We start from the raw sequence: 115,343 nt of genomic DNA on the forward strand, positions 1-115,343 counted from the left end.
TGTGGAAGAAGTGCGCGAACTCGGCATGCTCGACCATGACAATCGCGTGTCGCTGGTGACGCGAGACGCCAACATGGAAGGCAAAGGTGCCATAGGACTATCGCAATTGATATGCGCGACGTTGCGAATGCGCCCGGATCGCATTGTGGTGGGCGAATGCCGAGGTAGCGAAATCGTAGACCTGTTGCGTGCGCTGAATTCCGGGCATCGCGGAGGTATGACCACCTTGCATGCCAACCAAGTGGCAGCGGTCCCTTCGCGACTGGTGGCATTGGGGTTGCTTGCCGGGCTGAATCCGCAGGCCACCGCAGCGCTTGCGCAAGACGCATTCGACGTGGTGTTGCACGTGGATCGGATGGGAGGCCGTCGGCGCATCACACAAATAGGGCGACTCGAATTTGCGGAAGACAAACTGCGTGGAAACCTGCTGTTCGGATGGAACGGCAACCAGATGCTGGCCTCGCAGCAGTGGCCCGATTTCGTACGTGCATGGAGTCGTTGAATCGAGGTGGATGGATGAGAAGTCTTGGCGTTATCGCCGCGATATTGTTCGGACTGGCCGTATGGTTGTGGCCACGCCGAAACACGTACGATGTAGGTGAGCGAACGAGGGATGGTTCGGGGTGTGCGGGCGGTCGATGGAGTAAGGAACATGGCGGGAAGCAGGGATTGAAACCCGAAGGAATCGACGACTTGAATGCGTCGTCGAACGCATTGCCCGCCATCGGATGTGTGGCATGTGTAGCGTCCCTGCGGGCATCCGTGCGCAGCGGAGTCACGTTGGTGCAGGCATTCGAAGAACTGGGAGGAACGCCGTTCGCCACGCCTGAACTCACCAGGCTGCGCATAACCATGGTGATCCGCAGCAGATGCCCACGCAAAGAGCAATTTGGGCAAGGCGGGCAATCCGGCCAAGTCGAACGGCTGAGCGGCGAGCTGTATGCGGCCTGCCGGCTGAGCCTGACGCTCGGGTGTGAAACCGACCGATGCCTGCAGGCGGTGGCTGAATCGTTGAAACGGCAACGATTATTGGATGATTTGCGTGCCAACGCATTTGCCATGCCCAAAGCGACGATGAAACTCCTGATGGCGTTGCCGCTGCTCACTGTGCTTTTGGGAGAAGGCATGGGCGTGCACTCATTGGTCTTCCTTGTTTCAGGGGTCAAAGGCTTGGCATGTCTCGGATTTGCCCTCTGTTGCTACACGTTCGGACTTATCTGGATACGTGCGTTGATGCGGCAGGATGATATGAAAGGAGCCATATGATGACTGGCTTATGGATGCTGACAGCGGTGGTGTGCGCGGCCGAAGCGATATGGCTGAAGCAGTGGAGGCCGGTTCGCGTGCCCTCCGACCTTGCGCCCGCCGAGCGAATGCGGGAACTTCCTCTGCCGTTGATATTGGAGATGCTCAGCGTCGCCATCCGACAGGGATCTTCCATTCCCCGTGCGCTGATTGCCGTGGGAGATATTGCGGCAGGAGAATTCGGCGCGGGACTGCGGTCGGCCGGAGAGCAATTGAACGAAGGTGTTTCCTGGGATGATGCGTGGCCTGATGATGGCGATCTTGCGGTGGTCCGCGATGCGTTCGCTTCGTCATGGCATAGTGGCGCCTCTCCGGTGGAACGTTTGGAAACAGCCGTCGAACAATTGGATTGGGATGAGCGCGCGCAGATCGAACAGGCTGCGGCGAAATTGTCGGTTCGTTTGTTGCTACCGACCGGATTGTGTTTTCTTCCCGCATTTGTTGCGGTTGGGATCATTCCATCCGTTATGTCGTTTGTGCAATGACGGCATGTGCGTAACGACATCGGAAAAGCGGGGAATATCGGGAGCCGATAATTCACGGAGTTCTGTGGATAACTGTGGATGACACGCCGAGGGTGTGGATAACTCACATCCTCCGACCACAACCTTGGAAAAACGCTCCTGCAAGCGTGATGGTGCGCAACACTAGGTGCACTCGGCCGTCCGGCCGGGGTTGTTCGAACGAAAGGAACGCCATGAACAACGTAACGCCAATCAATGTCGATGGTTTGCCAGGCCTGATAGGCAGGGCGGGGCAACGGCTGTATGCCATGCGGGAACGGGCCGACAAGGCGATATGCCTGTTGGATGCGCGTATGCGCACGCTGACCGCCGAACCGGAAGAAGGTGCCGCCACCGCCGAATATGCGGTGGTGCTGGTTGCCGCCACCGGATTTGCCGCCGTCTTGGTGGGCATCATGAAATCCGATGCCATCAAAACGCTGCTGACCAACATCATCAAGAAAGCACTCAGCGTCGGGTGATCCATGGTGAGGCAATGGTGGAAATGCCATGCCGATGATGCCGATGAGGGAGCGGCCACCGCGGAGTTCGCGGTGGTGCTCCCCTGTGTGGCGGCGGTGGCGATTTTGGTGTTGTGCTTAGGGCGTGCGTCCGTGGTGTCGATGAACTGCCAGGATGCGGCCGCGGCCGGTGCTCGGGCCTTCGCGGTTGATGACACCGGCGGAGAATCGAAAGCAAGGGCTGCCGCTGTGGCTGCTGCCGGCGATTCGGCGACGGTACGGTTCGACCGTGGCACGGATTCCGTCACTGTTACGGTGCAATGCCCTGTGATACCTGACCCAACCGGCATGCTTCCCACACGAGTCACAGGCAAAGCGACCCGCTACTTCTAGCGCCTGTGCCTTGCATTTGCGCGATGCGGGGATGCCGGGGTGTGAGCTATATGTGGGTCTTCGGTTTCGGGAACTGGCAAGCGCGACATGTGAAACATGCCGTGAAAACACTGTCGGAGAGCGTCCGATGGACGCGAATCAGAAAGGAATGGGTGATGTGAAACGCTTTGTGAAACATTGGTTTGCTTGGATTCGCGAATCCGATGAAGGTTCGGGAACCATATCCGGTGTGGCGCTGATTGCGGTGGCGGCCATCATGTTGAGTGCGGTTGCGTCGGCAGGCAATCTGTTGCTTTGCCTGCATCGCGCGCAGAATGCGGCCGACCTAGCGTCGGTGGCGGCGGCCGACGCGCTATATGGAGGCTCTGCCGACCCCTGTTACGTGGCGGAACGTACCATTTCCGGTAATAATGCGGCGATCGGATCCTGCACGATAGAAGGTGATGATGTGCTGGTTGAAGCGCAGGTCGGTACGCAAGTGCCGTTCGTATCCCACGTCAGCAAGCGGTCGAGAGCGGGACCGATTGTCTGCGAATGAGCATCGCCTGGAAAAGCATCGCATGGCAGAAAATCGTCATGCAAAACGTGGCCATCTGTCTGGAAATCCGTTCGCATGTGGCGTGTGACGCGAATCGCGATTATCGTACTAAAGTATGAGCGAAACGTCCTATGTGAATGCGACTGTTGCCGTTGTCGGCAATCCGACGTCGAACAAAGGCAAGGGCACCGAAGTCGGCAATCAGGTGATCGGTCTGCTGCGGGAAGCCGGACGCAAGCATGGCTTCAACGTTATCGATGTGACCAGTGAGAGTTTTGAAAGCTCTTTGCTGAACGCCAGGAACCGTAGAAACGAATATGACTACTTGGTGGTGGTTGGCGGTGACGGCATGATCGCGCTCGGCGCCAATGCCGTGGGCTGCTCCGGCAAACCGCTCGGCATAGTGGCGACGGGTTCCGGCAACGATTTCGCGCGTGGACTTGAATTGCCGGTCAATCGTGTCCAAACCGCTGTTGATGGCATTGTCGGCGCGATTGTGCGCGGCACGCATATTGACGTTGATATGGGCTTGGCCACGTCGTTGCAGGGTGGATATGCCGTCGATTCCAGCACCGGTGATGAGCTGGTCAGCGATTCGGATGTGCCATTGCGTCCAGCGGTCAATCGCTTCTATGCGGGCATGCTCTCGTGCGGTTTGGATGCGAGCGTCAACGACCGTGCAAATCACTCGCGTTTGCCGAACGGTTCGTTGCGTTATTTCGCGGCCGTGCTCGTGGAATTGACCCATATGAAGCAGTATGGGTATCACATCAAAGCCACGTTGGCCGATGGCACGGTGGAAGAGGAAGACATTATCTCGCCGTTGCTTACGGTGGCTAATTCGCGGCATATCGGCGGAGGTATTGAGATCTCGCCGTATTCGCGGTTCTCTGATGGTTTGCTTGACTTGGTGTGGCTCGACCATGTGCCCAATGTCGTCGAATGCGCGGATGCGGTGGCGCGCGCCTACAGAGGCAAGATCCTCGGATGCAAGGTGTTTGGCTGGAAGCGTGTGCGCGATATCGAAATCACCCGCGCGCAAGAGGGCGATGAGCCGCCGGTCTTGATGGCGGACGGTGAATATGTTGGTCGCCTGCCTGTCAAGGTCGTAGTTCAAGACCGTGCTTTGCGTGTGCTGGTGCCGCCGGCCGTGGTGGAAAGCCAAGCCGCCAACACTGAAGAGAAAGTGCTGGAAGCCATCAAGCGTGATCACCGTGATCCGGTCACCGGCAAAACCGACACCTACTACGCGAAGCGCTCGCGGTAGTGCGTGCATGTTGGCCACGAGCGCGAACGGGAAGCGTTTGGACCATTCGGACTTGCCGATCTTGCCCCACTTGTATTTGAGCGCCATGAAGCCGATGCAGCCTGTGTTTACATGTATTCGTTCAAGTGCAGCGTCTGTGCTGCGACCTGTCTGATGACGGTGTCTTCAATGTCGGGGTGCAGTCTGATCAGAGAAATCAGGCCAACGATGAGCGTATAGAACGTCTCATGCTCGTTGGTGATGGGCATGCCATGCAATTTCTCGAAATCGCGCACTGTCGAATTGCAGATGTATTCCGCAATTCGATCGGCCACACGGTCGATGAATTTGATGTACAGTCCCGCGTTGCCGTCTTCGATCATGCGTTGGCTGAACGGGCCCTCATCGGTAATGAGGGAGCGGGTCAGCCGCACCACGTCGTCGAGTGCTTTCGAGATGTTGCCGACCTCTCGATTGGCGTTCCACTGTTCCAATTGCGTGATCACTTCGTCGATAACGTCGTCGAGTACGGCGTCCGCGACTTGGTCTTTGTCTTGGAAATAGTGGTAGAAGAGAGATCTGGTCATGCCTACGCGGCCCGCGATATCGCTAATTGTTATTTTCGAAAAGCCCTTTTCCAGGCAGATTTCGCGTGCTGCGCGCACGATTTGCGCACGGCGTGCGTCTCCGACTGTTGTTGCGGAAGCGTTGTGCTGTCCGTCCATGGCTCTCTCCTTCGCTCGAGTGGCGTCTCTCACCTGTGCGACACGTTGACACTCTGTCAATTTCTTGACTGCCCTCAGTCTAAAACGGAAATTGACATGATGTCAATTCTATAGTGTCGCTGTTGCTAATCCCAGCTTAAACGTTGCCGCGAGGCTTGTCCCCGGGGACACGCGCTGCACTGTTACGGGCAGGCTGTGCAGCCGGTCTTTGCGAAAAAACGTGTCGTAATTAATCGGTAGCCTAGTGGCACTACTGCGGAAGGAATTGCGATGGCACTGGCACTCTATAGAAGGTATCGTCCCGACACGTTCGACGGCGTGATCGGTCAGGACCAGGTCACGGTTCCGCTGATGCGCGCGCTCGACGAGAACAAGCTCACGCATGCCTACCTGTTCTCCGGCCCGCGCGGTTGTGGCAAAACCAGTTCCGCTCGCATTCTTGCGCGATGCGTCAACTGTGCGAAAGGCCCGACCTCGCATCCGTGCGGTGAATGTGAAAGCTGCAAGGATCTCGCCACGGGCGGCCCCGGTTCCATCGATGTGGTGGAAATCGACGCGGCCTCGCATAACGGCGTGGACGACGCCCGTGAGCTGCGTGAGCGCGCTGGTTTCGCGCCGGCCCGCGACCGCTACAAGATCTTCATTCTCGACGAGGCCCATATGGTCACGCCACAAGGCTTCAACGCGCTGCTGAAAATCGTGGAGGAGCCGCCGGAGCATGTGATGTTCATCTTCGCCACCACCGAACCAGACAAGGTGATCGGCACCATCCGGTCGCGCACCCACCATTACCCGTTCCGCCTGGTGCCGAAGGAGGTTATGGGCCCGTACCTCGAGCAGATCTGCGAAGACGAGCATATCGAGGCCGAGCCAGGCGTGCTGCGTCTTGCCATGCGTGCCGGCGGCGGTTCCGTGCGAGACACACTTTCCGTTCTTGACCAGCTCATGGTTGGTGCGGTTGACGGCAGCATCGCATACGATTCCGCGGTTGCGTTGCTCGGTTTCACGCCTGACGCTCTGATTAGCGAGGCCATCGACGCCGTTGCCGACAAAAATGGCGAAGCACTGTATGGCGTGATTCAGAAGGTTGTGGTCGGCGGTTTCGATCCCCGTCGATTCGTTGAGGATTTGCTTGCCCGCGTGCGCGATTTGCTGGTGCTCACGTTGGGCGGAACGCGCGCGGAAAGCGTGCTTTCCGACGATGCGGCCGACGAGAACATGGATGATTTGCGTCGTCAGGCTTCCGCTTTGGGATTATCTGCGTTGACGCAGATGGCTGACACGATCAATGCGACGCTTGCCAATATGACTGGTGCGATTTCGCCGCGCATGCGACTGGAATTGCTTGCCGCACGCTTGCTGGCCGGGCGTGAGGAAGGGGTGGCTGCCGTTGCGTCATCTTCCGGTATGCCTGATTTTGCTGGCGATTCCGGGGCTTCCGCCGCTGCAGAATCGCTGCGTGGATCTATGGCCGGCTCGCGCCGCCGTACGACGAGAGATGCCGCCGGTGTTCGGCCACAGGATTCCGCGTCGGCAATTGATGCTCCTTCCGAGCCTGTGAAACCGGCTGTGCAGCCGTCTGCGGCGCCGATGAATCCCGCCGACGCCGTCGCTTCCGGTGTGGCTTCCATGCTTGCGGATGTTCAGCAGGCGATGAATGCGACGTCTTCCGTTGCAGCCGCTGCGCCTGCCGCAACTCCGGCGCCTGTGGCAACTCCCGCACCTGCTCCGGTACATGACGACCGCACCCCCGACCAGAAGTGGGATGCTTTGGTGGCCGCGCTTCCTGAGGATGTGCGCGGTTATGTGAACCGTGAAAAAGTGCCTCGTGTGCTGTTGCGAGGCGACAGTTTGTGGATCAAATTCGACAAGGCGCTCAGCAAATATGCGTTCGCCAAGGGCGTGGCGAAGGAGTCGGTGGATGGAACCACCGAAGTGGTGAAAATCGTCCGCGCCGAAGTGCATAAGATGTTCGGCCCGAATGTCACGCTTGCCCCCGCCAAAAAGCTGGCGGACGGTTCCGAATCGGTGCCGTGGAGCAAGCTTAGCCCGGAAGAGCAAAGCAAGATCAACGTGCAGCTGGCGCAGGAGCGACTCAAATCCGCAACACTGCTGACCGCGAATCTTGGCACCGCCGCAAGTCTTGAATCCTCCGGCAAAGAGCCGGCGGTCGAGGGTGCGCAGAAAGCCGAGGATGGCGGTAATGCAGGGGATTCTAACGATGAGGAGGGTCACCGAGCCGTTGCGGACGCAACCGCTGAAAACGATCCGTGGGCGGTCTCACAACAGGCCGCAGTAGCCCCATCGCAACTGGATGACGATCCATGGGCCGTGCCAGCGCAACAGGTGCAACCGCAATCGGTAATCGCGAGCGGCGTCAACGACGTGAAAGCGCCGGAACAACACACGAAACATGTGGCCGTTCCCGATACCAGCGATAATGTCGACCCTTGGGCCGCACCAGCGCCGGTACCGCAGCAACCGTCGGAGGACGACGATCCTTGGGGTGCCCCCATGCCAGTTCAGGCAGGGCCGGCGGACCCCATGCCCGTACCAGCGGAACCTGAAACGGCCCCTAAGCATGCCAATCACCAGCATCGCGCACCTCGGCAGGAAGCGGCATCTCCGCACAACCAGCCGAACGCCGATCCATGGAACCAACAGTTCTCAGCTCCTGCGCAGCCGACGCCGCAGGTCGCCGCGGAAGATGACGAATATTCCATGAGCGACGAATCGATCGGAGCGTCCAACGCGTTAAGCGTTGACGATCTGACACGACTATTCGAAGTGAAAAAAGTCGAGGATTTCGGCCCCGACGACGCCAAAAACCCGCGCAACATGCAGCAAAAGAAGAATCTCGACGATTAACGGCACAATCGCGAATCTTACGGAAACCAAGGAAAGGTGAACCATGGCACTGGCCTATGACGGCGCCATCCAACGACTGATCGACGCATTCGCGCATCTGCCCGGCATCGGGCCGAAAGGTGCGCAACGCATCGCCTTCTACCTGCTCAACGCATCCGACGAGGAAGCACAGACCCTGGTCGACGCCATCACCGAAGTCAAGGAAAAAATACGATTCTGCGACATTTGCGGCAACGTGTGCGAAACCAGCCCATGCCCGATCTGCGTCGATCCGCGCCGTGATCATAGCGTGATCTGCGTGGTCGAAGAGCCGAAAGACGTGATGAGCATCGAACGCACACGCGAATATCGCGGCCTATACCACGTGCTTGGCGGTGTCATCAATCCGATGGCTAACGTGCAGCCCAGCGACCTCAACATCGCCAAACTCATCGAACGACTCAAAGACAGCGAAGTCACCGAAGTGATTCTCGCGCTCAATCCGAACGTGGAAGGTGAGGCGACCACCAGCTTCCTTTCGCAGCTGCTTTCGCAAACCGACATCACGGTCACGCGCTTGGCGAGCGGTCTGCCGGTCGGTGGTGACCTCGAATATGCCGACGAAATCACGCTCGGACGTGCGTTGGCCGGGCGTCGCGCGGTCGTCTGACATTACCTTCGTCGCATTTGCCACATTCGTTACATTGCCGGCATATGCTAACGATCGTGCAAACGTTGCGCGGCGATCATGGAAGACCCGTGCGGAACGTATGTACGAAAAAACGCGCTGAGGATTTGCAAGGATTCCGTATACTGTTCCGTATGTTGGGCGTGCAGGGGCTTGACAAATCGAATTTTTCCTATAATCGACCAGCCTGCCTAGAATGGTCGGCAGGCAACACATTGAAGAAGATTGGATAAGTTGTGGCTCTCATCGTGCAGAAATTTGGCGGCTCTTCCGTAGCCGACCCAGAATCGATCAAGCGCGTGGCCCGACGCATCATCGAAACGAAGAACGCCGGCAATGACGTGGCCGTGGTGGTCTCCGCAATGGGAGACACCACCGACGACCTGATCGATCAGGCGCTCAGCATCGACTCCAACCCGCCGGCGCGCGAGATGGATATGCTGATGACCGCAGGCGAGCGTATTTCGATGAGTTTGCTCGCAATGGCAATTCATGCGGCCGGCTCTCACGCCTACTCCTTCACCGGATCCCAGGCTGGTTTCATGACCGACGCCCAGTTCGGTACTGCGCATATCAAGGCCGTGAAGCCTGAACGCGTGCGTCGTGCGCTCGACAAGGGTTCCGTGGCCATTGTGGCCGGCTTCCAAGGCGTGAACGAGGGTGGCGACGCCACCACGCTCGGCCGAGGCGGATCCGATACCTCCGCAGTGGCTTTGGCCGTGGCGCTGGACGCCGACGTATGCGAGATCTACACCGACGTCGATGGCGTGTTCACCGCCGATCCGCGTATTGTACCGACCGCACGTCGTATTCCCGTCATCGACTACGAGTCGATGCTGGAAATGTCGTCCTGCGGTTCCAAGGTGCTTGCCCTGCGTTGCGTGGAATACGCGCAGCGATTCAATATGCCGTTGCATGTGCGCAGCTCCTTCTCCCACCGCCGCGGCACGCTGATCGTGCCGGAAGATGTTGATCCGCGCATATTGCCGAATATCTGAGATTTGCAAGAAAAGAATCGCAAGGCATCGCAAGATATTGCAGGCAATCGCAAGGAAAACGCAAAATAAGCCAAGACTTTACAAACAAAGGTAAGAACATGAGCGAAAACAACAACCAGTCCTTGGGTGACCTGTTCCCCGATCTTGGACCGGAAGTCCCGATCATTTCCGGCGTCGCGCACGACAACACCGAATCGCTGGCCACCGTGCGCCGCGTGCCGAACGAGCCGGGCATGGCCGCCAAGGTGTTTACGCTGCTGGCTGAGGCCGGCGTGAACGTCGACATGATCGTGCAGGCCTCCGCTTCCACCGGCACCGCCGATATTTCCTTCACCGTGCCCGGTTCCGCCGCGGCCAAGGTGCGGGAAGTGCTGCAGGAGAAGCAGGACGAACTGGGTTACCAGTCCTTCGATATTGACGCCAACGTGGGCAAGGTGGCCGTGGTGGGCGTGGGTATGAAGACCCACTCCGGCCTGGCTGCCAAGTTCTTCAACGCGCTGAGCGACGAAGGCGTGAATGTGCTGATGATTTCCACGTCCGAAATTCGCATCGCCGCGCTGGTTCCGCTCGAGCAGCTGCAGGACGCCGTCCGTGCGCTGCACACTGCCTACGGCTTGGACGCTGAGCAGGTGGAAGCCGTGGTGTACGGCGGTACCGGTCGCTGACGCAATAGCACGTAATATCAATCGAAAAAAGACTTGGCTGGATTGCCTTAAGCATCTCAGCCAAGTCTTTTTTATTCCCATATCTGTTTTACAGATATTTTTGCAGATAATCTGCAAATAAAAAAGCGAAGGATTGCTGAATAATCAACAATCCTCCGCAATATTATGTTCTGCAGAAATCAGATATCACAATGTGCAATCATGCATGATCATGCGTAACTACAGAACATATGCAGATCGTTATCACTTCTTGGTGATGTAGCCGAGCGCCTTCAGCATTTCGGCGCTTTCCAGCGCACCGCCGGCGGCACCGCGCAGGGTGTTGTGAGCCAAGCCAACGAACTTCCAGTCGAAAATGGAATCCTCGCGCAGACGGCCGATGGAAACACCCATGCCACCCTCGTAATCCACGTCCTTCTTGACCTGCGGGCGATCATCGTCGGTCAGATATTGGATGAACTGCTTCGGCGCATGCGGCAAGCCAAGCTCTGAAGCCTGGCTTGTGTAGTTAACCAGGCGATCGACAAGCTCTTCCTTGGTTGGATTCTTGCCGAAGTTGATGAACACGGTGGCGGTGTGACCGTTGAGTACGGGCACGCGAATGCACTGCGACGTGATCTTCAGCGCACCGTCGAACGGCACGATCTCGCCCTTTTCCTCATCGACGTGACCGAACACCTTCAGCGGTTCCTTCTCGGACTTCTCCTCTTCGCCAGAGATGAACGGAATGATGTTGCCCATCATTTCAGGCCAGTCGTTGAACGTCTTGCCGGCGCCGGAAATGGCCTGGTAGGTGCTTACGATAACCTCGCGCGGCTCGAATTCCTTCCAAGCGGCGAGCGCCGGAGTGTAGGCCTGGATGGAGCAGTTCGGCTTGACGGCGATGAAGCCGTGCGTGGTGCCGAGACGCTTGCGCTGGTGCTCGATCACCTCATAATGCTCCGGATTGATTTCCGGCACGACCATCGGCACGTCCGGAGTCCAACGGTGGGCGCTGTTGTTCGACACGACCGGCGTTTCGGTCTTCGCGTATTCCTCTTCGATGGCGCGAATCTCAGCCTTCGGCATGTTTACTGCGGAGAACACGAAATCGACGTTCTTGACCACGTCTTCTACATCGGCCACGTTCTTGACGACCATGTTCTTCACGAATTCCGGCATCGGCGTTTCCATCTTCCAGCGACCGCCGATGGCCTCTTCGTAGGTCTTGCCGGCGCTGTGCGCGGACGCGGCAAGGGTGACCAATTCGAACCACGGATGGTTTTCGAGCAGCGTGACGAAGCGCTGTCCGACCATGCCCGTAGCTCCGAGAATGCCGACCTTAATCTTTTCGGACATAACAACCTCTCGCTTATGCTGGAACGGTTTCGTATGATTGCACGCTTGAGGTCGACCAGCCGGCCCCAAACGGCTTCGTGGACGGCCACATGCGTTGTTTAATCTTACGAAATCCGCGGAACAAGCATGTTCTCCTATCCGTATGCTGGTCTGCGCCGAGTATGCGTTTGGCGATTGTTGTGTGTGGCAGAATGACGTGCACTATTGGTATGGCTGCAGTAACGAGTAACAGGACATCGCGGTTGGCCTGATTGTCCGTGCTGATGCGTCGTCTGCACAAGTCCCGGTGCACGGGCTTCGAGGCTTTTCGCACTTTGGACGTATCGCTCGCGTACACTGGAAGCCATGTCGAAGGCATCAGAAGAAGCGCAAAAGCAGTTGGACCGTATCGTGGCGTTGGGCTATCCGGATGTGGCCGATATGTCGGCCGCCGCGTTCCGTGCTTTGGCACGCCCGATCATCCGTGCGCTGGAGGATTCCGATTTGGGCACGCAGATTCTGTTGGTGCCTACGCGCGAACTGGTGTCTCCTGAATCCCTGATTGCCCGTACTTCCATCAACCGTATGGCAGGATTCACCACCATGCCGCCGCGCGATATCGCCAGTTTCCTTCCGCAGGATGGTTTCGAACCTCCGGAAGGCCCGTTCTACCTGGTGATCGAACCGCATACCGGCACCTGCTACATCAATCGCGAGCCCGATGTGGCGCGCAAGTTGATCGATTCCGACGAGCGTTTGCCGCTTACGTTAGAAGAGGGACTTGCGATTGCCACGCAGCATCCGGAATGGTTGCTGGAGAAGAACGGCTTTAATTTGTTGGGATCGCGTTCCGCGGATGGTCGTGTGCCGAGTATTTGGATGAGTCAGAACGCGCCGCGATTGGGTGCGGTGTGGCCGAATTCCCGACATACATGGCTAGGCAACGCATTTTGCGTATCTCGTCGTGGCGTCAGCCTGTTCCATTGATTTTTGGATTTCCATTGATTTTCCGCTGATATTCTACGTTCCACGGATTGGCGATTGTCTGACGATATGCGGCATGCAAAGCCCGTTGATCCGCCGGTTCGGCTGTTGGCCACCTAGCGTTTGAAGCGCTTGAACAGTTTGGCGATGGCGTGGCCGGCTGCGGCGCACATCACCGATCCGATGCCCAGCAGTGTGACGGTGACCTGCGGGCGGCGCAATTCGTTGCGGATACCGATCAGATCGGTCACGCAATGGTCTTCGAAAAACACGCGTAATTCGTTGCTGGAGTAGCGTCCGACCAAGTCTCCCCACGTGAGCATGCGCGTCACGTAGCTGACCGGATTGTTTTCGCGGAATTCAAACAGGCGAATGCCGCGCAGTCGCGATTTCGGACCGTAGCATTCAAATCCGCAGGTCGGCGCGTAGCCAAGATCAATGTCGTGCACATGCCCGACGAACGCATTCTTATGGTCATGCCCGCAGAACAGCGCGAAATAGCCGCCTGCATCGCGCAGCGCCTGCACTTCGCCAACGTTTTCATCCGCGCATCCGATTGCCTCTCCAAGCCTTGAGCCAGGCCTGCACACGTCACGATCCAACACATAGCAATGCCCTGCGAACGTTCGCGCACCCTCCACCGCATTCGGCGTGTATGCGGGCACTTCGCGTAGGCAATCGTAGAACTCCTGCGGCGGAATATGCTGGAATGCGATCGCCGGAACCGCCGAACCGTCACCATTGCGCTCGCCCAGCTCGCGTTGCACTTGCTTCAGCCATTCGATCGCTTCCGGCGAAGGTGTGCCGTAGCCGTCGGAATCGGCCAAATCCCAGCCGCGTGAATTCGACGCATACTTTGCATAGGATGTCAGCGATTCTCGTCCGCCGGCAGTGTTGCCAACAGTATTGCCGGGTTTGCCAGTATTTCCAGCATGCTCGCAATCGTTGGAAAAGCTGCGATCGCCGTCAAACGCATTATCCGCATAATCGCCGGAATTCACCAGCATCACGCTCATCGCAATACGTCCCGACCCGTCGGAAGCTTCAATCGGAATCGCAAACGTGCCTGGTTCGAGCGCCAAGGGAGAAGAACCGGCGACAGGGTTCATGCAACCGGAAAACTCGCGGTATATGTCATCCTGCTCGTCTGCGAGAATGCCACACTGGAAATCGTGGTTGCCGTAGGTTGCCGCGAAGGGGATTCGCGCTTCCAATGCAGGTCCGAGGAATGCTGCGAACGTGTCCCGTACTTTCTGCCGCGTGCCGTCGAGTATGGTCGCGGCGGTCGCGCGATTGATGGATTGCGCCCATGATTCAAGCTTGTTGGCGGATCCGTCGCGCCCGTCGCGCTTGTTGCGTTTCACGAGTTTCGGCGAGTCGGTGCCGATGCCGTCAATCATCCAATTGTCGTCGGTCGGGGGCTGTTCGAGCAACGCTTTGGTGAGCGGATGGCGTTTGATGCCGTGGATTTTCGCTTCGATTTCGGTGACCGCGCGTATGTGCGTGCCCGGCTGCTCTCCGCGGCGGCGCAGGAACGTGTCGATGTATGCGGGGTCGTATCCGCGAATCTGGTCGCCGGTGAAGACGATCAGATCGGGGTGCGTTTTCTTAATGGCGGCTTCGATGAGACGGATCGTGTCTTCACGCACGTTCGGTCCGTCCTGAATATCGGCCATCTGCAGCACACGGAAGGTGCCGTCGCTGTTGAATCGCAGGGTCATGATGCTCACTGTAATGCGCGAAATCTGGATATGGGGTGAAAAAGAGACGAAAATCGTGGTCTGCCCGTCATATGGCGGAATGCCGGCGATATATGGGATTGGTTGCCGCTACTATGGGCGGCAGTGCAGGTAGGTAACATGCACGTAACAATGTGGGCCGGCAGAAGGCCTGCCCAGCTTTACAGATAAGGAGGAGTGATGGGTCAGGATCAATCGTCAGTGTTTGATCTCGCGGCAGTCGCCGCGGCGTCCAACGGAGGGAACAACGACCCGCTGCTGCCTCCGGCGCGTTACATTGGAGCTCCGCAAAAGCCCAGCAAGATGCCGTACAACAAGTACGTCGCATACGATAAGCAGGTGCCGTTTGATTACCCGGAGCGTACGTGGCCGGGCAAGCGACTGCAGCGTGCACCGCGTTGGTGTTCCGTCGATCTTCGTGACGGCAACCAGGCCCTCGTCAACCCGATGGATTCCGAGCGCAAGCTGCGTTTCTGGAATCTGCTGGTGTCGTTGGGCTTCAAGGAGATCGAGGTCGGCTTCCCGTCGGCTTCCGAAACCGATTACGATTTCATTCGCATGCTAATCGAGCGTGAGCTCATTCCTGACGACGTTACGATCGTGGTGCTGACGCAGGCTCGCGAGCACCTGATTCGCAAGACTTACGAGTGCTTGAAGGGGGCCAAGCGCGCCGTCGTGCACTTCTATAACTCCGTGTCCGTGCTGCAGCGCGAGGTCGTGTTCCGTAAGGATAAGGCCGGCATCAAGAAGCTCGCTACCGACGCGGCCACTCTGTGCAAGGAGCTTGAGGGCGAGGCCGAGGGTATCGACCTGTATTACGAGTATTCTCCGGAATCCTTCACCGGCACCGAGCCGGAGTACGCCGTTGAGGTGTGTAATGCGGTGATCGATGTGATCAAGCCGACTCCGGAACATCCGATGATTATCAATCTGCCGGCAACGGTGGAAATGACCACCCCGAACGTGTTTGCCGATCAGGTGGAATACGTGTCGAACAATCTGGTGCCGCGCGACGCCGTAGTGCTGTCGCTGCACCCGCACAACGATGAAGGCATGGGCGTGGCCGCCACCGAGTTGGCCGTGCTTGCCGGCGCCGATCGCGTTGAGGGTTGCCTGCTGGGCAACGGCGAGCGCACCGGCAACGTCGATTTGGTTACGCTTGGTTTGAACTTCCTCACGCAGGGCATCGATCCGCAGATCGATTATTCCAACGTTCCTGAGATTCGCAAGACGGTTGAGTACTGCAACCAGCTGAAGATTTCCGAGCGTCACCCGTATGCCGGCAATTTCGTGTTCACCGCGTTCTCCGGCTCGCATCAGGACGCCATTAAGAAGGGTCTTGAGGCTCGTCAGGTGGCCGCCGACCGCGCTGGCGCCGATCTTGACAGCTTTGTGTGGCTGGTGCCGTATCTGCCGATCGATCCGAAGGATATCGGCCGTACGTATGAGGCCATTATCCGCGTGAACTCTCAGTCCGGCAAGGGCGGTATGGCTTACCTGCTGAAGACCAACCATAATCTTGATCTGCCGAAGCGCCTGCAGGTCGAGTTCGACAAGGTCGTGCAGGCGTACGCCGATGCAACCAAGAAGGAAGTCAAGGACGAAGATATTTGGCGTCTGTTCAAGGACGAGTATCTGCCGGTTGAAGAGTCTGGCGCCACCGCCGCGGGCGCTGTGGTCGGCGACAGCAAGGATGAATCCCTCGAACAGTGGGGTCGTCTGAAGCTGCTGAAGGTTTCGGTCTCTTCTGGTGAAGACGGTTCTGATACCGTGTTGAAGGCCAAGATCCTTGACCGTGGCATGAATGTCGGTGTTGATGAGCCGGTGGAGCGTGAGGTTTCCGGCATGGGTAATGGCCCGCTTGCCGCTTTCCTGAACGCGCTGAGCAATTTCGGCATTGAGGCTTCCGTAATGGATTATGTGGAGCACACCATGTCCGTCGGCACCGACGCCATGGCCGCTTCCTATGTGGAATGCCAGATCGGTGAGGAAGATGATCCGCGGATCGTGTGGGGTGTCGGCATCGACACGTCCATCGTCACCAGCTCGCTGAAGGCCATTATTTCGGCCATCAACCGTTCCGAGCGCTGATTTCCGCGGGTTTCCGCTTTTCATAGAAGTAAGGGCCTGTGACGTGCTTCGTTGGCGAGTGCGTCACAGGCCCTTTGTGTTTTGATTTTTTGTTTTCCTATTCTTTTTCGTGTGATTCCGCCAACAGCGGCCGAATTTGCTTGCAGACGTCGGTTATTGGGCTCCGCTCGGCTGGCCTCCGCCGGAGGTGCCGTCTCCGTTGCCAGTGGAGCCACCGGCTCCGCCTGCAGCGCCACTGCCGTCGCTGCCGCTGCCGTCGCCGGTCCCGCTGCCGTCACCGTTGCTACCGTTGTCGGAATTCTCTCCGTCTCCGTCTCCGTCTCCGCTGCTGTTCTGATCGCTGTTCTGCGTCGGATCAGGCGTGGTCTGCTCGGTGTTCTCCTCGACCTTCGGCACCTCTTGGCTCTGCCGTGTTTGGGTCTTCTGCGCGCCGGTGCCCCACGTGCCGTCCGGGCCGCCGATCTTGCCGTTGTCGGTCGGCTCGGTGAAGGTCAGCACCTCCTGATTCTGCAGGGCGAGCGACATGAACTCCTCAAACAGATGCGACGGGTAGCCGGTGGAGGAAACGCCATAGCCTGCGAACGGTGGCACTTCCTGCGCGCTGCCGTCTTCCGCAGGATTCCAAATGGCCCACACATTGAGCAGCTGCGGCGTATAGCCTACGAATGAGGCGGCCTTCTCATCATTCGCGGTGCCGGACTTGCCGGCCACCTGGCGTCCGAGACGTGCTGAAACACCGGCCGCGGTGCCGTACGTGGTGGTGCCCTGCATGGCCTTCTGCACCAAGTGGCAGTCGTTCGCCTCGAACACCTGCTGGTTCTCCTGCGCCGTCTTGTACAGTTCCTTCGAACCATCGGACGTGAGCACCTTGTCGACGATGTGCAACGTGTTTTTCACTCCATCGTTGGCAATGGTGGAGTGGCCCTGAGCCAGATCCCATACGGTAATGCCGTTAATGCCCAGAATATTGTAGGTGGTGTCTTCGGCAATGTCTCCCTCAATGCCCGCCTGATGCGCGATTTTGGCGAGATTCGCGGCGCCGAGATGCTTGTTGACCTCCATGAACACGGTGTTCACTGAATTCGCGGTCGCCTGATAGAGGTTGATATAACCCCAGTTGGTATTAAGTGCGTTCGGTACCTGCGCGGTGGTTCCTGGAGTCGTCTCAAACGTCAGGCCGGAATTACCGTTGAACAACGTATTGAAATTCACACCCTCCTGAGCGGCTCCCAGCAGACCGAACGGCTTCATCGTGGAGCCCGGCTCGAATGTGGACTGTGTGACGTTGTTGAGCTGCTTGGTGAGGTAATCGTTGCCCGCATACATGGCCTTGACGGAACCGGTCTTCTGATCGACCGCAATGCCGCCCACCTGAATGCTTTCCGGCATGCCTTCCGGCCGGGTGTCGCCGACCTGTTGGATCTCGTCCTGCATGCCCTTGTCAAGCGTGGTGACAATCTTGTAGCCGCCGGTTTCCAAATCGTCGGCGGTGAACGCCTTGGAATTGACCAGTTCGTTCTTCACCGTGGTCAGCAGATACCCGTTGGCGCCTGCCATCTGGTTGTTCTGCTGGATTTCCGCCACGGCGGGGAACTGCGCTTCCTTCTTTTCCTTGGCGGTGATGTAGCCATCTTCCCTCATGATGTTGAGCACGCGGTCGTATCGCTTTTCAGCCTGCTCAGGGTTGACGGCCGGATCCCATGAGCTCGGCGCAGGAATGATGCCTGCCAGCATGGCGGATTCCGACAAGGTCAGATCACTGGCGTTCTTGTTGAAATACGCCTTCGCCGCCGCCTGGATGCCATACGCGCCACGACCAAGGTAAATCGTGTTCATGTAATTGCAAAGCACCTGGCTTTTATCTTGTGCCTGCGCGATCTTGATGGCCAGGAACGCTTCCCTGAGCTTGCCGGAATACGACGTGGTTTCGCCCAGATAATATCGTTCCGCATACTGCTGGGTGATAGTCGAACCACCTTGCCTGCTGCCGGTGGTCAAGTTCGTATACAGCGCTCGCGCGATGCCATACAGGTCGATGCCCTTGTTGGTGTAGAAGGATCGGTCTTCCGATGCGACGATCGCGTTGCCCACGTAATCAGGCAGTACCGCACAGTCGATGATTTCGCGGTTTTGCTCCGCGTAACTGCCGATTTCCGTAGTGCCGTCGGCATAGTAGACGGTTGTTTTTTCGGCGAGGGCGAACTTCTCCGGTTCAGGGATTTCCGTGGTGATATACATGTAGGCGAACAGGCCGATTCCTGCCGCGAGCAGCGCCGCGAAGATGCCGAGTACCCACTTCAGTACGAGATGCTTGCGCTTGTTCTGCTTTTTCTTAGGTCCGTTGGCGCGGTGCGATCCGTGGTTCTGCGGCTTGGGCGCGCTATGGGATGCGTTGCTGCGATTGCTGCTGGCGCCACCGTTGCGGGCGCTTCTTGAGCGTGAGCTTACGCTTCGTGTGTGTGAAACCATAGGTTCCACCGTAGCTGATTGACTTGAGAAATCAGGTGGAAATGGGGCACGTTTGCTTTGGTAGGGCCATTTTTGCGCAGCTCTTTTACAAATCGACAGTTTGCAGGACGTTGCCTCAATATCGGCTGTTTTTCAGGGTTTTGTCAGTTTTTCAGGTGCCTTTTCGCTGTTTCGCAGGTATGCTTGAAACTTGGTACCTGTGAAACGCATATATAACAGAGGAGCCGTTTACAGATGAGCATTCGTGTAGCTATCGCCGGTGTAGGCAATTGCGCTTCGTCGCTGGTGCAGGGCGTTGAATACTACAAAGACACGAAGGACGAGGATAAGATTCCCGGCCTGATGCATAACAATTTCGGCGGATACCGCGTACGCGACATCGAATTCGTCACCGCGTTCGACGTGGATGCGCTGAAGGTCGGCAAGGACTTGTCTGAAGCCATCGAGGCGTCGCAGAACAACACGATCAAGTTCGCCGACGTGCCGAACTTGGGCGTCGAGGTGCTGCGCGGCCCGACCAACGATGGTTTGGGCGAGTACTACCGTCAGATGATTGAAGAGTCCGATGCCGAGCCGGTCGACGTGGCCCAGGTGCTGCGTGACAAGAAGGTCGACGTGCTTGTTTCCTACCTGCCGGTCGGTTCCGAGCAGGCCGACAAGGCGTACGCCCAAGCCGCCATGGACGCCGGATGCGCGTTCGTGAACTGCTTGCCGGTGTTCATCGCCTCCGATCCGGAATGGGCGCAGAAGTTCCGTGACGCCGGCGTGCCGATCGTCGGTGACGACATCAAGTCCCAAGTTGGTGCCACGATCACGCACCGCGTGCTCGCCCGCCTGTTTGAAGACCGTGGCGTGCGCCTGGACCGCACGTACCAGCTCAATGTGGGCGGCAACATGGACTTCATGAACATGCTGCAGCGCTCGCGTTTGGAGTCCAAGAAGATTTCCAAGACCCGCGCCGTCACCTCCGTGGTGCCGCACGATATGGACCCGCACAATGTGCATATCGGCCCGTCCGATTACGTGGCATGGCTTGACGACCGTAAGTTCGCGTTCGTGCGTCTTGAGGGCACCACGTTCGGCGATGTACCGCTGAGCTTGGAATACAAGCTGCAGGTGTGGGATTCCCCGAATTCCGCCGGTATTGTGATTGACGCCGTGCGCGCCGCCAAGATCGCGCTCGATCGTCATCTGGCTGGTCCGATTCTGGCTCCGAGCGCGTACTTCATGAAGTCGCCGGCCGTGCAGCATGAGGATGGCGAGGCTCGCCGCTTGGTGGAGGAATTCATCAAGGGCGACGTCGAAGGCGATGAGGCTCAGCTTGACGCCGATGTTGCCGCCGCCAAGGCCGCCGGCAAGGATGTGTGGCGCGCCTGATTTTTGGTTCGCCTGATATGAAGAATCCCCAACCCACCGACGGTGGGTTGGGGATTCTTCATTACGATTTGAAAACGATGCGTATCGTCACTTCTTGAGGAGTGGTTCGACCTGTTCCTCGTACGCGGTCAGCGCGGTGTCGATCACCTGATGCATGTCGTAGTACTTGTACGTGCCCAGACGGCCGCCGAACACCGTGAGCGGTTCGGCCTTCGCGAGCTCCTCGTACCTCGCGTACAGCGCCTTGTCGGCCTCCGTGTTGATCGGATAGTACGGTTCGTCGCCGCGCTCGGCGAAACGGCTGTACTCCTCCCACACCACGGTCCTGTCCGGGTTCTGCGAGTCCCTGCGTTCCGGGTTGAAGTTCTTGAACTCGATCGCGCGCGTGTACGGCACGTCGGCGTCGGAGAAGTTCATCACCGGGCATCCGAAATGGTCGCCCTCGTCGTAGCGCACCTCTTTGAAGTCGACCGTACGCCACTTGAGCTCGCCCAGCGAATAGTCGAAGTAGCGGTCCACCGGGCCCGTGTACACCACCGGCACGCCCGCCGCGGCCAGGGCCTTCCTGTTGAACGGCTGCGAGGCGTCGAAGAAGTCGGTCTTCAGGGTCACGTGGATGCGCGGGTCGTCGATCATGCGCTCCATCCACGCGGTGTAGCCGTCCGTCGGCAGGCCTTCCCACGTGTCCTTGAAATAGCGGTTGTCGTAGTTGAAGCGCACCGGCAGGCGGTTGATGATGCCCGCGGGCAGGTCCTTCGGATCGGTCTGCCACTGCTTGCCCGTGTAGTTCTTGATGAACGCCTCGTACAGGGGGCGGCCGATCAGCGAAATGCCCTTGTCGTTGAGGTTCTGGGGGTCCGTGCCCGCCAATTCGCCGGCCTGCCCGTCGATCAGGGCCTTCGCCTCGGCCGGCGTGTAACGCGCGTGGAAGAACTGGTTGATCGTGCCCAGGTTGATCGGCAGGGGGTACACCTCGCCGTCGTGCGTGGCGTACACGCGGTGCACGTAGGAGGTGAACGAGGTGAACCTGTTCACGTACTCCCACACGCGCCTGTTGGACGTGTGGAACAGGTGGGCGCCGTACTTGTGGATCTCCGCGCCGGTCTCCTCGTCCATGTAGCTGTACGCGTTGCCGCCGATGTGGTCGCGCACGTCGATGATCTCCACCCTGACGCCCAAACGCTCCACGGCCTGCTGGGCCACGGTCAGGCCGAACAGGCCCGCGCCCACGACCACCAGATCGGGATACTCCACCGCTTCAGTCATAAGAACAACCTTCCGAACTCAAACAAACACACAATACTCGTGTGCGATTCCTCATCAAGCATACCCGTCCGCCCTCCTTAACGTGGGTTTCTAATGTGGGACGTGGCATTTTTGATGTTCGATTTCCGTGTGGCACTGTCTGTGACGCTGTCTGTGGCACGGCTTGCGTTGGGCTTGTACGTGGCCTGTGACGCGGTTCGGTCCGGGCATGGTGTACACTGGTCTTTGCCTCCGCGTGGCGGTATGTCACCCAACTCCCCCAGGGCAGGAATGCAGCAAGGGTAAGTGGCCTCTTCCGGGTGCGTGGAGGTTTTCTTATATCTTCTTGCCATTCCCGTATACCGTAGAGACAATGCCGTATTCTCGGTGACTATGACCGACGAATTCAAGCCAATCATCCGAGACCCGCATAAGTCCGCGAATATGCTGGAGCAGCCGGTCGTGCCCGTTCCTGCGCCGCAGCCGTCATTGCCGCAGACGGATTCCCAACAATCCTCGCCGCAGTTCGCGCCGAGTCCCGCACAATCCGCGCCGGATCAACAATCCCCGCAGTCCTGGCAAAGACTGAGCTTTCCCGACGCCGCGCCGGTCTCGCCGATTGCGCAAACCGCCCAAATCGATCCGATCGAACAGGTGCTTTCCCCGCGTGAAGTGAACGCAGGACTCGCCAAAGCCGATCCGCTGACCCGTCATCCGCGCGTGTCGAGCATCATACTCAGCGTGGTGTTCGGTCTGCTGCTGCTTGCCGCCGCAGCGGGCGTCTGGTGGTTGGGCGTGCGCACGATGGAAGGTCAAAGCTATGAAGACATGGTCTGGTCGAAATTCGACGCGGCTCTGCCGGGATGGCTGGAACCGGTCGTGCATGTCTTCACCATTTCCACCGTTGTAATCGCAACAAGCGCGATTATGTCGATAATCGCCCTCGCCGTACTCATCGTAAGAAAACGATGGCTGTTGATTGCGCAACTGGCGGTATTCGGCGGAATCTGCTTTGCCGCAGCGGAATTGCTGAAGCCGCTGCTGCCACGTCCGTACTTAATTAATCTGGAATCAAATCCCAATAATTCCGCGCCTTCTGGGCATGCCATACTCGCAGCGACTGCGGGGGTGATCCTGTTGTGCGCCGTGCCTCGCATGTGTCGTGCGTTGGTCGCGGTGATTGGTTGGGCGTACGCGGTGCTTGTCGGATTGTCGGTGATCGCAGGGCAGTGGCACCGCCCGACCGACGTGATCATGGCATTGCTGATCGTCGGAGGAGTGGCTATGCTCATGCTCGCCGCAACGTTTGCGAACGGTATGGATGAGCCCGGATCGCGTGCATCGTCGCCTTCCGTGCAGATTGTCGGCAGCGTGTTGCTGACGTTCGGTGTGCTTGGCACCCTGTATGGCGCGTACATTATTTGGCAGATCCAGCCGGGACTTGCGATGAGCGCGGAATGGACGAATTCCGGCGCGCATCTTTCCACGGTGATTTTGACTGCTTCCGTCGCGTCGCTGGTGTTCGGCCTGGTGCTGACCATGCGTCAGCTGACTGCCTCGCCACTGACGCAACTTGGACTGGTGGGGGCTCCTCCGGCACCGCCGAAACGCTGACGACCATGCCTGCGATCGCACCGAAATTTTACGGCGAAGGCCGCTCGCGCCACACGGGCGGTTTGCCAACTGCATACGGTCAGTGAGTATTATTGCGTTGCAAACGCTAGTAATAAGGAGTGGCTATGGCTACCGGCAGCAAGCTCGTGATTGTGGAGTCTCCCACCAAGGCCAAGAAAATCGGTGGGTATTTGGGCTCCGAATATACGGTGATGGCCTCGGTCGGCCATATTCGAGATCTTGCGCAGCCAAGCCAGGTGCCGGCCGCCGACAAAACCAAATTCGGCAAGTTCGGCGTTGACGTGGAAGACGGATTCAAGCCGTACTACATCGTCGATGGCAACAAGAAGAAAACCGTATCCGAACTGAAAAGCGCGTTGAAAAAAGCCGACACCCTGTACCTCGCAACCGATGAGGATCGCGAAGGGGAGGCCATCGCCTGGCATCTGGTACAGACGCTCAAGCCGAAAGTGCCGGTCAAACGCATGGTGTTCCACGAAATCACGAAGGAAGCTATCAAAGCGTCGCTTGACAATACTCGCGACGTTGACGACGACATGGTCGATGCCCAGGAGACCCGCCGTATTCTGGACCGCCTGTACGGCTATGAGCTTTCTCCGGTGCTGTGGCGCAAGGTTGGACCGGGTCTTTCCGCGGGCCGCGTGCAGTCCGTCGCCACGCGTTTGATCGTGGAGCGCGAGCGTGAGCGTATGGCGTTCGTGCGTGCCCCGTATTGGGATGTCACCGCAACGTTGGAAGCGCCGGATGCCGATGGCAATAATGTTGCGTTTGATTCTCGTATGGTGTCGCTTGGTGGGTGTCGTTTGGCGGGTTCCAAGGATTTCGGCGCCGATGGCAAGCTGACTGCGGCCGGTGCGAAGGACCGGGTCGTGCAGTTGGATGAGGCGCAGGCTTCCGCGATTGCGCAGGCGTTGGAATTTGCAACGTTTACCGTCGCGTCGATGGAAACGAAGCCGTACCGTCGCCGTCCGGTTCCACCGTTCACTACGTCCACATTGCAGCAGACCGCCGGCAATCGTCTCGGCATGAGCTCGCGTCAGACCATGCGCGCGGCGCAAGGATTATATGAAAACGGCTATATTACCTACATGCGTACCGATTCGGTGACGCTGTCGCAGGAAGCGATCGCAGCCGCTCGTGAAGCGGTCGTCAAGCATTTCGGCGAAAACTATTTGTCGGACGCGCCGAAACAATATGCCACAAAAACCGCGGGCGCGCAGGAAGCCCACGAATGCATTAGGCCGGCGGGTGCGAAATTCCGCGATCCTGCGGAAATCGCAAGTAAAGTGCCGGCCGACCAGCTCAAGCTGTACACGCTGATCTGGCAGCGCACGCTTGCCTGCCAGATGGCAGACGCAACCGGTTCCACGGCGACCGTGCGACTGTCTGCACCGACCGAATCGAATGGGGAAGCCATGTTCCAGGCTTCCGGCACTGTCATCGAATTCCCCGGCTTTATGAAGGCGACCGGTGAGGGTCGCCGCGCGTCCGCCGAATCGAAGAAGGGTGATGCTACTGGAAGCGTTGAACAGGCTGCGCAATCCGGCAAATCCAGCAAAGCTGATAAGAAGTCGGATGACAATGTGTCGCTGCCGCCGATGAATCCGGGCGATGCGCTCGCCGCGGTGGCGGTTGGTGCCGACGGACATGAAACTCAGCCTCCGGCGCGTTACACCGAAGCGTCGCTCGTGAAAACGTTGGAACAGAAGGAAATCGGCCGCCCGTCCACGTATGCGAGCATTATTTCCACGATTATCGATCGCGGGTACGTGTATGAGCGCGGTCGTGCGTTGATTCCGTCGTGGCTCGCGTTCTCCGTGGTCAAATTGCTGGAAACGAAGTTCCCGCGGTATGTGGATTACGAGTTCACTGCCGATATGGAAAGCGGTCTTGACCAGATCGCGAGTGGTCAGGAGACCGGCCGCAATTGGCTGACCCGCTTCTATTTCGGTTCCGGTGAGGGTTCCGCGCAGTCTGCGGACGAGGCGCATGCCGGTTTGCAGCAGCAGGTCGCGCAGTTGGGTGAAATTGACGCTCGCGAGATCAATACGATTGAGATCGGCGACGGTTTGCATGTGCGCGTCGGCAGGTATGGCCCGTATCTGGAGGATGTGAACCATCTGGATGATGAGGGAAATCCGAAGCGTGCGTCGCTGCCGGATACTCTCGCTCCGGATGAGCTGACGGTGGAAGTCGGTCATGATTTGATCGAGAATCATTCCGGCGGTCCGCGCGCACTTGGTGTTGATCCGGTTTCCGGGGGCACTGTTGAAGTGCGTAATGGCCGTTTCGGCCCGTATGTTGCGTTGGTGATGCCTTTTGCGGATGCTGGTGCTGACGGTGACGTGGCTGGTGACGGCAAGCCGAAGAAGGTCAAGAGCGCTAAGAAGGCTGCCGATCGCCCGAAGATGGCGTCGTTGTTTAAGACGATGAGCCCGGAATCGTTGACGTTGGATGATGCGTTGCGTCTGCTGAGTTTGCCTCGTGAAGTTGGCTCTTATGAGGAAGCGAACGCTCAGACCGGTGAAGTGCAGACGGTTGTTGTGCAAGCCAATAATGGTCGTTACGGCCCGTATTTGACGAAGACTGGTGCCGATGGCAAGTCGGATACGCGTTCGCTCGCTTCGGAAGATGAGATTTTCACGGTTGATTTGGATAAGGCGAAGGAACTGTTCGCCCAGCCGAAGTATGGCCGTGGGCGCGGTCGTGGCGCTGCCAAGCCGCCGCTGCGTGAACTGGGCGTCGATCCGGAAACGCAAAAGCAGGTGACCATCAAGGAAGGCTTCTACGGCGCGTATATCACCGATGGTGAAACGAACCGTACGTTGCCGAAGCAGTATGCTCCCGAGTCGATCGAGCCGGCTGAGGCGTTCCGTCTGCTGGCGGAGAAGCGTGCGCAGGGTCCGTCGAAGAGGCGTGGACGCAAGGGTGTTGCTGGCAAGGGTGGTGCTAAGAAGACTGCTGCTAAGGGTGCTAAGGCTTCTGCTGATCAAGTTCGTGCCGATCGCCGTGCCAAGGTGCGCGAGTTGGCCGATAAGGGTTGGGCCAACACCCGTATCGCCAAGGAGATCGGTTCCACGCCGACCACGGTGAAGGCCGATGTGGAATGGCTCGCTGCCAACGAAGGCTACACCCGTCCCGCCGTAGTTCCCGCCCGGTGATGAATATGCAGGGCATATTCATCACCTTTGAGGACGGATAGCCCGGTGGGCTGTTCGTAGCAGTGAGCAGCGGTAGCGTTGCGAACGCCGCAGGACACACAGTCCGGTGGACTGTGTGTAGCAGTGAGCAGTGATAGTGCGTCGCGAGCGTCGCATAATTTAAAGATATGCAGGGCATATTCATCTCCTTTGAAGGCATCGACGGCGTCGGCAAAACCACGCAGGTCGAACGATTACGTGCGTATGTTGAGGCGCAGGGGCGCGAATGCGTGGTCACGCGCGAGCCGGGCGGTACTGTGCTTGGTGTGGCGATTCGCAAGCTGCTGCTTGGCGGTGTGGAAGGTTCCGACGCGGATATTGCTCCGCGTGCGGAGGCGTTGCTGTTCGCCGCCGACCGTGCCCAGCATGTTGCCGAGGTGATTCGCCCTGCACTGGAACGCGGTGCCGTGGTAATTACCGATCGGTACCTTGATTCTTCTCTTGCATACCAGGCTGGTGGCCGCGAATTGACGGCAGGTGAAATCCGCGACTTAAGTATGTGGGCAACGTGCGAGCTATTGCCGAATCGCACGTATCTACTGGATCTTGACCCTGTGCAATCGCATGCACGACTACAGCATGATGAAGATCGCATGGAATCTGCAGGAAACGATTTCCAACGTCGTACACGACAAGCGTTTCTTGACTTGGCAAAGGCGGAATCGCAACGTTTCCGCGTGATTGATGCCAGCCAATCCATCGATGAAGTATGGTCGCATATTCAAGACGATTTTGCACAAATCAGCCAAACGAAAACTTTCCAATCGGAGGCTGCCCAGTGAGTGTGTGGGATTCGATTGTCGGCCAGCAGCGGGTTGTCGAACAACTCAAAGCCATCGCAAGTGGCGATCCGAAAGCCATTGCGCAATCCTGGCTAATCTGCGGTCCTCCAGGATCGGGCCGTTCCAATGTGGCGCGCGCGTTTGCGGCGGCGCTGGAGAGCCCCGATCATGGTCTTGGCGACGAGCCGACCAAAGCCGTGCAGCAGGTGCTTGCCGGCACTCATCCCGACGTGACCGTGCTTGCCACCAACAAAGTGACCATCGGCATCGACGAGGTGCGAGACATCATCACCACTTCCGAACAGATGCCGAGCACTGCGCCGTGGCGCATCATCATTATCGAAGATGTCGATCGCATGCTGGAACGCACCACCAACGTGCTGCTCAAGGAGATTGAGGAGCCGAGCGCGCACACGATTTGGCTCTTGTGCGCGCCGAGTGCGCAGGATGTGTTGCCGACGATTCGCTCGCGCACTCGCATCGTCAATCTTGCTGTGCCTTCCACGCAGGCAGTGGCCGCATTTCTGGAACAAAATGGCGGATTTGAGCCGAAAATCGCGGTACGTGCCGCACGCCTTGCAGAAGGGCATATCGGCATTGCGCGCTTGTATGCGGAGAATGAGCAGGTGATGTCTGACCGTGACGAGCTGATTGTGGGTGTGCTTGGATTGCGTCGCGCGTCGGATGCGGTGCTGCTTGCCGGCAATCTTATCGACAATGCGAAAGCGCAGGCCGAAGCGGAGGTGAAGGTCAAGGCGGCAGAGGCGGAAGCTGATTTTCGTAGGGTCAATGGGCTTGGGGCGAAGGATCGTATTCCTCCGAAACTGCGTGGCGCGTACAATGCGATCGCCAAAAAAGACGAGCTGAAGCGCCAAACTACGCGACTTACGCGTGATGTGCTTGACCGTGCGTTGAACTCGATTGCCAGTATTTACCGTGATGTGGCTGTGCTGCAGAACAATGCCGAGGATTCGGTGGGACTGATCAATTTGGAGAATCGTTCATCGATCACCGAACTGTCGGTGCGGCTTACGCGTGGGGGAGCGGTGCGGCGGCTGGAGGATATTGCCGTTGCGCGTCGCCGCCTGGCCGGCAATGGCAATCCCGTACTGGTCTTCGAAGCCCTCTTCTGCTCTCTCATCGCCAGTTAGGTCTAGCGGTGTTGGCACATACTGTTTTTCGGCGGGCAGATTTCTCTAGTGAGCGGAAAAATGGTTGTTTGGGTATGATTCTGGCTTGCTATCGTGCGATAACTGCCAGCAAAATTGCAAAAATACGATTTAGCGCTGGTAGTTGGTGGATTCGCGCACGATCAGTTGCGGTGCAAGTGAGATATGTGCGGGGCTGTCGGGGCCGTCGTTGAGTAGGCGTAGCGCTTCGGAGACGATTTGTTTGAACGGCGGGCGCACACTGGTCAGTGGCGGCATGGTGGTGCGTGCGATTGGCGAATCGTTGTAGCCAACCACCAGCACATCTTCAGGCACGCGAAGCCCAAGCGAATGCAACGCCACCATCACGCCGAACGCGATCGCATCGTCGGCACACACCACGGCCTCCGGTTGCACGAGCGGCTCGGAAAACAGTCGCATGGCGCAGTCGAATCCGCGCTGCACGCTACGGTCTCCGAACTTGTTCCATTCGGTTTCGGTGGCAAGATGGTGCGCTCGCATCTGAGTATGGAACATGGTGAACAGTTCCGCCGATTCGAAGGAGATTTCCTTGCCGGCCATGTATGCCACGGATGCGATGCCACGTTCAGCCAAATGCCCGATCACGATTTCCATGGCTGCGTTTTCGTCGACGCTCACCATGGATGTGCGGAACGAGCATTGGCGGCCGCCCACCTGCACGATCGGCAATGTGGAGGCGTAATGTTCAAGCTCTGCGGAAAGGTAGGCCTCCCAGGCGGGCAGTACGATCAGACCGTCAACATGGCGGTCTACCAACGACTCGATGCGTTGAATCTGCGTGGTCTGATCGCCGCCGATGCCCAGCAGCAGTTGCTGCGAATCCACGTCGATGACGGGTTCGATTTCGTCAAGCAGCTGCGCGCAGAACGGGTCGTTGGCGGTCGGAATCACCAGGCCGATGGTGTTGGTGACGGTGCTGCGCAACGCGCTCGCCGCATAATTGACCGAATAGTTGAGGTGTGCCGCGGCCGCTCGCACGCGGCGTGCGATGTCGTCGTCTTTGGTGCGTTTGCCGGAAAGAACGCGGGAGACGGTGGCGATGGAGACGTTGGCCAGCGCTGCGACGTTCGTGATCGAACTGTTCGCCGAAGTTGCCGAAGCTGAAGCGTTGTCGGTTGTACGTGCCATGCTCTCCTCACCACAAATATTCGAAATGCTCGGAAAAACTCGGATTATTCGAATTACTGCCGTATCTCAATCGCGTATTCAAGAATAAAACAGCCACCCGTCGAAAGCGGCAGGTGGCTGGAAGCAAGTATCGCAATCATGCATGTTGCATTGCGATTTCATAATTGCGATGCAACAACTGAAGATTGTTGAATATCTTGCGAAATCCTGAAATCTTCAGCAAAAGGAAGATCACTCGGCGTTGACGAGGATGTTCAGCAGGTTGTCTGCCACGGTTTCGTCATCGGCACCCTGCACGTCGATGACCACGGAATCGCCCTGCTTGATGCCCAGGCCCATGACGGACAGGATGGAGTTAGCCGGAACCGGGTTGCCGCCTTCCTTGGCGATGGTGACGGTGCAGCCGGAGGCGGTGACGGCCTGGGTGAACTGTGCGGCCGGACGGGCGTGGATGCCGACGGGATCGTTGATGACGGTGGTGCGGGTTGCCATGATGGACACTCCTTTGAGTCGTGTGTTGATTGATTTTTGGTTGTGTTATTTGAAAGTCGTGCTGCTTGCCGAGCGAAATGCCTCGGTGCGCCGCTAATAATTACTATAGCACCTTTTTTCACGAAACGCAGAAAACGTTTACCGGTTGTGTGTTGCGGCTTAAAGTGTGTATACTGTGCGCAGGCTGAAAATGATTTACCGGCAAAGACGGTGGGAATCATGCAGTAACTCGACGCGCAAAGCAAGCGCGGAAATCACAACAACAAACGTTCGGTTCGCGTTCCCTTCGCGGGCAAACAACGAAACAAGGAAACAGGTCAAAGGAGTTCACATGATTATCAAAGGTGTTGGCATTGGTCGCGGTGTTGCAGTCGGCCCGGTCATCCGTATGGCGCAACCACTGCCGGAACCGTCGGACGCTCCGCGTGCGGAAGGCATTGCTGCCGAAGGCGAAATCGCCCGCGTTGAAAAGTCCCTCGCACTGGTGAACGCCGACCTGAACCGTCGTGCTGAAGAGGCCGCCAATGGTGACGAAGGTGCCAAGCAGGCTGCTCCGATTCTGCAGGCTGTCGCCATGTTCGCTTCCGATCCGTCGCTGGCTGAATCCATCAAGGGTCTGATTCAGCAGGGTAAGACCGCCGAACGTGCAGTGCTCGAAGGCTTCGCTGCAGTGGAAGACATGTTCCGTGCCATCGGTGGCTATCAGGCTGAGCGTGCCGCCGATCTGCACGATGTCGGACAGCGCGTGATCGCCGACCTTATGGGCGCTCCCGCTCCGGGCTTGCCGCAGAGCGAAACCCCGTTCGTGCTCGTCGCCGAAGATCTTTCCCCCGCTGATACCGCGGCGCTCGACATGAGCAAGACTCTCGCCATCGTCACCTCGCAGGGCGGCCCGACCTCGCACACCGCTATTCTGGCGCGCGCTCGTGGCATTGTGGCGGTTGTTTCCGCAGCCGAAGCCGAAAACCTGACCGACGGCACTACCGTGGTCGTGAACGCGGCCAAGGGTGAACTTGTCGTTGACCCGACCGAAGAGGAGATCGCCGTTGCCGAAGCCGCCAAGTCCCGCGCGGCCGCAGCCAAGGAACTGCGCGGCAATCCAGGCTCCACCAAGGATGGTCATCTGATTCCGCTGCTCGCCAACGTGGGCAAGCCGGCCGATGCAGCCAAGGCGCTGGAATATGGCGCTGAAGGCGTTGGCCTGTTCCGTACCGAATTCCTGTTCATCGGCAACTCCGAGCCGCCGACCGTCGAAGAGCAGACCCGCGCTTACACCGAGCTGCTGAGCCAGTTCCCAGGCAAGAAGGTCGTGATCCGTATGCTCGACGCCGGCGCTGACAAGCCGCTGCCGTTCCTCACTCCGGAAGACGAGCCGAATCCGGCCCTCGGCCTGCGCGGCCTGCGCACCCTGCGCGCCCACATGGACGTGCTCGAAGGCCAGCTCAAGGCGCTCGCCGCAGCCGATGCCGCCACCGATGCGAACCTGTGGGTTATGGCTCCGATGGTTGCCGACCAGCATGAGGCTGACTATTTCGTGAAGCTTGGCAAGAGCTTCGGTCTGAAGTTCGTGGGTGCGATGGCCGAAGTGCCGTCGATTGCGCTTATGGCTGACAAGGTGGCCGACGTGGCTGACTTCGTGTCGATCGGCACCAACGATCTGACCCAGTACACGCTGGCCGCCGACCGTACGCTCGGTTCCGTTGCCAACTATCAGACCGCCTGGCATCCGGCGGTGCTGCGTGCCATCAAGATGATCTGCGATGCGGGCAACGCCAAGGGCATGCCGGTGGGCGTGTGCGGCGAGGCCGCTGCTGATCCGGACTTGGCCGTAGTGCTGGCCGGTCTTGGCGTGAACTCTCTGTCCATGACTCCGGTGGCGCTCGACGACGTGCGTGCCTCCCTCGCAGAAGTCACCTTCGAAGAGGCTCAGGCCCGTGCCGAAGCCGCCCTTAACGGCGACTTCTACCACCCGGCCAACTGAGCCGTACTAGCTGTGCCTATCGCCTGTAACGTCCTGTTTTTCAAGTGATGTGAGGTCTGATAGGCCCTGTTTCCCGGAACGACCCCTGCCCGCGCTCCCACATAGGCTCGCCCGCAGGGGTCGTTTCGTTATACCGTCAATTGAAACCTTGTATGAGTCAGGCGCTTGAGGGATACTGGGTGCATGAAGATTTCCGCAGATTTCACCGTCATTCCCGACGCGTTTGCCAAGGCGGCGCCGCCTGAGAACTGCATCGACGGTACACCGATTGTTTCCTTCCCCTTCTACATTGATGCGCTTGATCCCGCAGTGCAGTTCCTGCATTGGGAATTCGTTGATCCGGATTCGATTCCGGTATGCGGTTTCCAGTGGAATCATTGGTCCCTCGCGAACCTGCCCGTGGACGCACTGATGTACGATTTCAACGATTCTCACGCGCTCGCGATTCCGGCTGATTTCTCGCGCACGGTTTCCGCGATGATTCCTGAAACGATTCAGGGACGCACGTCCGCCGCCTCGCCGTTGCTGCAGGGCCGCAGCAACGATCCCGCAGTGACGATGCGTTACAACGGTCCATATCCGCCGGATCAGGATCACGACTACTACCTGCATGTGTGGGGCACCACGGCTCCGCTTGCCGGCCTCAATCAGGGATTCTGGCTCAATGAAATGGAACGTGCGCTGCGTACTTCCGGTACAATCGTTGATCAGGGCGCTATTTTCCTCACTGGAAAAGCCTGATTTTTGAAAGAGCATCTAAAGTAAGACCAGAAAACTGATTTTCGCAGCAATATAACGATATAAAGATGCGGAAATCAGAAATATATCCGACGAAAACGTATTAACAATAATCGAAAGGATTGCTGAATAATTATGGCGTGTACCACGATTTTGGTTGGCAAAGACGCAAGTTATGACGGATCGACCATCATCGCCCGTAATGAAGATAGTGCAAATGGTGAATTTTGCCCGAAGCGCTTCATCGTAGTCAAGCCTGAAGATCAGCCGCGCAAGTACAAGAGCGTGCTTTCGCATGTTGAAATCGACCTTCCTGACAATCCGCTGCAGTATACGGCTGTGCCGAATGCCGATCTGAAAGAAGGCATTTGGGGCGAAGCTGGTGTGAACGAGGCGAACGTTGCCATGAGTGCCACCGAAACGCTCACCACCAACGAGCGTGTGCTTGGCGCCGATCCGTTCGTGGAGCTCAAGCCTGCCAAGGGCAAGGAAGGCGAAGAAGGCTTTGAGCCGGAAGTCGCCGGTGGTATTGGCGAAGAGGATTTCCTCACACTTGTGCTTCCGTACGTCACCACCGCCCGTGAGGGTGTGGAACGTTTGGGTGCGCTGCTTGAGGAATTTGGCACCTATGAGATGAACGGCGTTGCCTTCTCCGACGTTGACGAGATTTGGTGGCTGGAAACCGTTGGCGGCCATCATTGGATCGCCAAGCGTGTGCCGGACGAAGCGTATGTGACCATGCCGAACCAGCTGGGCATTGACGAATTTGATCTTGAAGATGCGTTTGGCGAGCAGGAGGACCACATGTGTTCCGCCGATCTGGCCGAGTTCATCGAACGCAACCATCTTGACCTGTCGGTGGAGAGCACTACGCCGTTCAACCCGCGTGACGCGTTTGGCTCCCACTCCGATTCCGACCACGTGTACAACACTCCTCGTGCTTGGTACATGCAGCGTTTCCTCAACCCGTACGACGAGCAGTGGGATGGTCAGGATGCCGACCACAAGCCGGTTTCCGACGATATTCCGTGGGCTCGCCAACCAGAACGCAAAATCACCATCGAAGATGTGAAGTATGTGCTGAGCTCCCACTATCAGGGCACCCCGTACGATCCGTATGGAAAGCTTGGCGACCAGCGCACCCGCCATATGTTCCGCCCGATCGGCATCAACCGTCAGAGCCAGCTTGCGGTAATGCAGATCCGCCCGTACCGCCCGCAGGTGAGCCGCGCGATCCAGTGGATCGCCTACGGTTCCAACCCGTTCAACACACTCGTGCCGTTCTTCCCGAACGTCAACTCCACGCCGAAGTATTTGGAAGACACCACCACGCGCGTCACATCCGAAAACTTCTATTGGGAGAACCGCATTATCGCGGCCCTGTGCGATTCCAGCTTCGCCGACACCGCCAACGCTGTGGAACGCTATCAGGAGAAGACCGGCGCGATGGGCCACCGCATGGTTGCCACTACCGACGAGCAGATTGAACGCTTGGTGGGTGACGTTACCGACGAATTCGATGCGGAAGACGAAATCGGCGATGTGCAGCCGATGGAACCGGATGAAATCATCGAAGCCGTGCGCAACGACGACGCCCGCGAAATCCTTGCCGCAGCCAACGAAAACATGGCCGCGCAACTCAAGGAGGAAACCGACAAGCTTCTTGATTCTGTGCTGTACACCGCCAGCATGAACATGAAGAACGGCTTCCACATGTCGGACTTCTAATATCTCACTATTCGGCTCCTGTGACCACGTTGCGGGAGCCGATTTTTTCCCGCAATACAACGTCGCTAGAATGACTTCATTCCAAATCGAAGAAAGGAAAACCCCAGTGACCAGCATTGAGGATTTCACCAGCCAGTACGGCTTGGTGCAGAAGATTGATGCGTTTGGCTATCTCGATTATTTGAAGAATGATCCGGATGCTCCACGCAAGCATGGCAAGGTCGTGCTCGTCACCGCCGATACCCCGTTGAAGGCGTCTCGCGGCGAGGGCAAGACCACCACTACGATCGCGTTGATCGATGCGCTGCGTGAGCGTGGCATCGATGCGGCCGCTGTGCTGCGTCAGCCAAGCATGGGCATTACCGCTGCCGGTTCCAAGGGTGGTGCTTCGGGTGGCGGCAAGGCTTCCCTGACTCACCCTGAGCTGATCGACTGGGGTCTGTGCGGCGAAATGGGTGCTATCGAAGCGGCTCAGAACCTGTTGGTCTCCTTTGCGGAGAAGGCTGTTGACGACGGCAAGCTGGACACCATTCTCGTGCCGCGCGTCTCCGAAGTGCCGTCCCGTTCCCTGCGCCAGATCGCAGTGGACCGTGGCAAGGGCGACGTGGCTGAGCGCGTGGTGCTCACTCCGACCTGCGAGCTTATGCAGATCGTTGTTCTGTCGCGTTCCATGGATGAGATTTCCGAGCGCGTTGCCAAGATGGTCGCCGGCACGAAGGATGGAAAGGCAGTGACCTTCGGTGAATTCGTTGATCTGTGGCGTATCACCGGCATCCTCGGCGACGCCGTGAAGCCAGCCAAGACAGAGACCGTGAACGGCTCTCCGGTGTACGTGCACGGCGGCCCGTTCGCCAACGTGTCCATCGGCATTCCGACGCTGGTTTCCGTGGAAATGGCCTGCGCATTGCATGACGTGGTGATTGTTGAGGCTGGTTACGGTACTGATGCGGGCGCTCAGAAGTGGCTTGACATTGCTTGCCGCGAGTATGGCGCACAGTGGCCGTCCGCAGCCATCGTCGTGACCCGCGCTTCCACGTGGCGCGACGATCCGGATCTGGCATGGCGCTACCCGTTCCACGTCCAGCGCCTCGAAGGTCTTGATATTCCTACCTTCCCGCTTATCAACCTGTGGGATGGCGAGGATGATCAGATTCCGGCGCTCAAGGACACCGCCAAGGAACTGGAATTCCGCGACCCGATCATCGGCAACCTGTACCGCGACGGTGGCGACGCGCTCGCCCCGCAGCTCGATGCGTTCGTCGATGCCGTGACGAACGGTTCCATGCCGGCCGAACCGCACAGTCACAAGGGCATGGCTCTGGTGGAGAACGTGCGTTGGGTCGCCGAGAACGCGTATGGCGTTCCATCTGACCGCGTGATTTTGAAGGACGGTTTCGCCGAATCGCTGGCCGCCGCTCAGAACCTATGCGCCAGCGCGGGCATCGATTTCGGTTCGCTTGCTTTGGTCGCCGTGAAGTCCCCGGCCACCATGACCGACAATGACCGCGCTCCGGAAGCCGAGCGTACGGTGACGCTAAAGAAGGTCGAAGTGCATTCCGGCGCCGGCCTGGTGCACGTGAACCTCACCACGTCCCTGACCACGCCGATGCCGAAGATCGTGTGATAAACGAGTCGTAGCGTTCTGATCGCAACGTTTTAGGGCGGCCACTTACGTATATGCGTAGGTGGCCGCCCTTTTTGCACCCTAATTTTGTTGGTTTCTAGCGAACGTCGCAACGCCATGACCTCGAAGGAACGGTGGTAACTTCGTCAGAAGTTGCCGCCCCGAACCGTGAGGCGGGAAACACGGTGTGTTTCCCGTAGGTGAGGTGAGAGGTTCGCAATATGGGCGAACCTCGAAGGAGCAGTGGTAACTTCGTCAGAAGTTGCCGCCGTTCCAGCCCCAGTCGGTGGTGGCGGTGTAACGGATGTACGTGCGGTCGGCCGGAATGCCCAGTTCCTTCTTCAATGCGGCCATGATCTGCTCGGTCAGCTTCTCCCAGGCGGAACCGGGCACGGAACGACCGAACACGTTCACTTCGACGTATGCGGCTGGCTTGGAATCGTCGCCGCCGAAATAAATCGGCATATTGTCTTCAAATGGGCACATCAGCCAGCCTTCGGACTTGCCGGGAACGGCGGTGATCGCCTTGCCGTATGCGGACTTCAGCGCCTCGCGCTGTTCGGCGGTGGTGGACACGGAAACATGGGTATGAATGACTGGCATGGTGCTCTCCTTGAATTGTTGAAATCAGCCTTTGCGGTTCACCTCCAGTCTAGGCGTCGAACGGCGCAGTCGGGGTGGTTGCGTGAGAAATTTTGGGCTTTGTCTGAATGGCTGCCAAGGTGGTCTGCGTGCGCGTGTTAAATATTCGTTGTGAGAAAACTGATTGAACAGCTTATGAAATTTGGCCTCGTTGGCGTAATCGCCTTCATTATCGACTGGGGCATTCTGAATCTTCTCGTCGGCGTATTCCGCATGCACAACGTGCTCGCCGCAACCATCTCGTTCGTTATTTCCCTGATTTTCAACTATGTCGCCAGCATGAAACTGGTGTTCAAGCACCGTGACGACATGGCCCGCTGGATGGAAATCCTTATTTTCGTGATTGGCGCGCTGATCGGCCTGTTTATGAACGACGCCATTATTTGGATCTCCACGTATGGCATGAACCATGATGCATACGTGTCACAGAGCACGGAATATCTGATCCGCACTAACGTCGGCAAGCTCATCGCAACCGCCGTAGTGATGGTGTGGAACTTCCTGACGCGCAAATGGCTGCTCGACGATACGCATACCAACGCCATGAACCGTCTACGCAAAGCCGACAACCGTCTGACTCCGGAGGAGTTGGAAGCCAAGTGGCAGAACAGCTTCTCGCACAAGCTTGGTGTATGGTCGCTGGAGCACACGCCCAACGGCTGGCCCAAGTAGTCCTGAATTCGGAAAATCTGTCTGCACAACCCGGAAATCTGCCCCGATTTCCGAATTGTGCAGACGTCCGGGCAGTCCTGAATATGAAAAGGCGGCGTCTCACACCTATACAAAGGTGTGAGACGCCGCCTTTTCATATGCTTTGCATGCTTTAAGTGCGAAAGGTCACACGCTTACAGTGGTGAGCATGGGCTGCTCGGTGGAGTCTTTGATCTGTTTGAAGCCGAACAGGGCGATCACCAGCGAGATGAGTGCCAAAGCCGTCACCACAATGAAACCGCCGTGCGATCCCATACGGTCGATGAACTGGCCGGCAATCGCCGAACCGACGGAACCGCCGATCGAATTCATCGCACCCATCCAGGCCATGCCTTCGGTGAAGCGTGTGGGCGGCACCAAGTGCAGCATCAGCTGGTTGCCGTTCACCCACGTCGGTGCCTGGCACACGCCGATGAACAGGTAGATGATCATGATCACCCACAGATGTTTGGCGAACATGAACGAGCCGATGCCCAGATCGACCACGACAAGGCAGAAGTAGAAACGCTTCCACAGCGGAATCGTCCAATCCTTCGCACCATACACGAGTGCGCCAATCAGCGAGCTGAACGAGAAGCAGGCGAACACGAAACCCGTGTACTGCTTCATATTCGCTTCCGTAGCGAACGCGACGATCGAAATGCCGGCAGCCGACTGGAACGCACCCAAGCCAAACCATGTCACGCACACGGCAATCAGTCCCGGCCCCCAGATCGACTCCTTGCGCCCGGCATTCACATCCGCGGCGGCCTGATCCATAGCGGCCTGCACTTCCGCAGCCGTTTTACCTTCGGAACGTGCGCGATCGCGAGCGTATTCGATTGCCGCTTCAGCCTGCAACGCCTTGGAACGGGCAGCTTCGCGCTCGCGGTATTCCTTGCGGGTCATGCCCGCTTCGCGAGCCAGTTGCGTCTGCGATTTCGGCTCGGTGGAAAGCTCAGTGAGGAACATGAGCGCGCCGACCACCACGCACACACCGGTGAACGAGAACGCCAACAGGCCGGAAATCACGGCCAGCGTGGAGGCGAGCGGATTGCCAATCACCCACATGCATTCGTCGAACACGCCGGAAAGCGAAAGTGCACGGTTCGTTTTCTCCGTATCGCCTTTAAGCAGTGTCGTCCAACGCTGACGGCTCATCGCGCCCCACGGCGGAATCGCCGCCATGAACGGCACAATGCAGAACAGAATCCATGAGGGCACTCGCGCGGTGATGCAGGAAACCAGCGCGGTCGCTGCGATCATCCACACAATGATCGTCGGAATCGACACCTGGCGCTGGCCAAATTTATCGACCAACTTGCCGAGCACCGGGCTCGCAACGGCCAGTGCGATTGCCTGCACGGCCGTCAGTGCGCCTGCCAGCGAGTAATTGCCGTAATAATGCTGCACGGAAATCGTGATTGTCATACCGACCATCGGGAACGGCATGCACGCGATTACTGAGCCGACCGAAAATCGGGCGGTGTGCGGTATGCGAAGAAGCTCCGCATACCCTCCGAAAAGACGTTGGCCGATGCTTTTGGCGCCGGCGAGGACTGAATTGGTCATGTTTTTGCTGCTCCCTTCTGCTCACGGTTGGTGCTTGCGTCCGCCGCTTTGCGTTGCTTCAGACCGCTTGATATACCCTTGTTCTGCCTTGACTGTTTTTCTTTCCAGCCCCAGTCTCTCTCTTCAACCTTGCTTGAACGTCAATCGATTGATGCTTCGGCGTGTTGCATAGGGGGGTGGAGATTGGTTGTGTGTCCTTTTCTTGACCTAGACAACTTTATGCGGAGGTGCTGTCGCAACACGCGGTACATTGAGGTTGGCAGACATAATTCGATTGGTTATTTTGTAAGTACTCACCACACGTTCATTTGGTGGACGAAAAGATGTTCGGCGGGCGAAAGACGGTTGTTGCAAAATGGTTGAGCAACCTTTCCAAAGCTTGCGATTGCAGGATTTTCGTTCCATCGGTCAACGTCAGCAGTCCGGCAGCATCTTGCGGAAAGGCGGTAGGGATGCCCGCAACAACCATCCATTTCGTACGTCACGGCAAAGTCGAAAATCCGGGGCATTTGCTCTACGAACGACTGCCCGGATTCCACCTGTCGGAAGTGGGCGTGCGCATGGCGCAGGCGACCGCGCACTACATTGCCGTCAGTCCGCAACTTAACACCGTTTCCGCCATCTACTCGTCGCCGCTGGAACGTACGCGTGAAACGGCCGGCGAAATCCTCACCGCACTCAATGAAGTGCGTGAAGCCCGTGGTGAGGAGCCGCTGGAACTTACCACCGACGAGCGCATCATCGAAGCGCGCAACGAATTCCGCGGCACGCGCATCGGCTACGGCGAAGGTGCGCTCTGGAAAAACGGCAATTGGAAGCTGGTGTGCAACCTGTGGAAGCCAAGCTGGGGCGAAAGCTACCAGTCGATCGCGCATCGTGTGCAAGCGTTCGCCCTTGAAAAAGTGGGGGAGCATCCGGGCGAGCAGATCATTGTAGTCAGCCACGAATCGCCCATCTGGAGCTACAGGCACATGCTGGAAACCGGGCACCCGGAACATAATATGCTGCTACGCCATACGGCGCTCGCCTCCATCACCTCCATTACCTACGATTGCGATACGCGAAAGGTTTTGTCGATCACGTATGTCGACCCCGCTGCCGGCGTGAAATAATGCGTGAAACGCGCGGCGGATGGTTGTGATGGTTGATAGCGGCAGGTAACGTGCGTCGGTTGTTGAAAGGAAGGGGATTCCATGCCATTATTGAAGGGCTGGGTCTCCTGATGGGCTTAGCGAAGATATGGACGTCGAGGCTGCAAAGGAGCACGAATGCCTTTTAAGATCAACAACGAAGCGCTTTACCCGCTCTACAATATGCCTCATACGCAGTTGGCCATCGAGTATTGCGTCAAAGTGGTGGAGTTGTGGCCGCTGCAAACCGCGCAGGAGATGGAGAACGACGCCAAGTATATGGAAGATCTGCAGGTAGGGTTTTCCTGCATGATGGCAAGGGCGTTGCTGCGCTTGCCGGATGAAGTCGACATATCCGTGGCGGAAGCCGTATATGAGGGAATGGATGAGATTCCGGGCTGCGATCCAGCAGTGGTGCAGGCCCTGAAGAAAGCCAATCAGGCGTACGACGTGATGCGTGATTATTCCGAAACCAACAATGCCGACCTGTTCTTCAAAGCGGCCGACATTCTGGGCATCTTCATCGACGCCCACGTCGAAAAGAGCATCCGCAGTGTGATGAAAAGCGTCACTCACCTCATTCGCGGTAGCTCCGGATTCGAATTCGACGGCGAGGCGTCGAAGAACGTCAGCTTCTGTTATGCCACCACAGTTGATCCGTTGCAGCTCACCGGTCGCTACCTTGCGTCTGTTGCGGTGTGCGACGGACTGATGAATCTCATGTGCGACGGCATTGATGATTTGGGCGAGCAGGTCATACGTGTGCTGCCGGTATTGCTGTACGCCAACGAGCTGTGCGAGCAGATGGCCATTCCGCCGACCTGCATGGGTGATGCGGCCCTGCTGCAACTGGTTGAGATGCGCGATTCCATACGCCACATGGATGGAATCGTTCCGGTCGAGGTCAATTCCTTCTGCGAGCGGACTTTCCTTATAACCGCAAACATGATGATTCCGCAGGCGGGCTTGGAATGGTCGTATCATGCGGATTGCCTGCGCTGGGATCCGAAGAAGGCCGAGCGGGAGGCCAAGGAAGAGGACGAGCGTAAGAGCAAGGAGGCGCTCGCTGAAAAGTTCAAATTGACGAAGGACGATTCGTCTGATTCGAGCGAAGCTTCGGACGTTGCGGAAACCGAAGATACGGAAGACGGCACCTCAGAACGCGATTCGAAATAATCAAAATACTGCAAAACGGATATTCTGAAAATAAATTTGGAATATGAAATCTTGTCGCGATATCGAATGATGGTGTTGACGTGACAATATAAAAAATCCCGGCACTTACAACTGCGGTGCTGGGATTTTTATTTATATATTGCAATACCCTTTCATTACAAAAAACGAAAAGCACTGCAGTATGGAACAATCCCGACGAACCTCGAAGGAGAACGGCGCGTCGGATACTCTCGGCAATGTCGGCGTAAGGTCGTACGCATTGTCTGACGTGATAAATGCAACGGTGTAGCGAAAAGCGAGTCGGTGTGTGGGAATGGGTGGCACGTCCGGTTTGCGGGGCACAATGGAATCTATGACTGAAGCTGAAAATACCAAACCGGAACTTCCTGAGAATGTTCGCGTGCGCTTCTGCCCGTCTCCGACCGGCATTCCGCACGTCGGCATGGTCCGTACCGCACTGTTCAACTGGGCTGAGGCCCGCCACACCAAGGGCACGTTCGTGTTCCGTATTGAAGATACGGACGCTCAGCGCGACTCCGAGGAAAGCTACAACCAGATCATCGAAGCCCTGAACTGGCTGGGCATCGACTGGGATGAGGGCATCAACGTGGGCGGTCCTGACGGTCCGTACCGCCAGTCCGAGCGTGGCGACATCTACAAGGATGTCGCAGCCAAGTTGCTCGAAGCCGGCTATGCGTACGAATCCTTCTCCACTCCGGAGGAAATCGAAGCCCGCAACGTGGCTGCAGGCCGCCCGAAGGCATTCGGCTACGATGGTTACGACCGCAATCTCACCGAAGAACAGAAGGCCGCTTTCCGTGCGGAAGGACGTAAGCCAGCCCTGCGTATCCGCATGCCCGACGAGGATATCGCGTTCGACGATCTGATCCGTGGCCGCATCGAATTCAAGGCCGGTTCCGTGCCGGATTATGTGATCGTGCGCCCGAACGGCGATCCGCTGTACACGCTGACCAATCCAGTCGACGACGCCATGATGAATATCAACGTGGTGCTGCGCGGTGAGGACCTGTTGAGCTCCACCCCGCGTCAGATCGTGCTCTACCGTTACCTGATCGAGCTGGGCGTGGCCAAGGAAATGCCGCTGTTCGGCCATATGCCTTACGTGATGGGCCAGGGCAACAAGAAGCTTTCCAAGCGCGATCCGGAATCCAACCTGTTCCTGCATCGCGACAACGGCTTCATTCGCGAAGGCCTGCTGAACTACCTGGCGCTGCTGGGCTGGTCCATCGCCGCCGACCGCGACGTGTTCTCTATGGAAGAGATGATCGAGAAGTTCGACGTGCGTGACGTCAAGGCCAATCCGGCCCGTTTCGACATCGACAAGGCCATTTCCATCAACGCCGAACACATTCGCATGCTCGAACCGCAGGACTTCCTGAACCGTGCCGTGCCGTATCTGAACCGTGACGGCGTGGTTTCCGCCGATTCTTGGGATGCGCTGACCGACCGTGAACGCGAAGTGCTGTCCGCTTCCGTGGATCTCGTGCAGTCGCGCGTGCGCCTGTTGGGCGAGGTTGCGGGCATGGTCGGCTCGCTGCTCTCCACCGAGGGCTATATCGAGCCTGACGACGATGCCAAGAAGCAGCTGAAGGATTCCGCTCCAGCAGTGCTCGACGCCGCAATTGCCGCACTTTCCGCTGTCGATGAAGCTGATTGGAAGACTGACTTCCTGCACGAGACGCTGAACAAGGCGCTGATCGAGGATGGCGGTTACAAGCCGCGTCTGGCATTCGGTCCTGTGCGTGTGGCCATGAGCGGCCGTCGCGTGTCTCCGCCGCTGTTCGAATCCATGGAGATCGTCGGCAAGGAGATTGCCGTCGCTCGCCTGCAGGGTTTGCGCGAGCACCTGTGATGCGCTGATTCGTGCGTTTGCATGACTGCATAACTGTTGACCCGCTGGAATGTTGTGTTCCAGCGGGTTTTGTTGTTCCTGAGAAGATGCTTTAGAATGGCGGAAAATAGCGCGACACGCCGTGACTTGCGTACTCTTGAGGATTCGCGTATATTTATCACTCGTTGCGGTTCACAGCTTTGCTTAGAATCACAGCGATAATTTAAGCCCCCGTCGTCTAGCGGTCTAGGACTACGCCCTCTCACGGCGCCAACACCGGTTCAAATCCGGTCGGGGGTACGACGGACAACTTTTCGGAGTTGCCACGCCTGCCAAATTGGGATGTGGTGTAATTGGCAACACAGCTGATTCTGGTTCAGCCATTCTTGGTTCGAGTCCAGGCATCCCAGCCAATGACCCTCGCGGATGCGAGGGTTTTTTGTTTTTCGCAAGTAAATCTGTCGCTATGGCACAGTCCAAGAAAATTGCACTACCCTAGGAAATATGACTGAATTGCAGAACGCAGCAAAGGCCGCGGCCACGCGACCGCGCATCCAACCGGCGGAAGAAGGCGACGATCGCCCGCTTTCCGTATCCGCGCGACTGGGGCGACTGCAATTCCACCAATCCGGCAAATTCCGTGTGCTGCAGCTTACCGACATCCAAGACGGGCCGAAAGTCAGCAAAGACACCGTCAAACTCATCGAAGCGTCGCTGGACGCCACACGGCCGGACATTGTTATCTTCACCGGCAATCAGATAGCAGGATACGATCCCGCGTACGCGCAAACCACGCGCAAGCGTCGCTGGAGCGCTTCTGTCGGAACTACACGCGAGACCGCCTCATCCAAGTCTTCCGAAGCGTCAGAACGTTTCGAAGCTGCGCTGGAACGCACCCGCGCATCCGTGCGCGCCACCGTCGAACAGCTCGTGCGCCCGCTTGCCGACCGCGGCATTCCGTGGGCGGTGACCTTCGGCAATCATGATTTTCAGTGCGGGTTGGGCAATGCAGAAATCGAAAGCATTTGCAGGGAATTTCCCGGATGCCTGAATCCTGATCCTGCGCGACTTCAGGCGGAGCAATATTTGCCAAGCCAACGCGTGTTTGCCTGCGAGCCGGGCACATTCGCGTTGCCGGTTTCCGACGTAGATCATACGACGTCCGTGCTTGGCCTGGTATTGCTGGATTCAGGCGATTACGCACGTTCCGGCGGGTATGGAAGCCCGTCCGCGGAGGCGTTGCGATTTCTTGCCGAAGTGCCGGAAATGATGTCCACGCAATCTCAGAAACAGGTAGAATCGCACGAAACCGCGAAATCGCAGGAACAGGCAGTGCCGTGCATGGTATTTCAGCATTTTCCGGTGCAACAGTATTACCAACTGTTGAAGCCGGCTGCGACGAATGCGGCGCGCGCGATCGAAGGCTACCGCAATTTCGCTGGAAAACACTACGTTTTGGACGAGGAGAAAACGCTTCCTGGCAGTTATTTAGGGGAGGGTATCAGCTGTCCCGACGCCGATAGCGGCGAATTTGCGATTTTGGAGCAATGCGGGTATTTCGCGATTTCCGCAGGGCATGATCATCGTAATGCGTTCGTTGGAACGGTGCCGATTTCACGGAATTCCGCTGATGCGCGAATGGCGAAGGTTTTGCCGAAGGTGATTGGCGGGCTGATGATGATCGCGTCGCCCACCAGCGGTTTCGGATCGTACGGTCCGGTGCCGCAGAAGAGGGCCGCACGTCTGATTGAGTTCGACATTCGACATCCGTACGAGCCTCGCACGCAGCTACTGGAATACGGCGAATTGGTGGGCAAGCCGAGCTCGGGCAAGGCGTACGCATACGGTATGACCAGCGAGTCGAAGCCCGAATCCGAAGGCGTGGACCTGCTGCATAGGCCAACCTGGTGGAGCAAACTCCTGTCTTGGATGCGCAAGTAAACGGCAATCGCGGCAAATGAAAACCGCAAACGAAAAACCGTGCCTTGCATGCGTTGCAAAGCACGGTCGAAAAGCTTGCGAAGCTATACGGTCGTAAGATCGTAACCGCCTGTCAGCGGCCGGAAGAAGCCTTAATCAGGGCGTCAGTCAGGTATTTACCAGCGGCCATGACCAGCGGGGCGTAACGGCGTCCGGGATTGGACCCCATACGACCGTCCGGGCCGGAAATCGAGATCGCGGCAATCACTTGGCCGGAAGCATTGCGAATCGGCGCGGAAATCGAGCATACGCCCTCATCGCGCTCGTTCACGGATTCGGCCCAACCGCGCTTGCGCACGGCGGTAAGCTTGGCCGCGGTGAACTTGGCGTGACGCAACCCCTGATGCAGGCGTTCGGAATCCTCCCAAGCCAGCAGAATCTGGGCTGCGGAACCGGCCTCCATCGACAGCATTGCACCAACCGGAATGGAATCGCGCAAACCGGATGCGCGCTCCACAGCGGCGATGCACACGCGCATATCGCCCTGGCGGCGGTAAATCTGCGCGGATTCGCCGGTACGATCCAGCAAAGTCTGCAAAATCGGCGCGGCTGCGGTCAGCAAACGATCTTCGCCGGCGGCTGCGGCCAATTCCGCAAAACGCGAGCCAAGCACGAAACGACCATGCTGATCACGCAACACAAAACGGTGACGCTCCAACGCAATCGCCAGTCGATGTGCGGTCGGCCGGGCCAAGCCCGTCGAGGAAACCAGCTGTCCGAGCGTTGCCGGACCGGATTCAAGCGCGTCAAGGATTTTGACGGTCTTGTCAAGCACGCCCACACCGGAATGAATCTCGTTGTTTTGAGAAGACATCGTGCGGTTGGTCTCAGCTTGAAGCTCAGTCTCATCCGACTGCGATTCAGGCATGGCGGTGCTTGTATTCGAAGAAGTCATAAGAGGGATTATGCCATCTCACATATTGAAATGCAAAATGTATGCAATGTCGAGCTGCGGTAAAGCAGAAATTTTCGAATCTTCACTCAGTAATAGAAAAGTTGGGAAAATGCTGAATTTTCAACGATTATGTTGGTGCATACGGGGAGATATGTCGCATTTCGCGTGTTTTTAGCGTGAATTAACGTGAACTCGACGCATACATGATGTGTGTTTGCATGCAAGTATCTCATATACCGGCATAGACGCGTTCGAACCGGGCTCAAACACCATAGGCTTATAGCACGAACAATGCGAGTTGGCAATACTCGCGAGGAAAAAGTGAGGAAAAATTCGAGGAGGTCCCGCAATGGGAACGACATTGGCCGAGAAGGTCTGGGCCGATCATTTGGTGCGCAAGGGTAGTGATGGGGCTCCCGACTTGCTGTACATTGATTTGATGCTCATGCACGAAGTCACCAGTCCGCAGGCGTTCGAAGGCTTGCGACTGGCCGGACGCAAGCCGCGTCACCTTGACCAGCTGATCGCAACGGAAGATCACAACACTCCGACTGCCGACATCGACCGCCCGAATCCGGATAAGATCTCCGCGCTGCAGCTGAGCACGCTCGAAAAGAACTGCAAGGATTTCGGCGTACGTCTGTGCCCGCTGGGAGACGCCGATCAGGGTGTGGTGCACGCGTTCGCGCCGGTGCTGGGCCTGACTCAGCCGGGCATGACGATCGTGTGCGGCGATTCGCACACCTCCACGCACGGCGCGTTCGGCGCCATGGCCATCGGCATCGGCACCTCCGAAGTCGAGCATGTTATGGCAACGCAGACCCTGAGCCTGAAGCCGTTCAAGACCATGGCCGTGAATATCGAAGGTGAGCTGCCGAAGGGCGTCACCGCAAAAGACATTATTCTTGCGATTATCGCGAAGATCGGCACCGGTGGCGGCCAGGGGCACGTCATCGAATATCGCGGCGAAGCCATCAAGAAACTGTCGATGGACGCACGCATGACCATCTGCAACATGTCGATCGAAGCAGGCGCCCGCGCCGGCATGATCGCGCCGGACGAAGTGACGTTCGAATACCTGAAGGGCCGCCCGCACGCGCCGGAAGGTGAAATGTGGGACAAGGCCGTTGAATACTGGAAGACGCTGAAAACCGACGATGACGCCGTGTTCGACAAGGAAGTGACCATCAAGGCTGAAGACCTTGAACCGTACGTGACTTGGGGAACCAATCCGGGCCAGGGCATTAAGATCTCCGGCGTGGTGCCGGATCCGGCCTCGTTCAACGACGAAACCGAGCGCACCGCGGCCGAGCGTGCCATTGCCTACATGGGTTTGACTCCGGGTACGCCCATCAAAGACATTGCCGTGGATACCGTGTTCATCGGCTCCTGCACCAACGGACGTCTTGAGGATCTGCGCGTGGCCGCCTCCATTATGAAGGGGCATCACAAGGCCGAAAACATTCACCGCGTGCTCGTGGTGCCGGCCTCCTCGCGTGTGCGTCTGCAGGCGGAAAAGGAAGGACTCGACAAGATATTCAAGGACTTCGGTGCCGAATGGCGTAACGCCGGCTGCTCCATGTGCCTGGGCATGAACCCCGACAAGATGGTGGCCCGCGAACGTTCCATTTCCACGTCGAACCGCAACTTCGAAGGCCGTCAGGGCAAGGGGTCGCGCACGCACTTGGCATCGCCGGCAGTCGCCGCAGCAACCGCCATCCGCGGTACCATCTCGTCTCCGGCCGACCTGTGAATCCTTGGAAATCCTCGGAAAATCTTGGATTTCCGGCATCCTGTGAATCGTAAATCGAAAGAAATGTTGAAATGGAAAAACTGACTGCTCTTACCGGCGTGGCCGTACCGCTTCGCCGCTCCAACGTCGATACCGACCAGATTATTCCCGCCGTGTTTTTGAAGCGCGTGCAGAAGTCCGGTTTTGACGACGCGCTGTTCTATGCATGGCGTCGCGATCCGGAATTCGTGCTTAACCAGCCGGAATACAAGAAAGGCAAGATTCTCGTTGCCGGACCGGATTTCGGGATCGGCTCTTCGCGTGAACATGCCGTGTGGGCGCTGCACGATTACGGTTTCCGCGTGGTGATTTCGTCTCGTTTCGCCGACATCTTCTACGGCAACACCGCGAAGAACGGCGTGCTGGCTGCGATTATGCCGCAGGAATCCGTTGAGCTGCTGTGGAAGCTGCTCGACGAGGAGCCGGGCCGTGAAATGACCGTGAGCCTGGAGGATCGCACGGTGACGTGCGGCGATGTGACGCTGCCATTCGAGGTAAACGACTACACCCGTTGGCGTTTGATGAACGGCTACGACGACATCGATCTGACGTTGCAGTATGAAGACGATATCGTGGCATACGAAAAGATGCGTGCCGAAAAGTTCCCGTTCAAGCCGAAGACGCTGCCGGTCAAGTGCGAGCCGGAGCAGACGATCGCTTCTGCGCGCGAAGGTGAATACCCGGATTGGCAGGGCCCGCTTGCCGATCGCGGCATTATCTAGCCGCGTCCGGCGGCTGGCATTGCAGTGCACTGCCAGCAGGGCTTTGCCCTAGTTTCGACGACAGCCGAAACGAGGGAGCATTGAGTCCGCGCGCAGCGCGATCCGTAATTGCGGGACAGGCCTGTTGGCTGATCGCGACTGTAGCCTACCGCATCATTGGCTATCATTCTTTAAGCCCGGCAACCAAGCCGGGCTTTTTGTTCGCCATCATCGTCTTTCCGTCAATAGCAAATTCCACAAAGCGGTGGCAAAGCGCGTGAAAAGCGGTGGTAAAATCGTATTACGACGGCAAAGCGGCGGCAAAATGAGTGTAAATCGCGTGGTATGTAAGGTGATGATGGCGATGAACGGTAATGAACATGACGATGCCTGGTGGTCCCGAGAGGTTCCTCGGATGCGTGAAGGTAACCGTTTGGAAGCGAAGCGCGCCAAAGGTGGGTTGCCGCACAGTTTGTGGGAAACATATAGTTCTTTTGCCAACACCGAAGGTGGGTTGATTCTGCTTGGCGTGTCCGAGCATGAAGATCATTCGTTGTATATCACTGGAGTCGATGACGCTCGGAAAATGGTGCAGGATTTTTGGAATACGGTGCATGATCCTTCGAAGGTCAGTGCCGTCGTGTTGAGCGATAACGATGTGGTGATTCGCCATACTTCGCAGGGTGACGTCATTTCCATTGATATTCCGCGCGCGGCAAGGGAGCATCTTCCCGTATACGTGGGGTCGAATCCGATGAAGGGTTCGTATCGGCGCAATGGTGATGGCGATTATCTGTGTGATGGGGAAACGGTCCATGCCATGCTTCGGGATAGTGATTTGCTTCCTTTGGATAGGGCAATTGTCGAAGATATGGGCGTTGATGCGCTGAACGCCGATAGTGTTGCGTCGTATCGTCGGCAGTTTAAGAGCAGGCGTTCTGACCATCCATGGGTCGGGTTGTCTGATGAGGATTTTCTGCTTCGTATTGAGGCGCTGCGGCTTGATGGTTCGCAAGTCCGTCCCACTAGGGCTGGATTGTTGATGTTTGGTGAGGCGTGGCGGATCGCATCCGAATTCCCCTATTATTTCTTGGATTATCGTGAGATTATGGGCGATCGGGACCGGTGGGATGACCGTTTCACCTCGGAGGATGGCACTTGGTCGGGGAATTTGTATGATTTTTGGGGAAGGGTGGTCAACCGCCTGCGGTCCGCTGTCGCTCATCCATTTCGGCTTGGTACCGATTTGCATAGAATCGACGACAATCCGATGGACAAAGCCGTTCGTGAGGCTGTTACCAATGCGCTTGTCCATGCTGATTATTTCGTTCGTCGGGGTACGGTGATCATTCAGTATTACGACAGGATCGTGCTGTCGAATCCTGGTGGATTGCGCCTTTCCGTTGACGAGGTGGTACAGGGTGGCATTTCGGATACGCGTAATCCTACGTTGATGAAGATGTTCAATCTGATTGGCATTGGTGAGAAGGCGGGCAGTGGCTTTGATGTGATGCGTGAAGGCAGTCTGTTCGCAGGAACTGCCGAGCCGAAATTGGAGGTGTTTGACAATCCGGATCGTGTGCAGCTTACGTTGTATCCACGTAAGTTTGCCGGAAGCGCGGAAGGTTGCATGGGTGGATATTCTGTTGACACAGCGCCTTCCGATACGGCGCTAAGTCCGGAAAACGGTTCCGGTGCGGCCCATAGGGGTGGTACCTATGAAAACGGACGGCTGGACGATATGGTTGCTGCGTCTGATGAAGCTTTGACGTCGTGTAATGCCGATTTTGGCGATGTAATTAGACCGCAAAGCCAGTTGGAGAAAATCACTTATGCACTGACGGTTGGCGGGCCACAGCCCACATCGTATCTGGCCACAGTGCTGGGTCTTGGTCTTACCAGGACTCGGGAGATATTAGCTTCAATGGTGGATGACGGCGTCATCGAACCAATAGGCGTTGGCCGCGGACGCAAGTACCGCCTTACCGGGCGAGACGGTTCGCGGAAAGTCCGGATTCGTTGAGCTGGCTTGGGCTGAACAGTCCGAAACGATCTGTGGGAAGCTGTTTAAGTGAGACAAGCCGGGCGTTTGGGGATTATGACGCGTTACAGTGGATACAACATCCCACGCGTTCACATCGCACATCCAACATGACACGAGAACAACTTCGGAGAACACTATGAGCCAAGGTTTCGCGCCGTTTTATGACGTCAATCGCACGTATGAAGACAACTATCTGCAGGGGCCGTTCGGCGCATTCGCTGAAGTATTGAAGAGCGATTCCGATGCCGATGCTTCCGAGCAGTCTACTCAGTCCCAGCCGTTCGATCAGGCTGAGGAATTCCTTGGTTTCCGTGTGAACCTGCCGTTTGGCATTCCGGCAGGCCCGCTGCTGAACGAGCGTTTCACCACGGCTGCCTTCCGCATGGGCTTCGATTTGGCCGTGTATAAGACGGTTCGCTCCCGCGCATGGGGTTGCAATGCGTTCCCGAACGTGCTTGCCGTGCATCCGAGGAATGCTGACGGTTCGCTGGTTCCCGGCAGTGCCGAACTTGACGAGGGCGTGCTTGCCGACACCCGCTATGAGCTTCCGATTTCGATTTCCAACAGTTTTGGCGTTCCCTCCCGTGATCCGGACGAGTGGCAGCCGGATATGCAAAAGGCGATCGCGGCGGCCGGCGATGGCCAGCTGCTGGTGCCGAGCTTTCAGGGATCCCGCGTTGAAGGCATGGATCGCGAGGCGTACATTGCCGATCATGTCACCACCGCGCATTTGGTAGCCGAAACTGGCGCTGGTCTGATGGAAATGAACACCAGTTGCCCGAATGAGGGGCATAATCGTCTGCTGTGCCATGATCCGCATTTGGTCGGCGAGATTACGGAAGCGGTGAAGAACGAAATCGGCGATCGTCCGCTGATCGTGAAGCTCGCATACATTCCGAATGATACCGATTTGGAGATCATGGTGAAGGAAACCGTAGGCCATGGCGCGGTGCAGGGCTTCTCTACGATCAACACGATTTCCGCGAAACTGGTGGATGCGAACGGCAATCAGGCGTTGCCTGGCGCGGGCCGTGACCGTTCTGGCGTGTGCGGCAATGCGATTCGTGGCGCAGGTCTCGATATGGTCGGTCGTTTGAGTGCGATTCGTGAGAAGCTGGGGCTTGATTTTGCGATCGTCGGTGTAGGCGGTGTGATTCGTCCGGAAGATTACAAGGCGTACCGTGAGGCTGGTGCGAACGCGGTGATGAGTGCCACGGGTGCCATGTGGGATGCGAATCTCGCGCGCGAAATTAAGGAGACACTGCGCTGAATTCCGTTTTCCGCGAATATGCTACATGCCTTATGGCAAACTGAAGGGCAGTGTTTCTTTAAATTTGATCCGATAGCGGGTCGAAAGAGGTTGAGCGTGTCTGACAATAACAACGACATTCTGCACGTCGAAGGTGGCAAGCCGCTGAACGGCACCATCAAGGTGCGTGGCGCAAAGAACTTCGTGAGCAAGGCCATGGTGGCGGCGCTGCTCGCCCCGGGCACGTCCGTGTTGAAGAATGTTCCGGAGATTCGCGACGTGCATGTGGTCTCCGACTTGCTGCGTCTGCATGGCGTGGACGTTACGGTGGACGGCGATCACGGCGTGGTCACGATCGATGCCACGAATGTGCAGCTTGCTGATGTGGCCGATGTGGATACGCTGTCCGGCTCGTCGCGCATTCCGATCCTGTTCTCCGGGCCGCTGCTGCATCGCTTGGGCGAGGCGTTCATTCCGGCTCTCGGCGGGTGCAATATCGGCGGTCGTCCGATCGATTTCCATCTGGAAACGTTGCGCAAGTTGGGCGCCAACGTTGATAAAGAACATAAGGACGGCATTCATATCACCGCGCCGAACGGCCTGCATGGCGCGAAGATCCATCTGCCGTACCCGTCCGTGGGCGCTACCGAGCAGACGCTGCTTGCCGCAGTGCTCGCGGAAGGCAAAACGGAGCTTTCCGGCGCTGCCACCGAACCGGAAATCATGGATTTGGTGTGCGTGCTGCAAAAGATGGGCGCGATTATTTCTGTGGATGTGGATCGTACGTTCCGCATCGAGGGTGTGAAGGAACTGAAGGGCTACACACACACTTCGCTGACCGACCGCATCGAGGCCGCTTCCTGGGCTTCCGCGGCATTGGCCACGCATGGCGACATTTTCGTCAAAGGTGCCACGCAGCCTGAAATGATGACGTTCCTGAACGTGTTCCGCAAGATCGGTGGTGAGTTCGATATCACCGATAACGGCATTCGTTTCTGGCATCCGGGTGGCGATTTGAAGCCGGTCGCGATTGAAACTGACGTGCATCCGGGCTTCATGACCGACTGGCAGCAGCCGCTGGTGGTGGCGTTGACGCAGGCGAAGGGCCTGTCGATCGTGCACGAAACGGTGTATGAGAACCGTTTCGGCTTCACCAAGCCGCTGGTGCAGATGGGTGCCACGATTCAGCTGTATCGCGAATGCCTCGGATCGCTGCCATGCCGTTTCCAGCAGCGCAATTACAAGCATTCCGCGGTTATTTTCGGACCGACCCCGCTGACCGGCCGCGATATTGATGTGCCAGATCTGCGCGGTGGCTTCAGCCACCTGATTGCGGCGCTCGCCGCCAAGGGGCCATCCAATGTGCAGGGCATTTCCCTGATCGACCGTGGTTACGCCGACTTCCGCGGCAAGCTCGAAGCTCTCGGCGCAGATTTTGACTGATTCGCCGTGATCGGTCAAGATTGGTTGCGGCTGACCAGTCGTGGCTGATGATTTGCGATTGAACGGTCGTGTCGAACGTCTATACCGCCTTTCACCGGCACTCGCTTCACGCGGGTGCCGGTTCTGTTTTTCCGGCGATTGCTGTGGATGTGCGAAGTCTTTTTGTGGTTTGATCTTGCTGCCTCATGATTTTTTCTGCATCATTTGATAAGAAAATGGGGCAGAAGACAATGAAAGGAGAAGGTCGACGAGCTGCAGCATCGGCTTGATGCTATGAACGAAAACTGATGCCGATACGGTTCCATACGTATCGGCGGCCGGTGGCACAATGGAGACCATGGCATCTAAAGGAAAACCGTCGCCGCGCTCTGCAGTGAAGCCGCTGAGCGACGAGCAAGTCGCAAAACTCGCGCAGAAGCATCATCTTGTAGACCCGACCCATGATTTCCCGACCGGCCCACGCAAAGCCAACACCGCGGAAATCGAAGCGCAGAATCCAAAAGCGACCCACCGTCTGCTCACCGGATGCGACATCGTATTCCGCAATCGCACCAAACTCAAGGCGTGGGGCATCGAGCATGTGCCGGAAACCGGTCCGTTCATCACCGCGGCCACGCACGTCACCATGTTCGACGTGTTCGTGCCCATGATCTCCATATTCCACCAAGGCCGCCGCCCGCGTTATATGGCCAAGGCGGAAATGGCCTCGTGGCCGCTGATCGGCAAATGGTTCCAGCTGGTCGGCATGCAGCCGGTGCAGCGTCGTTCCGGCAAAGCCAAAGCTATTGAGGAAACCTCCATCGAAATCCTCACCTCCGGCCGGCCCTTAACCGTATGGCCGGAAGGCACGGTGACGCGCGACCCGCAGAAGTGGCCGATGAGCATGAAAAACGGCGTGGGTGTAATCGCCCTCGAATCCTCGCGCCGACTCGGCTACCAGATACCGTTGTACTGCGCGGTAACGTGGGGTGCGGCAAGCATCAACCATTGGTGGCCGTGGCCGCGTAAAAACGTGGTCATGTGCTACGACGATGCGCTTGATTATGCGGATCTGCTCGCCGATTGCGATTCCTGGGGTGAGGAAGTGCCGGAGGATCTCGCCAACGAACTCACCCGACGCATCCGCGTGCGCATGACCGAAGTCATGGCCGAAATCCGCGGCGAACAAGCCCCTGACGGATATTGGGATTATCGCACGATGAGCCGAGTGAAGGACTGAATCGAAAAAGGCCGAACACGCGATTGCTGAAATGCAGTAATCGAAATACTGCCAGCCGATTGCGCGTACGTGTGGCGCGTATTGCGGCATATATCGCAGTGTGCGCAGCCGGCGGTAGCATAGGAAAAGCAATTTTTGAGCCAAGACTCCGGCTATGAATGATGCCCGGAGCGATGCAAGGAGCAAATATGACGAACGTGACGGTACTGGGCGCAGGAGCTTGGGGAACCGCTTTCGGTCAGGTGCTTGCCGACGCAGGCAACAATGTGACCATGTGGGCCATCGAACCGGAGATTGTGGAAGGCATTCGCGACCACCATCATAACGGTGTTCGCCTGCCTAGCGTGAAAGTGCTGCCAAGCAACATGACCGCCACCGGCGACCGTGCCGAAGCCGTGGCCAACGCCGACATTGTGATCGTGGCCATTGCCGCACAGTTCGCCCGTGTGGCGCTCGCCGAATTCAAGGGCCTGATTCCCGAAACCGCACTCGTCGCCTCGTTGATGAAAGGCATAGAACGCACCACCGACAAGCGCATGGATGAAGTCGTCATGGAAACTCTCGACCTGCCGGCCGACCGCTTCGCCGCGATTTCCGGACCGAACCTGAGTAAGCAGATCGCCGACCGTGAGCCGGCCGCGACCGTGGTCGCCTGCGAAGATCTCGACAATGCGCGCAAGATCGCAGCTGCCTGCACCACCGACTATTTCCGTGCGTTCGTAACCCGCGACGTGATCGGCTTGGAAATGTGCGGATCGCTGAAGAACGTGGTCGCGCTGGCCGTGGGCATGGCCCGCGGCGCCGGCTACGGCGAAAACACTGCCGCCATGATCGAAACCCGTGGCCTAGCCGAACTGACTGCCCTGGGCGAGGCGGCAGGCGCCGATCCGAAGACGTTCGCCGGTTTGGCTGGCGTAGGTGACCTGATCGCCACCTGCGGATCCCCGTTGAGCCGCAACTACACGTTCGGTTCCAATCTGGGCAAGGGCCTGAGCGTTGAGGAAGCTACCAAGGTGAGCAACGGCGTGGCCGAAGGCGTGCCGACTGCCGATGCGGTAGTGGCGCTCGGCAAGCAGTATGGCGTGCCCACGCCGCTTGCCACCGCCATGAGCCACGTGCTTTCCGACGGCATCTCCTGCGCGCAAATGCTGTCCGAACTTTTTGGCGAAAGCATCAGCGAAGAATAAGCTTTCCGTAACATCGCAATTGCAGATAAGACCGCACTTTCAGGTGCGGTTTGTATACTGAACTGCGATATTGCGAATGCGTGGTATCGCAGGCGAACGGAAGTGCGAACCGGCGCGATATTGCGAAGACAGACAGTACAGACAGTATTGGCAGACGGTGTTGGGCGCGTGTGCGTTCAACGGACCAACTTATGGAGCATAAGACAAAGATGGCAAAACAGCGCATTGTGGTGATGTATGGCGGCAAAGCCGACGAGCATTCGATTTCCTGCATCTCTGCGGCGGGCGTGCTGCGCGCGTTGGATACTGACAAGTTCGAAGCCATTGAGGTGGGAATCACCAAGAACGGCGAGTGGATCGTAGACGGCGAGGATCCACGCAAGTGGAACATGAGCGAAGGCCTACCGGTGGTGGAGAAGACGGATTCCTCCAAAGATGTGGTGTTGGATGTGGCACTCGGTCAGGATGGTTTCTTCGCTCGTGAAGATGACGGCACGCTGACTTCGCTTGGTCACGTGGACGCCGTGCTTCCGGTATTGCATGGTCCGTACGGTGAGGATGGCACGATTCAGGGCCTGTTCGAAATGATGAACGTGCCGTACGTTGGCTGCGGCGTGCTCGCTTCTGCCGCCTGCATGGACAAGCATTATACGAAGGTATTGCTGGCTGCGGCCGGTATTCCCGTGGCTCCCGGCATCACGTTGGATGTGCGCGATTATGATGCCGCTTCCGAATTTGCCGCCGAAGCGGACGAGATGCTTGCCGCGGTGCAGCAGGCCGGATTGCAGTACCCGCTGTTCGTGAAGCCGTCCCGCGCCGGTTCCAGCTTCGGCGTGACCAAGGTCGAACATGAGGGCGATGCGGCCGAGCTTGCCGCCGCCGTGTTCGAAGCGTCCCACCATGATTGGCGTGTGCTCGTGGAACAGGGCATCGACGCGCGTGAAATCGAATGCGCCGTGCTCTGCCCGAAGGCCGGCGAGGCTCCGCAGGCCAGCTGGCCAGGCGAAATCGTGCTTGACAAGCGTGCCGAGGGCGACGACCAGTTCTATGATTTCGACAGCAAGTACGTGAATTCCGATGCAAGCCATGTGGAAGTGCCCGCAAGCCTGCCGGAAGAAACTCTGAACCGCGTGCGCGAAACCGCCAAAAAAGCGTTCATCGCGGTCGATGGCGCCGGCCTGAGCCGCGTCGACACCTTCGTGACGGCCGATGGCGAAGTGATGGTCAACGAAATCAACACCATGCCGGGCTTCACCCCGATTTCCATGTATCCCAAGGCATGGGAGGCGACCGGCGTGAGCTACACCGACCTGATCACCACGCTGATCGAAGGCGTGCTGCGCTGATTTCGATTGTGTGGTGGCTCCCGTCCGATCGCCGCGCTCGCCGTGTGAGCTGTTTCGCTGCGGACGTCCATGACGACGGTCATGAGATTGTAAGCTGATATTCAGCATTCCTGTATTAAGGTGCTGAATATCAGCATTTTCGTATATGCACCCCGTGCACGTCGTCGCAAAGGCAAATATGACGTTTCCGCAGTACCCACAATATCCGCAGCGGCCGCAACAGCAGAATCCGCAGCAGCCATCCCAATATCAGCAATATCCGCAACAACCGCAGTATCCGCAGCCGCAAGTCAATCCTTATGAACTTTGGCTCAAGCGCGTGAAAAGCGTGTTCTCCCGCATCGGTGCAGGCATGTGCCTGATGGTGGTGATCTGGTATGCGCTTGCGATGGTGCTTTCCGGCGTGCTCTATCAGGTACTGCACGCCACGAATCTGCCGAATTGGGCGGTGTATGTGGCGTCGGATGCCCCTTTGTATCTCGTGGCCATGCCGCTCGCGGTACTGATCATGGGCAAATCTTCGGTCATTGAAACACGCAAGTTCGACATGAAGCCAGGCCAATTCTTCAAACTGCTGGTCATGTGCTTCCCGCTCATGTATGTGGGCAGTCTCATCGGCAATATGCTGGCGTCGCTGCTTTCCGGAGGCAACGCCAGCAATTCGGTAAGTGATCTGGCTATGCAATTCAACGTGTGGAACGTGGTGTTCCTCGTGATTCTCGGACCGTTGTTCGAAGAATGGATCTTCCGCAAGGAACTCATCAGCCGCACGCGCAAATACGGCGAAAAAACCGCGATCGTGTTCTCCGCGCTGTTCTTTGGCTTGGTGCACATGAACCTGTTCCAGTTCTTCTACGCATTCGCATTGGGTCTTGTATTCGGCTACGTGTACGTGCGTACCAGCAAACTGCGTTATTCGGTGGTCATGCACATGTTCGTCAACTTCATGGGCGGCGTGGCCGCGCCATGGGTGATGACGAACATTGACATCGACAGTCTGATGAACGTGCTGACCAGTGCGGAAAACGGCGACGGAACAGCCATGATGCAGTGGATGGGCCAGAATGCGACGGGAATGATGATATTCGGCATCTATATGCTGCTGTATTGCGGTCTGATTATTGCGGGTGTGGTGCTGCTTATTCGTGAACGTAAGAATTTTGTATTCTATACCGCACCGGAAGAACTGCCTCGCGGCGTTCGCACGAGCACAGCAATACTGAACGTCGGCGTAATTACTTACATTGTAGTGACGGTTATTATTACGGCAATCAATCTAATGATGTAATAATTTCAGTATAAAAAGTGCCGCATGTGGAATACTACATGCGGCACTTTTTATACATGGGTCAATCGCGATTCCTTGTGTTCACAAGGAGATTACGATTCCTTGTTGATGGCGCGATTCTCAAGAAAATCAGCATTGGCGATGGAACGTGCCACGGCGTTGATCATGTCGGGAAGCAACGATCCCGGCTTGGCGTACGCGCACACTTCGACATTGATGCCGTAAGGGGAGTAGCCAGTCAGTCTCACTTTCGGAGGGAAGCGTGTATCGGCCAAATCGGCGGTGTCTCGCTGCACGGCCTGAACCACCTGACGGGTCATCTCGTCGATGTCGGTGCCGGCCTTGGCGGTGAACGGCACGCGAACCAGCATCTCATTGGACGGATTGAGTTTTTCCAGTGACGTGGTGTTCAGGATCGAATTCGGAATAATCTTGACGTTGCCATTGCGCTCGCGTACCACGGTCTGACGCCAGTTGATGTCTTCGACCACGCCGTCGGTGCCCGCCACATTCACCAGATCGCCCGGCTGGATTACACGGCCAAGCATCAGACCGAAACCGCCGATGATGTTCGCGATCGTATCTTTCATACCGAGTGACACCGCAAGGCCGCCAATACCGAGTGCGGTGAAAATCGTGGTCGGATTAATGCCGAACACCGGCTGCAGTACAGTGCCCACAGCCAACGTCCACACCACCGCACGCAGAATATTGATGAAAATCGAAGCGTTCGGCACTTGCGAACGGTCCAGCACTTTGCTCACGATTCGGGTAAGCGCCTTGTCGATAACGGCCGCAAGCAGTGCGACGACAATGAGCAGAATGATTTTTCCGGAATTGGTTTTCAGCCAATCCACAGCGATTCCAATCGGTTCCATGGTGTTCTGGAGCGTCCCTTCATAAGTTTGTTGCATGCATTACTGGTGCGTTCGACTTGCGTTCGCTGCGCCTGTGATGCGTGTTCGCACATATCCTACAGTGCGTGGCTGAGTTGGTTTGAGCGTGGGTGTACGGGGGTGCGTGCGAGAACATGTGGGGCAATGCGCGTGGTGACATGTGGTCGGAGCCACGAACGGGCTAAAGTTGAGGCATGGGCAATGTTGTGGATTATGTGCGCCGAGAGTTCCGCGGGTTCGGCGAATTGGCGTTCAGCAATGTCGATTCCTTGGTGCTTTCCGAGCTTTCCTACATGCGATTGCTGGGTTTGGTTCCAGTATTCGGCGAAGCCAAGTCGGTGGCGACCGTGCCGATTCGTGAATTGCTGCGCGCCGAAAGCTACGATGGGATGTTTGTTTCGAATTCCTCTGAAATGAACGATTATCGGCTTTCGTTGCTGCGTGCGGTTTGCGAATCGCCGCGATTCCGCGGATTGCGGGTGGGGGAGTATGCCGAACGTTTGGATGAGAGCGAGCAGCAGCAATTCGCTGCGATGACCTTCGATTTGGGTGCTGATTTCGGCCTATATGTTGCGTTCCGTGGCACTGACGGCACGCTCGTCGGCTGGAAAGAGGATTTCAATATGGCGGTGCGCTGCCCAGTGCCGTCGCAAGAATCGGCATATCGATATGCGGACTCGATTTTGGATAGGACGGAACGTTTCCTCTCGGCGAAGGAATCGCCTGGCATTATGATCGGCGGGCATTCCAAAGGCGGCAACATGGCGGTATATGCGGCCATGCAAATCACGCAAAGCGATCTTGAAGCGACCAACGAGCGCGCGCAACGGCTCGGACTGCTGCCGGCACTCGGCGGAAGCGTGCCGGGACGCAACTGCAGAATCTCCCGCATCTTCTCGCATGACGGGCCTGGAATGCCTCAAGTCATGGTGCATAGCCGCGCATATCAGGCAATCGCGGCACGAATCGACAAAACCGTGCCGGAATCCTCCATCATCGGCATGCTGTTACAATCGCAAATCAAACCAACCTTCGTCAAAGCCGACGCCATAAGCATTCTGCAGCATATGGGATCAAGCTGGCAGGTGACGCAATCCGGCGAATTCGAGCGGGCAAGCGAGCTGACAGGCGGTGCGCAACTCATTAGCAAAACCATCGACGGATGGTTCGACCGCGTAAGCCAGGAACAGCGCGAACGGGCCATCAACCAGATATACGACATCTTCGCAGCAGCGGGGTACGGTAATATCGCTGATCTGGTGGCGAATTGGACGAATTCGCTGCCGAAAATCGTGGCAGCCGCCAGAGGCACCGACGTGGAAACACGCGAACTCATCAAAGATGTGCTCAAGGCGATTCCAGCCAGTGCGGCGAAAGTCGCTGTCGGTGAACTGCGCAACGACAAGGAGGGGGACGCGTGATGGGCAACATTATTGACTATGCGCGCACGGAAACGCGCAGTTTCGAGGCATTGCCGTTCCGCGAGGCCGACGCATTGGTGTTGGCACAGCTTTCGTACGACGAAGTACCGGAATGCGTGCTGCTATTGGACGATTTGGTAGCGAAATACGGTACGTTGCAGGCACGTGCGAAGCAATTCGATATTCGGCGTCCGATCGCATCGTTGCGTATGCTGCGCAAGCCCCCGTTTGGCGGCGTGACGATTGCGCGTGCCGATGACGAGCTGAACCACGACAAGCCCGTAGCCGACCATGACGTGGAGAACGTGGGATTGGTTGATCCGCAGGTGACGCACGACTTCTACCATGCCGTGGCGGCGAATCCGCGGTTTTCCGACGTTGAAATGAGCGCGTACTGCGAGCAGTTCGACGGTGGTGCGCAAACGCAGTTCGCGGCAGTGACTTTCCGGCTGCCGTCGGGAACGTTGGTTGTGGCGTTTCGAGGCACCGATGATTCGCTGGTCGGATGGAAGGAAGACTTCAACATGGCCTTCCAATACCCGGTTCCAGCACAGGTTTCCGCAGCTGAATACTTGAAAAAAGTCGCCTCGCTGTGGGATGGGCCGATACTGCTGACCGGTCACTCCAAAGGCGGTAATCTGGCCGTATATGCGGCCATGAACGCCGAAGACGAGATCAAGGACCGCATTGAACGCATCTACTCGCTCGACGGGCCGGGCTTCCCCGAGGAAGTGGTGAAAAGCTTCGAATATGCGAGCGTGAGCGACCGCATTGTGAAAATCGTGCCGGACTCCTCGGTGGTGGGCATGGTGTTTGAAACCCCTGAACGTTGTGTGGTGGTGAAATCCGACGTGGATGGCATCATGCAGCATTTCGCCTTCTCATGGCAGATGCACGGGGGTGAATTCGCCAAGGCCGAAGATGTGGCCGACAGTTCGGTGGTGTTCAACAAGTCGCTGAACGGCTGGCTTACGGGACTTTCCAAAGAACAGCGTGAGCATGCGGTCGACGCGCTGTTCTCCGTGCTCGAGGCTTCCGGGGCGGGCAGCATTTCTGCGATCGTGGCAGCCGGTCCGAAAGTGATTCCCGAAATGCTCGGCACATATGTTGGCTTGAGCAGTGCGGATCGGCATAACATCAATCAGGCGCTGGTGATTCTGTTGCAGGCGGCGCTCGCGCGCAATCCGAAAGTTCAGCGAAAGTGAAGCGCGAATGAGGCGTGAGCACTGTGCGAACGTGGGCGAGCACTGTGCACGTAGCGTACTTGTGTTGTAAGCGTGAACTCGTATACGACATTTGTCGAAATTCGGTCTAGACAACTTGTACAATAAATGTGGTTATAAGGCAGTGTGACTAATTATCAGGGGGTACTGATGCCACGACCACGCAGAGATTCAGAAATCCTGCCAGCGAAAGAACGTCTCGAAAACGCATTCTGGGAGCTACTTTCGGAACGTGAGTACAACAAAATCACTGTCACCGACATCGTTCGCACGGCAGACGTGAATCGCAATTCCTTCTACTACCATTTCTCCGGGCTGCCAGAATTGGCCGATTCCGCCATTCTGCACGCCGTCGAAAACACGCCAATGCCGGGTATGCCAGGGCGGGATTTTGATCCCGACACCGAATGGCGCAAGCATGTCACCGCGCTGCTGCGTGACCCCGAACAGCGCCAGCGTCTCGACCGACTGGCATTGCTGGCCGGCCCGCACAGCTCACCGGAACTCGTTTCGTCACTTAAGGAATTCGGGCGACTTACCATGATTTCCGTACTTGGACTGAACGCCGACAACCTCGATCTGAAAACCGATCTCATGCTTGACTTCACAGTTGGCGGAATGCTTTCCGTACTGCAGCGCTGGCCGAAACTGCATGAGAAACTGCCGATCGACACCGTATTCAACGAGGACGTCGCCGTGCTTGCGGCGGGCATGTTCATGTCGATGTCGAAAGCAGACATGCTCGAATATTGGCGCAGGATCTTCAGCGAAGGATTCGTACCTGGCATAGCAATTTCCCAACAGCAGCCGCCGTCTGCCAAGTGACCATCGAAAGCCGGCTGGGACAATCCGGTGGTAAAAACAATATAGCGGCGTTTTTCCGCGGATTGCCCTGCGAAAAACGCAAATGTGCGAACATGCGAACATGCGTGGCAGCGCGAACGTGCGAAAGCGCGAAATGAACGAACGACGGGGAGGTTGTCCATGATCAACGAAGCTTACAAAGCCATGCTCGGCGGAAAATCCGTAATCCGCGAGCTGAGTGAATATGCGACCGCGCGCGGCGCCGAAATCGGCTATGAGAACGTGTTCGACTATTCGCTGGGTAATCCGAGCGTGCCCTGTCCGCAAAGCTTCACCGACGAGATGATCGCCCTGTACCAGGAGTCGGAACCGGTCGCATTGCACGGATACTCGCCGTCGCTGGGCATTGCCTCGGTGCGTGCGGCCATTGCAGAAAGCCTCAACCGTCGTTTCGACATGGACTACACGGCCGACTACATCTTCCCGACTACGGGAGCAGCCGGCGCGCTGGCCCACGCACTGCGCGTGGTGACCAAGCCGGGAGACGAAGTCATTACGTTTGCCCCCTACTTCCCTGAGTACCAGCCATACGTCAACGGAACCGGCGCGCACCTGACCGTGGTGCCAGCCGATACCGAAAGCTTCCAAATCAACTTCGAAGCGTTTGAACAGGTGTCGAACCCGGGTACCGCCGCGGTGCTCATCAACACGCCGAACAATCCTTCTGGAGCCGTCTACTCCGCCGAAACGCTGACGCGACTGGCAGAAATCCTGCGCGCCAAGCAGGCTGAATACGGCCATGACATCTTCTTGATCTCCGACGAACCATACCGCGAAATCGTATTCGACGGGGGTGTGCAGCCGTATCCGAGCAAGTTCTACGACAATACGCTCTCGTGCTACTCGTACTCCAAGTCGCTGTCGTTGCCGGGAGAGCGCATCGGCTATGTGGCGGTGAATCCGCGTGCCACCGATGCCGAGCTGATTGTGCCGATGTGCGGGCAGGTCAGCCGTGAAACCGGACACAACTGCCCAGGATCCAGCGTGCAGCTGGCCGTGGCCAAGGTGGTGGACGAGACCAGCGATCTTTCCGTATACGAAAAGAACATGAACCTCCTGTACGACGCGCTGGTGAGGCTCGGATTCGACGTGGTGCGCCCGGGCGGTACGTTCTACATCTTCCCGAAGGCGCTAGAAGATGATGCGAACGCGTTCTGCATGAAAGCCAAGGACTACGACCTGATTCTCGTGCCGTCCGACAGTTTCGGCGTGCCCGGCTACTTCCGTATGGCCTACTGCATCGACACGGAAAAGGTGGAACGCTCCATCAAGGCACTTGAAAAGTTCGTGCACGAAGTCTATGGCCGCTGAAAAAGTCGTTTGCGCTATATGTGGCAGGTTTATGCGGAAAACGACGGTTAGAGGGGATAAAACTTGCTCCCTAAGTGACGTTTGGCCTAGTAGGTCTGCCACATATAACGAATATTATTTTTCCTGAGAGGGGGAATCTGCCACATATAACGAATATCGTTTTTTGATGTGTGCGGATATGGGTTCGCCCGAAATCCGGTGGGGGCGGGAGACCGGGCGAAATCTACGAAACGAGGTGCTGGTCGGCGCGTGGTACGTGGCGCTCGCCGACCATAACGCAATCAGTGCGTGGCAATTTCGTCAATCTTGGTGACGTGGCCGCCGAACTGGGCGCGCATCGTGGACACGACGCGCAGGATGTCGTCGGCACCGCCGCGTGAAGTCTGACGTGCGTACAGTGCGGCCGCGGTGGCGGGGGTTGGTACGCCCAGTTCGAGAGCCGCTTCGATCATCCACTTTGCCTCGCCGGATTCGTTGGCCACCGGCGGCATGGACTGGAGTGTCGGATCCGACTTGAACGCGATGGCCAGCAGATCGAGCAGCCAGGACTGCACTACGGAACCATCCTTCCAAGAGCTCATCACGGCCGCTGGATCCTCGACGAGATCAGACTTCACCATGGTGGCGAAGCCCTCGCCGAAGGCCTGCATCATACCGTATTCGATGCCGTTGTGCACCATCTTGGCGAAGTGGCCGCCGCCCACCGGGCCGGCCAACACCAGGCCGGAATCGCCTTCCGGCTTGAGTGCTTCGAAAATCGGACGCGCGGTCTCGAAATCATCCTTGTTACCGCCGACCATGAGCGCGTAACCACGGTTAATGCCCCAAACGCCACCGGAAACACCGCAATCCATGAAGTGGATGCCCTTCGGCTCCAGTTCGGCCGCGTGGCGGACGTCATCGGTGTAACGGGAGTTGCCGCCGTCGATGATCATGTCGCCAGGCTCCAGCAGCTCGGCAAGCTCGTTGATGGTGCTGTCGGTCGGCTCTCCAGCCGGAACCATGACCCACGCCAGACGTGGCGTCTTCAGGGCTGCCACCATTTCCTCAAGGCTCGACACGGTGCGATCCAACTCGGGGGAACGGTCGAAGCCGACCACTTCATGTCCTGCGGCCGCGATGCGCTTCGCCATATTGCCACCCATACGTCCCAGACCGATCATTCCCAACTGCATGATGTGCTTCTTTCTTTGAAAAATGTGTGCGATTGATAAGTATTGGTGCCATCCGTCGGCTTCCCGCGCCTTCCGCAACGCAGAAAAGAAGGTTGCGGAAAGCTTCGTGGACGGCAAGATTTGGTTATGTGATTGCGATTGCGTGGCGATTGCGTAAGCCGCGGCCTACGCAATCGCGGATCAATATGTCGATATGTGGTTTGCTCTTGAGTTCTGTCAAAGCACCAGCGAGAGCAGCATGACGCAGCCCAAGCCGACCACCGACAGGATGGTTTCCATCAGCGACCAAGTCTTCAGCGTCTGGCCCACGGTCATGCCGAAGTATTCCTTGACTAGCCAGAAGCCGGCGTCATTCAGGTGCGAGAAGAACACGGATCCTGCGCCGATGGCGAGCACCAGCAGCGCCAAATGCGTCGGGCTCATGCCGGTGGCGAGCGGCACCATAATGCCGGAAGCGGTGACGGTGGCCACGGTTGCCGAACCGGTGGCAAGGCGGATGAGCACGGCCACCAGCCAGCCTGCGATCAGCGGGTCCATGGCGGATTCGGTGATCGAATTGGCGATCACGTCGCCGATGCCGGAATCGACCAGCGTCTGTTTGAAGCCACCGCCTGCGGCGACGATCAGAATAATGCCTGCCACGGAGCCGAAGGACTGTCCGACCATGCCGTTGACGGCGTCACGGGAGAACTTCTGCAGGTAGCCGAGGGCGACCATGGCGAAGACGGTGGTGATGAGCAGCGCCACGAGCGGGGTGCCCAGGAACGCGATCACGCGGCCCCATGTGGTGGTGTTCTGCCCGGTCAGGTCGACGATGGATGCAGCGAGCATCAGTACCACCGGCAGCAGGATCACGGACAGGGCCGTGGTGAAGGACGGGCGGTTTTCCGCGGATTTTGGCGCTTCGGCCTCAGCCTTGTTTTCCGGAGCGGCGATCGGTACCCACTTGGCTGCGAGTTTGCTGAAGATCGGACCGGAGATGATTACGGTTGGGATGGCTACGAGCAGGCCGAGTGCCAGGGTGATGCCAAGGTTTGCGTTCAGTGCGCCGATTGCGGTGAGCGGGCCGGGGTGCGGCGGCACGAACGCGTGCAGGGTGGAAAGACCTGCGAGGGCCGGAATACCCAGCAGTACAACCGGAGCTTTGGCGCGGCGGGCGGCGAAGAGCACTACCGGAATAAGAATGACTACGCCGACTTCGAAGAACATGGGAATGCCGACGATGAACGCGATTAGTGCCATTGCCCACGGCAGGCGTTGCAACGGCGTTTTGGACATGATGGTGTCGACGATGGTGTCGGCTCCGCCCGACTTGAACAGGATCGTGCCAATGATCGAGCCAAACGCGATGAGCAGACCGACATTGGCGATGGTGGAGCCGACGCCGGAGGTGAAGCTGACGAACGCCTTGTCGTATTCCACGCCTGCACATACGGCCATCGTGAATGAGCCGGCAAGCAAGGAGAGGAACGGATGCACTTTGCATACCGCGATAAGTAGAACGATGATGGCGATGCCGATGATCGCCGCTGCAATGAGGTTCATGAATCCTCCTCGATTCATGGGTTTGGCGTGCTAGATTTGTCCGATTCTGGAGATTCGGACATTCATGTACCGGTTTTGGTGTTTGGATGTCCGTTTCTGGTGAATCGGACACATTTGGACCGGGGGATGGCGGGTTAGGCGGCCTGGGCTGCGGTCTGGGCTGCCACGGTTGCGGCCACGGTTGCTGCATAGGCGTTCAGCGCTTCGATGGCACGGTCGACCATTTCGTCGACGCTGCCTTCAATGGAGATTTCCACGCCGTTCTCTTCGGGAGCAAGCGGCTCAAGAATGGCGAACTGGCTTGGCAGTAGTGCGGGCGGCATGAAATGGCCCTTGCGTTCGCTGAGCCTTTGCTGAATGAGCTCGTGGCTGCCGTTGAGGTGAATGAAGAATGTGGGCACGTCCTTGGCGAGCACCTCGCGGTAGCTGCGCTTCAACGCGGAGCTGGACACCACGGTGTTTTCGCCGAGCGCCTCACGTGCCACCATCCAGGAGTTGATGACGTTCAGCCACGGCCAGCGGTCCTCATCGGTGAGTGGAATGCCGGCTGACATTTTGTCGATATTCGCCTGTGGGTGGAAGTCGTCGCCTTCCGCGTACGCGTATCCAAGTCGTTCATGGATGGCTTCTGCGACGGTGGATTTGCCACATCCTGCAACGCCCATCACCACTACGTGAATGCTCATGTTGCTCTCCTTGCTGTTGACGATCCTGTGCCGCTTCGCATCAGGAATAAGACTACTATAAACCGTAAAAGTAGTATCAGTCAAATAAAAAGTACTACGAATTGGAAAAATCGTGTGACTTGCTATGCTGGAGATAGTGCAAAATGGCGGTAAATCACGCAATCGCGGATACGCAATCATCTGTGATTTGTGATTGCCGCGCATGCCACAGAATACGTGAAACATACCGTGAAACAAAGCAGGCATGTTGTGGAGTGGGTAAGGGAGGAGCGATCGATGGCTGAAGGCACGGTAATCGCAGAAAATACCGGCGGTGAGCTGATGCAGGATTCGGTGAGTCGAACGCTCGCCATCGAAATGCTCGACGGCGAGTGGAAGGCTGGCGAAAGCCTTACGTTGGAAGCCTTGCAAAGTCGTTTCGGTATTTCCCGAACCGTGGCGCGAGAAGTCGCGAAAACACTGGAATCCATGAATGCGGTACTTGTCAAACGTCGCATCGGACTTGTCGCACGCCCATTCGGCGAATGGCAGGCGCTCAACCATCAGGTGATCGAATGGCGTCTCCACTCCACGCAACGCGAGCAGCAGCTGTCGTCCCTCACCGAACTGCGGCTAGCGGTCGAACCGGCTGCGGCAGCTTCCGCCGCGCGTCTTGCCCCCATCGACGTCAAGGCGAAATTCCCTGTGTACGCGGCGCAAATGCGGCAGATCGCCGAAGCCAACGAGGAGGGCGAAGCCGGGCTCGCACAATTCCATGATCTCGACGTGGAATTCCATACGCTGATCCTGCATGAAAGCGGCAACGAGCTGTTCGCCGCGCTTTCCGACACCATTGCCACCGTGCTGCGCGGGCGCGTGGAACTCGGCAAATACCCGATGAAGCCGAAGCCCGACGCGCTTGACGCGCATGATGCCGTAGCCGACGCGATCGCCAAGGGAGAGCCTGAACGTGCGCGCAGCGCCATGCTCGACATCGTCGACGAAGTGGCACGTGCCCTCAATTTCTTCTGATTTTCGAATCAACATTGCGTTTCTTCGCAGACTCTGAAGAAGAATGCAATTGCGATTACTACGCGGCTGACTCTTGCCATGCATGACTTTTCAGATGTAAGTTGACATCGGAAATACGGCATCACCTAGGAATGCGCACGCAGAATCAATTGGTTGTGGCGATTGAATCTACATGCGCATTTAGTAGACAAGTACTACTTACGGGTGGGGTCTTTTTGCAGGAGAAGGAAGATGAGGGCGACGATCAGCAGGATTGCGATTGAAAGCACGCCTACCGAAGCGTTGCCGGTCAGCGACGTGGTGGTCGCAACGAGGAAGGTGCCGATAATCGAAGCGGTTTTGCCGAAAATATCGTAGAAACCGTAGTATTCGTTGGCACGATTCTTTGGAATGATCTTGCCATAATACGAGCGCGACAACGCCTGAATACCGCCTTGGAACAAGCCGACAAGAATCGCAAGAATCCAGAATTCCGTAGCGGAACGCAAGAAGAACGCGGCGAACAGCACAATGCAGATATAAGCGATCACAGCGGTGGTGATCATGGTTTTTGCGCCAAAACGCCCAGCCAGTTTGCCGTACGCGATCGCGCTCGGGAATGCCACGAACTGCGTGATCAGCAGCGCCATTACCAGATGCGTGGAGTCGATGCCCAACTGCGTGCCGTATGAGGTGCTCATGGAAATCACCGTGTTGACCGCGTCAATATAGAAGAAGAACGCGATCATGAACATCCACAGCGGCTTGTTCTTGCGGATTGCGCGAAAAGTGGAGCCGAGCTCTGCGAACGTACCGCGGATGGCCTCGCCGGTCTGACCTGCGGTAGCGCGGTAATGCACTTGCTTATAGCTGGTGAGCAGCGGAATGGTGAACGCAACCCACCACAATGCGGTGATTACGAACGAAGCGCGCGTGCATGCCACCGTGGACCATCCGAACAACGACGGACCGCCGAAAATCAGCGCAATACAAGCGATGAACGGAATCGTGGAGCCAATATAGCCCCATGCAAAACCATGTGAAGATACGCGGTCCATACGCTCATTCGACGTGATATCGACCAGCATGGAATCGTAGAACGTGAGCGAACCGTTCAGGCCGACCGTGGCGAGAATGCACACCACCAAGAAAATGAGCCAGCTGAGCGGCAGCGCCATCGCACAGCAGGCGACCACGCCCGTCAAGAAGAATCCGGTGAAGAACTTCACCTTCATGCCCTGCACGTCGGCCATGGACCCGAGCACGGGCATCATCACCGCGATGATCAGCGATGCGATGGTCTGCGCGTACCCCCATGTCGACACGATATTCGATTGGCCGGCGGACTGCAGTAACGAGTTTGCGTAGATTGGTACGACGGCGGTCGACAGCATCACGAATGCGGAATTGCCGACATCGTAGACGATCCACTTTTTTTCGCGGGTGGTTAGTTTTGCGTTGGGTTCCGGCAGATTTTCTGCTGATGCTGCGGATGCTGCAGAAGCTACGGGCGCGGAAGTTGCGGCAGGCGCAGTTGTTGGCGCTGTTGCGCGTTCAGACATGATTGTTGACTCTTTCGAATAAACCGTCAATTCACTGTTGTATACACTACAGTTCATCTTAAATGGATGTAAGGGATGCGCTCTGCCGTTACGTATGAACAATGCATGAACATTGCGACTGATGTGTGATTGATGTTCAGTTTTTTGAACAAGCGCCATGATTCCGGGGAATCCAAGGCGATTTCTATCCACAGGTTTGCAATCTGGTTTGCGATTGGCTGGGGCTGGTTGTATAGTTGAGAAGTTGTGTGTTCTGCCGTGCATTCAGTTGCATGGCGTCGAACGCGCAGACTTGCAAGTCAGTAGTAATTATAGGGAGTCCATTATGGCAGCTCGTTGCGCAGTGTGCGGCAAGGGACCGCAGACCGGTTTCACCGTTTCGCACTCACATATTCGCAATAAGCGCACCTTCCGCCCGAACCTGCAGCCGGTTCGCACCACCATCGACGGCGAGAACGTTCGCGTTCGCGTTTGCGTCAAGTGCATCAAGGCTGGCAAGGTTCAGCGCGTTGAAGCGTGAATCGCGAAATAACAGCTTGAAACCCCGGTAGACCGCTGGTCGCCGGGGTTTTGCTTTATGCGCCCAGGTCTTGAGCGTCCGGATTGTTCCAGTGGGTGGGGAATTTTGCCCGCTGAAGCCGCATCTGTCGGCATAAATGGGGAGAATGGTGCGTTATGAGCACCACACTGGAAACACCGATTTCATCAATTGAAAGCAACCGCCGCAGGGTTGGCGCGCTGAAATCGCTTGGCGTGGTGTCCGTAGGCGACGCCCTGACCTACTATCCGTTCCGCGTAACCGACCCCGTTCCAGCACACGCACTGCACGAGGCGAAAATCGGGGAGAAAATGGCATTCGCCGCGCACGTGCTCGAAACGCGCGTTTTCCCCATGGCCCGTCGTGGCTTCCGTCTGATCGCAACAGTCACCGACGATGATTTCGCAGCCCGTCGCAACACCCCAAAATCGTTGGCGTCGCTGGTTTTCTTCTCATATCGCAAATCGTATGTCGACTGGGTGCAGCGCAAATTGCACATGGGAGCGCTGCTGGTCGTCGCAGGCGAGCCAAGCGTGTATGACAATCGTTTGCAATTCACACATCCCGACCTGCTTACCATCAATCCCGTGCAATCGCAAGCAGAAAGCGGGGAATGGAATGACGGTTTCGGCGATCCTGCAAATCCACCTCTTGGTAATCTGAAATACGATGCGCAAACGGTTGATGAAGCATTGAAACGAGTCTGCCGTCCGCGACCGGTATATCATGCGAATTCCAGGATTTCCAGCGAACATATTCACGAATCGGTATTGAAATACATGGATGCGTTGCGAGGAAGCGAGTATTTGCCATCGCAAACGCCAAATAATTCCTCGGATAATATCGCACAAGAAGGGGAGTTTGACGCTCCTCAAGTAGATCGTGAAGCGCAGATTAAATCGTTGTCTGTTGCTATTCCCGACATTATTCCGGAAGATTTTCGTGAGAAATATGGGCTTATGCATCGCGCTGAAGCATTCATGGCGATTCATGATCCGGTCGATCGCAAGAATTTCGACAACGCCCTGCAAACGCTGCGATACGAGGAAGCGCTGATCTGCCAGACCGCACTCGTCAAAACACGCGACGCATCACGCAAAAACAGGGCGACCGCATGTTCCGTAACGCGGTTGAAAGACGATTTCATTGCCTCGCTGCCGTTTGCTCTGACGAGCGGTCAAAGGCAGGTTATTGCCGATATTTCCGCCGATATGACGCGCGATTACCCCATGCAACGATTGCTGCAGGGCGAGGTTGGATCCGGCAAAACCGTGGTCGCGGTCGCAGCCATGATGCAGGCTGTGGGATCAGGCGGGCAGGCCGTGCTTGTAGCGCCAACGCAGGTTCTTGCCGAACAGCATTATGCGAGCATTTCCAAAATGGTGGCGAAATTGACGGATGCAGACGATAAAACGGCTTCCGCAATCCAGGGAAATTCTGCGTCAACTCAAGTGTCGAAAGTCCAACAAACTGGGGAATCCACACAACAAACTATCAACAATAATGCTGTGGATAAAGGTGCACAACTTGTCGACCTGTTTGACATAGCCGAAATTTCCAATGTGGATAACTCAAATAACGACGATTCGATTACATTACGAAGTGAGCAATCGCATATTTCCGATGCGCAAAAAGCGGGTATTCCAAGCAAAGGGAACGATATATTCGGCACAAAAGATGGGGAGATTCCCGTATTTCTTCTTACGGGAGGCATGCGACTTGCCGAACGTCGCCGCATACTCGCCGCAGCCGCATCAGGCATGCCCTGCATCGTCGTGGCGACGCACGCCGCATTTTCCAAGAGTTTCCAGGCGCCGAACCTCACACTGGCGGTAATCGACGAACAGCATCGCTTCGGTGTGGAGCAACGTGAATCGTTGAATTCCAAGGGAGCTACTGCGCCGCATCTGCTGGTCATGACAGCCACGCCGATTCCGCGCACCGCAGCCATGACCTGGTTCGGCGATCTTGATATTTCCGCGCTGACCGAACTTCCTGGCGGCCGCAAGCCAATTCGTACATTCGTGGTGCCGGAAAGCAATGCGTCGCTGATGAGCGAAATGTTCGCCCTGATCCGTAAACGCATTGATGCGGGTGAGCTCGCCTACGTGGTCTGCCCGCGTATCGACGACGATTCCGAAAATGCGGACGACGTGTTGGCGGAGTCGGCTACTTCAAACTCGAAAACCACGGGCTCGCCGATTCCCGCCTTTGATGAAGCATACGATCTTGGCGAAGACGACGAACAGCGCGCGCAACGTCCCCCGTTGCATTCCGTCGCAGAAATCGTGGAGCGTCTGCAATCGTTGCCGCAATTTAAAGGCATTCGCTTCGCAACATTGACCGGGCGCGACGATGACACCACAAAATCGCAGGTTATGGCCGATTTTGAAGCCGGTATAACGCCGATTCTGGTGGCGACCACGGTAATTGAGGTCGGCGTGGACGTTGCGAAAGCCAGTTGCATCGTGATTTTCGACGCGGATCGGTACGGACTTTCGCAATTGCACCAGTTGCGAGGGCGCGTTGGTCGTGGCGGCACTGATTCGGGGGCTTTCCTGATTTCGCGTGCACCTGCGGACAGTGATGCCGCCCGCCGTCTTGACGTGATTCAGGGCACGTTGGATGGTGCTGAAATCGCACAGGCCGATTTGGAATTCCGTGGAGCCGGCGACGTGCTCGGAGATGCGCAATCCGGCGGAAAAACGGGATTGAAACTGCTGCGCGTGGTCAAGGATGTGAAGATCATTGAACAGGCACGGGCCGAGGCCACGCAGCTTGTTGCGGCCGATCCCGATTTGCTTGGATTCGTGCAGTTGGCTGGAGCGGTATTGGATTTCACGCGCGGCAACGAAATGTTCCTGACCAGCAATTAGTTTGGCACGCCTAAAAGAGCCGGACACACCTAAATTAAGCCCGCCACGCTAGAGTAGTGCGTATGCGCGTAATTTCAGGACGATTCAAAGGTGTGGCATTGACCACACCGAAGTCGGGTACCCGACCGACTACAGATCGCACCAAAGAGGCGATTTTCTCGCACCTTGATTCGTGGGGAGTGTTGGACGATGCCCGCGTGCTCGATTTGTTTGCGGGAACCGGTGCTTTGGGCATCGAAGCATTGAGCCGTGGCGCGCGAGAGCTGGTGGCGGTGGAATCCTCCGCTCCGGCGGCCGCATTGATCGCGCAGACGCTGACCGCGTTGAAGCATAACCGTTCGTGGGAACATGGCATGTGCGCCCGCGTGGTGAAGGCCCGCGCGGAAAAATATGCGGCTTCGGCTTCGGCCGTTGAACCGTTCGACATGGTGTTCATTGACCCGCCGTACGCCTTCGAAACGAATGATTGCAACCAGCTGCTCGCCGATCTTGCCAGCCGTGAACTGACCTCCAGCAACACGGTGATCATGCTGGAACGATCCACCCGTTCCGAAGCTCCCACGGCCCCCGCAAACTGGGAAATCACCGATCGGCGCGACTATGGCGAAACCGCCGTCTACTACATTGAACCCAGCGAGCCAATTTCCGATAACGGTCAGCAATAATCGCAAAAACTTGCGATTATTCCGCGTAAAAACAAGCGTTTAAAAAGCTAGCGTTTGCGCGGGTGAGCGGCGGAAACCTCCCAACCGAGCGCCATCAGCGTCTTGCGATCGGCTTTGTCGAGTTTGGTGCAATCCAGCGCTTCGATCAGATCCGGACGCAACTCGTCGGTTTTCTGGAGCGCCTCATCACGGCGGAAACGATCCACTTTCGCATGATTGCCGGAAAGCAACACGTCCGGAACCTTGATGCCACGCCATTCGGCAGGCTTCGTGTACTGGCGATGCTCCAACAGCGCGTTCTCGCCCGTATACGATTCCTCAACAATCGATTCTGCATTGCCCATAAAACCGGGCAGCAGTCGCGTAATTGCCTCCAACATGACCGAAACCGCGACCTCACCGCCGTTCAACACATAATCGCCGATCGAATATTCACGCACGTCAATGCCTTGCGCGCGGTAATACTGCGGAATGCGAGCGTCATACCCCTCGTAACGGCCGCAGCCGAACAGCAGATGATCGGCATGGCTTAGTTCCGTCGCATCCTGTTGTGTGAACAGTGGGGCGGAAGGATTCGGGAAAATCAGCACAGGACCTGCGGACGATTGTGCAGTGTCAGTTTTTTCGGAATTGCCGGATTCTGTGGGAACTGCAACAGTTGCAGAATTGCCAGAATCGCAAGTATCGCAGGAATCTGCGGAATCCTCAATATTTTCCATATTTTCCGTATTTTCGATTGTAGCCGGCTGAAGCTGCAGCAGCTCGTCAAGGCATTCGCTCCACACTTCCGGCTTCATCACCATGCCCGCGCCTCCGCCGACAGGAGTGTCATCGACGGAATGATGCACGTCGTGCGTCCAGTCGCGCAGATTGTGTGCGGTCACTTCCACGAGACCTTTCGTCTGCGCTTTGCCGAGCAGACTGAGGTTCAGCACTTCGAAATATTCCGGGAAAACAGACACGATATCGATCTTCATAATGTTCAGAATACCGGGATGTCTGCCAAGTGACGGAAAACGTAAAGGTGGGCACTGGAAATCCAATGCCCACCTTGAGATAGATATGTGATCGCGAACGATTACAGACCCGGAATAAGTCCTCCGGGCGGATCGAGGGTTAGATAGCCCTTTTCGAGGTCGATGTCCGGCACGAGCTCGTCCACAAACGGCACAAGCGCGCTGTTCTCAACCACAACGCCGTCGGCATCCTTCACCGGATTGGCGAGACGAATTTTCAGCAGCCATTGGGCCACTTCTATCACGTCAACGACTTTGCCGACCACCACGCCCGGCTCAAGGCCAAGCATATTGTTTTCAGCCAGTCGTGCCTCAAGGCCAATAAGGTCTTTCGGATACCATTCGTCGGCTTCAAGCATGTCTTCCGGATCGTCCGCCTCGCCATACAGCACAATGCCGTTGGCCGCTTCGGACTGGTCGCGGTTGTCAATGCCTTCGAACTTGACGATCCAACGGTTTTTGAAGGTACGGGAGTTTTCCACCACATACTCTTCTTCGCCGTCTTTCGTGTACAACACAGCACCGGGAGCGAACCGGTATTCCGGTTCGTCCGTAAAGATCTGCACGGTGACTTCGCCTTTGAGTCCCTGCGCACGCCCGATACGACAGACCCTCAGCAGCTCGGGCTGTTGAGGGTCGTCAGAATGCATATCACGCACCACGCTAGGATCTCACCTGCGCACGTCCATGATGTCGACGCGCACCTTGTGGTCGGCCAGTGCCTGCACCACGGTGCGAATCGCATTTGCCGTGCGTCCGCTGCGTCCAATGACGCGACCGATGTCTTCCGGGTTGACGCGCACGCGAATGAGTTCGCCGCGCGCGTTCTCATGGGACTTCACTGAAACATCGTCGGGAAAATCGACGATGTTCTTAATCAGATGTTCCACAGCCTGGGCGAGCATGATCACTCAGCTTCCGCAGCCGGCTCTTCAGCCGGAGCTTCCTCGGTAGCGGCGGCTTCGGCTTCAGCCTTGGCCTTGGCTTCAGCTTCGGACTTTGCAGCCTTCAGCTTCTGAGCCTGGGACTCAACGGCCTCAACGCGAGCGGCGGCATCCGGGCCGGCCTCAACGGTCTTCAGGGTGCCTTCAGCGCCTTCAAGGCCCTTGAACTTCTGCCAGTCGCCGGTGATCTTCAGCAGGTTCAGCACCTGTTCGGTCGGCTGGGCGCCGACGCCGAGCCAGTACTGAGCACGCTCGGAATCGATGACGATGGTCGAAGGCTGGGTGTTCGGGTTGTAGGTACCGATCTCTTCGATGGCGCGGCCATCACGCTTGGTACGGGAATCCATGATCACCACGCGGTAGAACGCGTAGAACTTCTTACCCATGCGCTTCAGACGAATCTTGGTTGCCAAAATGGCTCTCCTTGTATAACTAGGGGTGTGCGTTTCGTTTTCTGTGTGGGGCACGGAATCCGAAACCCACGTGTTCCTCACGTCACGCGATAGTTAGAGGGCCTCGCGCGCGCGAATAACTTGACGATTATAACCGTGGGGTACGGACGGATGGGTCTTAGAATGTTTTCCGCTCTACGCGACTTTCCGAATCCATGCAAAACCGGGAAGTCGTTTGTCTGATTCTGCGGAAACGGTCAATTATGCGGCGAATATGATGCTTTGAATGACCGAATCGGCAGAATCGGACATTTGCTGGCATTCGTGAGATGTTTGCGTGGGTCTACATGGCGGAATCGTCGGGATCAGGCAGGTTGGCTACACTTGGAGGTTCCGAGTTTGCGTATGTCCGTTCGGAGTGAACGGTTTGCATAGGGGGAGTTGCCTGAATGATTATCGCGCTTTGGATTGCGTTGATTATTTGCGTTGTATGGATTGCGCTTGGCGAGATGCCGGCTGGTTGGGATGGTCGTTTGCCGCTGCCGTATTTGATTGCGTTGATTCCGTTGCTGTGGATTCCGACGCTTGTGATTGCCATCGCCGGTTTCGCGTTGCATGAGCCGGCTCTCGGGGGAGTTGCTGTGGTGGTCTGTCTTGCGTCGCTGCTGCGCAAAATCGCATATTGGATGGAAAATCTCAATTCTCCCAATACTGCGCAGAGGGTCGCCGAAAAACTTGCAAAAAAGCGTGAAACATCTCGTGAAACAGGCGATGAAGCTGTTGCGGAATCCGCGAAACATGGCCGTTTCCGTGTGATGACACTCAACTGCAGATTCGGTCGCGCCAACGCTGCGGCAATCGTCAGTGCGGTCAAAAAACATGATATTGCAGTACTTGCATTGCAGGAATTGACAGACGATCTGGTTGCGCAATTGGACGCTTCGGGATTGTCTGATTTGCTTCCGTACCGTCAATTGGGGGAGAACAAGGGAACGGATAATGGCGGATTCAACGGTGTGTGGATTCGTATTGAACCAAGCGACATGTCTCCGGTCACTGCGGTGATTCCCGCGGCCGACGTGCCGGGCGTATGCTTTCCGATCGATTCGATGCGCGGCATCACGTTTGTTTCGGCACATCCGAAGTCTCCAATGCGCGGATGCAAGGAATGGTCCGCCGGCATCATCGGTTTGGGGGAATTGGCGACCACTCAGAAGCAGGGCGACATCACCGTTGTGTTGGGTGATTTGAACTCCGGTACCGATCATCCAAGCTTCCGCAAGCTGCTGAATTCGGGATTCAAGGATGCTGCCTTGTGCGAGGCGAAGGGCCGTCATGCCACGTTCCCATCATGGCTGCCATGGCCGCGCATCATTCTCGACCATGTGCTTTTCACCAAGGGATTGTACGCTTCCGACGTGAGTTCGTTCTGCGTTGAAGGCAGCGATCATCTTGCACTTGTTGCCACGCTGACGTTGAAGTAGTTGATGACGATTATGCGGTAGTCGATTCAGTTGAAAACAACTGATTGGATACGCAAAAGGGGATGTGATTCGTATTGAATCACATCCCCTTTTTACGTTTCTGTTTTCGTGTCGCTTGCTTTAGTGCAGCAAACCTGACAGTCCGCCACCAAAGTTCGGCGGCAGTTCACCGGCATCGCCCATCATGTCTTGCAATCCGGCAGGAAGTGCAGGATTCTGCGGCTTCTTGGCAAAAGCGGAACCGCCGGAAGACTTACCGTTGGAGCTCTTGCCAGCAAGCTTGTTGCGCAATGCCTTCTCTTCAGCCTCGCGCTTCATTGGATTTCCGGACTTGCTCTTCTTCTTGCTCTTCTTGCCTTTGCCCTTGCCTTTGCCGCCGCCCATGGCAGGGCCGCCAAAGCCAGGCATGCCAACGCCAGCCTTGTTGCTCATACGCTTCATCATCTTCGCAGCCTGTTCGAAACGCTGCAACAGCGCGTTCACCTGCGAAACGGTCACGCCGGAACCGTAAGCGATACGAGCTCGACGAGAACCGTCAATAATTGAAGGGTCACGACGTTCCGCAGGAGTCATCGAACGAATAATGGCCTCAGTACGATCGATTTCCCTCTCATCGAACTGCTCAAGTTCCTTACGATGCGCGGCCATACCCGGAATCATGCCAAGCAGATTTTTCATCGGACCAAGCTTGCGCACCTGCTGCAGCTGATCGAGGAAATCATCCAAACCAAAGGAGCCATCGGAAATCTTGATGGCGGCCTTACGAGCCTCTTCCTCATCGAACTGCTTCTGCGCCTGCTCGATCAGGGTAAGAATATCGCCCATATCGAGAATGCGGGAAGCCATACGATCCGGATGGAAAACCTCGAAATCCTTCAGACCTTCGCCAGTGGAAGCGAACAGAATCGGCTTGCCGGTAACGGAGGCGACAGAAAGCGCGGCACCACCACGGGCGTCGCCATCAAGCTTCGAAAGCACCACGCCGGTGAAGTCCACGCCCTCATCGAACGCCTTCGCCGTCTGCACGGCATCCTGACCGATCATCGCGTCGATCACGAACAGGATTTCGTTCGGCTGCACGGCGTCGCGAATATCGCGAGCCTGCTTCATCAGCTCTTCGTCAACGCCGAGACGGCCTGCGGTATCGATGATGACCGTGTCGTACAGCTTCTGCTTGGCCAGCGCAACAGCGTCACGCGCCACCTTCACCGGATCGCCGGTGGTCAGGCCCGGTGAAGCAACGGCTTCGCCACCATCGGACTGCACACCCTTTTCCGGAGCGTACACGGGCACGCCTGCACGTTCGCCAACCACCTGTAGCTGCGTCACTGCGTTCGGACGCTGCAAATCGGCCGCAACCAACAGCGGAGTGTGGCCGGAATCCTTCAGCCAGTAGCCGAGTTTGCCTGCGAGGGTGGTTTTACCAGCACCCTGAAGACCGGCGAGCATGATGATGGTCGGCGGATTCTTCGCAAAATTCAGCGGGCGATCAACGCCAGCGCCAAGCACGGCCGTCAACTCTTCGTTGACGATCTTCACGACCTGCTGGGCCGGATTCAGAGCCTGGGAAACCTCGGTGCCGAGCGCACGCTCGCGAATTCGACCGGTGAAGGAACGCACCACGTCGAGCGCCACATCGGCGTCGAGCAGCGCGCGGCGGATTTCGCGGATCGTACCATCGATATCAGCCTCGGAAAGCTTGCCTTTGCTCTTCAGATGCTTGAACGCATTCGAGAGCCTATCTGTCAAAGAACTAAATGCTGCCATAATGTTCCTCAGTCTAGCCGTCCCGCGGGAAATTTCGCATTGGCGTTCGGGTTGCCAATAGTGTAGACTTGCATATATGCAAGCCGATGAACTGTTACGAGAGCTTATGAAGAACGCCGGTCTGAACGCGGCGGATTTTTCGCGTGCTTCGAACATGGCTGAATCCGTTGTTTCGAGAACGTTGAGTGGCAAAACCGTTCCCACTTTCAATAAGGTTGATGCTGCGGCGCGTACTTTGGGATATGAGCTGACGCTTTCCCCTTTGGAGCGTGTGACTGTTCGCGTAATCGGCCCTGCAATGAGTGATCTCATGCAGTCGATTCAGCAGTATTCGGGAACGGAAGAGCAATGGACCCGTGTTTCAGCCGGAATGCGCAATCTGATGGAATTTCCTGATGATGAGCCTGCTGATTTTAAGAAAGTCACTAAGGGGATGGACGTGCGTTGGCAGGCCTTTATGGCTGGGCTCTATGACTATCAGCACTGGAGTAAAGGGGACGTATCCCCTCAATCGCTGAAACTTGATGCCGAGTGGACCCCGTTGCGAAAGATTTATCGGTCCGCCACGCCTCCGGATGAGTTCTTTGCGTGGTACAACGTAATCATTCCGCGAGGTGAGCTGCTATGGAAATGACCAGACAAAAACTGATGCAGCTTCTTGATGAGCTGATTGAAGAGTGTCATACTCGCGGAATCGAAGGAACTATCGCCATTTATGGCGGGACCGCGATGGTCTACTACGTTCCGGAATTGCGAACTACACAAGATGTCGATTCCATGTTCCGTCCTTTTTCTGAAATTCAAAGCGCGGCGGAAGTTGTCGGGAATCGTAATAATGTGCCAAATAACTGGCTTAATATGCAAATCCATGATGTTATGCCGCCCATAGGGGATGACAATCCGGAAGTGTATAGCGATGCTAATGGTTTGAAAGTTACGTTTGCTTCGAAGAAATATCTTTTGGCGATGAAAGCGATGTCTGATCGTAGATCGCAGAAAGACCTTGATGATGCGGCAGTGCTGTTTAATGCTTTGCGGCTGAAAAATTGGATGGGTATTGATGAGATTGTTCATCAATACTACGGCGTGGAATCTGCGGGTGCTCAGGAACTCTTTTTTGAAGATATCGAAGATCGTGCCGATGAGATTCGGAAGTAAAGATAGATTTAGGAATGACTTTTATGTTTCTGATATGAAATTGGCCGGTCTGGGGTAGACCGGCCAACGTTTTTTCAGAAGAGATGGGGGATTATTTGAGGGTCCAGGTGGGGCCCTGGGGGGTGTCTTCGATAGTGATTCCGGCTGCGCCCAAGGCGTCACGGATGGCATCGGCGCGGGCGAAATCCTTGGCCTTGCGGGCTTCGGCACGTTCCTCCAACTGTTCGGAAACCAAACGGTCAAGCGCAGTGTGCTCAGCGGAATCGGCACCGGATCCGGCGCCGCCGGCCGCACCTTCGCTTACCCACGGCTCCGCCAGCGGATCCAAGCCAAGCGTATCGAGCATCGCACGCACATTCACCAAAACAGCGCGAACTTCATCCTTCGCAACATCCGAATCAACACGATCGGCAAGCTTCGAAAGCAACGTGTTGCCGGAACGAATCGCCGTGAAAATCGCAGCGGAAGCACCGGAAACATTAATATCGTCGTTCATTGCGGCAACGAAATCAGCCGGCAGAGCATCGGCAGAAATCGAAACGATCTCTTCGCGAGGCGGCTGCCCGCCAACGGCGGCACCGGCACGTTCAATGAAATTCGACACACGATCGTACGCGGACTGAGCCTCGGGCAACGTCTGATCCGACCATTCCAGCATGGAGCGATACTGCACGGAACCAAGCGCGTAACGCACCACCCAAGCGGAATTTTCCGCCAAAACCGCCGGCACGGACAAGCCGTTGCCCAGCGACTTCGACATCTTCTCACCCTTGGCGGTAACCCATGCGGAATGCATCCAACGAGCCGCCGAATCGTAACCGGCGGCACGAGTCTGCGCCATTTCGTTCTCATGGTGCGGGAAACGCAAGTCCAGCCCGCCGCCATGAATGTCGAACATATCCTTCAAATAGCGGTGGCTCATCGCCGAGCATTCAATATGCCAACCCGGGCGACCCGTGCCGAACGGAGTATTCCAACGTGCGTCAAGCGGATCGGAATCCTTCGGAGCCTTCCACAATGCGAAATCACGCGGATCATGCTTGTCTTCTGACATGTCCGCAGGATCAACCGGATTGTACTTGTCGTTGCCCGCATTGTCGACAGACGGACCCATGGCATCGGCCACTTCGGAAGCGGCATCAGCCACTGCGGTCTGCTTCTGATGCGTCAACTCGCCATAGTGCGGCCAGCTGGCAACGTCGAAATACACGTTGCCGGTCGGATTGCCGTTCTCGTCAGTCACCACGTAGCCGTGGCCATTGTCGATGATCTGCTTGATCAGATCGATCATGTCGATCATGTGGCCGGTCGCACGCGGCTCATACGTAGGCGGCTCAACACCCAACGTGTTGTAAGCCTCGGTGAACTCACGCTCGTAAATGTATGCACGTTCCCACCACTGCTGACCGGCGGCCGCAGCCTTATCGAGAATCTTGTCGTCGATATCGGTGACGTTGCGCACGAACGTGACCTTGTAGCCCAAACGCTCGAACCAGCGACGCACCACGTCAAACGTGACAGCCGCACGAATATGGCCGATATGCGGCGAGCTTTGCACGGTGGCGCCACACACGTACATGCCGACCTGACCGGGCTTGATCGGCGTGAAATTCGACACGGCGTGTGATGCGGTGTCGTACAGCTTCAGATCGGCAGCGGCGCTCGCCACTGCGTCAACTGCGGTTACGACGCTAGAAATGTTGATATTCTGCGGTTCTTGCGTGTTCGTCATAACCACGAGAGTATTGCCAGAATCGGACATGCATGCGAGACGAAAATGAACGGCAAAACGTATTTTGTTGGATTTGTGAACATCGTTTACGTAGGTGATGCAACAATAGAACGTATGACGCAATCGCAGGTGCTGATTTTGCAACACGTTCCGTGGGAGAGACCGGGACGCATTTTAGACAGTTTGGATGATTTGGGACTGCAGTATCAAATCATCAATGTTGCCAAGCAGAAGAAACCGGATTTGCCTGATTTTGGCGAGGTTTCCGGCGTGGTGATTATGGGTGGCCCGATGGGCGCGCTCGACTACGACAAGTATCCGGGATTAAAGGCCGAGGCCAAGCTTGCGCGGGCTGCGATCAGCGTTGGCAAGCCGGTGTTGGGCGTGTGCCTAGGGCATCAGATCATCGCCACCGCGCTGGGAGCGAAGCTGAAGTCGGGAGAGGCGCCGGAAATCGGTTTTGCGCCGATTAAATGCATCGACAAGCATGATTATTTCTCGATGTGGAACAAAACCGTGGATGTGCTGCACTGGCATAACGATGTGGTGTCGTTGCCGGAGGGCGCGCAGCCATTGGCGCGATCCGCGAAGACCAAGGTGCAGGCGTTCCGTTTTGGTTCCGCTCTGGGCATGCAGTTCCACTTGGAGGTTACTCCTACCATGTTGGAGGAGTGGCTTGACGAGTCAAGCATGGTCAAGGATCTAAAGGCTGCCGGCGGGTCGAAATCGCAGTTGCGCGAGGCGTTCGCCGAATATAATCCGCAGTTGCAGCCGCTTGCGGATCAGGTGTTTTCGAGCTTTGCCGCTCGTTGTAATTCGTATGAGCAGAGTTTGCTTTAGGCACAGCAAGGCTGATTGCCGAGTTGCGTGCGGTTCCGATTGCTGCGTAGCGCTGGTGGTGATTCGCAAGTTGCGGCATTGCCTGCAGATTTGGGAGATGTTCCCGCTACATTGGTGACTTATGCCGACTTATGATTTGGGACTTGAACACGTTTCGCTTGCTTTTGCGACCAAGAATATTTTCAATGATGTAACGCAGGGTGTTTTTGAAGGCGACCGCATCGGCATCGTCGGTAAGAACGGCGACGGCAAGTCCACGTTGTTGCATTTGTTCAGAGGCACGCAGGAGCCGGATTCCGGCCGCGTGACCATGCGCGGCGGCCTCACGTTCGGCATGCTCGACCAGCGTGACCCGCTCGACGACAACGCCACCGTGCGCGAAGCTGCGCTCGAAGGCCGTGAAGACTACGAATGGGCTGCGGAAACCAAGTCACGCGAAATCGTCGAAGCATTGCTTGGCGGCATTAGCTTGGAAGCGAAAATCGGTTCGCTTTCCGGCGGTCAGCGTCGCCGCGCCGATTTGGCACGCCTGTTGCTCAAGGATTGGGATATTCTCGCTCTCGACGAGCCCACGAACCATTTGGATGTGGTGACCATTCACTGGCTGGCGGAACATTTAAAGAATCGTTGGCCGGCCGGATCCGGCGCACTACTGCTCGTCACCCACGACCGTTGGTTCCTCGACGAAGTGTGCGAATCCATGTGGGAGGTGCATGACGGCGAAATCGAGCCGTTTGAAGGCGGCTATTCCGCATACATGCTGCAGCGTGTGGAACGCGATCGCCAAGCCGACGTACGCGAAACGAAGCGTCGTAATCTGGCTCGTAAGGAACTTGCCTGGCTTACCCGCGGTGCCCGCGCCCGTTCCACCAAACAGAAATTCCATGTGAAGGCCGCGCGTGAGCTCATCGCCGACGTGCCTCCGGTACGCAATACTCTGGAATTGAAGCAAATGGCCACATCCCGCCTAGGCAAGCAGGTGGTTGACCTGATCGACGTGACGCAGATTTTCGAACATGTGCAAGGCGAGGCTGATATCGATCCTGACGTTGCCGAAATGGAAGCGTCGGCATCACGCGTCGATGTGGTGCCGGCCATGTACGCCGAGCCGCAAGCGCATGGTTCCGTGGAAGTTGCCGTCGATGATCTGACTGATCCGCGATTGGTGGATGCCGGTGTTGCAGCGGCGCAAGTTGCTGCAGCTGCGAAAGAATCGCAAGAAATTCAGGGATCACAAGAAAATAACACTGATGATTCTGCAGAAGAAATTACTTCTGCAGCGCAAAAAATTACTGTTACCGGTCGTAAGATTCTTGATGACGTGACATGGCTGATTGGGCCTGGAGATCGTTTCGGCATCGTCGGCGCGAACGGTGCCGGAAAATCGACGTTATTGAAGATTCTTGACGGAACAATCACCCCTACTGTAGGTCATGTGAATATCGGCAAAACCGTGAAATTCGCGGTGCTTTCGCAGCGTCTCGACGAATTGGAGAAGCTCGGTAAATACAAGATCAAGGAAGTGCTGAGTCGTTACAAGCCGAGCTATATCGTGGACGGCAAGGAAACGACGCCGGGGCAGATGATGGAGCGTCTCGGTTTCGAGTCGGCGCAGCTGATGACGCCGATCAAAGACCTATCGGGTGGTCAGAAGCGCCGTATGCAGTTGCTGCTGATTCTACTGGACGAGCCGAACGTGCTCATCATGGATGAGCCCGGCAACGATCTGGACACCGACATGCTCGCCGTGATGGAGGATCTGCTCGACACTTGGCCGGGAACTCTGATCGTCGTTTCGCACGATCGGTACCTGCTCGAACGTGTCACTGACCAGCAGTTCGCGCTGATCGGCGGCAAAGTGCGCCACCTACCCGGTGGCGTGCAGGATTATCTGGACATGACTGAGGCCATCAAGAACGGCAAGGATCCGTTCGCGGATGAAAAGGCAGGTGCCGGCAAAGGCAAGAAGAGCGGTTCCGCTGGAGCTGCCGGTTCCGCGGGATCTGGTGCAACTGAAGGCAGTGCAGGCAATTCCGCGGGTGAATCCGCAACTGCCGAAACCGCATCTTCCGCACCGAAGCTTTCCGGCAAGGCCTTCCATGAAGCCTCCAAGCGCGTATCGGCAATCGAGCGCAAACTCGCCAAACTTGAGGATCAGAAAGCCGACCTTGAACAGCAGATGGCCGCGCACGACCCCAGCGACTACGAAGGTCTAGGCAAGCTCAACGAGCAGCTGCAGGCCGTCACGGACGAGTCCGAATCCCTTGAAATGGAGTGGATGGAGCTCTCCGAACAGCTCGAGTAGCATTCGTATCGCCCGCGCCAATTACCGGACAGGGTGTGCATGTTGTGGCGGTGGCGCAGCTCCTCCAGTGTTTCCGGTGAATGTTGACCATTCGTGCGACAGCGATGCGTGGCATTCCATGTGCCAATGTCATATTCTTGTTATTGCAGGAAACCTTAGCTGTTCTTGTCGGAGAGACCAATGGAGGTGCCTTATGAATCAAGTGATGCGAAGAAGCGTCTGTTGCTTGTTGTCCACCTTGTTGTTGTGGTCATGCGTTGGCTGCACGAAAGCCGTACATGAAAGTTCCGGTGATAGCTCCGTACAGAGCAGTAGCGAGCATGATGATGCCGCAGAACAGGCATATAAAGCATTTACTGTAGACGCTCTGGACCGTGTCGCCGTCGATGATCTCAATAACTCAGACAAACTGGTTCTAGTAAACAAGCTGGGGGCGAAATCCGTGCACGGCGATGGTGCTATTCCATTTGCCCAAAAAGTCGACGAAAACAATATGTATTATGTCGTTTCCATGTGCAAACAGAAGGAACAGGCTCCTTATTCGTTTGTCCTCTACAAAGATGGACAGCCACACACCCTAACCACTAGGGAGGCCTGTACGTCTAATGGAGTGGAAACAGTCTCTCTTCCGGCGAAGAATTTCCCAGATGCCACCTCATTGTCCATTATCAATATCGGCAATACGGATCTTGTTGTTTCCGTATATGAAGTAAAAGAACACCATAATGAATAATTTCAGTCATAATGCTCCCTGTCGTTCTGCCAACATCATGGTTTGTGACATCACGATGAATGCTACTGGGCTAGTTGTTGCAAAACTGGCTCAGTAGGTAGATGGGGTAGTAGGTAATATTGTGATCGGTTTCGATATTGCCGGGGCCGAAGACTAATCCTTGGCGAAGGTGATAACTTTCCTCTGCGAGCACATTATTAAGAGCCCGATGAACCTTGTAATTCTTTCCTGATTTCACCTCAATGGGAATGATATTGTCATTGCGATCTTGGACGAGAAAATCAAGTTCTCCTAAGCGCTTGCTGTTGTAATAATACAGATGAGAAAAACCGTGGGCGGTAAGTTCCTGGGCTACCACATTTTCGTAGATTGCTCCATAATTAACTTCGTCATCGCCGGCAAGAATATCAAGTGCGGTCGAGTTGAGATATGCGCCCGTGAGCAGACCAACATCGGAATAAAACAGTTTGAACAAATTACGTTCTTTAGACATTTCCAACGGTTTGCGAGGCTCGTCCACGTTGTATGCGGGAATGGCGACGTTCGCAGCGGAAAGCCAGTCAAAATCGTTGGCCACGGCTTGGAATCGCGTGTTTTTTTCGATTTTTGCGAACGTGAAACGCTTGTTGGGATTGTTGAGCTCACTTGGAACAAGGTCGTAAATAGAGCGAATATGCAGACGGTCCTCTTTGCGTGCGTACTGACTGATATCGCGACGATAACCTTGTTTGATATCTTCTTGTGCCTGACGAACGTCTATGAGACTGTTGTTTTGTGCAAACGATGCTACTGCAGCCGGCATGCCTCCAATAATCAGATATTTTCTGAATAAAGACATGAGATGTTCATGAATAAAATCATCCACTGACTGTTTTTTCTCATAGCATTCCTTCAACATGTCGAAAATTTTTCCATCGACATTCTGTGACCAGCAGAATTCCTCAAAATCCAGAGGGAACATCACTACTTCGCTTTGATATCCAACTGGGACGGAGCGAACATCTTCAAGTTCGACTCCGAGTAAAGATCCTGACATGGCGAAATCATATCTGCCGTCATCCACAAGGAATTTGACGGCTGTTGCGGCTTCCTTGCATGCTTGGATTTCATCAAGAAAAATCAGCGTTTTCCCTGGAATAAAACGTTGGCCGGATGCCAGTTCCATGCGCATGAGCATGGTTGCTGCATCGCTGGGAGGGTTGAAGATACGTGCCGCATCCGGATTTTGAATGAAATTAAATTCCGCGAAACTCTCATAATGTTGGTCGGCGAATTCTCGAATGAGATAGGTTTTGCCGACCTGCCTTGCGCCTGTTACGAGAAGCGCGGTGTGAGATGGGGCATCATGCCAGGCTTGGAATTGCTTCAGTGCTTTTCTCTGTAGCATGATTGACTCCTTCAATCGTTTATATTTCAATGATTTGTGAGTGGCTTCGGATTTCCATTATACACTTTTCCAACCGAAAGCGATACCCCCGATTACACTTTTACAACCGATTGGGGGTATGGATTCTTGCGTTTTACAACCAGTAGAGGGTATAGATTCTTGCGTTTTCCAACAAAAAGGGCTTTCCCGCGGGAAAACGAGAAAGCCCTATAAGGTTTGCGGTGAGGCTGAATGCCGAATTGATCAGCGACCGGTGATTTCGGAGCCGAGTACCTTTTCGCTCAAGGCCTTCGGGCCGCGCGTCACGGCGACCGCACCGGAACGAACCAGCTCGATGATGCCGTAATGCTCCAAAAGCCCCAGCAGCGCGTCGATCTTGCCTTCGGCACCGGTGGCCTCGATGGTCAGCGATTCCGGATTCACATCGACCACGCGCACGCGGAACAGACGCACGATCTCCAGCACGTCGGAACGGTTGGATTCGTCGGCGGCAACCTTGATGAGCACCAGCTCGCGCTCCACGGTGGTTTCCGGATCGAGGTCCACGATCTTCAGCACGTGCAGCAGCTTGTTGAGCTGCTTGATGATCTGCTCAAGCGGTACCTCATCCACTTCGGCGGTGACGGTGACGCGGGAAATGTCAGGGCGCTCGGTGGGGGAGACGGACAGTGAGTTGATGTTGAACGCACGACGGGCAAACAGGCCGGCAATACGCGCCAGCACGCCCGGACGGTTCTCGACGAGCACAGAAAGCGTATGGCGCTTGGAACCCGGCTGAGATGCAGGATACATTGGTAGACCCTTCCTTACTACTTACTCGTTTGCTCGTTTACTCGTTGTCGGCAGCGGCCTTCGGACGCTGCAGCGGCTTGATTCCGGGCATATAGGTGACATTGTCGTTGGAATCGCCAGCTGCGACCATCGGCCACACCATAGCGTCCTTCCACACGCGGAAATCGATAAGCACCGGGCGATCATTGATTTCGTTGGCCTTCTTAATTGCTTCGACGGCTTCCTCTTCCGTAAACGCACGCATGCCGACGCAACCGTACGCTTCGGCAAGCTTCACGAAATCAGGAACATCCACGATCTCCGGCGTATTCTCGCCATCCATCAGATTGGTGGCGGAATAATGCTCGCCGTAGAACAGGGTCTGCCACTGACGAACCATGCCATACACGGAATTGTTCAGCAGTGCGATCTTGACCGGTGTGTGATCGTGGAACGCGGCTGCAAGCTCTTCAGAAGTCATCTGGAAGGAACCGTCACCGTCAATCAGCCACACCGGCTTCTCGCCCTCATGGAAACGTTCGGAACCAACACGAGCGCCGATGGCGGCCGGCAGTCCGTAACCCATGGTGCCAAGGCCGCCGGAGCTCAGCCAAGAATGCGGCTTCTCGAAATCGATGAGCTGCGTAGCCCACATCTGATGTTGGCCCACACCGGTAACCCAAATCGTGTCAGGATCAGCCAAGTCGGAAAGCTGCTTGATGACCCACTGCGGAGCGAGCGAGCCATCGGTCGGCTCATCCCACTTGATCGGGTACTTTTCACGCCAATCGTTGATGATCTCCCACCAATGCGAAGTGTCAGGCTTGCCATGCACGGCCTGCTCGCGCTTGATTTCCGGAATGAGATCCTTCAGCACGGTTGCCACATCGCCAACGATCGGCACATCCGGCTGACGGTTCTTGCCGATTTCCGCCGGATCGATATCAATGTGAATCACACGTGCACCCGGAGCGAAAGCGTCAAGCTTGCCGGTTACACGATCATCGAAACGGGCACCGATCGCAACAAGCAGATCGCAACGCTGTACGGCACCGGTAGCGGCGATCGTGCCATGCATGCCAAGCATGCCGAGCACCTTCGGATCGGAATCAGGCACAACACCGCGTGCGGGCAGCGTGGTGACGATCGGAGCGTTCGTGACTTCCGCCAGCTCCTGCACGAGCTTGCCGGCATCGGAACGGGCCGCGCCGCCGCCCACATACAGCACCGGACGGTACGCCTGCTCGAACAGCTTCGCAGCGTCGGAAAGCACACGGCCGTGAGCCTTCGTGGTGGGGTTGTAGCCGGGCAGAATCATGCGCTGCGGCCACGAATAGTACATATCGCCGATCTGTGCGGTTTTGGTGATGTCAACCACCACCGGGCCGGGGCGGCCGGAACGTGCCACATAGTGCGCTTCGGCGAGCACGCGCGGAATATCTTGCGCACGCGTGACCAGATAGGAGTGCTTGACCACTGGGTAGGTTGCGCCGACGATATCGGCTTCCTGGAAGGCGTCGGTGCCAATGGCGTTCACGCCAACCTGGCCGGTGATGACCACCATCGGCACGGAATCCATGTTCGCGTCGGCGATCGGGGTGATCATGTTCGTGGCGCCCGGGCCGGACGTGACGATGCACACGCCGACCTGACCAGTCGATACGGCATAGCCTTCAGCCGCATGACCTGCGGCCTGTTCGTGGCGCATCAGCACAAAACGGAAGCTGGTTTCATCGTTGATCGCATCGTATACCGGCAGAATCGCGCCGCCTGGAACGCCGAAAACATCCTTGACGCCCAGATCTTCCAGCGAACGTACCAGCGCTTCGGCGCCGGTCATCTTCTCGCCGTCAACAATGGTCTGCTTTTCAGTGGTTGCGGCTGCCTTGGGCATGCCGCTGAATGCCTGCAGGGGCGTAGGTAACACCATGTTCCCTCTCATATTCGCTCGTGGAACTTTCTTACGGGGGTGTGCTGCCGCGTTTCGGTGCACGCAATCAGCCGAACCCTATCATCGGAAAGCGGCGCAATCGCTTGTGGCGACTTGCGAATCGCAATCCTTCGCTAATAATCAGTCTATGCTATCGGCTGACAGGAGAATATGCCGGATTCGTGCCATATTCTGGCGCATTGCGTTCCGCAGTGGTATGAGAGGGTGGATTTGCGGCCGCTTGTTGGCTGTTTTGGCTACTTGTTGGCGCTTTCGTTGCTTTCGCCGTTGCTGCCGTTACTTTCGCCGCCGCTGTGCTTGTGATGATGTTTGCGATGCTTACGGACGTTTTGTGCTTCAGGCTTGCGATTGTCTAGCGCCTTCCAACCTTCTTCGGCTGCGGCGAGTTGCGCCTTGCGCTTGCTGGTGCCTGTGCCGGTGCTGATTATTTCGTCGCTTTCGCCCAGCATGACGTTCGCAGTGAACACTTGCGCATATTCCGGACCGGAAACCGACATCTGGTAACGAGGTTCGCCGAAGCCCATTCCATGCGCTTTGACGGTAAGCGAGGTTTTCCAATCGAGGGCTGGGCCTTCCGTCGCGACTTCCGCAAGCGTTTCGTCAACAAGATGATGCACAACGCGACGTGCCTCGTCAATGCCATGCTGAATGAACGTCGCACCGATCAACGATTCGACGATATCGCACAGAATCGAGCTTTTATCAGCGCCGCCCTGATCGCTTTCGCCATGACCGAGCAGAATGTATGGGCCTGCGTTGAGCTTTTCGCGGGCGATTTTGCTCAAGGATTCCTCGGAAACGGCTTTCGCGCGCATTTTCGCAAGCTGTCCCTCGTTCATGTCGGGGTGCGCCTTGTACAGGGTTTCCGTGGAGACGAGCTCAAGTACGGCATCTCCAAGGAATTCCAAACGTTCGTAGTTTTTTGCGCCCGGATTCTCGTGCGAGAAGGATCGATGGGTGAGCGCTTCGACCAGCAGGTCGGGTTCGAGCGTGGTGCCAAGTGCTTCAAGCAATGCGTTGGCGGTCATTTCGCCTTCGGAAACGGCGGATGCGGCGGTGTTGTTCTGGGTCATAATCGTCCTCGGTTTCGTAGTGGGTATGCGGCGGCGAAGCTCGCCGCGCTGTTCGGGACGTTGCGTACGTGGCAACAAGCCAGCAAATCTGGCCGATTGCTATGCAAACAACGATCGCGTTCAGTCTACTCTCCGCCCATGTCGAGGCGGAAATGCAGGGAAATGCGCGGATATTCGGTAGATGCGATACTTGGCGGATGCGAGGTGGGATGGTCAGGTGAGTGCAAATGGCATATGGCCAAGTGCGAGCCTGAAATATACAAAAACCCTGCCACCCGTCGATGGCAGGGTTTTAATGCTTTATGCCGTTACTCGACAGCCACTCACTTGGTGTGGATGGAGCGGACAGCCTCGCGGTACACGCGGCCGCGGTAGGCGCCGCAGCTCGGGCAGGCCATGTGCGGCAGCGCCGGAGCGCCACAGTTCGGGCAGGTAACGGTCTGGGCGGCCTTGGCCTTCCAGTTTGCGCGGCGAGAATGAGTATTCGCGCGCGAGGTCTTGTACTTAGGCAGTGCCATTGTGTTTCCTCTGTTTCGTTCGAACGATTGAGCTTAAGCGTTCAGTATCTTAACTTGTGCTCCGTACAAACTGCAAAATCCAAGCAAAATCCGAACAAAAACCAAGCGAAATCAGTCCTGCTCGCAGTCTATTCGTTGCCTTCCAGCTGGGCCTTCAACCCCTCCAAAGCGGCAAAACGAATATCGGTCACATCATGATGATGGTCCGGTTCCTCGTTCAAATCGGCACCGCACTGCGAGCACAATCCCAAGCAATCCGGCTTGCACAACGGCTGCAGCGGCAGTTCCTCAACCAACGTGTCGCGCAGCAAAGCCTCGATATTGGCCCAGGAGCCGCCTTCAAGCAGCGGATACGAATCTTCCGACTCGTCTTCGCCGGCAATAATGTCGACTTCCTCTTCCTTGGCGCCGCCCTTGCCATTTTTGCCGCCCTTACCGGACGCAACGTTTGCGGACTTGTCTTCATACGGGAAGAACGAGGTGACGTTCACTGTCCAATCGCGTTTGATCGGTTTCAAGCAACGGGTGCATTCCGCATGCACGGGGGCGCTGATGCGGGCGCTGAAAATCAAGCCGTCAACAATCGAATCAAATGATCCGACAACAGCAACGTCAGCACCTTCTTCAACGCCGACGATCTCATCGCCGATGCCGCTCGGTGCGGGGAAAGTCGCGTCGATCTCCTTGCTTTGCCCGGCTCGCGAGGCGACCTGCGCCACGGAAATCGCCCACGGGGAATCTTCGATACGTGCCATGTTCAGCCTTCCATTCAGCTTTCCGGATAGTCGTTTGCGTCAAGATGCGGCACATGCGTGCCCGCTTCGCGCTGGCGATCATACAGTACGTTCAATCCCGCCTGCACGTCGTTGCCAAGCTTGCCGAGCTGCTGTTGCAGCGTTTCCATCACCGTGGTGCAGTATTTGTCGGCTCCCTGCGTGAGATGGTCGGCCTTGGCTTGCGCTTGGTCGAGAATAGCACGCGCCTTCTGCCGCGCCAGTTCGGTCACGTTTTCCTGACCGGCGAGGAATTGCGCTTGCTCGTTGGCCTCGCGTATCGTGTCTGCCGCACGCGATTGCGCCGAAGCGACGATGGCGTTGGCTTGCGTCTGCGCGCTTTCCAAACGTCGTTCCGACTCGCGCATCAATGCCGAGGCGCGTTCCAGCTGCACCGGCATCATTTTCTTCAACTGGTCGAGCTGTTCGGTGAATTCGTCGCGGTCGACGCGCACGTTGCCAGGGAAGAACAGTATCGGTTTCGCTTCGTCCAATGCCGATTCGAGTTTGTCGATAATGTCGTACACGGTGGTGAATTCGTCGCGGCTCAGATTGTCGGAATCGGTCAACGGCGCGTTGGGATTGAACGTGTTGCGCAAATCCGGCAGATCAGACATGGAAATCAACGGTTCGACTGGCTCGGTGGCGCGTTTCGTGGCTTGCGCTTTCTGACCGGACTGGGCCGCTCGATCGGTTGGGCGTTCAGCGGTCACGTCGTCATCAAACTGGCTGCCGGCCGGATCGTACGCATTTGTTTCTTCACCCATCATGCCCTCTTTTCATCGTTAAGCGCTTCTCCGAGCAGCGGAATCACGCAATCGGGCACCATGCCGGTCACATCGCCACCGTGACGTGCCACATCTTTCACAATCGAACTGGAAATATGTTCCAAATCGGGCGCCGCCGGCAAAAACAGCGTTTCCACATCGGCGAGCTTGCGATTGACCAATGCCATACCCAACTCAGCCTCATAATCGCCATTCTGGCGAAGCCCCTTCACAATGACCGTCGCGCCGACTTTCTTGCAATAGTCAGTAATCAGTCCGGTTGTTGAAGCAACCTTGATATTGCGGTAATTCCGCTCTTCAAGCGCCTTACGGATAATCTCAACGCGGGTCTCTTCGGAAAACATCGGTGTTTTCGCCGCGTTCACTGCCACCACAACATGCACTTCATCGAAAAAACGCGCGCAACGTTCGATGACGTCCAAATGTCCGGCGGTCACTGGGTCGTACGACCCGGGGCAAACTGCAATTGTCATAGCTTCAAGCGTACCGCGATTGCGTGAAATTACGCGAAGTGTCGGCGAATATGTGGGTTTTCATGGCTATGATGGAGGCAGTGGTGCCGCGGTTGCGGCGTATTTGAGGAGTTGATTATGGCATTTTCGATGTTCGATGATCGCGACGGCTTCATTGACGAGGCTGATCCGGTCTCGCCGCTTTCCAATCCCGACGCGGGTACCGGCACTGCGGTGCTGGAACGCCCCGAAGAGGAGACGAAGCTGGATGATGGCGGCAATGGCGATGCGGATCGTTTCGCGCACTATGTTTCGCGTGATCGCATTGCCGAGTCCCGTCGCACCGGTCGACCGGTGGTGGCTTTGTGCGGCAAGGTGTGGGTGCCGAAACGTGATCCTTCGCAGTTCCCGGTATGCCCGGATTGCAAACGCATCTACGACGAAATGATGAACTCCAACTTCTGATCGTTTTTTCATCGTATTTCTCGTCGTATGGTGATTTTGGAATTTCACTGAAATTTCTGAAGATTGCCGAACGCTATTACATATAAAAAATCTGCCGAAATGGTCTCTGTATCGAAATTGTTTTCGATAATTCAGATTGTCTCGGCAGATTTTTATTGCTGTCGCGTTTTATTGTCGGCTTGCCTTTTTGAAATATCCGCGTTTAGCGCAACGAAATCTCGTCGATGCGACGCAGTTCCTCGTCGCTGAACGTGGTGTTCTTCAACGCGCCGATGTTGTCGAGCAGCTGCTGCGGGCGGGATGCGCCGACAAGTACGGAGGTCACGTAACCGTCGTGCAGCAGCCAGGCGAGCGCCATTTCGGCAAGCGTCTGACCACGTTCGGCGGCAATGTCGTTCAGGTCGCGGATCTGCTGCAGGCGTTCCGGCGTCAACGCGCTTTCCTTGAGGAAGCGGCCGTCATGCGCGATGCGGCTGTCTGCGGGCACGCCGTTGAGATAGCGATTCGTGAGCAGACCCTGTTCGAGCGGCGAGAACGTGATGAGTCCCTTGCCGAGCTTTTTGGCGGTTTCCTTCAGTCCGTTGCGTTCCACAGTGCGGTCGAAAATGTTGTAGCGGTTCTGGTTGATGATGAACGGTACGTGCAGCTCATCGAGGATTGCGGTGGCCTTTTCGAGCGTCGGGCCGTCGTAGTTGCTCAAGCCTACGTACAGCGCTTTGCCGCTTTGCACGGCGGCTGCCAGCGCTCCCATGGTTTCTTCGAGCGGTGTGGAGGAATCCATGTGATGGTGGTAGAAAATGTCAACGTAGTCAAGGCCGAGGCGTTCGAGGCTCTGATCGAGGGAAGCGAGCAGATATTTGCGGCTGCCGAGATCACCGTAGGGGCCGAGCCACATTTCGTAGCCGGCTTTGGTGCTGATGATCAGTTCGTCGCGATGATGATGGAAATATTCGTGCAACAGACGGCCGCAATTCTTTTCCGCGCTGCCCGGTTCGGGACCGTAATTGTTGGCGAGGTCGAAATGCGTGATGCCATTGTCGAATGCGGTGAACACAATGTCGCGCATGGTGGCGTATGGCGTAATATCGCCGAAATTATGCCAAAAACCGAGCGAAACCGCTGGAAGTTTCAGACCGCTCGCACCCACATGGTTGTAGGTCATGGAGTCGTATCGGGTAGGTGACGGCGTGTAGACGGTGGTCGGTTCGAGCATTGTTCCTCCTTGAAGACTTTTGCATATTCCGCTGTGCGCTGTGTTGCTTGAGTTGGCGCATGTCGTGAGTTTATCAACGATTCTATCGTCGCACTTCAAGTAAACTTGAATGCAAATATCGTCGATAGTGTGTTTTCCGATGATTGCCAATCGCAAGAAATCGCAAAATCGCAGAAAAAGTAGAAATGAGACGGGAAGATGGCGACATATACGATTCGTGAGGTTGCGCAACGATTCCATGTGCAGACGTCAACCTTGCGCTATTACGAGGACCAGGGGCTGCTGTGCAATGTGGAACGCGATGATGCGGGGCGGCGCGTGTACACCGACGCGCATATTGGGCGGCTCAAGGCGATCGCCTGCTTCAAACATGCGGGCATGAGCATCGACGAGCTTAAGCGCTTCTTCGCCTACGAAAAGGACGAGCGCGCACATATCGCAGACATGTTGGAATTGTTGGAATCACGGCATCATGCGATTCTGGAGCAGCGGGACGCGCTGGAAGAAGCGTACATGCATGTGTTGCGCAAGCTGCACTTGTACCGCGATATTCAGCGCAGTATCGAAACCGGCGAGCCGTACCCGGATTGGGCGAACTACGATGGCAAGGATTTTCGCGCCGACGATCGGTGAAGATTAGTGACGATTGATGGAGATCGGTGTCGCCCGGTGGCGTCCGGTTGGCGAAGAACGGAAACGGTGAGGTTCGGTGACGTCCGGTGAAAATCAGCAAACAAAAGGTGTGAAACCGTAAACTACAGTTCCACACCTGATAGCAATGTTGCGTCTTGTCTTTGCAACGGCTTGTTCGACCCCGCGTCGGTCTTGCTTCTCTTACTTCAGCAGGGTGGCTACGGACGGCAGCAGAGCACGCAAAGCCTTGCCGCGGTGGGAAATAGCGTTCTTTTCGGCCGGTTCCATCTGCGCGGAAGTGAGTTTTTCGCCCGCTTCCGTGGCACGGGCGGGCTGATCGTCGGGCACGAACAGTGGATCATATCCGAAACCGTACTCGCCATAAGGTTCATGCAGCAGCACACCCGGCATTTCGCCGATTTCCACGGTCTCGCTGGCAATCGCATAACGGCCGTCGGCACCGGCGCCAGCTTCGGTTTCCGGCACCACCAGTGCGGCTGCGCAACGGAAACGCGCGGTACGCTTGGCGTCCGGAATGTCGGCGATCTGCGCGAGCAGCAGCGCATTATTGGCTTTGTCATCGCCATGCTTGCCTGACCAACGTGCCGAAAGAATGCCGGGGGCATTGCCCATCACGTCGACGATCAGGCCGGAATCGTCGGCGATCGCCGGGCAGCCTGTGCGCGCTGCCACGTCGCGGGCCTTGAGTAGCGCATTCTCTTGGAAGGTCACGCCGTCTTCCACCGGATCCGGCAGATTCAGCGAGCCGGCGGAAACCAACTCCACTTGAGCCACGTCCGCACTCAGGCAATCTTCCAGAATGCGATTGATTTCAACGAGTTTGCCTTCGTTATGGGTTGCGACGATGATTCTCACGTTCTGATTCCTTTCGTTGCTTCGTTGATGTCGGCTTGCCTGACATGCCCTGGCTTACCTGGCCTACGCTCGGTTTGCGAGGCCAGCCTACGGTCGGCTTGCGTCCGGATTGCGTCCGTTTCAGTCCTGTGCGAGCGCAGCCTGCTGTGCGGCCTGCAGTTCCTTGTTGCCCTTTTCCGCCAGATCGAGCAGCGTGTTCAGCTCGGCGCGGTTGAACGGGCGATGCTCCGCGGTGCCCTGAATCTCAATGAATTCGCCGGATCCGGTCATGGCCACGTTCATGTCGGTCATGGCCTTGCTGTCTTCGATATATGGCAGATCAAGCATCGGCTTGCCGTCAATCACGCCCACGGACACGGCGGAAACACTGTCTTTGATCACGCGGTCGGCAGACCTGATGTGCTTGTGCTTCTCGGCCCAACGCATGGCGTCCACGAGCGCCACGTACGCGCCGGTAATCGATGCGGTTCGGGTGCCGCCGTCAGCCTGCAGCACGTCGCAGTCGATCTGCACCTGGTTTTCGCCGAGCGCCTTCATGTCGACCACGCCGCGCAGGCAGCGTCCGATCAGTCGGCTGATTTCGTGCGTGCGTCCGCCGATCTTGCCGCGCACGGATTCGCGATCAGTGCGGTCCGCGGTGGCTCGCGGCAGCATCGCATATTCTGCGGTGACCCAGCCCAGACCGGAGTCCTTGCGCCAACGAGGTACGCCTGCGGTGAACGTGGCCGTGCACATCACGCGCGTATTGCCGCATTCCACAAGCACGGACCCTTCCGGAACATCCGTGAAATGACGGGTGATACGCACCGGACGCAGCTCATCCACCTTACGTCCGTCCGCGCGAATTACCGTCTGCCCGTCTAACATGTCTTTAATCGCTACCATCGCTGATTTCTCTGCTTTCGATTGATTACACGATCAACAATCGCTTGTATTTTCCGAAAAAACAGTATCACCAGCCGAAAACCCGTCTTGAGGTGCGTGAATTGTTTGCAATCGTTTGCGACCATTTTGCGTCATTTTCCGCGTTTATCTTACGTAATACAGGCATGCAAGCACGTATGATGGAACGAAAACTTGTGTGTGGCCGCGGCGAGGTCTACGCTTATGGTCAGTTTCACCAAAAGTCAGAAAGGCTTTGGAAATGCTGGATTATTCACCTGCACTCATGACCGACATGTACGAATACACCATGCTTGACGCGTGCCTGAGGGATGGCACTGCCAATCGCAAGTGCGTATTCGAAATTTTCACCCGCCACCTGCCGCTTGGCCGCCACTACGGAGTGGCCGCCGGGCAAGGACGCATTCTTGACGCGCTTGAAAACTTCCATCTTGACGATAATGATCTGAAATTTCTTGCAGATCGCAAGGTGGTAGGCCCTGAAACCATCAAATGGCTTGAGAATTTCCATTTCTCCGGTTCAATCAAAGGCTATCGCGAAGGAGAGATGTTCTTCCCGAATTCGCCGATCCTGCAAGTCGAAGGCACGTTCGGTGAGTGCACGCTGCTGGAAACGCTGCTGCTGAGCATTCTGAATTACGATTCCGCGGTTGCATCGGCGGCGTCCCGCATGGTCAGCGCAGCAAAGGATCGCCCGTGCATGGATATGGGCGGCCGCCGAACGAACGAGTGGGCCGCCGTTGCCGCAGCTCGCGCTGCCGTAGTGGGTGGCTTCAAAGGCACGGCCAATCTGCTGGCCGCGCAAATGTATGGTTTGAAGGCCATTGGCACGGCCGCGCACTGCTTCACGCTGGTACATGACGACGAGCGTAGCGCGTTCGAATCGCAGATCGCCGCGCTCGGCAAGAACACCACGCTGCTGGTCGACACGTACAACATTGAAGAGGCTGTGAAGACGGCTGTTGAGGTGGCTGGTCCTGAATTGGGCGGCGTACGCATCGATTCCGGCGACTTGGCGTCGCTGGCGCAGCGTGTACGCAACCAGCTGGACGCGTTGGGTGCCACCAACACGAAGATCACCGTTACCAACGATTTGGACGAGTATGCGCTCGCGTCGCTGCAGACCGCGCCGGTTGATTCGTATGGTGTGGGCACCATGCTCGTCACCGGATCGGGCGCTCCGACCTGCGCGATGGTGTACAAGCTGACCGAACGCGAGAATTCTGCCGGCGACATGCAGCCGGTGGCCAAGAAGTCGAAAGACAAGGCCACGGTTCCAGGCCGTAAGCTCGCGTTCCGCTCGTACGAGTATTCGCTGGCCGACTGCGAACATGTGATTTCCGGTTCCGAAAAGCAGCTTGCCGCATACCGGCCGGAAGAAGGCTGGAGGGATCTGCTGGTCGACTACGTGTCCAACGGCGAAATCAACTCCGACTATCAGGGGCACGAAGCCATCGTCAACGCGCATAACTACCGCGCCCAAGCACTGGCCGAACTGCCGATCGGCGCGCAAAGCCTCATGAAGGGCGATCCGGTGATCCCTACCGAAATCACCGTCCTCTGACGGCTTCAGTCTTCTGACGGACATAGTCCTCTGACGCGTCCCCTCCTGGCGCCCGATGAGTGCTATCTCGCCTATGTATTTCTACAAGCTCATCTTTAGAGTAGTGGACCGTCAGCACCATTAAAAGCCCGCAGTGCAACCACCGCGGGCTTTTCTTGTAACTGAAAACATGGCAAAACATATTGCAGGGAGAAAAACCTACCGCATTAAGGAAATGATCAAGCGTGAAGAGGCTGTTGGATTGCGTTGGCAAATGCTTCTGATGGATTCTTTGCGTGCTATCATCGCTCCGGTTGCGCACGGCAATTGATTTTGACAGTCGAACAACGAAGGGCATGATCATATGCGAGCATTTTCTCTGGTTACGTTGAGTCCGGAGGCGTTTGACGATTTTTCCGCGCATCACGCGGACGGCAACTTCCAGCAGACCTCTGCCGCAGGCCGTCTGCGTGCCGGCCAGGGAATCGAAGTGGAATACCTTGGCGTTCAAGAAAACGGCAAAATCGTTGCGGGAGCGCTGCTCGAAACGCATCGCAGCCGTCTTTCCACTTTCAGTGTGGTGCACGACGGCCCTTTGTGCGACTATCACGATCGCGAATTGACCGAATATTTCATGGCCCAACTTAAGCAGCACGCGAAGGCGAAAGGTTCCGCACAGATGGAAATCGTGCCGGAAATGCCATACCGTCTGCATGATTCGCGCGGCGGCGAACTGCCAGCTGACCAAGGTGGTGCTCCTGCTGATGATGCCGTGGAAACGTTGAAAAACCTCGGCTTCATACATGACGGCTTCACAATCGGCTACACTGCGGTGCCGCGCTGGCGTTACTTGAAAGACCTGACTGGCATTACCGACGAAAAGTCACTGCTCAAGTCGTATGACAAGCGCACGCAGTGGAGTGTGAAACGTGCCGCATCCATGGGCGTGCATGTGTGCGAGCTAGGCGAAGACGAGCTGCAGGTGTTTGCCGACATCGAGCAGGCCACCGCCGAACGCCGTAATTTCGAGTATCGCGGTGAAGCCTACTTCCGCAAGTTCAAGCAAGCCTATGGCAGCAAAGCCCACTTCATGGTGGCGCAGATTCATATCGGCGAATACATTGCCGATATGGAATCCAAGCGCGATGTCTTGCGGAAGAAGGTCGATACGCTGCAGGCCAAATACGATGAGCATCCGACCACCAAAACGGGACGCCAGTTAGGGGAAGAGTCCCGCAACCTTGCGGCGGCGGAAAAGCGTTTGGCTGAAGCGGCCGAGTATGCCAAAGATGGTGACGTGCTTCCGGCGGCGGCCTCCCTGTTCGTGGAACATGCGCGTGAAACGGTGTATCTGTTCTCGGGTAGCGTGGAGAAGTACAAGCCGTTCTACGCTTCCGCGCTTATTCAGCATGATGCCATGCTGCATCTGTGCGTGGAGCGTGGCGTGGCCCGTTACAACTTCTACGGCATCGACGGCGTGTTCGACGATCCGAACAGCGAAGGCCGTGGCGTGCTCGAATTCAAGCAAGGTTTCAACGGGTATGTTGAGGAACTCATGGGTTCGTTCGTGCTTCCCGTGCGCCCGTTGGCATTCAAGCTCAAGACTTCCGTACGCAAACTCCTGCGCCGCTAGCTCGTCCTTTGCTTGGAGATTTCTGGGCGCGGACTTATAGGCGCGCGAGGGTTATGTGAACGCTGTTGACAGCGGCTGCAGGTCAGACTAGGTTATCGCCCTTGGGAAAAGGGACTTTTAGTCGGCTTGAATAACGAAAGGCAGTGCGGATTGTGGCGCGAGAAATGAATGCGAGTGAGGAGCAAGAGCGAGAATCGTCTGAATGGAATGTGCGTGAGCTGAGCGCCGGTGAATTTGACGCCCTTTCCGCTGCGAGCGAGTACGGCGGATTCCAGCAGACTTCCGAAATGGCGGCTTTGGCACAATCTGAAGGCATGCAGACGCAATACGTTGGATTGGTGGATTCGCACGATGTTCCGGTGGCTGGCGCGTTGGTGGCTTTTTCGCAAGGGCGTTTCGGCGTGGAAGGTTCGTTGTGGCTTGGTCCGTTGTGCAATGGGAATGACGGCGAGCAGATGACCGCGTTGACCGACGGTTTGCGAGAGGTCGCCGAACGGGTTCACGCCATCAGCCTGACGTGCTGGCCCAACCAGGTGTATTGCGTTCGTGATTCACAAGGCAAGGCTATGGCCGAACCCAATGATGAGATGGTGCGGGAGTACGAGCGGCTAGGCTGGAAGCATGCTGGCTTCACCCGAGGGTACGATGCCCTGATGAACCGTTGGAATTACGTCAAGGACTTGAGAGAGTTCTCGAACGCCGGCGAACTGCTCGCTTCGTATGCGAAGAACACGCGTCGTAACGTCAAGATTGCGCGGAACAGCGGCGTGGAGGTTCGACGCCTGAATCGCAGCGAGCTGAACGTGTTCCACGATATTTGCGAGCTGAGTAGCGAACGCCAGCATTTCGTCAACCGTAGCCTTGATTATTTCGAACGCGTATATGATGCGTTCGGAGACAAGGCTGAGTTCATGGTGGCGGAAGTGCATCTTGACCGCTATTTGCAGTCCTGGGAAGAAAAGCTGGCGAAGTTCTCGAAAGACGCGGAACGCTTGGAGCGTTCGCTTGAGCACACGAAGTACCCGGATGATGTGCGCAAGAAGCTCGATACGGCTCAGAAGAATGTGGAGTCCGCACGTCGCCGTATCGAGAACGCGCATGAGCGCATCGCTCGTGATGGTGAAGTGGTGCCGGTCGCCGTAGGTCTGTTCATGTGGCATGAGCGCGAGCTGGTGTATTTCTCCAGCGGATCCGACGATCGTTACGCCAAGTTCTACGCGCCCACCGCCTTGCAGCATGAGATGATGTCGCGTTGCTTGGAACGCGGGGTGACGCGGTACAACTTCTATGGCATTTCGGGTGTGTTCGACGATCCGGAAGACGATGGACGTGGCGTGTTGGAGTTCAAGCAGGGCTTCGACGGCTATGTGGAGGAGTTGCCGGGCGAGTTCACGCTTCCGGTGAACAAGCTGCGTTGCGGTGTGAGCGATCTGGCTCACAAACTCCTGCGCCGATAGTCCTAGGGGTCGGGCCTGCACCACACTGAAAGTGGAAAGGCGGACGCGACGCGGATTTGCGCGGGGTGAGTTTTTCTGATACGCTTTCTGTCTTGTGCGCGGATGGCGTATGCTTACCGGGCATTGCCACTTTAGCTCAGTCGGTAGAGCGGCTCACTCGTAATGAGCAGGTCGACAGTTCGATTCTGTCAAGTGGCTCCAGTGCCCTAGGTGTGAAAGCATCTAGGGTTTTGCATATCAGGAGCGTTTCGCTCCGGTATGGCTACTTGCGCGAGTGGCGGAATTGGTAGACGCGCAGGATTTAGGTTCCTGTGTCTTTGACGTGTGGGTTCAAGTCCCATCTCGCGCACTTTCAGAAAACGGCGGAAGCCTACCTGTTCTTGGCCATCGCAGACCATTCAATAAGCCTTTTTGAGAACATTCTGAGAACATTTCGTACGTTTGCGTCCCGATTTCTCCAGTGAGTGGAGGAATCGGCACGTTGGAGAACCTGTCGGCGGGTGGAATGTTCCAGTGAGTGGGAAATTAGGGCGCGGCGGGGGATGCTCTTAAGATGAACTTTGGGTAGGAAGAGAATCCTAAGGATTAGGGGGATGTTGTGTCTGCGCTGATTCAGCCTATTGCGTTGCTGCTGATTATCCTCGCCGGATATCTGTTTAAGCGGGCCGGCCTGTTCAAGGATCGCGATTATCGCATTATTCAGACCATTATTTTCAATCTGGTGCTGCCGGGCGCGATTGTCTATTCGTTTGCTACGAATCCGCATGATTCCAGCATGCTATTGATTTCGCTGTTCGGCCTGATCATTGCGTTCATTCCGCCGGTCGTGGTTTTCTTAGCGTCCCGCCATCGCCCGGTGCAGGATCGTGCGTTCATGATGCTGAACGGCTCCGGCTTCAACGTTGGCTGCTTCTGTTTCCCCGTAGTGCAGGCTTTTCTTGGCACGGGCGCGATCGTGCCCGCCGCCATGTTCGACATTGGCAATTGTGTGATGGTTGCCGCCGGCACGAATGTGATGACGCAGACGCTGCTGCATATCAAGCCTGGCACGCCGCTTACCGAGCAGTATCAGGGCAATGCGCCCACTCTCCCGTATGTGAAGCTGAAAGACAAGGATGCCAAGCGTCTTGTCCACAAGGCTTTGGCCCGCAATGTGTTCAAGGGTTTCTTTGGTTCGGTTCCGTTCGACACGTACTTGATGATGATTATTCTCATGCTCGCTAACGTGAAGATTCCTGACCTCATCGCCACGCTCGTGCAGCCGCTTTCGAATGCGAATTCGTTCTGCGCAATGCTGATGGTGGGTATGCTTATGGATTTGCCGTCTGGTAGGCAGGATGTTCTGAAGCTTCTTGAGGTGATTGGTTGGCGATTGCCGTTCGGCATTGCGTTTGCCGCTGCTGCTTGGCTGCTGTTGCCGTTCGATGCTGAGATTCGTGAGGCGGTCGCCATGTGCTGTCTAGCGCCGATTGCCGTGTTTTCCACGCTGTTTACCGACAAGGTGCTTGGCAATGCGAAGCTTGCTGGTTTTACGCTGTCGATTACTGCGATCATCAGTTTGCTGCTGATGACCGGCGCTCACTTCGTGTTCGTTGCGCTTGCATAAGAGCGGCAAGGGGATCGTTACCGGGTGTGAGAGATTATTTGTGACTCCTGCAGAAAACGAAGTTGTTGAATGCTTGCTTGCTGGTAGTTGCAGTACCGTTTTCTTGTCGTTCACTGCATAATGCGATCGTTTCGTTTATTACATGTTTGGAAGTGTGACGAAGACTTGCGGCGGAACTATGCATACGATTTCAGTAATCGTCAAAAGTATGCATGTCGAAGATGAAGGTGGTCGGAACCGCGCTATATTGCGAATCTTAGTGAATATGTTAACTCAAGAAACATTTTTGTGTTGTTCTGTCTTATTTTGTGGGTATCTTGTGAGATGAAGAGATACGGAATGCGGCATGCGGGAATCTGCAGAGATCCTCAGCTCGTTCCGCTTCATAGTGATGATGAAAGGACCTATACACCATGGCCATCAATCCTCCTGTTGACGCCACCAAGACCCCGGAGTGGGCCGCACTGCAGAAGCACTACGATGAGCTGCAGTCCGAAGGCATCAGCCTCAAGCAGTGGTTCGCCGATGACGCTGAGCGCGTCGAGAAGCTGAGCTTCGATGCGGGCGATCTGCACTTCGACCTGTCCAAGAACCTGATCAAGCCGGAAACCCTGCAGCTGTTCGCAGACCTCGCCAAGGCCGTCAAGCTCGACGAGCGCACCAAGGCCATGTACACCGGCGTGCACATCAACAACACCGAAGACCGCGCCGTGCTGCACACCGCACTGCGCCGCCCGGCCGAAGACGAAGGCAAGTACATCGTTGACGGACAGGACACCGTCAAGGACGTGCGCGAAGTGCTCGGCCGCATCTACGCCTTCGCCGACAAGGTTCGCTCCGGCGAATGGACCGGCGTTTCCGGCAAGAAGATCGAAACCGTGGTCAACATCGGCATCGGCGGTTCCGACCTGGGTCCCGTCATGGTGTACGAAGCGCTGAAGCCGTACGCTGACGCAGGCATCTCCGCACGCTACATTTCCAACATCGACCCGAACGATCTGGCCGAAAAGACCAAGGGCCTCGATCCGGAGACCACCCTGTTCATCGTCGTTTCCAAGACCTTCACCACCCTGGAAACCCTGACCAACGCTCGTGAAGCCCGCACCTGGCTGCTCGACGCCCTCAAGGCCGCTGGCGCAGTCGACGGCTCCGACGAGAAGAACGCCGAAGCCATCAAGAAGCACTTTGTCGCCGTCTCCACCAACCTGGAGAAAGTTGCCGAGTTCGGCATCGACCCGGCCAACGCCTTCGGCTTCTGGAACTGGGTTGGCGGCCGCTACTCCGTGGATGCAGCCGTCGGCACTTCCCTCGCCGTGGTGTTCGGACCGGAACGCTTCGAAGAGTTCCTGCACGGCTTCCACGAGATCGACGAATACTTCGCCAACACTCCGTTCGAGAAGAACGTGGTCGTGCTGCTCGGCATGCTGAACGTGTGGTACCGCAACTTCTTCAAGGTCGCCTCCCACGCCGTGCTGCCGTACGACCAGTACCTGCACCGCTTCCCGGCCTACCTGCAGCAGCTGACCATGGAATCCAACGGCAAGTCCGTGCGTTGGGACGGCACCCCGGTCACCTCCGAAACCGGCGAAATCTTCTGGGGTGAGCCGGGCACCAATGGCCAGCACGCCTTCTACCAGCTGATCCACCAGGGCACCCAGCTGATCCCGGCCGACTTCATCGCGTTCGTGAACACCCCGAACCCGACCAAGGACGGCGACCAGGACGTGCACGAGCTGTTCCTCGGCAACTACTTCGCACAGACCAAGGCTCTGGCCTTCGGCAAGACCGCTGACGAAGTGCGCGCAGAAGGCACTCCGGAAGAGATCGTTCCGGCCCGCGTGTTCACCGGCAACCGCCCGACCACCTCCATCTTCGGCGTGGCACTGACCCCGTTCGCGCTCGGCGAGCTCATCGCCCTGTACGAGCACATCACCTTCGTCGAGGGCACCGTGTGGGGTCTGGACTCCTACGATCAGTGGGGCGTCGAACTGGGCAAGCAGCTCGCCAAGCAGATCACCCCGGCCATCTCCCAGGATGACGAGGCTCTGGCCGCTCAGGACGCTTCCACCCAGTCCCTGATCCAGTTCTACCGCGCAAATCGCAAGTTCTGATTTCAGAGAAATCAGAACGCTGCGTTCAGCGGCGCGCATAGCGTCGTAGCGTAATAGCTTCCAAAGGGCTCTGCATTTCGGTGCAGAGCCCTTTTTGTTACCCTTGAACCATCATTTCCAAATATCCAAGCTCCGCGTTTCGTGCGAAATCAGCACAATGAAGTTCTGCATATCGTGCATAGGAGCAGTGTCTTTCGCAGAAAATAGCCATTCTTTAAATAGTCAATCATCAAGAACTTTTGTGACGAGTTTTGGGTGGCGTGAGGTCTGGTGGGTGGGGTATTTTTGAATATTGCTGTGCCGGGATTCAGGACGCCGCATAATCCTGGGTCCCTTCGGGTCCAGCCGGAAACAATCGCAAGATTGAGCGGAACATTGCACGAACGCAAACCTTGTGAACGCAAGTTGTACGAACGCGAGTTGCCGCGATTTTCGGCGGATTGGCAATCCTTCGCAGGCAGACCTGCGAAGAACATACCAGGCAGAACGAATTTGCGAAAATCGTGAAGCCCTTACCTGTGCGCTGATATGCGGCGGCGACTCGAGGAAACACAATGGTTAACGCTATTGAAGCATTTGACGCCAAGCACCTGAAGCCGGCCGAGGAAATCCCGGCATTCCGTCCGGGTGACACCGTTGAAGTCAACGTGAAGATCCAGGAAGGCAACAACTCCCGTCTGCAGGCCTTCACCGGCGTGGTGATCGCTCGTCAGGGCGGCGGCGTCCGTGAGACCTTCGTTGTTCGTAAGATCAGCTTCGGCACCGGTGTCGAGCGCCGCTTCCCGCTGCACTCCCCGGTCATCGACTCCATCAAGGTGGTCCGCAAGGGCCGTGTGCGTCGCGCCAAGCTGTACTACCTGCGCAACCTGCGCGGTAAGGCCGCTCGTATCGTTGAGCGCCGCGACAACTCCGAGAAGTGAGTTTCAAACGCAAATAAAGCGTGAAATTGGCCCTCAGCCTTACGGCTGGAGGGCCTTTTTCTATTCTTGGCCGCTATGATAAGGGTCAGTGTGCAAACCGGACGATAAAGGAATCATGTATGAAGCATGCCAAAGACAAAAACAATAGCGACGACAGCTTTGGCTTGCGCGACACCTTGGTTTGGTGCGGAATTCCTATTATTATCGTGCTGCTGATACGTATTTTCCTGCTCGGATTCTACGTGATTCCCTCCGGATCCATGATGAACACCATCGAACCAGGCGACCGTGTGATCACCTCGAAACTCACCCCGAAAGTCTTCGACCTGAAACGCGGCGACGTGGTGGTGTTCAAAGACCCCGACCACTGGTTGCAGCAGGAAGACAGTAGCAAACTCGGCGGCGACTACCTCATCAAACGACTCATTGGACTGCCAGGAGACACCGTGGCATGCGAAGGGCCGGGCAAGCCGATCACCATCAATGGTGTGGCGATTGACGAAAGCGCATACATTCGCCCAGACGTGGACCCCAGCTCATTCGCGTTCAACGTGACCGTGACCGAAGGACACGTGTTCGTTATGGGCGACAATCGCGCCAATTCCGCCGATTCGCGCTACCATCAGAACGATTCCTCACATGGACTCGTGCCCATTTCCGACGTAGTGGGTGTCGGACTCGCAAAATATTGGCCATTGAACCGCATCGGCGGGCTCGATGCGCACCATGAAGCGTTCACCGACGTTCCAGAAGGAGGCTCGGCGGTCTGATGGCGGTTTCCGTAATTCCCACATTAGATTTGGAACGTGCTATTGCCGAACAAGGCTACGATGTGATCGTCGGCTTTGACGAGGTGGGGCGTGGATCTCTCGCAGGGCCGGTAATGGTTGGTGCGGCTGCGATTTGGGCGCGTGACTTGGATGGGGCGGCTGGAGCTTCGCAAGGAGGTTCACAAGAATCTTCGCCTCTGGAAGTACCGAAAGGCGTGGCCGACTCCAAAATGCTGACCGAACACAAGCGCGAAGCCATCTTCGACGAACTCGAACAATGGTGCGCCGCATGGGCAGTCGGAGCAGCTTCCAATACGGAAATCGACGAATGGGGCATTTCGTACGCGCTCGGCGTGGCGGCACTGCGGGCGCTCGCCGAAGCAGAACGCAAGCTTGGCATTGGCGGGGGTGAATCTGCTGGAATCGCAGGGTCTTCTGAATCATCGGAAGCGTTGAATAATCTGAAAATCGGCGCGATTCTTGACGGACCGAACGACTACATCACCAAAGCACTCAACACCTTCGACGCACCCGATGTGCCAATTCCGGCGGACGTGACCTGCAAAGTCAAAGGCGACCGGCATTGCGCGACCGTGGCGACGGCGGCCGTCATCGCCAAAGTCACACGAGACCGACTCATGGTCAAACTCGCCGCGCAGCCGCAATATGCGCCCTACGAATGGGCCAACAACAAAGGCTATGGATCGGCGGCACACCGTGACGCCATCGCTGAATTCGGGCCCAGCGACCTGCACCGCCTGTCCTGGCACCTCGTCTGACATACGGCATCTCATCCGCAGTCCGCGATTACGCTAATCCTTGCGGATGATGCATGCCGGAAGGAAACCTGTAAGTTCATCCCGCCGTCTGATGGCCGGGACCAATCCGTTTCCGTACCGTAGGAAACATGGAACACATACTTCAGGCGACCGATCTGGTCATGGATTATTCGACCCAACAGGCGACACCAAACGCCACACACATGCTGGCGCTCAATCACGTGGATTTCGACATCCAGGCAGGCGAAAGCATCGCGGTCATGGGACCGTCCGGTTCCGGCAAATCGACGTTACTGCACGCACTCGCCGGCATCATCACCCCGACAGCCGGCAATGTGATGTTTCGCGGTGCCAACCTGGCGCGGTTGAGCGACGCTGACCGCACCAAACTGCGCCGCAGCGCCTTCGGCTTCGTCTTCCAATCCGGACAACTGCTGCCGGAACTGCCGGCCATCGAAAACATCGCGTTGCCGATGATGCTGGGCGGCGCAAGCTACCAGCAGGCCACCGACACGGCCATGCTATGGCTGGAACGATTGGGATTGCGCCAGCTCGCGCAACAGCGTCCCGGCGAAATGAGCGGCGGCCAGATGCAGCGCATCGCCATCGCACGTGCGCTCGCCGCGCAGCCGGCAGTCATCTTCGCCGATGAACCGACCGGCGCGCTCGACCAGACCACCGGCCACGAAATCATGAGCATTCTCATGCGGACCGCACGACAGACCGGCGCGGCCGTGGTCGTGGTGACGCACGATTCGAACGTGGCCTCATTCTGCGATGTCACCGTTACCATGCGTGACGGCAGGCTGAGCTCGCCGCAGCAATCCCAACCTACCGCCGGAGGCGCACGATGAACATGTTCCGATTATGGCGATTGTTCCACCGCTCCGGCACCCGCGGCACATCCGGCCGCACCTCTGCGCTGGCCATCGTTGCCTTCGCATCCGCCACCGCCGTCTTCCTAACCGTGCTCGGAGGCCTGCATGGCTTCATCTGGCGGGCCTCCGCCGACCACACGTTCGGTTGCATGATCAATTCCAACAGGTGCGCGCCCGGTACATACGAAACATGGTCCAAAACCCTGGCGCACGCCGACAAGCTCGTCGCCACGGTCGGCGACGGCCATTGGACGGCCGACCAGGCCACAGCCGTCATGAACACCTATTCCGACGGCTATGTGATGCTCGCCGCATTCGCCAGTCTGCTACTCATCGTGCCATTCGTGGCGCTCGCCGGCTCGGCGGCCCGTCTCGCGGCCTCCCGCAGGGACGCACGTCTCGCCGCACTGCGACTTGCGGGCGCCACCACCGCGCAGGTCACGAAACTCACCGCGCTCGATGCGGGTGGCCAGGCTCTGCTTGGCGCGCTGGTCGGCATGGCCGGCTACTTCGCGCTGATACCGGTGATCATGCTTCTCGACTTCCAAAACCAGCATTTCACCTTCGAACAGTTGTGGGTGGGACTGCCTGCCCTGGCGGCCGTGACCGTCGGAGTCACGCTGCTTGCCTTGGTCTCCGCGCTGGTCGCCCTACGCCGCGTGGCCATCACCCCGCTTGGCGTGATGCAACGTACCGGACAACCCATGCCGTCCGCATGGCGCGCACTGATTTTCCTTGCCGTGTTGGCCGTAGGCTACCTGCTGCTCAACAGCGTCTCCGCATTCGCGCACTTGGGTCAGATGGTGGTCTACGCCATCATCTTCGGCGTCTTCTTCCTCGGTTTCGCCATGGTGAACGTCGTCGGTACCTGGGTGGTGGCGATGCGCGCCAGATTGCGTGCGAAACACCCGAAGGACGCGGCCACTATGATTGCCATGCGCCGTATCCTCGACAATCCCAAGCGTGCTTGGCGCAACGTGTCCGGTGTGGCGCTCGCTGTGTTCATCGCGGGGATGACGTCGGTGTGCGGATTGCTCGCCACCGGAATCGGAGGCAACCACGACCCGTTCGACCCATCTATGCTGTACATGCGCGATATAGCGATGGGCGGTTTCCTGACGCTCGCCTTTGCCGCGGTGCTCGCCGCCGTCAGTTCCGGCGTGATGCAGACGGGCAACGTCTACGACCAGGCCGACGAGTACCGCATGCTTGCGTTGGAAGGCACGGATGAGGCGACGCTCGACAAGGCACGCATGATGGAAGTGATCACCCCGCTCAACACGGTGATGGCCGTTTCGTTGGGGTGCTCGGTGTTGTTGCTGTTTCCGATTCTGGCAACGTCGTTGCTCAATCCGGCTTCGTTACTCACGTTGGCCGCGGGAATCGGCTTGTGTTATGCGCTGATGGTGCTCGGAGGGTGTGCCGCGAATCATGCGGCGCACGGGCTCGGTCATGCCGGCTACCGTACGGACGATTGATGGCCTCGCCGCGGCGGTCGTGGATACCGCGGCGAGGACTGGCGAGGTCAGCCGAGCAGCACCGCGATGATTGCGATGAAGATCGGTGAGGTCAGTGTCGAGAAGAGAATGCCGTCGCGTGCGAACGAGAGACCCACGTTGTACCGCGCCGCGTAGTTATAGACGTTCTGCCCGGTCGGCAGGGCGGCGAGCACCACGCACGCGTACAATGTGGCGCCGCGGAAGCCCATCACGAAATACGACAGCAGGAACGCGATGATTGGCATCACGATGTTCTTCAATACCGCCACCGTGAACACCGCGGGAATGTTCGACTTGTCCTGCAGCGGCTTCGTGCCGTGCAACGACATGCCGAATGCCATCAGAATCATTGGCACTGCGGAATCGCCGATCATGTCGATTGGATCGTAAATACAGTCCGGCACCACGAAATGACCGGTTTTTGCGGAAATCGCGGATACGGCGATGCCCAGCAGCGAACCGATAAGCAGCGGCTGATGCAGCGGCTGCTTCAGAATCTCCCTCGTGGAGACCTTGCCTTTGGTGGTCACATCGAGCACGGTCAGGCCGATCGGTGTGAACACCGCCTGTTGCATGACCAGAATCGGCGCGACCAAAGCGGGATTGCCCAGAATGTACGTGGCGATCGGCAGACCGATGTTGTTGGAGTTCAGATACAGCGAATTCAACGCGCCGATGGTGGCATCCGCCGCCTTCAGATGGAAGAACAGCCTATTGAGGATCAGAAACACCAATCCGACCAGCACAGCCGAGAAGAACGCCACAACAATGGAGGAGTGGAATATCTCGAAGATTCTCTCCTTGGACAGGATGGCGAACATCAGGCACGGGCTCGATACGAAAAAGCTGAACCTGTTGAGCACCATCTGCGCGGTAGGTCCGCCTATGCGCATGCGCGCGGCCACGTAACCGGTGCCGATGACGATGCCAATGACGCAGAAGCCTTCCAAAGCACTTAACAGACCCGGCATGACACTCTTCCTTTCGCTCTCGGCCGTTGGTTTGGCCGCTATCCAGTGTTGCACCATGCATATGGATAACATCCAACCCGTCTCAAAAGCGTTGTCGAACGGCGATGTCGGTTCCGGTGGTGCTGGATAATGGGCGGTATGAACGAACTTGAGATTGGATTTTCCGCTTCCGCCACCAGGCAGGAGCAGCTGAACGGGCTGATGGAACAGATCATGGGCTCCTATTCCGTCAGTGATGACGAAGGCCCTCTGACCGATGCCGTCGAAGTGTTTTTGCAGAGGCAGCCGCATCTGACAGTGCGCAGGCATGGCGATACGCTGGTTGCGTCCACGAATTTCGGACGTGAACGCCGCGTGATTCTCGCAGGGCATCTTGACACTGTGCCGGTGATCGACAACTTCCCGCCGCGATGGCTGGAACCAGGCGATCCGCTGATTCGCGAGGATGTTGCCGCCGGCCATGAGCAGGAGCGCGTGCTATGGGGGCGCGGTGCCACCGATATGAAGGGCTCCGACGCGGTGATGCTGTATTTGGCGGCCACGTTGACGGATGCGAAATACGATCTGACATACGTGTTCTACGACCACGAAGAGGTTGCTGCCGAAAAGAACGGCCTGCGCAAGGTGGTCGAGGCGCATCCTGATTGGATTTCCGGCGATTTTGCGATTATTGGCGAGCCGACCGATTGCGGTATTGAAGGCGGCTGCAATGGCACGATGCGTTTCGACGTGATCACGCATGGCATTGCGGCACACTCGGCGCGAGCATGGATGGGCAAGAACGCCATTCATGCGGCCGCTGAGATTCTGAACCGGCTGAACGCTTATGAAAATCGTGCGATTGAAGTGGATGGCCTGACGTATCAGGAGGGGTTGAATGCCACCCTGATTTCAGGCGGCAAAGGCACGAATGTGATCCCCGACGAATGCCGCGTGCACGTCAACTACCGTTTTGCCCCCGACAAGTCGTTGGCTGAGGCGAAGGCGCTGATGATTGGCGCGGATGCCGGTGCGGAATTGGGCAATGGCGAGCATGTTGCCACAGGCGGCGTGTTCGAAGGCTTCGGCATTGAAATGAAGGACGAGTCGCCTTCCGCGCGCCCGGGGCTGACGTCGCCGCTCGCGCAGTCGCTGGTGAAATTGGTGCGCGAGCGCACGGGGCGTGATCCTCTGGCCAAGCTTGGCTGGACGGATGTGGCGCGATTCTCGATGTTGGGCATTCCCGCGGTGAATCTGGGCGCGGGCAGCCCATTGCTGGCGCACAAGCATGACGAGCAGCTGCCGGAATCGGATCTACTGCTGATGGCCAACTTGCTTGAAGACTGGCTGAAGTAGCTGTCTGCTGCCTTTTTCTGCCTGCTACCGGCTGTTTGTTGTTTTCCGTCTTCTGTCTGCACAACCTAAGAAAGCACCCCGATCTGCGACTTGTGTAGACGGAAAAACGACTTGTGCGGACGGGGTCTGTGATTTGCGGGCGGGGAACGCGAGCGGCGGGTTGCAGGATCCGGAAAATTTCCCGTCATGTCACGTTCTGTTGTTTTTTGTGTCATACTTATAGACGGTGGTTCTGCAAATCACCAATGCATCCGATGGCGTTGATCCCCTCGCGTGAAGTTCATGTGTGCCCGCGAGCGCTGGTGTCCGCCGTCGCATGATGAGGACTTTTGACGGAAGTTGCTTCCTACGGGCGCCATGATGCGCGGCCACGGTGAGAGCGTGGTGTGAGAACCGTATGAGGCCTAAGTGTGGGCGGCGCGATTGCAGCGTGCCGTCGAGGAGCCATTGTGCCTAATACCAATGAGAGCTTCGATCAGGTCGAAGCCGTGGCATCACCTGAGCATGCCGTGAATGTTGTGAAATTCGAATCGGCCCAGTCCGATTCTGCGCCGCGTCGCCGTCGTGGCGGTCGTCGTGTGGTGCGTGGGGTTGGAGCCGCCGGCGCGTCTTTGGAATTGAAGGTCGAGGAGCATGCCGCGACCCCGCTATTCGAAGAGCCGAAGTTGCCGGTTGCGCAGCCTGCGCATGATGCCGGTGACGTCGCTGTTTCCAGTGATGATGGCGATTCCGATGGTGTGTCTCGCCCGACTCGTCGCCGTCATCGTTCGGCCCGGCCCGACGATGATGTTCGTGAGATTGCCGATGAGCAGTCGACGCGTACTCGTCGCCGCCGCGCGATGCAGGTCGAGGATGAGCGGGATGAGGATCGTCCGCGTCGCCGTCGTCGTTCCGTTGGAGATGCGGATGAGTATGACGAGATGTCGCGTCGTCGCCGTCGCAGCGCTGTCGATGATTTCCGCGATGAGGAATCGTTTGAAGAACGCGCGCTTGATGCGGTTGATATGTTGCCGGAAGGCCATGAGGTCCGTCATAATCCGCGTCCGATGATGTCGCTGCTGTTTCAGGAGCCGGTTTTGCCGTCTGCTGCGGATTCCCGTGACAGGTCCGATGACGATCGTGACGATTCCCGTGAATCTCGCAATGATCGCAATATGCAGGATCATGACGATGCGCAGGGTGAGGATCGTCCGACCCGTCGCCGTCGCCGTCGTAATCGTGACGTTGCTGACGAAGAGCGTTCCGAAGACAATCACAGTGAACGTAACGAGCGTGACAATCGTAATGATGATGCGGAAAACGATGAGGAAGGCGGATCTCGCAAGTCCCGTCGTTCCCGTCGTTTGAACGCGCAGGAGCGTCGAGCTGCGGCCGAGGTCGAGCAGATTGAAGAGGATTTGATCCTCGACGATATCACGTACGCGCCTATCGACGACGAAACACGTGGCAATCGTGGTGACGATGATGATGACGAGCAGCCGACGCGCACCCGTCGTCGCCGTCGTGGCCATGGCAGTCGTGAGGAAGCTGACGAACGACAGCAGGAGAACGCCGAAGGTGAGTCTCGCCGCCGCCGTGAGGAGGATGACGAGGAAGAGGGCACGGTGACCCGTCGTCGTC

Annotated in this window: 98 protein-coding genes, 4 tRNA genes, 1 other RNA gene and 1 pseudogene (2 of these 104 running past the window's edge); 70 read left to right on the forward strand and 34 right to left on the reverse strand. The window is 57.0% G+C overall.

The genetic code is table 11. The features are described 5' to 3' along the window. The 7 genes from BBCT_RS00625 to BBCT_RS00655 form a co-directional block, all read left to right on the forward strand. Nucleotides 1-502 carry the 3' portion of a CpaF family protein gene (locus BBCT_RS00625; protein WP_003836750.1) on the forward strand. The gene continues 488 nt to the left of window position 1, outside the view, so 502 of the gene's 990 nt are visible here — the last part of the coding sequence; the start codon falls outside the window, past its left edge; its stop codon occupies nucleotides 500-502. A gap of 14 nt (nucleotides 503-516) precedes the next feature. Then, on the forward strand, nucleotides 517-1,266 hold the full coding sequence (locus BBCT_RS00630) for a hypothetical protein (RefSeq protein WP_231858068.1): 750 nt from the start codon (nucleotides 517-519) through the stop codon (nucleotides 1,264-1,266). Then, nucleotides 1,266-1,790: a type II secretion system F family protein gene (locus BBCT_RS00635; protein ID WP_033512777.1), complete on the forward strand. Its 525-nt coding sequence runs from the start codon at nucleotides 1,266-1,268 to the stop codon at nucleotides 1,788-1,790. Before BBCT_RS00630 ends, BBCT_RS00635 begins: the two co-directional genes overlap by 1 nt. A 212-nt stretch (nucleotides 1,791-2,002) precedes the next feature. Continuing rightward, the gene (locus BBCT_RS00640) at nucleotides 2,003-2,290 is read left to right on the forward strand and encodes a DUF4244 domain-containing protein (protein WP_003836744.1); all 288 of its coding nucleotides are present in this window, start codon (nucleotides 2,003-2,005) and stop codon (nucleotides 2,288-2,290) included. A 3-nt stretch (nucleotides 2,291-2,293) separates the two neighbouring features. Then, nucleotides 2,294-2,662, forward strand: coding sequence for a TadE family type IV pilus minor pilin (locus tag BBCT_RS00645; protein ID WP_003836742.1), 369 nt, complete (start codon nucleotides 2,294-2,296; stop codon nucleotides 2,660-2,662). A 148-nt stretch (nucleotides 2,663-2,810) separates the two neighbouring features. Further along, nucleotides 2,811-3,200, forward strand: coding sequence for an Rv3654c family TadE-like protein (locus BBCT_RS00650; protein WP_047750699.1), 390 nt, complete (start codon nucleotides 2,811-2,813; stop codon nucleotides 3,198-3,200). 115 nt (nucleotides 3,201-3,315) lie between these two features. Continuing rightward, nucleotides 3,316-4,467, forward strand: a complete 1,152-nt coding sequence (locus BBCT_RS00655) for a diacylglycerol/lipid kinase family protein (RefSeq protein ID WP_003836739.1) — start codon at nucleotides 3,316-3,318, stop codon at nucleotides 4,465-4,467. A 12-nt stretch (nucleotides 4,468-4,479) separates the two neighbouring features. On the opposite strand, the pseudogene BBCT_RS09725 reads toward BBCT_RS00655, so the two are convergent. Both BBCT_RS09725 and BBCT_RS00660 read right to left on the reverse strand, forming a co-directional pair. After that, nucleotides 4,480-4,569 (reverse strand): annotated as a pseudogene (locus BBCT_RS09725) (DUF5692 family protein); the annotation flags it as partial. 5 nt (nucleotides 4,570-4,574) lie between these two features. After that, on the reverse strand, nucleotides 4,575-5,171 hold the full coding sequence (locus BBCT_RS00660) for a TetR/AcrR family transcriptional regulator (protein WP_003836737.1): 597 nt from the start codon (nucleotides 5,169-5,171) through the stop codon (nucleotides 4,575-4,577). Between the two features lie 270 nt (nucleotides 5,172-5,441). Here BBCT_RS00660 and dnaX point away from each other — a divergent pair, with 270 nt between their 5' ends. The 4 genes from dnaX (at nucleotide 5,442) to BBCT_RS00680 (ending at nucleotide 10,369) form a co-directional block, all read left to right on the forward strand. Then, nucleotides 5,442-8,039 carry a DNA polymerase III subunit gamma/tau gene (gene dnaX, locus BBCT_RS00665; RefSeq protein ID WP_003836735.1) on the forward strand — a complete coding sequence of 866 codons (2,598 nt, stop codon included), beginning with the start codon at nucleotides 5,442-5,444 and terminating at the stop codon, nucleotides 8,037-8,039. Nucleotides 8,040-8,082: 43 nt separating this feature from the next. Then, on the forward strand, nucleotides 8,083-8,688 hold the full coding sequence (recR, locus tag BBCT_RS00670; protein WP_003836733.1) for a recombination mediator RecR: 606 nt from the start codon (nucleotides 8,083-8,085) through the stop codon (nucleotides 8,686-8,688). Nucleotides 8,689-8,942: 254 nt separating this feature from the next. Continuing rightward, nucleotides 8,943-9,704 (forward strand): aspartate kinase, encoded by a 762-nt coding sequence (locus tag BBCT_RS00675; RefSeq protein ID WP_003836731.1) that lies wholly within the window; start codon nucleotides 8,943-8,945, stop codon nucleotides 9,702-9,704. Nucleotides 9,705-9,802: 98 nt separating this feature from the next. Beyond that, nucleotides 9,803-10,369, forward strand: a complete 567-nt coding sequence (locus BBCT_RS00680; protein WP_003836730.1) for an ACT domain-containing protein — start codon at nucleotides 9,803-9,805, stop codon at nucleotides 10,367-10,369. Nucleotides 10,370-10,612: 243 nt separating this feature from the next. Here BBCT_RS00680 and asd read toward each other — a convergent pair whose 3' ends face one another. Further along, nucleotides 10,613-11,707: an aspartate-semialdehyde dehydrogenase gene (gene asd / locus BBCT_RS00685; protein WP_003836728.1), complete on the reverse strand. Its 1,095-nt coding sequence runs from the start codon at nucleotides 11,705-11,707 to the stop codon at nucleotides 10,613-10,615. A 345-nt stretch (nucleotides 11,708-12,052) separates the two neighbouring features. Here asd and BBCT_RS00690 point away from each other — a divergent pair, with 345 nt between their 5' ends. Then, nucleotides 12,053-12,673 (forward strand): DUF5701 family protein, encoded by a 621-nt coding sequence (locus BBCT_RS00690; RefSeq protein ID WP_003836724.1) that lies wholly within the window; start codon nucleotides 12,053-12,055, stop codon nucleotides 12,671-12,673. Between the two features lie 113 nt (nucleotides 12,674-12,786). Here the strand turns inward: BBCT_RS00690 and BBCT_RS00695 are convergent, their stop codons facing one another. Beyond that, nucleotides 12,787-14,391: a metallophosphoesterase family protein gene (locus BBCT_RS00695; protein WP_003836717.1), complete on the reverse strand. Its 1,605-nt coding sequence runs from the start codon at nucleotides 14,389-14,391 to the stop codon at nucleotides 12,787-12,789. A 198-nt stretch (nucleotides 14,392-14,589) separates the two neighbouring features. Between BBCT_RS00695 and leuA the strand changes: the two genes are divergently transcribed. Beyond that, nucleotides 14,590-16,500 carry a 2-isopropylmalate synthase gene (gene leuA, locus BBCT_RS00700; RefSeq protein ID WP_003836716.1) on the forward strand — a complete coding sequence of 637 codons (1,911 nt, stop codon included), beginning with the start codon at nucleotides 14,590-14,592 and terminating at the stop codon, nucleotides 16,498-16,500. A 153-nt stretch (nucleotides 16,501-16,653) separates the two neighbouring features. Here the strand turns inward: leuA and BBCT_RS00705 are convergent, their stop codons facing one another. Continuing rightward, nucleotides 16,654-18,969 (reverse strand): transglycosylase domain-containing protein, encoded by a 2,316-nt coding sequence (locus BBCT_RS00705; protein ID WP_003836715.1) that lies wholly within the window; start codon nucleotides 18,967-18,969, stop codon nucleotides 16,654-16,656. A gap of 234 nt (nucleotides 18,970-19,203) precedes the next feature. Here BBCT_RS00705 and BBCT_RS00710 point away from each other — a divergent pair, with 234 nt between their 5' ends. Next, nucleotides 19,204-20,346, forward strand: coding sequence for an inositol-3-phosphate synthase (locus BBCT_RS00710; protein WP_003836712.1), 1,143 nt, complete (start codon nucleotides 19,204-19,206; stop codon nucleotides 20,344-20,346). 87 nt (nucleotides 20,347-20,433) lie between these two features. Here the strand turns inward: BBCT_RS00710 and glf are convergent, their stop codons facing one another. Further along, on the reverse strand, nucleotides 20,434-21,612 hold the full coding sequence (gene glf / locus BBCT_RS00715) for a UDP-galactopyranose mutase (RefSeq protein ID WP_047750554.1): 1,179 nt from the start codon (nucleotides 21,610-21,612) through the stop codon (nucleotides 20,434-20,436). Between the two features lie 222 nt (nucleotides 21,613-21,834). On the opposite strand from glf, the gene ffs reads away from it, so the two are divergent. From ffs to BBCT_RS00735, 5 genes are all read left to right on the forward strand, one after another. Continuing rightward, an RNA gene (gene ffs / locus BBCT_RS08700) (signal recognition particle sRNA small type) lies at nucleotides 21,835-21,931 on the forward strand. Between the two features lie 53 nt (nucleotides 21,932-21,984). Continuing rightward, the gene (locus BBCT_RS00720) at nucleotides 21,985-23,205 is read left to right on the forward strand and encodes a phosphatase PAP2 family protein (RefSeq protein WP_003836326.1); all 1,221 of its coding nucleotides are present in this window, start codon (nucleotides 21,985-21,987) and stop codon (nucleotides 23,203-23,205) included. Between the two features lie 125 nt (nucleotides 23,206-23,330). Further along, a complete protein-coding gene (gene topA / locus BBCT_RS00725; protein WP_003836324.1) occupies nucleotides 23,331-26,387 on the forward strand; it encodes a type I DNA topoisomerase in 3,057 nt (1,018 codons plus the stop codon). Between the two features lie 167 nt (nucleotides 26,388-26,554). After that, nucleotides 26,555-27,208, forward strand: coding sequence for a dTMP kinase (tmk, locus tag BBCT_RS00730; protein WP_003836322.1), 654 nt, complete (start codon nucleotides 26,555-26,557; stop codon nucleotides 27,206-27,208). Next, on the forward strand, nucleotides 27,205-28,359 hold the full coding sequence (locus tag BBCT_RS00735; protein WP_003836321.1) for a DNA polymerase III subunit delta': 1,155 nt from the start codon (nucleotides 27,205-27,207) through the stop codon (nucleotides 28,357-28,359). Before tmk ends, BBCT_RS00735 begins: the two co-directional genes overlap by 4 nt. Nucleotides 28,360-28,488: 129 nt before the next feature. Here the strand turns inward: BBCT_RS00735 and BBCT_RS00740 are convergent, their stop codons facing one another. Continuing rightward, nucleotides 28,489-29,526: a LacI family DNA-binding transcriptional regulator gene (locus BBCT_RS00740; RefSeq protein WP_003836318.1), complete on the reverse strand. Its 1,038-nt coding sequence runs from the start codon at nucleotides 29,524-29,526 to the stop codon at nucleotides 28,489-28,491. 231 nt (nucleotides 29,527-29,757) lie between these two features. After that, on the reverse strand, nucleotides 29,758-30,018 hold the full coding sequence (locus BBCT_RS00745; protein ID WP_003836316.1) for an HPr family phosphocarrier protein: 261 nt from the start codon (nucleotides 30,016-30,018) through the stop codon (nucleotides 29,758-29,760). 331 nt (nucleotides 30,019-30,349) lie between these two features. On the opposite strand from BBCT_RS00745, the gene ptsP reads away from it, so the two are divergent. The 4 genes from ptsP to BBCT_RS00765 all read left to right on the forward strand — a co-directional run bounded on the left by ptsP (nucleotide 30,350) and on the right by BBCT_RS00765 (nucleotide 36,089). After that, nucleotides 30,350-31,999 (forward strand): phosphoenolpyruvate--protein phosphotransferase, encoded by a 1,650-nt coding sequence (gene ptsP, locus BBCT_RS00750; RefSeq protein WP_003836314.1) that lies wholly within the window; start codon nucleotides 30,350-30,352, stop codon nucleotides 31,997-31,999. Between the two features lie 183 nt (nucleotides 32,000-32,182). Continuing rightward, nucleotides 32,183-32,740, forward strand: coding sequence for a YbhB/YbcL family Raf kinase inhibitor-like protein (locus BBCT_RS00755; RefSeq protein ID WP_003836313.1), 558 nt, complete (start codon nucleotides 32,183-32,185; stop codon nucleotides 32,738-32,740). A gap of 132 nt (nucleotides 32,741-32,872) precedes the next feature. Then, nucleotides 32,873-34,465, forward strand: a complete 1,593-nt coding sequence (locus BBCT_RS00760) for a C69 family dipeptidase (RefSeq protein WP_003836312.1) — start codon at nucleotides 32,873-32,875, stop codon at nucleotides 34,463-34,465. Between the two features lie 106 nt (nucleotides 34,466-34,571). After that, nucleotides 34,572-36,089 carry a formate--tetrahydrofolate ligase gene (locus BBCT_RS00765; protein ID WP_033512564.1) on the forward strand — a complete coding sequence of 506 codons (1,518 nt, stop codon included), beginning with the start codon at nucleotides 34,572-34,574 and terminating at the stop codon, nucleotides 36,087-36,089. Between the two features lie 255 nt (nucleotides 36,090-36,344). Here BBCT_RS00765 and BBCT_RS00770 read toward each other — a convergent pair whose 3' ends face one another. After that, the gene (locus tag BBCT_RS00770; RefSeq protein WP_003836292.1) at nucleotides 36,345-36,692 is read right to left on the reverse strand and encodes a phenylpyruvate tautomerase MIF-related protein; all 348 of its coding nucleotides are present in this window, start codon (nucleotides 36,690-36,692) and stop codon (nucleotides 36,345-36,347) included. A 174-nt stretch (nucleotides 36,693-36,866) separates the two neighbouring features. Here BBCT_RS00770 and BBCT_RS00775 point away from each other — a divergent pair, with 174 nt between their 5' ends. Next, nucleotides 36,867-37,403 carry a GtrA family protein gene (locus tag BBCT_RS00775; protein WP_003836291.1) on the forward strand — a complete coding sequence of 179 codons (537 nt, stop codon included), beginning with the start codon at nucleotides 36,867-36,869 and terminating at the stop codon, nucleotides 37,401-37,403. Between the two features lie 165 nt (nucleotides 37,404-37,568). Here BBCT_RS00775 and BBCT_RS00780 read toward each other — a convergent pair whose 3' ends face one another. Then, on the reverse strand, nucleotides 37,569-38,993 hold the full coding sequence (locus tag BBCT_RS00780; protein ID WP_003836289.1) for an MFS transporter: 1,425 nt from the start codon (nucleotides 38,991-38,993) through the stop codon (nucleotides 37,569-37,571). 452 nt (nucleotides 38,994-39,445) lie between these two features. Between BBCT_RS00780 and BBCT_RS00785 the strand changes: the two genes are divergently transcribed. The 6 genes from BBCT_RS00785 to BBCT_RS00810 all read left to right on the forward strand — a co-directional run bounded on the left by BBCT_RS00785 (nucleotide 39,446) and on the right by BBCT_RS00810 (nucleotide 45,092). Further along, nucleotides 39,446-40,105, forward strand: coding sequence for a histidine phosphatase family protein (locus tag BBCT_RS00785; RefSeq protein ID WP_003836288.1), 660 nt, complete (start codon nucleotides 39,446-39,448; stop codon nucleotides 40,103-40,105). Between the two features lie 156 nt (nucleotides 40,106-40,261). Beyond that, complete coding sequence (locus tag BBCT_RS00790) at nucleotides 40,262-41,299, forward strand: hypothetical protein (RefSeq protein ID WP_003836287.1); 1,038 nt, start codon at nucleotides 40,262-40,264, stop codon at nucleotides 41,297-41,299. Nucleotides 41,300-41,651: 352 nt separating this feature from the next. Beyond that, nucleotides 41,652-43,172 carry a glutamate--tRNA ligase gene (gltX, locus tag BBCT_RS00795; RefSeq protein WP_033512566.1) on the forward strand — a complete coding sequence of 507 codons (1,521 nt, stop codon included), beginning with the start codon at nucleotides 41,652-41,654 and terminating at the stop codon, nucleotides 43,170-43,172. 206 nt (nucleotides 43,173-43,378) lie between these two features. Continuing rightward, nucleotides 43,379-43,451 (forward strand) — tRNA-Glu (locus BBCT_RS00800). 38 nt (nucleotides 43,452-43,489) lie between these two features. Then, nucleotides 43,490-43,564 (forward strand) — tRNA-Gln (locus tag BBCT_RS00805). 91 nt (nucleotides 43,565-43,655) lie between these two features. Continuing rightward, entirely contained in the window at nucleotides 43,656-45,092 is a 1,437-nt protein-coding gene (locus BBCT_RS00810; RefSeq protein WP_003836285.1) for a metallophosphoesterase, read from the forward strand. A gap of 112 nt (nucleotides 45,093-45,204) precedes the next feature. Here the strand turns inward: BBCT_RS00810 and BBCT_RS00815 are convergent, their stop codons facing one another. Further along, nucleotides 45,205-45,999 (reverse strand): IclR family transcriptional regulator, encoded by a 795-nt coding sequence (locus tag BBCT_RS00815; RefSeq protein ID WP_003836284.1) that lies wholly within the window; start codon nucleotides 45,997-45,999, stop codon nucleotides 45,205-45,207. 376 nt (nucleotides 46,000-46,375) lie between these two features. Between BBCT_RS00815 and leuC the strand changes: the two genes are divergently transcribed. From leuC to BBCT_RS00860, 9 genes are all read left to right on the forward strand, one after another. Beyond that, nucleotides 46,376-47,779, forward strand: a complete 1,404-nt coding sequence (gene leuC, locus BBCT_RS00820; protein WP_003836282.1) for a 3-isopropylmalate dehydratase large subunit — start codon at nucleotides 46,376-46,378, stop codon at nucleotides 47,777-47,779. A gap of 71 nt (nucleotides 47,780-47,850) precedes the next feature. Continuing rightward, entirely contained in the window at nucleotides 47,851-48,540 is a 690-nt protein-coding gene (gene leuD / locus BBCT_RS00825; protein WP_003836280.1) for a 3-isopropylmalate dehydratase small subunit, read from the forward strand. A gap of 124 nt (nucleotides 48,541-48,664) precedes the next feature. Further along, complete coding sequence (locus BBCT_RS00830; protein WP_231858070.1) at nucleotides 48,665-50,542, forward strand: ATP-binding protein; 1,878 nt, start codon at nucleotides 48,665-48,667, stop codon at nucleotides 50,540-50,542. A 157-nt stretch (nucleotides 50,543-50,699) separates the two neighbouring features. Beyond that, a complete protein-coding gene (locus BBCT_RS00835; RefSeq protein ID WP_003836275.1) occupies nucleotides 50,700-51,833 on the forward strand; it encodes a beta/alpha barrel domain-containing protein in 1,134 nt (377 codons plus the stop codon). Nucleotides 51,834-51,929: 96 nt separating this feature from the next. Then, the gene (gene murA / locus BBCT_RS00840; protein ID WP_004220229.1) at nucleotides 51,930-53,255 is read left to right on the forward strand and encodes a UDP-N-acetylglucosamine 1-carboxyvinyltransferase; all 1,326 of its coding nucleotides are present in this window, start codon (nucleotides 51,930-51,932) and stop codon (nucleotides 53,253-53,255) included. A gap of 337 nt (nucleotides 53,256-53,592) precedes the next feature. Then, nucleotides 53,593-54,474: a lysophospholipid acyltransferase family protein gene (locus BBCT_RS00845; RefSeq protein ID WP_033512571.1), complete on the forward strand. Its 882-nt coding sequence runs from the start codon at nucleotides 53,593-53,595 to the stop codon at nucleotides 54,472-54,474. A gap of 188 nt (nucleotides 54,475-54,662) precedes the next feature. After that, nucleotides 54,663-55,661, forward strand: coding sequence for an NAD(P)H-dependent glycerol-3-phosphate dehydrogenase (locus BBCT_RS00850; protein WP_033512573.1), 999 nt, complete (start codon nucleotides 54,663-54,665; stop codon nucleotides 55,659-55,661). Between the two features lie 209 nt (nucleotides 55,662-55,870). Then, nucleotides 55,871-57,007, forward strand: coding sequence for a D-alanine--D-alanine ligase family protein (locus tag BBCT_RS00855; RefSeq protein ID WP_033512575.1), 1,137 nt, complete (start codon nucleotides 55,871-55,873; stop codon nucleotides 57,005-57,007). A 178-nt stretch (nucleotides 57,008-57,185) separates the two neighbouring features. Next, nucleotides 57,186-58,295: a CPBP family intramembrane glutamic endopeptidase gene (locus BBCT_RS00860; RefSeq protein WP_033512577.1), complete on the forward strand. Its 1,110-nt coding sequence runs from the start codon at nucleotides 57,186-57,188 to the stop codon at nucleotides 58,293-58,295. 92 nt (nucleotides 58,296-58,387) lie between these two features. Here BBCT_RS00860 and BBCT_RS00865 read toward each other — a convergent pair whose 3' ends face one another. After that, entirely contained in the window at nucleotides 58,388-59,173 is a 786-nt protein-coding gene (locus BBCT_RS00865; RefSeq protein ID WP_033512579.1) for a mechanosensitive ion channel family protein, read from the reverse strand. A gap of 212 nt (nucleotides 59,174-59,385) precedes the next feature. Between BBCT_RS00865 and BBCT_RS00870 the strand changes: the two genes are divergently transcribed. From BBCT_RS00870 to BBCT_RS00885, 4 genes are all read left to right on the forward strand, one after another. Continuing rightward, nucleotides 59,386-60,612: an Mbeg1-like protein gene (locus BBCT_RS00870; RefSeq protein WP_003836247.1), complete on the forward strand. Its 1,227-nt coding sequence runs from the start codon at nucleotides 59,386-59,388 to the stop codon at nucleotides 60,610-60,612. Then, nucleotides 60,612-61,817: a DUF2974 domain-containing protein gene (locus BBCT_RS00875; RefSeq protein WP_003836243.1), complete on the forward strand. Its 1,206-nt coding sequence runs from the start codon at nucleotides 60,612-60,614 to the stop codon at nucleotides 61,815-61,817. Before BBCT_RS00870 ends, BBCT_RS00875 begins: the two co-directional genes overlap by 1 nt. A 168-nt stretch (nucleotides 61,818-61,985) precedes the next feature. Further along, on the forward strand, nucleotides 61,986-62,660 hold the full coding sequence (locus tag BBCT_RS00880; protein WP_003836242.1) for a TetR/AcrR family transcriptional regulator: 675 nt from the start codon (nucleotides 61,986-61,988) through the stop codon (nucleotides 62,658-62,660). A gap of 159 nt (nucleotides 62,661-62,819) precedes the next feature. After that, on the forward strand, nucleotides 62,820-64,010 hold the full coding sequence (locus BBCT_RS00885; protein WP_003836241.1) for a pyridoxal phosphate-dependent aminotransferase: 1,191 nt from the start codon (nucleotides 62,820-62,822) through the stop codon (nucleotides 64,008-64,010). Nucleotides 64,011-64,291: 281 nt separating this feature from the next. Here BBCT_RS00885 and gnd read toward each other — a convergent pair whose 3' ends face one another. The 3 genes from gnd to BBCT_RS00900 all read right to left on the reverse strand — a co-directional run bounded on the left by gnd (nucleotide 64,292) and on the right by BBCT_RS00900 (nucleotide 67,416). Continuing rightward, nucleotides 64,292-65,302: a phosphogluconate dehydrogenase (NAD(+)-dependent, decarboxylating) gene (gene gnd / locus BBCT_RS00890; protein WP_003836238.1), complete on the reverse strand. Its 1,011-nt coding sequence runs from the start codon at nucleotides 65,300-65,302 to the stop codon at nucleotides 64,292-64,294. Between the two features lie 99 nt (nucleotides 65,303-65,401). Next, the gene (locus tag BBCT_RS00895; RefSeq protein ID WP_003836237.1) at nucleotides 65,402-66,730 is read right to left on the reverse strand and encodes a GntP family permease; all 1,329 of its coding nucleotides are present in this window, start codon (nucleotides 66,728-66,730) and stop codon (nucleotides 65,402-65,404) included. A gap of 134 nt (nucleotides 66,731-66,864) precedes the next feature. After that, nucleotides 66,865-67,416 carry a gluconokinase gene (locus BBCT_RS00900; RefSeq protein ID WP_033512583.1) on the reverse strand — a complete coding sequence of 184 codons (552 nt, stop codon included), beginning with the start codon at nucleotides 67,414-67,416 and terminating at the stop codon, nucleotides 66,865-66,867. A 276-nt stretch (nucleotides 67,417-67,692) separates the two neighbouring features. Between BBCT_RS00900 and BBCT_RS00905 the strand changes: the two genes are divergently transcribed. Continuing rightward, nucleotides 67,693-68,427 (forward strand): FadR/GntR family transcriptional regulator, encoded by a 735-nt coding sequence (locus BBCT_RS00905; protein WP_033512584.1) that lies wholly within the window; start codon nucleotides 67,693-67,695, stop codon nucleotides 68,425-68,427. Nucleotides 68,428-68,621: 194 nt separating this feature from the next. Here BBCT_RS00905 and BBCT_RS00910 read toward each other — a convergent pair whose 3' ends face one another. Next, the gene (locus BBCT_RS00910) at nucleotides 68,622-70,070 is read right to left on the reverse strand and encodes an MFS transporter (RefSeq protein ID WP_372236878.1); all 1,449 of its coding nucleotides are present in this window, start codon (nucleotides 70,068-70,070) and stop codon (nucleotides 68,622-68,624) included. A gap of 223 nt (nucleotides 70,071-70,293) precedes the next feature. Between BBCT_RS00910 and rpmB the strand changes: the two genes are divergently transcribed. From rpmB to rsmD, 3 genes are all read left to right on the forward strand, one after another. Then, a complete protein-coding gene (rpmB, locus tag BBCT_RS00915; protein WP_003807649.1) occupies nucleotides 70,294-70,488 on the forward strand; it encodes a 50S ribosomal protein L28 in 195 nt (64 codons plus the stop codon). Between the two features lie 155 nt (nucleotides 70,489-70,643). Next, a complete protein-coding gene (locus tag BBCT_RS00920) occupies nucleotides 70,644-73,382 on the forward strand; it encodes an ATP-dependent DNA helicase RecG (RefSeq protein WP_003836223.1) in 2,739 nt (912 codons plus the stop codon). 62 nt (nucleotides 73,383-73,444) lie between these two features. Further along, complete coding sequence (gene rsmD, locus BBCT_RS00925; RefSeq protein ID WP_003836221.1) at nucleotides 73,445-74,047, forward strand: 16S rRNA (guanine(966)-N(2))-methyltransferase RsmD; 603 nt, start codon at nucleotides 73,445-73,447, stop codon at nucleotides 74,045-74,047. A 47-nt stretch (nucleotides 74,048-74,094) separates the two neighbouring features. Here the strand turns inward: rsmD and trmD are convergent, their stop codons facing one another. The 4 genes from trmD to rpsP form a co-directional block, all read right to left on the reverse strand. Beyond that, entirely contained in the window at nucleotides 74,095-75,024 is a 930-nt protein-coding gene (gene trmD / locus BBCT_RS00930) for a tRNA (guanosine(37)-N1)-methyltransferase TrmD (protein WP_003836217.1), read from the reverse strand. A 101-nt stretch (nucleotides 75,025-75,125) separates the two neighbouring features. Beyond that, a complete protein-coding gene (rimM, locus tag BBCT_RS00935; RefSeq protein ID WP_003836215.1) occupies nucleotides 75,126-75,713 on the reverse strand; it encodes a ribosome maturation factor RimM in 588 nt (195 codons plus the stop codon). Nucleotides 75,714-75,734: 21 nt separating this feature from the next. Beyond that, nucleotides 75,735-75,968 (reverse strand): RNA-binding protein, encoded by a 234-nt coding sequence (locus BBCT_RS00940; protein ID WP_003811858.1) that lies wholly within the window; start codon nucleotides 75,966-75,968, stop codon nucleotides 75,735-75,737. 2 nt (nucleotides 75,969-75,970) lie between these two features. Next, nucleotides 75,971-76,420 carry a 30S ribosomal protein S16 gene (gene rpsP, locus BBCT_RS00945; protein ID WP_033512586.1) on the reverse strand — a complete coding sequence of 150 codons (450 nt, stop codon included), beginning with the start codon at nucleotides 76,418-76,420 and terminating at the stop codon, nucleotides 75,971-75,973. Nucleotides 76,421-76,848: 428 nt separating this feature from the next. Between rpsP and BBCT_RS00950 the strand changes: the two genes are divergently transcribed. Further along, a complete protein-coding gene (locus BBCT_RS00950; RefSeq protein ID WP_003836209.1) occupies nucleotides 76,849-77,883 on the forward strand; it encodes an endonuclease/exonuclease/phosphatase family protein in 1,035 nt (344 codons plus the stop codon). A 120-nt stretch (nucleotides 77,884-78,003) separates the two neighbouring features. On the opposite strand, the gene ffh is transcribed toward BBCT_RS00950, so the two are convergent. Continuing rightward, nucleotides 78,004-79,650, reverse strand: a complete 1,647-nt coding sequence (gene ffh / locus BBCT_RS00955; RefSeq protein WP_003836207.1) for a signal recognition particle protein — start codon at nucleotides 79,648-79,650, stop codon at nucleotides 78,004-78,006. A 76-nt stretch (nucleotides 79,651-79,726) separates the two neighbouring features. Here ffh and BBCT_RS00960 point away from each other — a divergent pair, with 76 nt between their 5' ends. Next, the gene (locus tag BBCT_RS00960; RefSeq protein ID WP_003836205.1) at nucleotides 79,727-80,284 is read left to right on the forward strand and encodes a helix-turn-helix domain-containing protein; all 558 of its coding nucleotides are present in this window, start codon (nucleotides 79,727-79,729) and stop codon (nucleotides 80,282-80,284) included. Further along, nucleotides 80,275-80,808, forward strand: a complete 534-nt coding sequence (locus BBCT_RS00965; RefSeq protein ID WP_003836204.1) for a hypothetical protein — start codon at nucleotides 80,275-80,277, stop codon at nucleotides 80,806-80,808. Before BBCT_RS00960 ends, BBCT_RS00965 begins: the two co-directional genes overlap by 10 nt. A 91-nt stretch (nucleotides 80,809-80,899) precedes the next feature. Here BBCT_RS00965 and cysS read toward each other — a convergent pair whose 3' ends face one another. Further along, entirely contained in the window at nucleotides 80,900-82,540 is a 1,641-nt protein-coding gene (gene cysS / locus BBCT_RS00970) for a cysteine--tRNA ligase (protein WP_033512618.1), read from the reverse strand. Nucleotides 82,541-82,654: 114 nt separating this feature from the next. On the opposite strand from cysS, the gene BBCT_RS00975 reads away from it, so the two are divergent. The 3 genes from BBCT_RS00975 (at nucleotide 82,655) to BBCT_RS00985 (ending at nucleotide 86,418) form a co-directional block, all read left to right on the forward strand. Then, entirely contained in the window at nucleotides 82,655-83,380 is a 726-nt protein-coding gene (locus BBCT_RS00975; protein WP_033512590.1) for a type 1 glutamine amidotransferase, read from the forward strand. A gap of 121 nt (nucleotides 83,381-83,501) precedes the next feature. Further along, complete coding sequence (locus tag BBCT_RS00980) at nucleotides 83,502-85,685, forward strand: ABC-F family ATP-binding cassette domain-containing protein (protein WP_003836196.1); 2,184 nt, start codon at nucleotides 83,502-83,504, stop codon at nucleotides 85,683-85,685. Between the two features lie 193 nt (nucleotides 85,686-85,878). Further along, complete coding sequence (locus BBCT_RS00985; protein ID WP_003836194.1) at nucleotides 85,879-86,418, forward strand: hypothetical protein; 540 nt, start codon at nucleotides 85,879-85,881, stop codon at nucleotides 86,416-86,418. A gap of 70 nt (nucleotides 86,419-86,488) precedes the next feature. Here the strand turns inward: BBCT_RS00985 and BBCT_RS00990 are convergent, their stop codons facing one another. From BBCT_RS00990 to coaD, 8 genes are all read right to left on the reverse strand, one after another. Next, complete coding sequence (locus BBCT_RS00990) at nucleotides 86,489-87,805, reverse strand: ATP-binding protein (protein WP_003836192.1); 1,317 nt, start codon at nucleotides 87,803-87,805, stop codon at nucleotides 86,489-86,491. A 243-nt stretch (nucleotides 87,806-88,048) separates the two neighbouring features. Next, nucleotides 88,049-88,597, reverse strand: coding sequence for an acetolactate synthase small subunit (gene ilvN, locus BBCT_RS00995; protein WP_003836191.1), 549 nt, complete (start codon nucleotides 88,595-88,597; stop codon nucleotides 88,049-88,051). A 37-nt stretch (nucleotides 88,598-88,634) separates the two neighbouring features. Then, nucleotides 88,635-90,506, reverse strand: coding sequence for an acetolactate synthase large subunit (locus BBCT_RS01000; RefSeq protein WP_128805847.1), 1,872 nt, complete (start codon nucleotides 90,504-90,506; stop codon nucleotides 88,635-88,637). Between the two features lie 257 nt (nucleotides 90,507-90,763). Next, nucleotides 90,764-91,600, reverse strand: coding sequence for a ribonuclease III (gene rnc, locus BBCT_RS01005; protein WP_003836185.1), 837 nt, complete (start codon nucleotides 91,598-91,600; stop codon nucleotides 90,764-90,766). Nucleotides 91,601-91,923: 323 nt separating this feature from the next. Continuing rightward, entirely contained in the window at nucleotides 91,924-92,118 is a 195-nt protein-coding gene (rpmF, locus tag BBCT_RS01010) for a 50S ribosomal protein L32 (RefSeq protein ID WP_004220165.1), read from the reverse strand. Nucleotides 92,119-92,246: 128 nt separating this feature from the next. Continuing rightward, nucleotides 92,247-92,873, reverse strand: a complete 627-nt coding sequence (locus BBCT_RS01015; protein ID WP_003836180.1) for a YceD family protein — start codon at nucleotides 92,871-92,873, stop codon at nucleotides 92,247-92,249. Nucleotides 92,874-92,887: 14 nt separating this feature from the next. Continuing rightward, nucleotides 92,888-93,661 carry an ATP synthase subunit B family protein gene (locus BBCT_RS01020; RefSeq protein WP_003836179.1) on the reverse strand — a complete coding sequence of 258 codons (774 nt, stop codon included), beginning with the start codon at nucleotides 93,659-93,661 and terminating at the stop codon, nucleotides 92,888-92,890. Beyond that, on the reverse strand, nucleotides 93,658-94,152 hold the full coding sequence (gene coaD, locus BBCT_RS01025) for a pantetheine-phosphate adenylyltransferase (protein WP_003836177.1): 495 nt from the start codon (nucleotides 94,150-94,152) through the stop codon (nucleotides 93,658-93,660). Before coaD ends, BBCT_RS01020 begins: the two co-directional genes overlap by 4 nt. 117 nt (nucleotides 94,153-94,269) lie before the next feature. On the opposite strand from coaD, the gene BBCT_RS01030 reads away from it, so the two are divergent. After that, nucleotides 94,270-94,596, forward strand: coding sequence for a DUF3039 domain-containing protein (locus tag BBCT_RS01030; RefSeq protein WP_003836174.1), 327 nt, complete (start codon nucleotides 94,270-94,272; stop codon nucleotides 94,594-94,596). Nucleotides 94,597-94,798: 202 nt separating this feature from the next. On the opposite strand, the gene BBCT_RS01035 is transcribed toward BBCT_RS01030, so the two are convergent. After that, on the reverse strand, nucleotides 94,799-95,809 hold the full coding sequence (locus BBCT_RS01035; RefSeq protein WP_033512593.1) for an aldo/keto reductase: 1,011 nt from the start codon (nucleotides 95,807-95,809) through the stop codon (nucleotides 94,799-94,801). A 198-nt stretch (nucleotides 95,810-96,007) separates the two neighbouring features. On the opposite strand from BBCT_RS01035, the gene BBCT_RS01040 reads away from it, so the two are divergent. Further along, entirely contained in the window at nucleotides 96,008-96,442 is a 435-nt protein-coding gene (locus BBCT_RS01040) for a MerR family transcriptional regulator (protein ID WP_003836168.1), read from the forward strand. A 201-nt stretch (nucleotides 96,443-96,643) separates the two neighbouring features. On the opposite strand, the gene BBCT_RS01045 is transcribed toward BBCT_RS01040, so the two are convergent. Both BBCT_RS01045 and rph read right to left on the reverse strand, forming a co-directional pair. Further along, nucleotides 96,644-97,318, reverse strand: coding sequence for a non-canonical purine NTP pyrophosphatase (locus BBCT_RS01045; RefSeq protein ID WP_003836166.1), 675 nt, complete (start codon nucleotides 97,316-97,318; stop codon nucleotides 96,644-96,646). 120 nt (nucleotides 97,319-97,438) lie between these two features. Next, entirely contained in the window at nucleotides 97,439-98,203 is a 765-nt protein-coding gene (rph, locus tag BBCT_RS01050; protein ID WP_003836164.1) for a ribonuclease PH, read from the reverse strand. A gap of 259 nt (nucleotides 98,204-98,462) precedes the next feature. On the opposite strand from rph, the gene BBCT_RS01055 reads away from it, so the two are divergent. From BBCT_RS01055 to BBCT_RS01110, 13 genes are all read left to right on the forward strand, one after another. After that, nucleotides 98,463-99,785, forward strand: coding sequence for a nicotinate phosphoribosyltransferase (locus tag BBCT_RS01055; protein WP_003836162.1), 1,323 nt, complete (start codon nucleotides 98,463-98,465; stop codon nucleotides 99,783-99,785). Nucleotides 99,786-99,954: 169 nt separating this feature from the next. Then, nucleotides 99,955-100,095 carry a hypothetical protein gene (locus BBCT_RS09080; protein WP_003836161.1) on the forward strand — a complete coding sequence of 47 codons (141 nt, stop codon included), beginning with the start codon at nucleotides 99,955-99,957 and terminating at the stop codon, nucleotides 100,093-100,095. A 33-nt stretch (nucleotides 100,096-100,128) separates the two neighbouring features. Continuing rightward, complete coding sequence (locus BBCT_RS01060) at nucleotides 100,129-101,397, forward strand: aminoacyltransferase (RefSeq protein ID WP_003836159.1); 1,269 nt, start codon at nucleotides 100,129-100,131, stop codon at nucleotides 101,395-101,397. Between the two features lie 164 nt (nucleotides 101,398-101,561). Beyond that, entirely contained in the window at nucleotides 101,562-102,854 is a 1,293-nt protein-coding gene (locus tag BBCT_RS01065) for an aminoacyltransferase (RefSeq protein ID WP_003836156.1), read from the forward strand. Between the two features lie 125 nt (nucleotides 102,855-102,979). Then, nucleotides 102,980-103,055, forward strand: a tRNA-Thr gene (locus BBCT_RS01070). Nucleotides 103,056-103,122: 67 nt separating this feature from the next. Further along, a tRNA-Leu gene (locus BBCT_RS01075) sits at nucleotides 103,123-103,203 on the forward strand. 249 nt (nucleotides 103,204-103,452) lie between these two features. After that, nucleotides 103,453-104,460, forward strand: a complete 1,008-nt coding sequence (locus BBCT_RS01080; RefSeq protein WP_003836155.1) for an AEC family transporter — start codon at nucleotides 103,453-103,455, stop codon at nucleotides 104,458-104,460. A gap of 413 nt (nucleotides 104,461-104,873) precedes the next feature. Beyond that, nucleotides 104,874-106,571 carry a glucose-6-phosphate isomerase gene (gene pgi, locus BBCT_RS01085; RefSeq protein WP_003836153.1) on the forward strand — a complete coding sequence of 566 codons (1,698 nt, stop codon included), beginning with the start codon at nucleotides 104,874-104,876 and terminating at the stop codon, nucleotides 106,569-106,571. Nucleotides 106,572-107,125: 554 nt separating this feature from the next. Further along, the gene (gene rplS, locus BBCT_RS01090; RefSeq protein ID WP_003836149.1) at nucleotides 107,126-107,491 is read left to right on the forward strand and encodes a 50S ribosomal protein L19; all 366 of its coding nucleotides are present in this window, start codon (nucleotides 107,126-107,128) and stop codon (nucleotides 107,489-107,491) included. A 119-nt stretch (nucleotides 107,492-107,610) separates the two neighbouring features. After that, nucleotides 107,611-108,261 carry a signal peptidase I gene (gene lepB, locus BBCT_RS01095; protein ID WP_003836147.1) on the forward strand — a complete coding sequence of 217 codons (651 nt, stop codon included), beginning with the start codon at nucleotides 107,611-107,613 and terminating at the stop codon, nucleotides 108,259-108,261. Then, the gene (locus BBCT_RS01100; RefSeq protein WP_003836146.1) at nucleotides 108,261-109,040 is read left to right on the forward strand and encodes a ribonuclease HII; all 780 of its coding nucleotides are present in this window, start codon (nucleotides 108,261-108,263) and stop codon (nucleotides 109,038-109,040) included. The genes lepB and BBCT_RS01100 overlap by 1 nt, the downstream gene beginning before the upstream one ends. A gap of 161 nt (nucleotides 109,041-109,201) precedes the next feature. Further along, a complete protein-coding gene (locus BBCT_RS01105) occupies nucleotides 109,202-109,894 on the forward strand; it encodes an ABC transporter ATP-binding protein (RefSeq protein ID WP_231858097.1) in 693 nt (230 codons plus the stop codon). Further along, nucleotides 109,891-111,396, forward strand: coding sequence for an ABC transporter permease family protein (locus BBCT_RS01110; protein ID WP_003836143.1), 1,506 nt, complete (start codon nucleotides 109,891-109,893; stop codon nucleotides 111,394-111,396). The genes BBCT_RS01105 and BBCT_RS01110 overlap by 4 nt, the downstream gene beginning before the upstream one ends. Before the next feature lie 47 nt (nucleotides 111,397-111,443). Here the strand turns inward: BBCT_RS01110 and BBCT_RS01115 are convergent, their stop codons facing one another. After that, on the reverse strand, nucleotides 111,444-112,388 hold the full coding sequence (locus tag BBCT_RS01115) for an AEC family transporter (RefSeq protein WP_033512596.1): 945 nt from the start codon (nucleotides 112,386-112,388) through the stop codon (nucleotides 111,444-111,446). Between the two features lie 138 nt (nucleotides 112,389-112,526). Here BBCT_RS01115 and dapE point away from each other — a divergent pair, with 138 nt between their 5' ends. After that, nucleotides 112,527-113,723, forward strand: a complete 1,197-nt coding sequence (gene dapE / locus BBCT_RS01120) for a succinyl-diaminopimelate desuccinylase (RefSeq protein WP_033512624.1) — start codon at nucleotides 112,527-112,529, stop codon at nucleotides 113,721-113,723. A 509-nt stretch (nucleotides 113,724-114,232) separates the two neighbouring features. Next, a protein-coding gene (locus BBCT_RS01125) for an Rne/Rng family ribonuclease (protein ID WP_231858098.1) crosses the window boundary here: on the forward strand, nucleotides 114,233-115,343 show its start. Its footprint extends 1,658 nt past the window's final position; 1,111 of the gene's 2,769 nt are visible here — the first part of the coding sequence; it begins with the start codon at nucleotides 114,233-114,235; its stop codon lies off the right edge, out of view.

Origin of the sequence: Bifidobacterium catenulatum DSM 16992 = JCM 1194 = LMG 11043 (assembly GCF_001025195.1) — a bacterium.
GTDB lineage: Bacteria > Actinomycetota > Actinomycetes > Actinomycetales > Bifidobacteriaceae > Bifidobacterium > Bifidobacterium catenulatum.

Coding starts and splice junctions, on each gene's coding strand:
- BBCT_RS00780 (WP_003836289.1), bottom strand. CDS start 38,993: ATGACCAATTCAGTCCTCGCCGGCGCCAAAAGCATCGGCCAACGTCTT.
- BBCT_RS00790 (WP_003836287.1), top strand. CDS start 40,262: ATGCCTTTTAAGATCAACAACGAAGCGCTTTACCCGCTCTACAATATG.
- BBCT_RS09080 (WP_003836161.1), top strand. CDS start 99,955: ATGGCAAAACATATTGCAGGGAGAAAAACCTACCGCATTAAGGAAATG.
- BBCT_RS01065 (WP_003836156.1), top strand. CDS start 101,562: ATGAATGCGAGTGAGGAGCAAGAGCGAGAATCGTCTGAATGGAATGTG.
- BBCT_RS00845 (WP_033512571.1), top strand. CDS start 53,593: ATGGCATCTAAAGGAAAACCGTCGCCGCGCTCTGCAGTGAAGCCGCTG.
- BBCT_RS00975 (WP_033512590.1), top strand. CDS start 82,655: ATGACGCAATCGCAGGTGCTGATTTTGCAACACGTTCCGTGGGAGAGA.
- BBCT_RS01110 (WP_003836143.1), top strand. CDS start 109,891: ATGAACATGTTCCGATTATGGCGATTGTTCCACCGCTCCGGCACCCGC.
- dapE (WP_033512624.1), top strand. CDS start 112,527: ATGAACGAACTTGAGATTGGATTTTCCGCTTCCGCCACCAGGCAGGAG.
- BBCT_RS00740 (WP_003836318.1), bottom strand. CDS start 29,526: ATGGCACGTACAACCGACAACGCTTCAGCTTCGGCAACTTCGGCGAAC.
- BBCT_RS00835 (WP_003836275.1), top strand. CDS start 50,700: ATGAGCCAAGGTTTCGCGCCGTTTTATGACGTCAATCGCACGTATGAA.
- BBCT_RS01030 (WP_003836174.1), top strand. CDS start 94,270: ATGGCATTTTCGATGTTCGATGATCGCGACGGCTTCATTGACGAGGCT.
- BBCT_RS00895 (WP_003836237.1), bottom strand. CDS start 66,730: ATGAACCTCATTGCAGCGGCGATCATCGGCATCGCCATCATCGTTCTA.
- BBCT_RS00680 (WP_003836730.1), top strand. CDS start 9,803: ATGAGCGAAAACAACAACCAGTCCTTGGGTGACCTGTTCCCCGATCTT.
- BBCT_RS01040 (WP_003836168.1), top strand. CDS start 96,008: ATGGCGACATATACGATTCGTGAGGTTGCGCAACGATTCCATGTGCAG.
- BBCT_RS00630 (WP_231858068.1), top strand. CDS start 517: ATGAGAAGTCTTGGCGTTATCGCCGCGATATTGTTCGGACTGGCCGTA.
- BBCT_RS01020 (WP_003836179.1), bottom strand. CDS start 93,661: ATGATGGGTGAAGAAACAAATGCGTACGATCCGGCCGGCAGCCAGTTT.
- topA (WP_003836324.1), top strand. CDS start 23,331: ATGGCTACCGGCAGCAAGCTCGTGATTGTGGAGTCTCCCACCAAGGCC.
- BBCT_RS01055 (WP_003836162.1), top strand. CDS start 98,463: ATGCTGGATTATTCACCTGCACTCATGACCGACATGTACGAATACACC.
- BBCT_RS00645 (WP_003836742.1), top strand. CDS start 2,294: ATGGTGAGGCAATGGTGGAAATGCCATGCCGATGATGCCGATGAGGGA.
- BBCT_RS00920 (WP_003836223.1), top strand. CDS start 70,644: ATGAGCACCACACTGGAAACACCGATTTCATCAATTGAAAGCAACCGC.
- BBCT_RS00885 (WP_003836241.1), top strand. CDS start 62,820: ATGATCAACGAAGCTTACAAAGCCATGCTCGGCGGAAAATCCGTAATC.
- BBCT_RS00650 (WP_047750699.1), top strand. CDS start 2,811: ATGGGTGATGTGAAACGCTTTGTGAAACATTGGTTTGCTTGGATTCGC.
- dnaX (WP_003836735.1), top strand. CDS start 5,442: ATGGCACTGGCACTCTATAGAAGGTATCGTCCCGACACGTTCGACGGC.
- gltX (WP_033512566.1), top strand. CDS start 41,652: ATGACTGAAGCTGAAAATACCAAACCGGAACTTCCTGAGAATGTTCGC.
- leuC (WP_003836282.1), top strand. CDS start 46,376: ATGGGAACGACATTGGCCGAGAAGGTCTGGGCCGATCATTTGGTGCGC.
- BBCT_RS00720 (WP_003836326.1), top strand. CDS start 21,985: ATGACCGACGAATTCAAGCCAATCATCCGAGACCCGCATAAGTCCGCG.
- BBCT_RS00875 (WP_003836243.1), top strand. CDS start 60,612: ATGGGCAACATTATTGACTATGCGCGCACGGAAACGCGCAGTTTCGAG.
- rimM (WP_003836215.1), bottom strand. CDS start 75,713: ATGCATTCTGACGACCCTCAACAGCCCGAGCTGCTGAGGGTCTGTCGT.
- BBCT_RS00865 (WP_033512579.1), bottom strand. CDS start 59,173: ATGGAACCGATTGGAATCGCTGTGGATTGGCTGAAAACCAATTCCGGA.
- leuA (WP_003836716.1), top strand. CDS start 14,590: ATGGGTCAGGATCAATCGTCAGTGTTTGATCTCGCGGCAGTCGCCGCG.
- recR (WP_003836733.1), top strand. CDS start 8,083: ATGGCACTGGCCTATGACGGCGCCATCCAACGACTGATCGACGCATTC.
- BBCT_RS00705 (WP_003836715.1), bottom strand. CDS start 18,969: ATGGTTTCACACACACGAAGCGTAAGCTCACGCTCAAGAAGCGCCCGC.
- BBCT_RS00640 (WP_003836744.1), top strand. CDS start 2,003: ATGAACAACGTAACGCCAATCAATGTCGATGGTTTGCCAGGCCTGATA.
- BBCT_RS00815 (WP_003836284.1), bottom strand. CDS start 45,999: ATGCCTGAATCGCAGTCGGATGAGACTGAGCTTCAAGCTGAGACCAAC.
- BBCT_RS00850 (WP_033512573.1), top strand. CDS start 54,663: ATGACGAACGTGACGGTACTGGGCGCAGGAGCTTGGGGAACCGCTTTC.
- BBCT_RS00810 (WP_003836285.1), top strand. CDS start 43,656: ATGACTGAATTGCAGAACGCAGCAAAGGCCGCGGCCACGCGACCGCGC.
- BBCT_RS00690 (WP_003836724.1), top strand. CDS start 12,053: ATGTCGAAGGCATCAGAAGAAGCGCAAAAGCAGTTGGACCGTATCGTG.
- BBCT_RS00960 (WP_003836205.1), top strand. CDS start 79,727: ATGCAAGCCGATGAACTGTTACGAGAGCTTATGAAGAACGCCGGTCTG.
- BBCT_RS00745 (WP_003836316.1), bottom strand. CDS start 30,018: ATGGCAACCCGCACCACCGTCATCAACGATCCCGTCGGCATCCACGCC.
- BBCT_RS00695 (WP_003836717.1), bottom strand. CDS start 14,391: ATGACCCTGCGATTCAACAGCGACGGCACCTTCCGTGTGCTGCAGATG.
- BBCT_RS00755 (WP_003836313.1), top strand. CDS start 32,183: ATGAAGATTTCCGCAGATTTCACCGTCATTCCCGACGCGTTTGCCAAG.
- rpmF (WP_004220165.1), bottom strand. CDS start 92,118: ATGGCACTGCCTAAGTACAAGACCTCGCGCGCGAATACTCATTCTCGC.
- BBCT_RS00985 (WP_003836194.1), top strand. CDS start 85,879: ATGAATCAAGTGATGCGAAGAAGCGTCTGTTGCTTGTTGTCCACCTTG.
- BBCT_RS01000 (WP_128805847.1), bottom strand. CDS start 90,506: ATGGTGTTACCTACGCCCCTGCAGGCATTCAGCGGCATGCCCAAGGCA.
- lepB (WP_003836147.1), top strand. CDS start 107,611: ATGAAGCATGCCAAAGACAAAAACAATAGCGACGACAGCTTTGGCTTG.
- BBCT_RS01015 (WP_003836180.1), bottom strand. CDS start 92,873: ATGGCACGTATCGAAGATTCCCCGTGGGCGATTTCCGTGGCGCAGGTC.
- ilvN (WP_003836191.1), bottom strand. CDS start 88,597: ATGTATCCTGCATCTCAGCCGGGTTCCAAGCGCCATACGCTTTCTGTG.
- BBCT_RS00900 (WP_033512583.1), bottom strand. CDS start 67,416: ATGAGCATTCACGTAGTGGTGATGGGCGTTGCAGGATGTGGCAAATCC.
- BBCT_RS00940 (WP_003811858.1), bottom strand. CDS start 75,968: ATGCTCGCCCAGGCTGTGGAACATCTGATTAAGAACATCGTCGATTTT.
- tmk (WP_003836322.1), top strand. CDS start 26,555: ATGCAGGGCATATTCATCTCCTTTGAAGGCATCGACGGCGTCGGCAAA.
- BBCT_RS00980 (WP_003836196.1), top strand. CDS start 83,502: ATGCCGACTTATGATTTGGGACTTGAACACGTTTCGCTTGCTTTTGCG.
- rplS (WP_003836149.1), top strand. CDS start 107,126: ATGGTTAACGCTATTGAAGCATTTGACGCCAAGCACCTGAAGCCGGCC.
- BBCT_RS00775 (WP_003836291.1), top strand. CDS start 36,867: ATGAAATTTGGCCTCGTTGGCGTAATCGCCTTCATTATCGACTGGGGC.
- rph (WP_003836164.1), bottom strand. CDS start 98,203: ATGGTAGCGATTAAAGACATGTTAGACGGGCAGACGGTAATTCGCGCG.
- BBCT_RS00660 (WP_003836737.1), bottom strand. CDS start 5,171: ATGGACGGACAGCACAACGCTTCCGCAACAACAGTCGGAGACGCACGC.
- rnc (WP_003836185.1), bottom strand. CDS start 91,600: ATGACCCAGAACAACACCGCCGCATCCGCCGTTTCCGAAGGCGAAATG.
- BBCT_RS00870 (WP_003836247.1), top strand. CDS start 59,386: ATGGGCAATGTTGTGGATTATGTGCGCCGAGAGTTCCGCGGGTTCGGC.
- rpmB (WP_003807649.1), top strand. CDS start 70,294: ATGGCAGCTCGTTGCGCAGTGTGCGGCAAGGGACCGCAGACCGGTTTC.
- BBCT_RS00635 (WP_033512777.1), top strand. CDS start 1,266: ATGACTGGCTTATGGATGCTGACAGCGGTGGTGTGCGCGGCCGAAGCG.
- BBCT_RS00905 (WP_033512584.1), top strand. CDS start 67,693: ATGGCTGAAGGCACGGTAATCGCAGAAAATACCGGCGGTGAGCTGATG.
- BBCT_RS01035 (WP_033512593.1), bottom strand. CDS start 95,809: ATGCTCGAACCGACCACCGTCTACACGCCGTCACCTACCCGATACGAC.
- BBCT_RS01100 (WP_003836146.1), top strand. CDS start 108,261: ATGGCGGTTTCCGTAATTCCCACATTAGATTTGGAACGTGCTATTGCC.
- trmD (WP_003836217.1), bottom strand. CDS start 75,024: ATGAAGATCGATATCGTGTCTGTTTTCCCGGAATATTTCGAAGTGCTG.
- BBCT_RS00990 (WP_003836192.1), bottom strand. CDS start 87,805: ATGCTACAGAGAAAAGCACTGAAGCAATTCCAAGCCTGGCATGATGCC.
- BBCT_RS01115 (WP_033512596.1), bottom strand. CDS start 112,388: ATGCCGGGTCTGTTAAGTGCTTTGGAAGGCTTCTGCGTCATTGGCATC.
- glf (WP_047750554.1), bottom strand. CDS start 21,612: ATGACTGAAGCGGTGGAGTATCCCGATCTGGTGGTCGTGGGCGCGGGC.
- coaD (WP_003836177.1), bottom strand. CDS start 94,152: ATGACAATTGCAGTTTGCCCCGGGTCGTACGACCCAGTGACCGCCGGA.
- ffh (WP_003836207.1), bottom strand. CDS start 79,650: ATGGCAGCATTTAGTTCTTTGACAGATAGGCTCTCGAATGCGTTCAAG.
- BBCT_RS01105 (WP_231858097.1), top strand. CDS start 109,202: ATGGATTATTCGACCCAACAGGCGACACCAAACGCCACACACATGCTG.
- BBCT_RS00965 (WP_003836204.1), top strand. CDS start 80,275: ATGGAAATGACCAGACAAAAACTGATGCAGCTTCTTGATGAGCTGATT.
- BBCT_RS00770 (WP_003836292.1), bottom strand. CDS start 36,692: ATGCCAGTCATTCATACCCATGTTTCCGTGTCCACCACCGCCGAACAG.
- BBCT_RS01060 (WP_003836159.1), top strand. CDS start 100,129: ATGCGAGCATTTTCTCTGGTTACGTTGAGTCCGGAGGCGTTTGACGAT.
- BBCT_RS00785 (WP_003836288.1), top strand. CDS start 39,446: ATGCCCGCAACAACCATCCATTTCGTACGTCACGGCAAAGTCGAAAAT.
- BBCT_RS00950 (WP_003836209.1), top strand. CDS start 76,849: ATGATTATCGCGCTTTGGATTGCGTTGATTATTTGCGTTGTATGGATT.
- leuD (WP_003836280.1), top strand. CDS start 47,851: ATGGAAAAACTGACTGCTCTTACCGGCGTGGCCGTACCGCTTCGCCGC.
- BBCT_RS00760 (WP_003836312.1), top strand. CDS start 32,873: ATGGCGTGTACCACGATTTTGGTTGGCAAAGACGCAAGTTATGACGGA.
- pgi (WP_003836153.1), top strand. CDS start 104,874: ATGGCCATCAATCCTCCTGTTGACGCCACCAAGACCCCGGAGTGGGCC.
- BBCT_RS00710 (WP_003836712.1), top strand. CDS start 19,204: ATGAGCATTCGTGTAGCTATCGCCGGTGTAGGCAATTGCGCTTCGTCG.
- asd (WP_003836728.1), bottom strand. CDS start 11,707: ATGTCCGAAAAGATTAAGGTCGGCATTCTCGGAGCTACGGGCATGGTC.
- ptsP (WP_003836314.1), top strand. CDS start 30,350: ATGATTATCAAAGGTGTTGGCATTGGTCGCGGTGTTGCAGTCGGCCCG.
- BBCT_RS00880 (WP_003836242.1), top strand. CDS start 61,986: ATGCCACGACCACGCAGAGATTCAGAAATCCTGCCAGCGAAAGAACGT.
- rsmD (WP_003836221.1), top strand. CDS start 73,445: ATGCGCGTAATTTCAGGACGATTCAAAGGTGTGGCATTGACCACACCG.
- BBCT_RS00655 (WP_003836739.1), top strand. CDS start 3,316: ATGAGCGAAACGTCCTATGTGAATGCGACTGTTGCCGTTGTCGGCAAT.
- BBCT_RS00860 (WP_033512577.1), top strand. CDS start 57,186: ATGACGTTTCCGCAGTACCCACAATATCCGCAGCGGCCGCAACAGCAG.
- cysS (WP_033512618.1), bottom strand. CDS start 82,540: ATGACGAACACGCAAGAACCGCAGAATATCAACATTTCTAGCGTCGTA.
- BBCT_RS00855 (WP_033512575.1), top strand. CDS start 55,871: ATGGCAAAACAGCGCATTGTGGTGATGTATGGCGGCAAAGCCGACGAG.